We start from the raw sequence: 110,641 nt of genomic DNA, 5'->3' as shown, positions 1-110,641 counted from the left end.
CGGCAGAACTGGGCATGTCCCCATCCGCCGTCAGCCATGCGGTGCGCCTCGTGGAGGAGCGGATCGGCCAGCCGCTGTTTGCGCGCACCACGCGCAGCGTCTCGCTGACGGAAGCCGGCAAGGCGCTGGTGGACACGGCAGCCCCTGCCCTCCAGGATATCGCCGACCGGATGGACCGCATCCGAGCCATCAAGGGCCGGCCCTCCGGCTTGCTCAGGTTGAACGTTCCCAACATCGCCGTTCCACTTGCCGTCACTCCCGTGGCCGCCGCGATGGCTGAACGCTATCCTGATGTGACCATCGAATTGCTCACCGACCAGGGGCTGGTGGACATTGTCGGCGAGGGTTTTGATGCCGGCATCCGGCTGGGCGAGATGATCGCACAGGACATGGTCACGGTCCGGCTGACGCCGCCATTCAACGCCGTGATCGTCGCCTCCCCCGCCTATGTCGGCCGGCATGGCCGTCCGCGCGGTGTGGCGGATCTTTCGGACCACAATTGCATCGGCTACCGGCTTGTGCGCTCCGGCGCACTCTATCGCTGGGACCTGACTGAGGACGGCAAGGATGTCGTGGCCGAGACGAAGGGTACGGTCATCGTCACCGATTCGCTGGCCGCGATCGACCTTGCGCTTGCCGGCGTCGGGCTGACCTATGTGTTCGAGCCGCTGGTGCGCGCGGAATTGGCCGCCGGCCGCCTCGTTCAGATCCTGCCGCAAACGGCGATCGAGGAGCCCGGCCTCTTCCTCTACTTCCCGCGCAGGGCGTCGATGGCGCCAAAGCTCAGGGCCTTCATCGACACCGCACAAGAAATTGGCCGAGCATCCTTGCGGACACCCGGCCGAGTTGCCTGAGCTGAGAAGCCCTTTTCGGGGCTATTTTTAAAACTACTTCTTCACCGCCGCCGCGACTTCCGCCGCGAAATCGGTCTCTTCCTTTTCGATGCCTTCGCCCAGCGCAAAGCGCAGATAGGCGGAGATCTTGGCCGGAGCGCCGATGTCCTTCTCGGCATCCTTCAGCGCCTGCTCGACAGTGATGTCGGGATTGAGCACGAAGGCCTGCTTGAGGAGCACGACTTCCTCGTAGAACTTGCGCAGGCGGCCTTCGACCATCTTTTCGATGATCGCTTCCGGCTTGCCGGACTGGCGCGCCTGGTCGGCGAAGATCGCCTTCTCGCGCTCGACCGCTGCCGGATCGATCTGCTCGGCGGTCAACGCCAGCGGGTTGGTGGCGGCGACATGCATGGCGACCTGGCGGCCAAAGGCGTTGGCGGCATGCTCATTGCCCGTGGTCTCGATCGCGACCAGAACGCCGAGCTTGCCAAGACCATCGGCAACCGCATTGTGGACGTAGGTTGCGACAGCACCGTGCGGGACGGTGAGCTTGGCCGAACGGCGGAAGCTCATGTTCTCGCCAATGGTGCCAACGGCGTCCTTGATGGTGTCAGTGACCGACTTGTCCGAACCCGGATACTTTGCGGCAGAGACAGCCTCCGTCGTGCCATAAGCAAGCGCGACCTTGGCGACATTGCGAACGATCTCCTGGAACTGCTCGTTGCGGGCCACGAAATCGGTCTCGGAGTTAACCTCGACGATGGCGGCCTCGCGGACGCCGGAGTCGACGCCGATCAGGCCTTCGGCGGCAGTACGGCCAGCCTTCTTGTCGGCCTTGGAAATGCCCTTCTTGCGCAGCCAGTCGACGGCCTCTTCGATGTTGCCGTTGGTCTCCGTCAACGCCGCCTTGCAGTCCATCATGCCCGCGCCGGTCAAGTCGCGGAGTTCTTTGACCTGTGCAGCCGAAATGCTCATTGTCGCCTCTTTGTTTTAAATGCACCGACGCACCACCGGTACTCGATGATGCGTCCGTCTAGCGTGCCAAATATGAGAATGATGAAGGCCGCAACCGGCCTTCGATTGTCAAGCTTCCGGAGCGTCCGCAGCCGGGGCCGGAGCCGGATCAAGCGCCGGTTCGACCGGAGCTTCGACCGAGGCGCCGATGTCGACGCCGAGCGCGCCCTGCTGGCGGGCGATGCCGTCGATGGCAGCCTTGGCGATCAGGTCGCAATAGAGCTGGATGGCGCGCGCCGCGTCGTCATTACCGGGGATCGGGAAGTCGATCTTGTCCGGATCGCAGTTCGAATCGATGATGGCAACGACCGGAATGCCGAGGCGCTTGGCCTCGAGAATGGCGATCGCTTCCTTGTTGGTGTCGATGACGAACATCAGGTCGGGGGTCGAGCCCATGTCCTTGATACCGCCGAGCGCCTTGTCGAGCTTCTCGCGCTCGCGGTCGAGGTTCAGGCGTTCCTTCTTGGTCAGGCCCTGGGCCTCACCGGCCAGCATCTCGTCGAGCTTGCGCAGGCGCTGGATCGAATTCGAGATCGTCTTCCAGTTGGTCAGCATGCCGCCGAGCCAACGCGAGTTGACATAGTATTGGGCCGAACGCTGTGCGGCGTCGGCGACGATGTCGGACGCCTGGCGCTTGGTGCCGACGAACAGCACGCGGCCGCCCTTGGCAACGGTGTCGGAAACCTGCTTCAGAGCCTGGTGCAGCAAAGGCACCGTCTGCGACAGGTCGATGATGTGGATGTTGTTGCGGGCGCCGTAGATGTAAGGCGCCATCTTCGGGTTCCAGCGGTGGGTCTGGTGGCCGAAGTGAATGCCAGCTTCCAAAAGCTGGCGCATGCTGAAATCAGGCAGTGCCATTCTTAGTTCCTTTTCCGGTTAGCCTCCACGGACACAGGCATTTTTGGACTTTGTCCTCGAACGCCACCGGAGGTTTCAGCCGGATTTCTCCCGGGCAGACACCAAAGTCCGTGTGTGGAATGAGCGCGCATATAGAGGGGAAGCGCTGCAAACGCAAGCGGTGAGGTGCTTCATCGCTCAGCGTGCGGCAATCAGCGCTCCGGTGCCGATCATGGCGCTGCCGGCGAACCGGTTAATCAGCCGCATGCGTTCGGGCGTCCTGAACCAGCCGGATGCCCTGCCCGCCAGCGCGGCGTAGATGCCCATGGTGAGAATATTGGCGCCGACGACGACTGCCACCACCAGCAGGCCGTCGGCAAACGTCATGGTGTCGAGGTTGAGGATCAGCGGCATGATCGAGGCGTGGAACAGGATCGCCTTCGGGTTGCCGAGCGCCACGGAGGCGCCAAGCAGGAACGAACGCGACAATCCGGTTTGGGGGATTCCTTGCGCGGCCGATTGCGCGGCCGCGGCCCGCCACATCTTGATGCCGAGGAAAATCAGGTAGGCCGCACCGGCGTATTTCAACAGGAGAAACACCCATTCGAAGGTCTGGGCCAGCGCCACCAGCCCGAGCAGTGCCAGGGTGACCAGCACGGCATCGCCGGCGGCAATGCCCATTCCGGCGACGAACGCACGCAGGAAGCCGCGTGCCACGCCGTTGGTGATCACCGTGAACATCGCCGGTCCCGGCGTGGCGGCGGCAAGTGTGATGGCAAGGCAATAAGCCAGGAATGCCGTTAGCGTCACGATCGGCCCTTTCCGTTGGGTACCCGTACGCGCCTGAAGATCGCAACGATCTCCTCGCGGCTGCATTCGATGGCGCCGAGCCGCACCGCCCGGTCGCGCTCGAAGCCGGTTATGTCATAGTGCGGCGCCGATGTCCTGGGCGGCCCCTGGTAGGACGAACGCTTGACGCCAAGCTCGGCGGCGAAACGATGCAGTTCGTCCGTATCGTCGGCCATCAGGTGGCACCAGCGATGGCCGGCCCATTTCCAGATCGCCGCATCGACATAGACCGCCATCGGGAACTGCCATCAAGCCTGCCGTGGCCAGCGCCGCATTGTTGCTATCTCGAGACCGGGCAAGGCTTGGTCTGATCGAACAGCGACAGGTTGACCAGCTTTCCGGTCATCGAGAACTCGCCATAGTCCATTGTGAGGTCGCGGGTGATGCCGTTCTCGTGCAGCTTGAAGCTGATGCGGTATTCCGGCACCTCTTCGCCCGATTTGTCGGTCTCGTCGAAATAGGCGATGTCGACCGGCCAGTATTTGTCGCCGGCAAGTCTGGCCAGCGCCGGCGCTTCGGGGTCGGCCTTGTCGCCCTCGGCCTTCTTGCCGACGATGACGGTGGTGGTCATCACCTTGTTGGCATCCTCCGAACCGTCGAACAGGCTGGTTTCGTAGAAATTCTCGCCCTTCTCGGCCTTGCCGATCAGTTCGACCAGATGCTGGGTCGGGAACTGGGTGGCGGCGAGTTCGAGGCTGTTCTTCTCGGGCTTGTCGATATCGACCTTGAGGCCCTTGGTCTCTTTTGTGGCGGTGCCTTTGACCTCCTTGTCTAGGTTCTGGTCGACGAAGGATTTGGTCACGAACGAGAAGGTCTTGCCTTCGGCGTCCTCGAACGTGGTCGTCTGCTGGTCGGTCAGCCTGGTGTTGTCGCCGGTGGCGATCTGGGTGACGAAACGGAATTTTACCGTATAGCCCTCGCAGGGCGAGCCGTTGAACTCATAGACCATGCGGCCGGAAATCCCGGTGATGCCCGAGCGGTCCGACGCCTTGTCGAGGGTAAGATCGTAGACGGCGCGATGCGCCTGCAGCGCCGGCACGGCAAAGGCTGGAGCCATCGAGAACAGCACCGGAAAGAGAACGGCGTGGAAGGCAAGGCGCGTTGCGCGCATAAGGGGCTCCGATCGTCGCAGCTGATGGCAGGCAGCAGGTAAAGATGGTCCAGCTTAAAAAAAGTCGTGGCGGAAGCGAGGCAAAAATAGCAATTTCGGCCCGGCCAGCGCGGCGTCTCCAAGCAATAGGGAAATACGATGAGTGAAACAATCGAAAAGCGGCTAAGCGATCTCGGCGTGACGATACCTGCCGCCGCAGCGCCCGCCGCGAACTATGTGCCCTATTGCAGGTCCGGCAATCTTTTGTTCACCGCCGGGCAGTTGCCGCTCAAGGACGGCAAGCTGCAGGCAAGCGGCCTGCTCGGCCGCGACGTCGACACGGCAACCGGCAAGGAAGGCGCAAAGTACTGTGCAATCAACATCTTGGCCCAGGCAAAAGCAGCACTTGGCGATCTCGAAGAAATCCAGCGTTTGGTCAAGATTACCGTGTTTGTTGCATCAGTGCCGGATTTCGTCGAGCAGCATCTGGTCGCCAATGGCGCCTCCGATTTCCTGGTCGCGGCCCTTGGCGAGCGCGGCAAGCATGCCCGCTCCGCCGTCGGCACCGCCTGTCTGCCGCTTAATGCCGCAGTGGAAATCGAAGCCGTCTTCGAGGTCGCATGAGCAGGACCAAGACAATGACCGACCTTTCCTGGCTGACCGCCCGCCCGGTGGCGCATCGCGGCTTTCACGACATGAACAAGACGCGCTGGGAAAACACGCTGTCGGCCTTCGCTGCTGCCGCCGAGCGCGGCTATGCGATCGAATGCGACGTGCATTTGTCGTCCGACCGCGTCCCCGTCATCATTCATGACGGCGATCTCAGGCGGTTGACCGGCCAGGACGGCTTCGTCTGGCAGCGCACGGCAGCGGAACTGGCGGCGCTCAGCATCGGCGGCACCAAGGACCATGTGCCGACACTTCAGGAGGTGCTCGACCTGGTCGACGGCCGCGTGCCTCTGGTGGTCGAATTGAAGGGCGTGCCCGGCTACGACGAGGGCCTGGTGGCGAGCGTCGGCAAGATGCTGGAGCGCTACAAGGGCAAGGCGGCGATCATGTCGTTCGACCACTGGCTGGTCCGCGATTTCCCCAGGGATGCGCCAGGAATTCCGGGCGGGCTCACGGCCTATGGCAAGGACAACCAGTTGATCGAGGCGCATTTCGCCATGCTGGCGCATGACCTCGCCTTCACCTCCTATGCCGCGGGCGATCTGCCGAACCCGTTCGTCAGCTTCGTGCGCGAAAGGCTTAAAATGCCTGTCATCACCTGGACGGTGCATGACCAGCCGGCGGTGGATCTCACCTTCAAATACGCCGACCAGATGACGTTCGAAGGGTTCGAACCCGATCTGGTCAAAGTCGCCTGATGGGAGTGCCTGAAACGTGACTTGTAGCGGCCCCGACAGAGCTTAAATAAGCCTCATGGATCAGGGTGACGAAGGCGATGGGCAAACGGCGAATGCGGAGTTCTCCATCCGCGTCGCCGCCGGCATCAATGCCTTCACATGCGACGAGTGGAACGGCTTTACCGGCACAACCCGCAGCGACACAGAAAACGGCTATAACCCTCTCGTTTCATATGCTTTTCTGAGCGCGCTTGAAGATTCCGGCTGCGCCGTGCGGCGCACCGGCTGGCAAGGTCATCATCTCAGACTGGAAAATGCCCAAGGCAGATTGCTGGGCGCCGTGCCCTGCTATCTCAAATCGCACAGCCAGGGCGAATATGTCTTCGACCACGGCTGGTCCGATGCGTTCGAACGCGCCGGCGGCAACTACTATCCGAAACTGCAATGCGCCGTGCCGTTCTCTCCGGTCACCGGCCCTCGCCTGCTGGTCAGCAAGGGCGAGGACAGCGCCATTGTGAAGGCCGGTCTCGCAGCGGGCCTGAAGGCGGTGACGGAAAAGCTCGGCGTGTCCTCCGCGCATGTCACCTTCGCCAATGAAAGCGACGTTGCAACGCTGGAAGCAGCCGGCTTCCTGCACCGCATCGACCAGCAGTTCCATTTCTTCAACGAAGGCTTTTCGACCTATGACGACTTTCTCGCCACGCTGGCATCGCGCAAGCGCAAGGCGATGAAGAAGGAGCGCCGCGAGGCGCTCGCCAACGGTATCTCGATCGACCGGCTGACCGGCAAGGACCTGACCGAAAAGGCGTGGGACGATTTCTTCGCCTTCTATATGGATACCGGCAGCCGCAAATGGGGCCGGCCCTATCTCAACCGCAAGTTCTTCTCGCTGATCGGCGAGCGCATGTCCCAGGACATCCTGTTGATCATGGCCAAGCGCAATGGCCGCTATGTCGCCGGCGCCATCAACTTCATCGGCTCCGATGCGCTCTACGGCCGCAATTGGGGCTGCATCGAGGACCACCCGTTCCTGCATTTCGAAGTCTGCTACCATCAGGCCATCGACTTCGCCATCGAGCGCAAGCTGAAGGTGATCGAGGCCGGCGCGCAGGGTGAGCACAAACTGGCGCGCGGCTATCGTCCCGTGACCATGCATTCGGCGCACTACATCGCACATCCCGGCCTGCGCAATGCTGTGGCCGATTATCTCCGGCGTGAGCGGCGCGAGGTCGAGCGGATGGGCGAAATTCTGGAAGAGCATACGCCGTTCCGCAAGGATCTTGAGGAATAGCGATCCGCGCCTGCCCTCGCCTGACCATCTTACCTGACCATCTTGCCGGTCCGGGACAGCTTCGCTACACCGGGAGCATACTCCCGGAGCGCCGCCATGACCGAGGCCTACGACCCCAGCAATATCTTCGCAAAGATCCTGCGCGGCGAAATCCCCTCGCACCGCATCTACGAGGATGATGCCGTGGTCGCCTTCATGGATGTGATGCCGCAAGGCCCCGGTCACACGCTGGTGGTGCCCAAAGCACCGTCGCGCAATCTGCTCGATGCCGATCCCGCGACGCTCGGCCGGCTGTTCACCACGGTCCAAACGGTCGCGCTGGCGGTCAAAAAGGCTTTCGGCGCTGACGGGGTCACCATCCTGCAGTTCAACGAACCGGCGTCCGGCCAGACCGTCTACCACCTACATGTCCATGTCATCCCGCGGTTCGAAGGCATCGCGCTCAAGCCGCATACGGGGCAGATGGAGAAGCCCGAAGTGCTGACGGAGAACGCGGCCAGGATCCGAGCAGCGCTGAACGGTTGAGGTGGCGCGCGCCTCAGGGAGATGCGCTCAGCCACAATCCACCACGTCGGTTAGGAAAATATCAAACCACGCCGTGATAACGTGCTCCGTACCGGGATGCGTTTGGGTTTTCAAAATCGTGGAACATTCGGTTGCGACATCAGAGCCGTTGGTAAAAGCAGCTGCCGGGCGGGCCTTTCTGCGCACCTTGGCGGACGCGTACCGGCGACACCGCCTGCTGCACGCGATGGCCATCGCTGCCCTGCTTTTGGCAGCCTTGGTCGGCCTGCGCACCGGAAACATGCCGGATTTCGGCGTGCTGGAAGACTATTCCCAATACCTTCTTTTCGCTTTCTGGATCGGTGGCTGCGCCTTCGCACTCGGCAGCTTTTTTCACCTTGCACTCATCAAGCGGGATCCTGAGCCGCTCGGCACTTTTCTGCGATCGATCGGCGGCGTCTTCGGCGACGCCGAGCGCAACGCCAACAGCCTGAATGGTCTGGCCGCGTGCATTGCGCTCATATCCGCTTTCGGTGTGTTGAAAGGCGCGGTCGCGATCCTTTCGCCATTCGCATGGGATCACGCATTGGCTCAGGCCGACCGGGTGCTGCATTTCGGCCGAGCGCCCCATGAATGGCTATGGTTTATCGTCCAGTCGCCGCTCGCCGTAAGATCGTTCAACCTGGCTTACAATTCCTGGTTCGTCGTCCTTATCGCCTCGGTCTTCATCGCTTGCATCACGCGCAGGGACACGAAGCTGCGTCACCAGTTCCTGATGAGCTTCATGCTCGTGTGGATACTGGCGGGTTTTTTCCTGGCGATGGGCCTGTCTTCGGCAGGGCCGTGCTTTTACGAGCGACTGGGGCTGGGCAGCGACTATCATTCCCTGATGCAAGCACTCGCCGCCGCCGATCGCATCTATCCGATCTGGGCGCTCAGCACGCAGGACATTGTGTGGAGCGGCTATATCGGGGCGACGCCAGGCAGTCTCGGCATATCCGCCTTCCCGTCCATGCATGTAGCGATGGCGGTGCTTTTCGCGCTTTATGCAACACGCCGCTCACGGTTGGCCGGCCTTTTGATGTGGGCATTCGCCGCAATCATCATGGTCGGCTCGGTCGTCCTTGGCTGGCATTATGCCGTGGATGGCTATGCGAGCGTTCTGATTTCGATCGCCATCTGGAAGGCGTGCGGGTTCTTCCTGGGCAAGTTTGCACCCGAGGGCGTCGCCGCCTGACCTAACAACATCTGACCTGAAAAGCAGGGGCGCTGTGTCGGCAAACCGGCCAGCCAATGAAAAAAGGGCCCGTCACCGGGGCCTTTTTCATTGGCGAACTTTTTAGCTCTTGCGCGGCAGTTGCGGCACCAGGCTGCGCTTGCCGCCATCCTTGCCCTTCGGCTCGGGCTCGTCCTTGCCCTTGGGCTGAGGCTTCTGCGCCACCGCCTTCTTGGCGACGGGCTTCTTGGCCACCGCCTTGCGGGCTTTCGGCGCCTCTTCCGGCTCCTGCTTCGGCTGCACCGGGGCTTCGTCGGCCAGTGATTCGAGCTTCAGGCCGGTTTCGCCGGTTTCCTTCTTCTCGACTGTGACGCGCACCGTGCCGCCCTTCTTGAGCTTGCCGAACAGCACCTCGTCGGCCAACGGCTTCTTGATGTGCTCCTGGATGACCCGGCCGAGCGGCCGCGCACCCATGCGCTCATCATAGCCCTTGTCGGCCAGCCAGGCGATCGCGTCGGACGACAGGTCGAAGGTGACGCCCCGCTCGGAGAGCTGGGCCTCGAGTTGCATGACGAACTTCTGCACCACCTGATGGATGACCGGCACCGGCAGCGAGCCGAACGGGATGATCGCATCGAGACGGTTGCGGAACTCCGGCGTGAACAACCGGTTGATGGCCTCGACATCGTCGCCTTCGCGCTTGGTCGATCCGAAACCGATCGCCGCGCGCTGCGCATCGGATGCGCCCGCATTGGTGGTCATGATAAGGATGACATTGCGGAAGTCGATCTGCTTGCCGTTGTGGTCGGTCAGCTTGCCGTGGTCCATGACCTGCAACAGGATGTTGAACAGGTCTGGATGCGCCTTCTCGACTTCATCCAGCAAGAGCACGCAGTGCGGATGCTGGTCGACCCCGTCGGTAAGCAGACCGCCCTGGTCGAAGCCGACATAGCCGGGAGGCGCGCCGATCAACCGCGAGACGGTGTGGCGTTCCATATATTCCGACATGTCGAAGCGGATCAGCTCGACGCCGAGCGAGGCAGCCAACTGCTTGGCGACTTCGGTCTTGCCGACGCCGGTCGGGCCTGAGAACAGGTAGGAGCCGATCGGCTTTTCCGGTTCGCGCAGGCCGGCACGCGCCAGCTTGATCGCCGAGGTCAGCGCGGTGATGGCGGTGTCCTGGCCATAGACGACGCGCTTCAGCTCGATGTCGAGGCCTTGCAGCACCTTCTCGTCGTCTGCCGAAACCGTCTTCGGCGGGATGCGGGCCATCGTGGCGATCGTGGCTTCGATCTCCTTGATGCCGATCGTCTTCTTGCGCTTGGCTTCCGGCACCAGCATCTGCGAGGCGCCGGTCTCGTCGATCACGTCGATCGCCTTGTCCGGCAGCTTGCGGTCGTTGATGTAGCGGGCCGACAGTTCCACCGAAGCCTTGATCGCCTCGTTGGTGAACTTCACCTTGTGGAATTCCTCATAATAGGGCTTGAGGCCCTTCATGATCTCGATGGCGTCCTCGATGGTCGGCTCGTTGACGTCGATCTTCTGGAAGCGCCGCACCAGAGCGCGGTCCTTCTCGAAGAACTGGCGGAACTCCTTGTAAGTGGTCGAGCCGATGCAGCGGATGGCTCCCGAAGACAGCGCCGGCTTCAACAGGTTCGACGCATCCATCGCGCCGCCTGACGTGGCGCCGGCCCCGATCACGGTGTGGATCTCGTCGATGAACAGCACGGCGCCCGGATAATCCTCGAGCTCCTTGACGACCTGCTTCAGCCGCTCTTCGAAATCGCCGCGATAGCGCGTGCCGGCCAACAGCGTGCCCATGTCGAGCGCGAAGATGGTGGCGTCCTGCAGCACTTCGGGCACATCGCCCTCGACGATGCGCTTGGCCAGGCCTTCGGCAATCGCCGTCTTGCCGACGCCGGGATCGCCGACATAGAGCGGGTTGTTCTTGGAGCGGCGGCACAGCACCTGGATGGTGCGGTTGATTTCGCTCTCGCGGCCGATCAGCGGATCGATCTTGCCGGCCTTGGCCTTGTTGTTGAGGTTGACGCAATAAGCCGTCAGCGCATCCTGCTGCTGCTTCTTCTTGCCGCCTTCCTCCTGCGGCTCGGCGCCGTTCTGGCCGCCCTGCTCGTCATCGGCGCCGCGCGGCGAGCGCGTCTCCGATGCGCCGGGGCGCTTGGCGATGCCGTGCGAGATGTAGTTGACCGCGTCGTAGCGGGTCATCTGCTGTTCCTGCAGGAAATAAGCGGCATGGCTCTCGCGCTCGGCAAAGATGGCGACGAGCACGTTGGCGCCGGACACTTCCTCGCGGCCGGATGACTGTACATGGATCACGGCGCGCTGGATGACGCGCTGGAAGCCGGCGGTCGGCTTGGAATCCTCATCGTAACCGGTGACCAGATTGTCGAGTTCGGTGTCGATATAGGTCAGAACGGTGTGCTTCAGCTCGTCCAGATCGACGTTGCAGGCGCGCATAACGGCGGCCGCCTCGGTGTCGTCGATGAGGGCGAGCAGCAGATGTTCTAGGGTTGCATATTCATGGTGCCGCTCATTGGCGAGCGTCAGCGCCTGGTGAAGCGCCTTTTCCAGGCCTTGGGAGAAAGCCGGCATGTTACCTCACTTCTTCTCCATCACGCATTGCAGCGGATGCTGATTCTGTCGGGCGAAATCCATGACCTGAGACACTTTGGTCTCGGCCACCTCGAATGTATAGACCCCGCACTCGCCCACCCCATGATTGTGAACATGAAGCATGATGCGTGTGGCGGCTTCGCGGTCCTTTTGAAAAAAACGCTCCAGGACGTGAACCACGAACTCCATGGGCGTATAGTCGTCGTTGAGGATGAGGACCCTGTAAAGGCTGGGCTTCTTGGTCTTGGTCTTCGTGCGCGTAATGACGGCTGTGCCGCGACCAGCCTCATTGCCGTCGCCGTCACTTTGCATCCGCACCACGCTTGTCGTGGCAGTCAAACCTGAAGTCACGTAATCCTGCCTCTTTCGAATCCCCATGGCGAGTTCGATATGTAGGTGTTCGATGGACGATTTTAAGCCCTTCTTGTTAGCTGACAATATGGCTAGGTGGGCAAACCGAGGCGATTTTCAAAATCGTGAACCGCCAAAGCCCCGGAATTGAAACCGGCATGAAAAAACCCGGCCGCGCATCCGCGACCGGGTCTGTTTTGCAAGCCCGAAAGGCCGTGCCTGGTATTCTCGAGCGAAATTACTTCGCCTTGGCGACAATCGATTCGAAGGGCTTGTAAGCCTCCTTGGCGAGATCGGCATAGAGATCGCCGAACTTGGTCGCCTCGGCAACGAAGCTCTCATAGCTCTGCTTGGCGAAGTCGGACTGGATCTCGACCGCCTTTTCCAGCGACTTGGCGGAGAACAGCTTTTCGACCGCGGCGCTGCCGGCTTCGAAGCTCTTCTTGGTGTATTCGCCAGCTTCAGTGGCGATCGCCTGCGCGCCCTTGGAGAGCGAGGTGAAGCTCTTCAATCCGGTATCGGCAAACTCCTTGCCGTATTTCGAGAAGTCCTCGTAGGTCTGGGTCATTTGACGTTTCCCTTGGCGTTTTGAAGCGCCCTTGCCTGAGCGCGGTTGTGCAATGCACGAGAACATATTGTGCGCTGCACAAAAGTCAAGATTTCAGCGGCATCAGGCCGCGCTGCGCCGGCATCAGCTAAAATTCGAATAAAGAAAGGCTCAAGCCCGAGGAAAATGGTGAACGCGCCGGTTACCATAAACGGATTGGTAACGCTGGCTGCGATAGTTTGACAACAAGTGAGGTCGGATCCCTTTGCCGCCTCCAGGGCAATGAGTTTCAAAGGAACTATCAGTGCGTCAGGCGTTGTCGGTCTTCGGTTCAAAATCCGCATCTTCCCTCAAAACGATCATGATCCTCGCTTTGGCGATGTCATTTGTCGTTGCGGATGCCGCGTCCTCGATGGCCGCCAGGTCTTCGGCGATCGTCGTCGACGCCAAGACCGGCAAGGTGCTTTATTCGTCCGATGCCAACGGCCGGCGCTACCCGGCGTCGCTGACCAAGATGATGACGCTCTATCTGACCTTCGAGGCCATGGCGAAGGGCCGGATCAGCAGGAACACGCCCGTGCCGTTCTCGGCCAAAGCGGCGGCCGAACCGCCGACCAAGCTCGGCGTCAAGGCGGGCGGAGCGGTTTCGGTCGAGACCGCCATCCTGTCGATGGTGACCAAGTCGGCCAATGATTCGGCGACCGCGCTCGGCGAACTGCTCGGCGGCAGCGAAAGCAATTTCGCCCGCATGATGACCGCTAAGGCGCGCGCGCTCGGCATGGACGGCACCGTGTTTCGCAATGCCAACGGCCTGCCCGATCCCGGCCAGTTCACAACCGCCCACGACATGGCGATGCTTGGCATAGCGCTCAGGGAACATTATCCGCAGTATTACGGCTATTTCTCGCAGCGCTCCTTCCTTTACGGCCGCCAGCGCATCAATGGCCACAACCGTCTGCTCGGCCGCATCAAGGGCGTCGACGGCATCAAGACCGGCTATACCCGCGCCTCCGGCTTCAACCTCGTCTCGTCGGTTTCGGATGGCAACCGCCGCCTCGTCGCCGTCGTCATGGGCGGCACTTCGGGGCGCAGCCGCGACAACCAGATGGCCGGCCTGATCAACGCCTACATGCCGCGCGCATCGACCCGCGGCGGCGGCGCCCTGGTCGCCAACGCCGGCGGCGACAATCCGGTCAAGGCGCTGGCCAAGGTCTTCCTGCCCAAGCATGACGCGCCGACGCCGGATGGCAAGCCGATCGTTGAAGACGATGCCGTGGCGTCCAATGACGATCCGACATCCGCTGACGAGCAGTCTGCTGAAGGCCAGTCTGCCGACGAACAGACGGTGGCCGCGGTCGAAGAGCCCGCCCCCGTCGTCAAGACCAGGAAGGTCAAGACCGTCATCGTGACGGCGCCGAAGGTCGAAACTGCGCAGATTGTGGCTGCCTATGCCGAACCCACGCCTGTATCCCCACAGGCGGTCGACCCGGTCAACACGGCCTCGGTGCCGGCTGGTTGGGCGGTGCAGGTGGCGTCGTCGCCCAAGCAGTCCGAAGCCCAGGCTTTCCTCGACAAGACCGCCAAGCTGGCGCCCAAAGTTCTTGGGGCTGCTTCCGGTTTCACCGTCGCCTTCGAAAAGGATGGCGAGACCTATTACCGTGCCCGGTTCGGCGGCTTCCGCTCGAAGGATGCGGCCTGGAATGCCTGCAATGCCCTGAAGAAAAAGAAAATCGCTTGCTACGCCGTCCAACAGTAGGGCGGCGTCGGAACCATCTCCCGGAAATTTACTGCGTCGAAGGAGACTAGTTGTGATTGGAGAGCAAGACGTCCTTGGCTTCGTTGATCCGCGCCGCCAGGAAAGACGTGCCGCCGATGTCGGGGTGCAGGCGCTGCATCAGGCGGCGGTGCGCCTTGCGGACATCCGCCGCGGCGGCCCCCGCTTCAAGACCAAGGATCTTGTAGGCCTCCTCCTTAGTCATGGCGCCCGCACCTGGCGCAACACCCAGCCCTTCGCCACCGTTCGCCTCAGCGTCTTTGCGCCAAACGGGAAAACGGCCGTCAAGATACGTCTCTAGGAGCTGGCGGCTCTCCGGGTCGCCAGGGAGTTCGCGGTAAAGCTGCTGCAGCTCGGCCAGGCCCATCGCGCCCAGCATCTTGCCTTCATGGCGGCCGGCCAGAACCAGGCCTTCAAGCCCGCCCGTATCGTGATCAAGCTCCATTTCCAGTGCGGCGGTCCGCACCGTCGAGCGCTTGCCGGGCGCCGGCCCGACCGACGGCCGCTTCATCCGCATCGAACCGTACCAGGCAAGGGCCGCGGCCAGAATGAGGCCGGCAATGCCTTCGCGCCCGACCACCAGCACGGCAAGGCCAACCAGCGCCAGAAGCACCGGCCCGAGCGTGCGCATGCCGCTTGCCAGTTTTTGCGCATCGGCACGGACAAAGATCGTCGCCGCGCCGAGCAGCACCAGAAACAGTGCAACAAGTGCAATGATAGCGCCCATCAATTCCTGCCGCCCCTGAGATGCTCGATCAGCAGCCGATCTCCCGGCCTGTCCCTTGCCTCGAGCGCCTTCAATCCACCCGTCGCATAGACGGCAACCGCCGAAAGCAGCCCGGCCAAGGTCGCGGCAGCCCGCCGATCAAATCGGAACCAAGCCCCTTTGGACAGCCGCGCAATCTCCTGGAACGCCTTTTCTGCGCCGGGATCATGGCCTTCCTGGAAGACGAAGACGGGAACGCCGTGCAGACCGAGGCTGCCGGCCTTCTGCGCCAGGTCGTCGATATCCTCTTCCATGGCGTCGCCGATATAGACCAGAGCATTGACCTTGGCCGCCGCCGTTTCCTTCAGCGCATGCGCCAGCACCTTGCCGATCTGGGTGTGGCCGGCACGGCAGTCGATCCGCGTCATCAGCTGCTTCAGGGCATTGGTGTCGGCGACAAAAGCCGACGAGCGGCACTCGCCCAACCCGCGAAAATAGGCCAATTGGACACTGAGGGTGCCGGCCTTGCCAACGGCGTCGAACATTTCGCCCTGCAGCTTGATGGCGAGATCCCAGGTCGGCTGGCGGCTCATCGTTGCGTCGAGGGCAAGGATCAGCCGGCCCGTGCCGGTCGCGACAAGCGTCCGGGCCTGACGGATAAAGGCGTCGATCTCGCCGGCATTGGATTGAGGCTTGACCGGCGCAGGATCGGCCCTTGCGGGCACACGCTGCTTCTTGTCGCTCATAAGAAGCAAGATGTGGCGTTGTCGGCCCCCTTGCAAGTCCAGCCTTGGACAAGATGAAGGGCCAGCGCTCGACGCTCTGGGAGAAGCGGCCGCGCCCTTGGCTCTACAGCAAGCCCAGATCGGCGAGCTCGCGCTTCAGTTTCGGCGGCATCTCGACCATTCCGGCCTTGCCCTTGCCGATATCTGCGGGCGCATCCGACGGTTTGAGATAACGCCAGCCCTGGAAGGCGCGGCGCGGCTGCCAGTCGGTGCGCACGACGTCGAGGTCGAGCATCAGGCGGCAACGGCCGATGCCTTCGTCGTCGGTGAAGGGCCTGATATCAGTGATCAGCTGGCGGCATTGCACGCTGCCCTTGATCACCCAATAAAGCGAACCGCCATCGGTGACCTCGGCGCCGCGCGCCGGCACCATGCGGGTGGTGTGCCAGTGCTCGGCGGGTTCGCCGGCGCGGCGGCGCTCATCGAGGCGGAAGGCGATCCATTCTTCGAGGTCCTCGACGCTGTCGCAACCGACGCACAGTTTTAGGAGATTGAGTGCCATCGCTTAAGGTTTAGTCCGGCGCGCGATTGCGTCAACGGCCCTGCCCGACTTCTCCACAGTGCCAGTGGCGTTGCGCGGTCAGCATTCCACGACATTGACGGCGAGCCCACCAAGGCTGGTTTCCTTGTACTTCTCGTTCATGTCGAGGCCCGTCTGGCGCATTGTTTCGATCGCGGCGTCGAGCGGCACGAAATGGACGCCGTCGCCTTTGATCGCCAGAGAGGCGGCGGTGACCGCCTTGACGGCGCCGAGCGCGTTGCGCTCGATGCAAGGCACCTGGACCAGACCGCCGACCGGATCGCAAGTCATGCCGAGATGATGTTCGAGCGCGATTTCGGCGGCGTTCTCGACCTGCTCGGGCGTGCCGCCCATGACGGCGCAGAGACCCGCGGCAGCCATCGCCGAGGCCGAACCGACCTCGCCCTGGCAGCCGACCTCGGCGCCGGAGATCGAGGCATTGGTCTTGATGATGCCGCCGACGGCGGCGGCCGTGAGCAGGAAGTCGCGGATGCTCGGCTGGTCGGCCTCGGGGTGGAAATGCAGCCAGTAACGCAGCACCGCCGGCAATGTGCCGGCCGCGCCATTGGTCGGCGCGGTGACGACGCGTCCACCGGCGGCGTTCTCTTCGTTCACCGCCATGGCGTAGATCGACAGCCAGTCATTGGCCAGCAAAGGGTTGGGCTTGTTCTGCTGCCATTGCTCCTGCAGCTTGTCGTGCAGCATGCGGGCACGACGGCGCACTTTCAGCCCGCCCGGCATGATGCCGTCCTGCGACAGGCCGCGGTCGATGCAGCCCTTCATGGCGCCCCAGATCGCATCAAGGCCGTTGTCGAGCTCCTCGCGCGACATATGTGTCTCTTCATTGACGCGCTTCATGTCGGCGATAGACAGGCCGCTTTTGCCTGCCATCTTCAGCATCTCGACGGCATTCTTGAAGGGATAGGGCACCTTCTTGCCTTCTGTGGTCACCGAGCCCTTCACCTTCATCCGCTGCAGCTCTTCCTCGGACACCACGAAGCCGCCGCCGATGGAATAGTAGATGCGCTTGAGCAGCAGCCGGTCGCCGGCATCGTAAGCGTAGAAGGCCATGCCGTTGGCGTGGCCGGTGAGCGGCGTCTTGCGGTCGAGCACCAGATCCGTCGCCGGATCGAAGCGATAGGAGGGATGGCCGCGTGGCGATATCCGCTTCTCGGCGGCGATGCGCGTGGCGATTCCCTCGGCCTGATCGGGATCGACCGTCTGCGGTGTCAGGCCAGCAAGTCCGAGGACAACGGCGCGATCCGAGCCATGGCCGATACCGGTATAGGCGAGCGAGCCGTGCAGGCTGGCGCCAATGCGATCGACCTTGACGCCGGCCGGGCGCGGCCAGTCATCGCCGGCGATCTCGTCGAGAAACCGCCGCGCCGCTGTCATCGGTCCCATCGTGTGCGAACTCGACGGTCCGATGCCGATCTTGAACAGGTCGAAAACCGAAAGAAACACGCTGCGCCGTCTCCGGGAATGGGATCAAGACCTACATATAGGACTTTCCATGATGTTTGTGCTGTTTTGCGGATTGCGGCGCTGCACCTGCCGACCTTGTTTGCTCCGGCAGCGACATCACCGGCTGAAAGCGCGTCGCGCTGAAACGGATTCATGCGACGCGCTTTAAGTTCTTGTTTCAATGCATGTCGTTGTCCCAGAACCGCAGCTCACCTCTGGGCGGCATGCATTGGAGCATCGAACTGACCGCTTTGCCTGTGGTAAAAGGGGGCATGGGCGATTCCTTCCATCTGTCGACGGCTGATCTGGCGGCGCTGGCTTTCTTCCTGCTCGCATGGTTGCTGCATACGCTGGCGTCCGACGGCAGACTGGTCAGCCGGGTGTCGTTGACGATGGCCATGAACGTGCAGCGCGAGGCCTGGATGCGCACCATGGCCGAGCGCGAAATCCGCATCGTCGACACCGCCATCATGAGCGGCCTGCAGCAAGGCACCGCCTTTTTCGCCTCCAGTTCGCTGATTGCGCTCGGTGGCTGTTTCGCGCTGCTTGGCGCCTCGGATCAGGTCCTTGCCGTGCTGAACGATCTGCCGTTGAACGCGACCTCATCGCGCTCCGCCTTTCAGATCAAGGTCTTTGGCCTGGTGCTGATCCTGGCCTTCGCCTTCTTCAAGTTCGGCTGGGCCTACCGTCTGTTCAACTACTGCACGATCCTGATCGGCGCGGTGCCGATCCCCTATGGCGAGGCGTCACGCAACCCGGTCAGCGAAACGGCGGTGTGGCGCGCGGCGCGCATGAACATGCTGGCCGGCAAGCATTTCAATTCAGGCCTGCGCGCGGTGTTCTTCTCGATCGGCTATCTCGGCTGGTTCGTCGACCCGATCGTGTTCGTGCTGTCGACGCTGCTGCTTCTGGCGGTGCTGGTGCGGCGCCAGTTCTTTTCAGCGGCGCGACAAGCGGTGATCGGTCAGCCGCCCGGGCCGGGGAAAAGCTGGTCGATCCGGCCCGATAGCCAATAGGCGGCGAGCCCGATCCATTCGCGGATCGCCATGGTCGTGGTCTGCAGCGAATCGGGTGCGTTGTCGCGAAACAGGCCAAAGCCTTCCTTGCCCGAGGTGCGATAGTCGACCGGCCACGGGACCGTGTGAAAGCCGGCCTTGTCGAACAGCGCCTTGGCGCGCGGCATGTGGAAGGCGGAGGTCACCAGCAGCCAGGTTTCGCCCGATTTCGGCGTTACCAGTTCCTTGGTTAAGACGGCATTCTCATAGGTGTTGCGGGATTTGCTCTCGAGCATCAGGCGATCGGCGTCGACGCCAAGCGCACCGAGCAGCCGCGGCGCGGTGGCCGCATCCCCCTCGCCATCGATGAACAGTTCACCGGTGCCGCCCGAGATAACCACTTTCGCCTCGGGAAAGCGCCGGGCAAGGATCGCCGCCTCGACCATGCGGTCGCCGCCGGAATTCAGCTCATAGCCGCCGCGCGCCAAGTTGATGGCGCCCTCGAAGCCGCCGCCGAGCACGACAATGCCGTCGACCTTCCGCGGCAGCGGCGGCTTTGGGAAGCGCTCTTCGAGCGGATTGAGCATCATGGCGCCAAGCGACGTCCAGGCCGACAGCGCCAGAATCAGGAAGGCGAACACACTGCCCGTCGCCGCCAATCGCCGGCGGCCGATCAGCGCCGCGAGCAAGCCGGCAAGCAGCAGGAAGATCGCCAGGTTGAGTGGTTGGACGAAGAACCAGAATACCTTGGAGAGATAGAAGAACATTGCCTGCCTATCTCCAGCTCAAATTGTGACGGCCGGTGAAGTGCTCGACCGCACTCGCTACCGCTTCCGCTTCGAGGCGGCTTAACTCCCTGCCGAAAACAAGGACGCCGTTCGCGTTGGTCAAGCTGATGACTTCCGACAGTCCCACTTCGTCCGTGGGATAGGTATGGTCGAGGATTTCGACCCTAAGATGCCCTTTCAAAGGCAGTGACCACCGATTTCGCAAAGAACCCCTCACCGAGCGCACGGCTGCGGTGTCGGTCAGCCGCAGGGTTTCCCTGCCGAACACCCGCCAGATGAAATCCTTGCCCAGGAAATAGGTGAAGAGGGCAATGACCGCCACGAAGGACAGCAGGCCGAGCGTGCCGCTGGTGAGCGTTGCGGACGACATATCCGTCAATCCCATGTAGCCGGTGTAGGCGACGATCGCGGCCCCGATCAGGACAAAGACTGTCCTGAAATCCGAGGTGCGTGGCGGGTTCGTGATCAGCAGTTCGTTTCCCGTCTCGACGATGGAAATGCGAGACGGAGGCGGCATGCTACCACCACTTCTCCGGCTGGAAGGTTCCCGCCGCCTGCTCGATGACGGCGGCTGTCTGGAACAGGGTTTCCTCGTCGAAGGGACGGCCAATCAGCTGCAGGCCGAGCGGCAGGCCCTTGGCATCGAGGCCGGCAGGCACGGCAATGCCCGGCAGTCCGGCCATGTTCACGGTCACCGTGAAAATGTCGTTGAGGTACATTTTCACCGGATCGGCGGCCATGTCCTCGTCAGCGATGCCGAAGGCGGCCGACGGCGTCGCCGGCGTCAGGATGACGTCGACGCCGTCGGCAAAAACCGTCTCGAAGTCGCGCTTGATCAAATTGCGCACCTTCTGCGCCTGCAGATAGTAGGCATCGTAATAGCCTGCCGACAGCACATAGGTGCCGATCATGATGCGACGCTTGACCTCCCGACCGAACCCGGCGGCTCGGGTCTTTTCGTACATGTCGACAATGTCCTGGCCCGGCACGCGCAGGCCGTAGCGGACGCCGTCATAGCGCGCCAGATTGGATGACGCTTCGGCGGGCGCAACGATATAATAAGCCGGCAAAGCGTATTTGGTGTGCGGCAGCGAGATGTCGACGATCTCGGCGCCGGCATCCCTGAGCCAGGCAATGCCCTTCTGCCACAGCGCCTCGATCTCTTCCGGCATGCCGTCGACGCGGTATTCCCGGGGAATGCCGACCTTCATGCCCCTGATCGGTTTGCCGATCGCCGCCTCGTAATCCGGCACCGGCCGGTCGACGGAAGTGGTGTCCTTGGGGTCGACCGAGGCCATGGACTTCAGCATGATCGCGGCATCGCGCACGTCCCGGGCGATCGGGCCGGCCTGATCGAGCGACGAAGCGAAGGCGACGATGCCCCAGCGCGAGCAGCGGCCATAGGTCGGCTTGATGCCGACGGTGCCGGTGAAGGCGGCTGGCTGGCGGATCGAGCCGCCGGTGTCGGTGGCGGTGGCGCCGGCGCACAGGAAAGCTGAGACGGCGGAAGCCGAGCCCCCCGACGAGCCCCCCGGCACCAGTTGGGCATTGTCCAGCGTGCGCGCGGTCTTCGTGCCGCCGGCCGAAACGAAACCGCCATCGCCCTGATGCGTGGTCGGCATCACCACCGTGTCGAGGCGCGAACGCCGCCACGGATTGACGACAGGGCCGTAATAGGAGGTCTCGTTGGACGAGCCCATGGCGAACTCGTCCATGTTAAGCTTGCCCAGCATGACGGCGCCGTCTGCCCACAAATTGGCGGTGACGGTCGATTCGTAGCGCGGCTTGAAGCCGTCGAGCACATGGCTGCAGGCCTGGGTGTGGACACCTTCGGTCCCGAACAGATCCTTGATGCCGAGCGGGATGCCCTCCAGCGCACCGCCCTGGCCCTTGGCGAGCCTGGCGTCGGAAGCTTTGGCCATATCGCGCGCCTTGTCGCCGGTGACGACGATGTAGGCATTGAGCACCGGATTGGCGCGCTCGATGGCACCGAGATAGGCCTCGGTGATTTCGACGGCAGAAATCTCCTTGGCGCGCAGCTTGGCGCGCGCCTGCGAAATTGTCAGATGGGTCAATCCGCTCATCAAAGGCTCTTTTCGTAAAACACCGACCACTCGGAATCGGGATAATCCAGCACCGGCCCGCAGCGCGAGAAGCCGGCGCGTTCGTAGACGGTCCAGGCGGCGGGATGGCGGTCGCCGGTTTCAAGCACCAGGCGCTTCAGCCCTTCGCTGCGCGCCAGCGTTTCGACATGCTCGACGATCTTGGCGCCGATCTTCCTGCGGCGATGCGAGGGCCGCGTGTACATGCGCTTGACCTCACCGACGCGGGCGTCATGGCGCTTCAGCGCGCCGCAACCGATGGCTTGCCCGTCGTCGCGGGCGATGAACACGGTGGTGTCGTCGCCAGCCATCTGCTCGACCGTCAGATGGTAGCAATGCTCCGGCGGCGTCAGTTCGAGCAGCGTCGCGTTGAGCTCCTCGACCAAAGCGCGGACATCGTCCTGCAGCGGCGTTTCGACGGCGATCTCGATTGCCATCGGCCAGCTACTCCACGACCTTCGGCACGAGGAAGAAATTCTCGTCAGTGGCCGGCGCGTTGGCGACGATATCGGCAGCCTTGTTGCCGTCGGTGACGATGTCTTGGCGCTTCTTCATCTCCATCGGGGTCACCGATGTCATCGGTTCGACGCCGGAGACATCGACCTCGTTCAGCTGCTCGACAAAGCCCAGAATGGCGTTCAGCTCGCCGGTCATGCGCTCGGCATCCTCCTCGCTCACCGCAATGCGGGCGAGACGCGCGACGCGCTTCACAGTTTGCAGATCAACGGACATGTCTTTAGCCTTTGGGAAAACCAGATGGCGCTATAGCGGCGTGGCGCGTGCCGCGCAACATCGATCGTGCTTGGGGATAGAGCCCGTTCATGCCAGGGCGGCATTTCAGCCTAGGGCAGCGATACACCCTCGCACAGATAATAGCTGCCGCCATTGCCGGCCTGCTCGCCTTCGTCGGCGGTCGGGCGCACCGAGACGATGTCGATTTGGGTCGCGTTCATCTGCGTGATCGACAGTATATCGGGAAAGAGAAAGCCCGGCTCCTGGCAGATGGCAGTGACCGCCCAGCTCGGCGAGCGCGTCGCCTTGGTGACCTGGACGAACTCGCAATTATACTCGACGCTTTGCAGGCCGTCCGCCGACAAGATGACATTGCCGGTGTCAATCAGCGTCTGCAGCGTGTCCTTTTTGGCTTGCGCGCAAAGCTCCTGGGTCTGGAGGTAAACGCCCTTGATGAAGTCCTCGGCGGCGGATGCGGGCGACGCAGCGACCAGCATCGAAACGCAAAGAGTCTCTCTCAAACCCATGGTTTAATTCCCCTTTGCGACAAGGGATCGTTTCAACGATCGCTCTATAGTGTGATCGTTTGGCCGATGGCTGGCAAGGCTACGTCGACACCTGATCCTTCGAGGCCGGCCACGAACTTCTCCGCCGTCGCGTCGATGATCGGGAAGGTGCCGAAGTGGCATGGCACGACGGTGTCGAAGTGGAAGAAGCGCCGGCAGGCCAGGGCCGCCACCGCGCCGCCCATGGTGAAGCGGTCGCCGACCGGCACGACGCCGATCTTCGGCTCATGCAATTCCTCGATCAGCGCCATATCGGAGAAGATGTCGGTGTCGCCCATATGGTAGAGCGTCTTGTCCTCCGGGAAATGCAGGACCAGCCCGTTGGGATTGCCGAGGTAGACGTTCTGGCCGCCATCGAGCCCAAACGACGAGGAATGCAGTGCCTGCACGAATGTGGTGGTGAAGGCACCGCAATCGACGGTGCCGCCATGATTGCCGGGATTGATCTTCTTGCCGTCGACGCCCTTGCCGACCAGGTACATGCAGATCTCGTAATTGGCGACCAGCTGGGCGCCGCTCTTCTTCAGCACCTCCACCGCGCCGCTGACATGATCACTGTGGCCGTGGGTCAGAAGCACATGGGTGACGCCTTCCGCCGGCCCCTCCCAGCCGCTCGTCCATGATGGGTTGCCGACGAGATAGGGGTCGATCAGGATGGTCGCGCCTGATGTCTCGACGCGGAAGGCGGAATGTCCGTACCAGGTCAATTTCATCGATCGTGTTCCTCGATTTTGGTTGCGCCGGAAGATAGAACGCCGGCAGCAAAATTAAAGTGACATAGTGTGCTCGCGGTTCAAAAGAACGTGTCGCGCTCTTTGTGACGGCAAGTCTGGGTCACGGTAAGTCTGGGTCACGGTTAAGACTGGGTCACGGTAAAGCTGGTTGGGGAAAGCCGTTGGGCATCATAGCAATCGAGGATCTGCCGGCACGGCTGGAGGGCGGCAGGACGCTGGCCGGACTCGACCTCGGCGACAAGACGATCGGTGTCGCCGTTTCCGACCGCGGCCTGTCCTTTGCCCATCCGCGCCCTGTCATCCTGCGTAAAAAGTTTTCGCTGGATGCGGCAGCGCTGCTCGCCCAGCTGCAGAAGGACAATGTCGGCGCGTTTGTACTCGGTCTCCCCATCAACATGGACGGCTCGGAAGGTCCCCGCGCCCAGAAGTCGCGCGCCTTCGTGCGCAACATGGCAGGCATAACCGACCTGCCCTTCGTGCTGTGGGACGAGCGGCTGTCGACGGTGGCGGCGGAGCGGACGCTGATCGAGATGGATTTCTCGCGCCGAAAGCGCGCCGGCAAGATCGATTCGGCGGCTGCGGCCTTTATTCTGCAGGGAGTTCTGGACCGGCTCCAGTCGCTTGACCCACGCGATCGGACGGAACCGGATTCCCCGCCTGCCGCCTGACCCAGGCCGTGATGTTGCGGCGGCGGCGAAACGCCCACAATGCCATCAGCAGGAAGCCGTCAAAGACGCAGGCCCTTGCCACCATGCCCGGAATGATCGCCGGATCGATGCCCAGCATCTGCCCGTAGAGCTGGAACACGAAATCATGCAGCTGCCGGCTGAGCATGACGTAGCCGAAATTGATGTCGTTGAGCGACAGGAAGAACCAGCCCCAGAACAGAGCGAGTGGCGTCGCCCACAATGCGAACAGCGTGCGCATCAGTGACCGTCCCTGCGGCTGGAGCCGCCTCTGCGACCGCTGGGACCAATGTCCGGACGGCCGGAAATGCGCGACAGCAAGGAGCCGTGCGCGGCACCCTTGGCCATGGCATGGGCGGTGGCGCGGCTCTCTGCCTCCCGAGAAACCATGACAGCGAAGACCGACCTCCGCTCGGCCAGCATGGCGACATAGGAGGCCAGAAGTGCCGCCAATTGCACGGCGACAACCAAAAACAGGCCGTTGATGCCTCGCGCTGCGCCGCCGATCAGGATGAGCGACAACACCGCGGATGCCGAAATGAAGGCGGTCCGCGCCACACTGTCGGCTCCGTCCGGGCTCGCCGCGGCGTTAACCAGGCTCTCGACGAAGACCCAGCAAAACAGCACCGCCACGACCAGCAAGGCGATGGCCAGCGGCGCCACGACGGCAGCATTGTCGAGATCGGCCAGACGAGTGTTTTCCACGACGACGCCGAGCACGCCCAGAGCGCCCGCAACGCCGCGGTTTCCATCGACACAGATGAACGCCAGCAGGGCGAAAACCAGCGCCCAGTGCAAGGCCAGAAAGGACGTCAAAATGTGCCGCATGGCATTCCTGCTTTGGTGACAAAGACAGTGGGGTCTGCGGCCTGCGGCTGCAACGGAAACCATTCGTTAAGGTTAACGGCTGTCCACAGGCAGGCAAATTCGTTCACGGCCTGGCGGAAGGCCCTCAATTCACCGGCGGATAGAGCGTGTCGATGATCATGCGCGCATCGTGGCGCGAATCGAGCATGCCATAGGTGTTGCGCCACTGGCCGGCGAGCCGCGTCTCGACGAAGGCGTCCGCAATCCGCCCTGCCCCCAGCCGGCGCAATTCCGCAGCTGCCGCCGACAGCGCCAGCTGTTCGGTCAGCAGGCGGGCCGACCCCTCATCGGTGCCGGCGACCTGCATGGCCGCCTTGAGCACGCCAATGGTTCCGCGTCCGCCGGCGCCGAGATCGCGGTCGATGCCGGCCAGCACCTCCTCGAACAGGCCGGGCGCGCGGCCGAGCACGCGCAGCACGTCGAGCGCCATGACATTGCCTGAGCCCTCCCAGATCGCATTGACCGGGGCTTCGCGGTAGTAGCGGGCGAGCGGCGCTTCCTCGACATAGCCATTGCCGCCGAGGCACTCCATCGCCTCATAGAGCAGTGGCGGCGCGATCTTGCAGACCCAGTATTTGACCACCGGGGTCATGGCGCGGGCAAAAGCAGCCTCGCCGCGGTCGCCGGCAGCCTCGTCGAAGGAGCGCGCCAGTCGGAACGAGAGTGCCGTGGCGGCGGCGACATCGAGCGCCATGTCCGCCAGCACGCGCTGCATCAGCGGCTGTTCGATCAGCGTCGAGCCGGCCACCTGGCGGTGACGGGCGTGATGCACGGCCTCAGCCAGCCCCGCTCGCATGATTGCCGACGAGGCGACGGCGCAGTCGAGCCGGGTCAGCGTGACCATGTCCATGATTGTCTTTATGCCGGCGCCGGGCTCGCCGACCATCTCGCCGATGGCGTTGACGAACTCTACCTCCGATGAGGCGTTGGAGCGGTTGCCGAGCTTGTCCTTCAGCCGCTGAAAGCGGAAGCCGTTTCCGGAACCGTCGCCGAGGATGCGCGGGACGAGAAAACAGGAAAGCCCTTCCGGCGCCTGTCCAAGCACGAGAAAAGCGTCCGACATCGGCGCCGACATGAACCATTTGTGGCCGGTGAGGCGATAAAAGCCGCTGCCGGCGCGTTCGGCCCGTGTGGTGTTGGCGCGCACGTCGGTGCCGCCCTGCTTTTCGGTCATGCCCATGCCGAGCGTCAGCCCGGCCTTGTCGACCGGCGGCTTTTGGCTCTGGTCGTATTTGCGCGTCGTCACGCGCGGCGCCCATTCGCGAAACAGCTTTGGGCTGGCCATCAGGGCGGCCAGCGAAGCGCTGGTCATGGTGATGGGGCAGAGATGCCCGGTCTCGAGTTCGGCGGTCAGGTAGAAACGCGCGGCGCGCACCTGATGGCGACGGCCGATCTCGCTATCGCCGTTTTCCCAGATCGAGGAATGCAGGCCGCCGGCAACCGAGCGGCGCATCAGCGCATGATAGGCCGGATGGAATTCGACGAGGTCGATGCGCCGGCCCTGACGGTCATGCGTGCGGAGCTTCGGCGTCTCAACATTGGCGAGGCGCGCCAGCTCCTGCGCCTCCTGCGTCAGGACGAACCGGCCAAGCCCGTCGAGGTCCTTGCGCACCGGATCGGAAAAACGCTCGGCAAGCTGGATCAGCAACGGATCGCCCCGCCAGGCGTTGCCGCCCGTCAGCGGCGGAGGCTGGTTGGTCACGTCGTCGGTCACGCCCAATCCTTCTGAAAGTAGAAGGGCCTTCTAACGCAAGAAAGGCCTCACATCACAAGGCTTCGAATCCGAAGCAATCGGCTAGATATAGCCCAAGGCAGGCGGCGCGCGCGACGAAAATACCGGGGAGAAAGGCCGCAATCCCAAGCTGGCGCTTGCGGCAAGGAATTCTCCCCCCTATAGCAGCGCCTTGAGATGACCGACGCTTCGTCCCTGCCGCTTTATCCTCACCGCCATCTTCTGGGCATCCGCGATCTTTCCCCCGGTGACATCGAGCTTCTGCTCGACCGGGCAGATCGCGCCGTCGCCATTTCGCGGCAGTCCGAAAAGAAGACCTCGACGCTGCGCGGCCGCACCCAGATCAACCTCTTCTACGAAGCCTCGACGCGCACGCAGTCGTCGTTCGAACTGGCCGGGAAACGGCTCGGCGCCGACGTCATGAACATGTCGGTGGCGAGCTCTTCGGTGAAGAAGGGCGAGACGCTGATCGACACGGCGATGACGCTGAACGCCATGCGCCCCGACATCCTGATCATCCGCCACCAGTCTGCGGGCGCCGCCGCCCTTTTGGCGCAGAAGGTCGGCTGCTCGGTGGTCAATGCCGGCGACGGCGCGCATGAACACCCAACGCAGGCGCTGCTCGACGCGCTGACTATCCGCCGCGCCAAGGGGCCGCTGTCGAAACTGATCGTAGCGATCTGCGGCGACATCCTGCATTCTCGCGTGGCGCGTTCCAACATCATGCTGTTGAACGCGCTTGGTGCGCAGGTGCGTGTGGTGGCGCCGTCGACCCTGCTACCGTCCGGCATCGAGAAAATGGGCGTCATCGTCTCGCGCTCGATGGCAGAGGGCCTCAAGGGCGCGGACGTGGTGATGATGCTGCGCCTGCAGCGCGAGCGGATGGAAGGCGCCTTCGTGCCTTCGGTACGCGAATATTTCCGCTATTTCGGCCTCGATGCCGAAAAGCTGAAGGCCGCCAAGGACGGCGCGCTGGTGTTGCATCCCGGTCCGATGAACCGCGGCGTCGAGATTGCGTCCGAAATCGCCGACGGTCCGCAAAGCGTCATCCAGGAACAGGTCGAGATGGGGGTGGCCGTGCGCATGGCGGTCATGGAAGCGCTGCTCGATCCCCGCCGCAATGCAGAGGGCCGCGGCGCATGAGCACGACGGTCTTTGAGCGCGCCCGCATCGTCGACCCGTCACGCGGCATCGACGAGGTCGGCACCGTCATCGTCGAAGGGAAAAAGATCGTTGCCGCCGGCAAGGCTGCCCTGAACCAGGGCCTGCCGGCGGGAGCCACCGTGGTCGACTGCGCCGGCAAGGCGATCATTCCCGGCCTGATCGACGCGCGCGTCTTCATCGGCGAACCGGGCGGCGAACATCGCGAGACCATCGCTTCGGCCAGCGTTGCGGCGGCGGCCGGCGGCGTCACCTCCGTCGTCATGATGCCCGACACCGACCCGGTGATCGACAATGTCGCGCTGGTCGAATTCGTGCTGCGCACCGCCCGGGACACGGCAAGCGTCAACATCTTTCCGGCGGCGGCGATCACCAAAGGCCTCGCCGGTCGCGAGATGACCGAATTCGGCCTGTTGCGCGAGGCCGGTGCGGTCGCCTTCACCGATGGGCGGCACACAATATCCAGCGCACTGGTGATGCGCCGGGCGCTGACCTATGCCCGCGATTTCGGCGGCGTCATCGCACATGAGACACAGGATGGCGACCTCGCTTCGGCGGGCGTGATGAATGAAGGCCTGTATGCCAGCTGGCTCGGCCTTGCCGGCATTCCGCGCGAGGCCGAGTCTATCCCGCTGGAGCGCGACCTGGCGCTGGCACGGCTGACGCGCGGCGCCTACCACGCGGCCAAGATCTCGACGGCGATGGCAGCGCAAGCGATGACGCGCGCGAAAGCCGACAAGGCCAATGTCACGGCGGGCGTGGCGATCCACAATCTGTCGCTGAACGAGAACGATGTCGGGGAATACCGCACCTTCTTCCGGCTGACGCCGCCTTTGCGCGCAGAGGAAGACCGGCTGGCCATGATCGAGGCGGTCAAGGACGGCACGATCGACATCATCGTCTCCTCGCACGACCCGCAGGATGTCGACACCAAGCGCCTTCCCTTCGCCGATGCAGCTGCCGGCGCGATCGGGTTGGAGACGCTGCTTGGAGCAGCGCTTCGGCTCTACCACAATGGCGACGTGCCGCTACTTCGGCTGGTCGAAACACTGTCCACCGCACCAGCAAGGCTGTTCGGCCTGCCGGGCGGCACGCTGAAGCCGGGAGCGCCGGCCGATCTTGCGCTGATCGACCTTGAAGAACCCTGGATCGTGAGTGAAAGCGGCATCCGCTCGCGCTCGAAAAACACCTGCTTCGAAGGTGCGCGGCTGCAAGGCATGGTCTTGCAAACGCTGGTGGCGGGCCGCACAGTGTTTTCGAGCTAGAGCGATCGCGCCACGTCGCAGACCGATATGTTGCTGGGGAAATGCGGGGGCAAACAATGAGTTATAACGTTATCCTGGCATTGCTGTTCGGCTATCTCCTCGGCTCGATTCCCTTCGGCCTCTTGATCACCCGCGCGGCCGGCCTCGGCGATGTGCGCAAAATCGGCTCCGGCAATATCGGCGCCACCAACGTTCTGCGCACCGGCAACAAGGGCCTCGCCGCCGCGACGCTGGTGCTCGACGCGTTGAAGGGTACGGCGGCGGTGATGATCGCGCGCCATTTTGGACACGACTACGGACTGTGGGCCGGCCTTGGACTCTGGGCGGGCCTTGGCGCCTTCCTTGGCCATCTGTTTCCGGTCTGGCTCGGTTTCAAGGGCGGCAAGGGCGTGGCGACCTATCTCGGCGTGCTGATCGCGCTCGGCTGGCATGTGGCGCTGATCTTTATCGTCGTCTGGCTGGCGATGGCTTTTCTGTTTCGCTATTCCTCGCTGGCAGCGCTGACGGCGGCGGTCATCGTGCCGATCGCGCTTTATTTCTGGAGCACACCTGAGACCGCCGGGCTGTTCCTGGTGATGAGCCTGATCGTCATCTTCAAACATCGCGCCAACATTTCGCGCCTTCTTGCCGGCACCGAAGGCAAGATCGGAGCCAAGGGTTGAGCAAGCCCGCCGCCGGGCCGCGCCTCAGCGACCGGCAGCGGCTGAGCTGGCTGCGGCTGATCCGCACACAAAATGTCGGCCCGGCCTCGTTTCGCGAATTGATCAACCGCTTTGGTTCGGCGGAGGCGGCGTTGGAGATGCTGCCCGAGCTGATGATTTCGGGCGGAGCCAAAAGGATCATGCGCATTCCTTCCGTGGAGGAAGCCGAAGCGGAACTCGACGCAGCCAGTGAAAACGGCGCCCGCTTCGTCGGCATCGGCGAGGCCGACTACCCGCCGATGCTGAAAAACATGGACAATCCGCCGCCGCTGATTGCCGTGAAGGGCGAGGCAGCCGTCTTTCGCCTGCCGGCGGTGGCCATCGTCGGCGCCCGCAACGCGTCGCTCGCCGGCATCAAGATGGCGCGCATGCTGGCAGCGGATCTTGGCCGCGACGGCTACGTCATCGTTTCCGGCCTGGCGCGCGGCATCGACACGGCAGCACACCAGGGCAGTCTCTCGACTGGTACAGTGGGTGTGCTGGCCGGTGGGCTCGATGTCCCCTACCCGCCCGAAAATATCGGCTTGTGCGACGACATTGCCGAGCGTGGCGGCGCCGTTATTTCGGAAATGCCGTTCGGCTGGCAGCCGCGGGCGCAGGATTTTCCGCGCCGCAACCGGCTTGTCGCGGGCGCCGCCCTCGGACTGGTGGTGATCGAAGCGGCGCAACGCTCCGGCTCGCTGATCAGCGCGCGCCTGGCCGGCGAGATGGGCCGGCTGGTCTTTGCCGTGCCGGGTTCGCCGCTCGATCCGCGCTGCGCCGGTTCCAACGGCCTGCTCAAGGACGGCGCCACCCTGGTCACCGAGGCGGCCGATGTTTCCGGTGCGATCGCACCCTTGGCGGGCACGCGAACGCGAAGCATTGCGCCGCCAGAAAAGGCACCCGATTTTTCGGCAACTCCCCCGCCCGGTGAGGACGAACGCAGCGGCGTGCTCGAAGTGCTAGGCCCAACGCCGGTGGGCGTGGACGAGATCATCCGCCACACCGGCCTCAACGCCGCGCAAGTCTCCATGGTGCTGCTGGAACTCGACCTTGCCGGCCGCATCGAGCGCCATGCCGGCGGCAATGTCTCACTGGTTTCGTGACGTTCCAGCCGATCCCGCCGCACGTCGGCCGCAACTCACGCGTCGAGGGTCACGCCGGCGGCGCCAACGCCGGTACAGATGCCACCGCAGGGTATTTTTCCAGGCGGCTCTCGGAAAAGCACTCCGCCATTCCAGGGCTCTCCGTTGCACTGACGATCACGCTCGCAATGGCATACTCGACAGCTGACGAAAACCGGGCTCGACAGTCTGCGCATCAGTCAGCGGAACAGATACTTCGATACCTCCGGATTGCCTCGGCGCCACATCACATTGTCCAGAAAATAATGATGCACATTGATGAAGATCAGCACGATGAAGAAGAACAGCGATGACCCCAGCACTTGCCTGTCATAGGGAATCAAGGCCGTCAGCGCGGATGGGATCAGCCAGAAGCCGAGATAGCCAAGGGCCGTGCCGCCGACGATAAAGCCGACGAGCCGAAACCTGTAGAGGGGGCCGAGAAAGGACAGGATTTTCGGCTGCGGATCGCTTTCGGCATCGGAACTGTCGCGCTCGACGTTCGTCTGGTAGCGCCAGACCACGGCGAGATACTGCAGCGAGTGGAGCGCGGGCACGATCAGCAGCCAAAGCGGGTTTACGCGCGCAATCAAGATCCAGAGATAGAGCGACGCCACATAGGCCACCAAACCGTTATAGGGCAGGCCGCCGCCGTTCTTCCGCCAACGATTGACCAGCATCAAGAGCGTGGCCGTCGTCGACGCAACGGCCGCCAGCACGCCGATGTCGGTAATCCAGGAAGGGGCCGCGAATGTGTAATAGTCCAGGCCATAATATTTGCCCTGGGTGACCGCCGTATTCGTCTGCAGCCATGCCAGGATCCACACGGCATAGGAGTTGACCAGCAGCACCTTCTTGTCGCGGTCGTTGAAGAATTTGCGCTTCAGCACCGCATCCACCATCAGCATGCCGTAGCCCTGCTTGACGTAGTGCCAACCGACAAAAAAGAACATGGCGTTGGTGGCATAGCCGAGCAGGCGCGTGTTCGCCGCCGCCGCGCCATAGGCGAAGAACCCGGCCATGGCGAGGGGCACGACAATGCCCGCGAAGATGTAGCGAAGCTGCAGGCTCCTGTCGTAGCCGTCGCCCGTCACCTTGCGCCCGAAATTGCGGTAGAAAAGCTGGTAGGAGTGGGCGAAGTGGGGATAGTTCACGAGATAGGCAACGATCACCATCGTTGCGGCCACCGGACCCTCATATTCGAGCGGAACGAGAAACAGCACCGGCAGGATGAGAAACGCGCTGCCGCCCAGCATGAGGAAATCGGCGACCGGGCCGAAGAGGTACTTTTGAGGCGCCGCCGCCTTAGGAGCGACAGCATCCGCCGAAAGCTGAAGTGTCATGTCAGAACCTCCCCTGGGAAAGGCTGAGTTTAGCCATCGACTGGGATGGGGACAAGGTTGGAGCTGCCGCTCCGCGCCCGAACACTGGGCCATCCTGCTGTTTCGCCAATGGTCTCGATCCGCCATGGCTTGAACCCGTGAACCTCTCGATAAAAAAGGTGGGGGGCCTCCGCTGTTAAAAAAAGCGCACCACCCCAATTTACGACTAACATGTTAGTGTGCTAGCACAGCATACATACCTGCTTCGGAGACCTTCCGGTGACATCACGCTTTGGCCTTTCGGCCGCTCTCGCCACGCCTTTCGATGCCCGCGGGCAGATCGCCACCGCCCCCATGATCGCTCAGGCCGAAAGTTGCCTGGCGCAGGGTTGCGGCAGCGTGACGCTTTTCGGCACCACAGGGGAAGGCGCATCGGTGGGCACGACGGAGCGGCGGTCGGTGACCGAGGCCATGCTGGCTGCTGGAATCCTGCCGCATCAACTCGTTGCCGGCGTGCTGGTCGACGCCGCCGAAGACGCCGCCGAACAGGCACAGCATGCCTTGCAGCGAGGCGCCCGAAACATTCTGCTGGCCCCGCCGAGCTACTTCAAGAATGTCGGCGAGGACGGCCTTTTCGGCTGGTTCTCCGCCGTCTTTGCCGCGCTCGGCCCCCTCGCCCGTGACGTGCTGCTCTACAACATCCCTTCGGTTACCATGGTGCAGCTTTCGCTTGGCCTGATCGGCCGGTTGCGCACTGCTTTTCCCGACGTGGTCGCCGGGGTCAAGGATTCCGGTGGAAATTGGAGCTACAGCGAGGCGCTGCTTGCCGCCCATGGCGATCTGGTGATCCTGATCGGCGATGAAAGGCATCTGGCGCGTGCGGTGCGACTGGGTGCTCAAGGCGCAATCTCGGGCATGGCCAATTTCGTCCCGGGCGAAATCCGCGCCATGGCCGAGGACGGGCGCGACGATCCTCGCGTCGAGAGTTTTGTGCTCGAATTGCTCAAATATCCGGTCACCCCGGCGGTAAAGGTGATGGTGGCGCGTAAGACCGGCGACGAGCGCTGGCTGGCGGTCCGTCCGCCGCTGGAGCCGATCGCGTTGCAAGGGCAGCAGCAGCTTGCCTCAGCCTATGACAGCTTGTTTGCCAGGGAACCGGCCTGACCGGCAAAAGGAAGCGCGCCGAAATGGAAGACGGCAACGAACCGACCACCCTCAGGGAGAAGGCCTATGCCAGCTTCACGCGGCATTTGCTGGCGCGCGACTTCAAGCCAGGCCAGTTCGTGTCGCAACGTGAGCTGGTTGCCTTCACCGGACTGCCGCTCGGCGCCATTCGCGAGATCGTGCCGCGTCTCGAGGCGGAAGGACTGCTGACGACCATTCCGCAGCGCGGCATGCAGATCGCCCATATAGATATCAGCCTGATCCGCGAGGCCTTTCAGTTCCGCCTGTTCATGGAGCGTGAAGCGGTGGCGCTGTTTACGGTCAGCGCCTCCGATGCCGAGCTTGCCCGCTTGCGGCGCGAGCATGAGGACATGCATGCCCAGGCGCTTGCGCAGACCCCGACGCCGGAGATGGAGGCCAAGGCGCAGACCATCGACTGGGCCATGCACGACACGTTCATCGATGCGCTGGGCAACGAGATCATCGCCAAGGCCTATCTGGTCAATTCGGTGAAGATCCGCCTGATCCACCAGGAGCGGTTCCGTATCGACGGGCGCGTCGTGCCGGTGATGCGCGAGCACCTGGCGGTGATCGAAGCCATGGAGAGCCGCGATCCAGGGAAGGCGGTCGAGGCGATCAGTCTGCATATCGACAAGGCGCGCCGGCTGGCGCTGCAGATCTGAGGAAACCTGAGCCGCACCGCGGTCCGCGATGCAATCGATAACGACAACAACCGGGAGGAAGAAATGTCGTGCAATCTGTTCAACCCAACCAGGAGGCAACTGCTTCAGGGAACCGCGGCGCTTGCCGCCGCCGGCTTTGCGGGCGTTCGCCCAAGCTTTGCCGCCGGCGTCGACTGGAAGCGCTTTGCGGGAACGACGCTTGACGTCAATCTGGTGAAAAGCCCGCGCAGCGACACGCTGATAAAATACATCGCCGAGTTCGAGGAACTGACCGGGATCAAGGTCAATGCCGAAGCGACGCCGGAACAGCAGCAGCGCCAGAAGACGGTGATCGAACTGAGCTCCGGCAAACCGAGCTTCGACGTCGTGCATCTGAGCTACCACGTGCAGAAGCGCCAGTTCGAAAAGGGCGACTGGCTGGCCGACATATCAGGCTATCTCGCTGACCCGACCCTGACCGATCCTGCGCTGGTGGAAACCGATTTCGCCGATGCCGGCATGCTGTTTGCCAAGGACGGCCAGGGCGTGCTGCGCTCGCTGCCGTTCTCGGTGGATTACTGGATCGTCTACTGGAACAAGGAATTGTTCGAGGCCAAGGGCCTCAAATACCCTGAAACCTTCGAGCAACTGGTGGCGGCCGCCGAAGCGCTGACCGACCCGTCGACCAACACCTACGGCTTTGTCGCCCGCGGCCTGAAAAACGCCAACACGCCGGTATGGACGTCGCTGATGCTCGGCTACGACATGACGCCGCTCGATGACAAGGGCAAGCTGCGCACGACCTCGCCCGAGGCGATCGAGGCCGCCAGCCTCTACCAGCGGCTGATGACCAAGTCGGCGCCTCCAGGCGTCACCGGATTCAACTGGGCCGAAGCCCAGTCCGCCTTCCTGCAAGGCAAGATCGGCATGTGGTTCGATGGCGTCGGCTTTGCCCCGCCGATGGAAAATCCGGAAAAGTCGCGTGTGCTCGGCAAGGTCGGCTACGGCGTCATGCCCAAGGGCCCCAAGGCGCATGCCGCGGGCACCTTTGGTGACGGCCTCGGCGTGACGGCCACCAGCGAGAAGAAGGAAGCTGCCTATCTGTTCTGCCAGTGGGCGATTTCGCCTGCGATGGGTGCGCGCCTGCTGCAGGCTGGCGCCGGCGTGCCGTTCCGCAAGTCGGTGCTGGAAGACCCCAAGGTGCGCGAAGGCGTCACCATGCCGGCGAGTTGGCTCGATGCCGTGGTCGGCTCGGGCAATGTCAGCCGGCTGTCGCTGCCGGTCATCATTCCGGTCACCGAGTTCCGCGACATCTATGGCGTGGCGCTGACCAATCTGATCGCCGGCGCCGATCCGGCAGAGGAACTGAAGAAGGCCACCGAGCAGTTCCAGCCGGTGCTCGACCGGAGCGAGCAAGGCTGATGTCCGCCATCACCCCAGAACGCACCGGGGTGACGACGCAAGCCATCGAAGGGGGCCAGACCATCCGTCTGGCTCCCAACTACTGGCCTTTCGTCGTCCCGGCGCTCGTCGTCGTCGGCGCCGTGATCGTCTTTCCCTGGGCCTTCACGCTGTGGATGAGCGTCAACCGCTGGACCCTCGGACAGGCGCGAAGCTTTGCCGGGATGGAAAATTACCTGCGGCTGGCAGTCGACCAACGCTTCTGGGAATCGCTTTTCCATACGCTGACCTACACGGCGCTTTCGGTCGCGGCGCCGATGTTCCTTGGCACTGTCGCGGCGCTGATCTTCGACGCCAAATTTCCGCTGCGCGGCCTGTTGCGCGGCGTCTTCGTCATGCCGATGATGGCAACGCCAGTCGCCGTGGCGCTGGTCTGGACGATGATGTTCCATCCCCAGCTTGGCGTGCTCAACTATCTGTTGTCGCTGGTCGGCATTCCGGCGCAGGAATGGATCTTTAACGCAAGGACGGTCATCCCGTCCCTGGTTGCGGTCGAGACCTGGCAGTGGACGCCGCTGGTGATGCTGATCGTGCTGGGCGGCTTGGCCTCCGTGCCGCGCGAGCCCTTCGAGAGCGCCGAGATCGACGGCGCCAACGCCTGGCAGCAGTTCCGCTATCTCACCTTGCCGATGATCGCGCCGTTCCTGATGATCGCCATGATCATCCGCACCATCGATGCGCTGAAGAGTTTTGACATCATCTACGCGATGACCCAGGGCGGACCGGGCACGGCCTCGGAAACCATCAACATCTATCTCTACAACACCGCCTTCTCCTACTACGACATCGGCTATGGCTCGGCCATGGCCGTGGTGTTCTTCATCGTCATCGTCGCGCTGTCCTTCATCCTGCTGATGCTCCGCCAGCGCTCCCAATGGATCAGGGTGGAGGGCAAATAGATGAGTTCACGGCTGCTCAACCGGATCGGGCTGTTTTTCGCGGCTCTGGTCTTCGTCTCGCCGGCGATCCTGTTCTTCCTCTGGATGATCTCGCTGTCGCTGAAGTTCGAGATCGACAACGGTGCCTACCCGCCGATCCTGATCCCGGAACATCTCGCCTGGTCGAACTATGTGAAGGTATTCGAGGAGAACAATTTCCTGCTCTATTTCTGGAATTCGGTTCTGGTGACGGGCACGGCAACGTTGCTGGCGCTGCTGATCGGCGTGCCGGCGGGCTATGGCATCGCGCGGCTCAAGGCCGAACGCTCGGCGGTGGTCATCATGATCGCCCGCATGACGCCGGGGCTTTCCTATCTCATTCCGCTGTTCCTGCTGTTCCAGTGGGTCGGCATTCTCGGCACGCTGTGGCCGCAGATCATCATCCATCTGGTGGTGACGGTGCCGATCGTGGTCTGGGTGATGATCGGCTATTTCGAGACCACGCCGATGGAGCTGGAAGAAGCGGCCAACATCGATGGCGCCAGTTCCTGGCAGGTGTTCCGGCTGGTCGCCTTGCCCATCGCCAAGCCGGGCATTGTCGTCGCCTTCATCCTGTCGATCATCTTCTCATGGAACAATTTCGTCTTCGGCATTGTGCTCGCCAGCCGCGAGACCCGCACGCTGCCGGTCGCCGTCTACAACATGCTTTCCTACGAGCAGGTGAGCTGGGGTCCGCTCGCCGCCGCAGCACTTGTGGTCACGCTGCCGGTGCTGGTGCTGACCCTGTTCGCGCAAAGGCAGATCGTCGCCGGGCTGACCGCAGGCGCCGTCAAGGGCGGCTGAGGCACGGCCCCGACATGACTCATTTCCGGGAGAAATCCAATGGCATCGGTAACAATCAACAACGTTCAGAAGGCTTTCGGAGCCGCCAAGATCATCCACGATGTCAGCGTCGACATCGCCGATGGCGAATTCGTCATCCTGGTCGGGCCGTCGGGCTGCGGAAAGTCTACGCTGCTGCGCATGATTGCCGGACTGGAAACGATCACGGGCGGCAGGATCGCCATTGGCGATCGCGTCGTCAACAATCTCAGGGCGCGCGACCGAAACATCGCCATGGTGTTCCAGAACTACGCGCTCTATCCGCATATGACGGTGGCCGACAATATGGGCTTTGCCCTGAAGATCAAGAAAGCCGATCCGGCCGACACCGCCGGCCGCGTCGGGAGGGCCGCCAGCATTCTCGGCCTGGACAAGCTGCTCGACCGCTATCCGCGTCAGCTTTCCGGCGGCCAGCGCCAGCGCGTCGCCATGGGCCGCGCCATCGTGCGCGACCCGCAGGTGTTCCTGTTCGACGAGCCGCTGTCCAATCTCGACGCCAAATTGCGCGTGCAGATGCGCGGCGAGATCAAGGCGCTGCACCAGCGGCTGGGAACCACCACCATCTACGTCACCCACGACCAGATCGAGGCCATGACCATGGCCGACAAGATCGTCGTGCTGCATGACGGCCTTGTCGAGCAGATCGGCGCGCCGCTCGATCTCTACGATCGCCCGGCCAACCTCTTCGTTGCCGGCTTCATCGGCTCGCCGGCGATGAATTTCATTCGCGGCCATGTCGAGGAAGGCGTTTTCCGCAGCGCCGGTGGACTGATCTTGCCGCTGCCGGAAGGCATCGACCTGACCAACATTCCCGGCGACGACCTCATCTACGGCATCCGGCCCGAACACATCCGAGCGACGACCGCCAAAGGAATCCCCGGCACGATCGTGCTTCTGGAAGCAACGGGTTCGGAAATCTTTGCCAGGGTCGACTGCGCCGGAGAAGAAATCTCCTGCCTTTTCCGCGAGCGGCTGGCACTGAAACAGGGCGAGCAGATGCGGATCGAGATCGACCGCGCCTGTGCTCATCTGTTCGACGTCAAGACCGGGCGGCGATTGTAGGCGGCGACGGGGGCTGCTGACAGGGAGCAACTTTCGCACGAAATATTTCTGGTGAGCGCGTCGGGGTTCGAACCCGAGACCTACTGATTAAAAGTCAGTTGCTCTACCGGCTGAGCTACGCGCTCCCGCGGGCTCTAAAGGCCGCCCTCGAAATTGCGCGGAACATAGGGAGAGTGCCGCGACCGGTCAACCGGAAAAAGATGGCCGTTCGAACGGGGTTTCAGCCATCGCCAGACGCGCCGCAAATTGCGTCGTCACCAGCCCGGTGAGCCGCGCCCGCAACGTGGTCGCCGCTTCGATCTGTTGGCGCGCCAAACGCGCCTTTTCTCACGCGCCAAATTCGAGAAACATTACAAATCAGCAACTTACTGTTTTGGTGGGAACCATCGCACGAGCGGGCCGTTTTCGTCTCACAAGGGACGTCAACCACCCTTCAAGGAGAAGATCATGAACAAGATCGCAACGGGTCTACTGGCGACCACCCTGTCAATTTCGTTTGCCGCGGCCGCCGCTATGCCGGCCAATGCCGCCCAGATGTTCGTGCCCCAGTCATCAGCAACTTCGTCCGACATCGTGAATGTGGGCGATTCTCGTCATGACAACTGGCGGTGGATGCGCCATGGCAACCGCAATTCCGGCAATCGCGATTTCCGCGTAGGCCGCCAGTTCTCGCGCAACAATGATGGCGGCAGCTATTGGAATGGCCATCGCGGCTATCGCGAATATCACCGCGGCTATCGCCGTCACGGCGACTACTGGTTCCCGCTGGCTGCCTTCGCCACCGGCGCCCTGATCACCGGCGCGATCGTCAACAGCGAGAACAACCGCGGCGATGCCCATGTGCAGTGGTGCTACGACCGCTATCGGTCGTACCGCGCTTCGGACAACACATTCCAGCCCAATTACGGCCCGCGTCGGCAGTGCAATTCGCCCTATTGAGCTGAGTTGGTACCAAGTGTTGTGTAGAAAAGCCCGCGCCGGCCCGGGGGCGGGCTTTTCCGTAGGTTGCTTGGGTACGGGCGCGGCGGATTAGCTGGCCCAATTGACGCTCTTGAAGATCAGATACAGGGCTCCGCCTTCACCACGCGGAGAACGGTATGGGCCGAGGCCGTTGCAGATTCGAACCGCAACTGCGGTCGTCTTCCAGCCGAGCACTTCCAGGTCGTTGTTCAAATCTATCGCATAGGATTGAGCCAGCTCATCAATGGAATGCTCCTGTCCGAATGACCGAACCAGCTTTGCGTCGGCAAGCAGTTCGCCAGGCAGGTTTGAATTTGCCCAAGCCCAGAGCCAGTTGCTGGCCTTGGCACTCGTCGATCCGGCGATTTGGATTTCGGCGACGACCTTGGTGATGCCGTTGTCCGAGAACAGAAGCTTTCCTTCTGTCAGATCATAGTCATAGCGAGGCCAACTGCCGATCGGAACGCCTGCTGCAAGCGTGCATTCTTTGCATCCAATTGTTCGACAGCCTCGTCGCGCCAGGCGACATACCAGTGTGGATTCATCCCCTTCCCCCGCCACGATTTACTACCGTACGCTCAGCGTCCGGCGCACCGCATCGCGCCAGCCGGCCAGTTTTGCCGAACGCACCGTGGCATCCATGTCCGGCTTGAAGCGGCGCTCGAGCGCCCAGCTCTTGGCAAAATCCTTCGCCTTCGGCCACACGCCTGCTTTCGAGCCGGCAAGCCACGCCGCACCCAGCGCCGTCGTCTCCAGAATGGTCGGGCGATCGACCGGCGCATCGAGGATATCGGCCAGCCGCTGCATGGTCCAGTCGGAGGCCACCATGCCGCCGTCGACGCGAAGCACGGTTTTGGCCGACGCCCCCTTCCAGTCCTTGCGCATTGCGTCGAGGAGATCGCGCGTCTGGTAGGCGACGGATTCCAGCGCCGCGCGGGCGAACTCCGCCGGGCCAGAGTTGCGGGTCAGCCCGAAGATCGCGCCACGCGCCTCGGCGTCCCAATGCGGCGCGCCGAGACCGACGAAAGCCGGCACCAGATAGACGTTCTGCGTGGGGTCGGCGGTTGCCGCCAAAACGCCGCTATGCTCGGCCTTGCCGATCACCTTGATGCCGTCGCGCAGCCATTGCACGGCGGCACCCGCGATGAAGATCGAGCCTTCCAAGGCATAGGTAGTCTTGCCGTTCAGCCGATAGGCGATGGTGGTCAACAGCCGGTTCTTCGAGCGCACCAGATCGGCGCCGGTGTTGAGCAGCGCAAAGCAGCCGGTGCCATAGGTCGATTTCATCATGCCTGGCTCGAAACAGGCCTGGCCGATGGTCGCTGCGTGCTGATCGCCGGCCACGCCAAGGATTTTGATTTCGGCGCCAAACAGGCTTTTTTCCGTCACGCCGTAGTCGTCGGCGCAATCCTTGACCTCAGGCAGCAACGCCACCGGGATGCGCAGGATGGAGAGCAGCTCGTCGTCCCAGACATTTTTCTCGATGTTGTAGACCAGCGTGCGCGAGGCGTTGGTGGCATCTGTCGCATGCACCTTGCCGCCGGTCAGCCGCCAGATCAAAAAACTGTCGATGGTGCCGGCGAGCAGTTCGCCCTTTTCGGCGCGCTTTCTCGCACCGTTCACCTTGTCCAGCATCCAGGCGATCTTGGTGCCGGAGAAATAGGGATCGAGCAGCAGGCCGGTCTTTTTGGTGAACTTTTTCTCCAGGCCGTGTTTCTTCAGCTTCTGGCAGAGCGGCGCGGTGCGGCGGTCCTGCCAGACGATGGCATTGTGGATCGGCTTGCCGGTCGCCTTGTCCCAGATGACGACGGTTTCGCGCTGGTTGGTGATGCCGATCGCCGCCACATCCGAAGCCTCGCGGCCGGCGGCCTTCAGCGCGCCTTTGACGGTGGCGACGACGCTTGCCCAGATCTCTTCCGGATCATGCTCGACCCAGCCGGAGGCAGGATAATGCTGCGTGAATTCCTGCTGCTTGCTGCCGGCGACCTTCATCGCGCCGTCGAACAGGATCGCCCTGGTCGATGTCGTACCCTGGTCGATTGCAAGGATGTATCCGGTCATTAGTCCTCCCGGTAGCTCGCCTATACAAACAGGGGAGACGGCAAGATGCCGCCTCCCCGTTCACTATGATCCTGGCGCGTACGCCAAGATTACTTCTGCCAGCTCTTCACCAGTTCGTCGTAGTTGATGGTGATCGGCTTTTCCTTCTCGTTTTCGATCTTCAGCTGAGGCGCGAGATTGCCGTTCTTGACCGCGTCGGCGTTCCAGTAGGCGAGGTCATGCTCTTCGGCCATCTTCGGGCCGATATCGCCCTGGACGCCCGACTTCTCGATGCGGGTCATGACTTTTTCCTGCTCGGCGCAGAGCGAGTCCATGGCTTCCTGCGCCGTCTTGGCGCCGGACGAGGCATCGCCGATCGCCTGCCACCAGAGCTGTGCCAGCTTCGGATAATCGGGCACGTTGGTGCCGGTCGGCGACCACTGAACGCGGGCCGGCGAGCGGTAGAACTCGATCAGACCACCGAGCTTCGGCGCACGTTCGGTGAAGCTCTTGTCGTGGATCGTGCTTTCGCGGATGAAGGTCAAGCCGACATGGCTCTTCTTCACGTCGACCGTCTTCGAGGTCACGAACTGCGCGTAGAGCCAGGCGGCCTTGGCGCGGTCGGTCGGCGTCGACTTCATCAGCGTCCAGGAACCCACGTCCTGATAGCCGAGCTTCATGCCGTCCTTCCAGTAGACGCCATGCGGCGACGGGGCCATGCGCCACTTCGGCGTACCGTCGTCGTTCAGCACCGCCTTGGCGCCGGCGTCGACCATCGAAGCGGTGAAGGCGGTGTACCAGAATATCTGCTGCGCGACCGCACCCTGTGCCGGCACCGGGCCGGATTCGGAGAACGTCATCCCCTGGGCTTCGGCCGGAGCGTAGGCCTTCAGCCAGTCGAGGTATTTCTGGATCGAGTAGACGGCAGCCGGGCCGTTGGTGTCGCCGCCGCGCGCCGTGCAGGAGCCGACCGGCTGTGATTTCTCGTTGACCTTGATGCCCCATTCGTCGACCGGCAGGCCGTTCGGCAGGCCCTTGTCGCCGTTGCCGGCCATCGACAGCCAGGCGTCGGTGAAGCGCCAGCCGAGCGACGGGTCCTTCTTGCCATAGTCCATGTGGCCATAGACCTTCTTGCCATCGATCTCGCGGCCGGTGAAGAACTCGGCGATGTCCTCATAGGCCGACCAGTTCACGGGAACGCCGAGGTCGTAGCCGTATTTCGCCTTGAAGTCGGCCTTGTTCTTCTCGTCGTTGAACCAGTCGTAACGGAACCAGTAGAGGTTGGCGAACTGCTGGTCGGGCAGCTGATAGAGCTTCTTGTCCGGCGCGGTGGTGAAGGAGGTGCCGATAAAATCCTTCAGGTCGAGGTTCGGATTGGTAACGTCCTTGCCCTCGCCCGCCATCCAGTCGGTCAGGTTGCGGACCTGCTGGTAGCGCCAGTGGGTGCCGATCAGGTCGGAATCGTTGACCCAGCCGTCATAAAGGTTCTGGCCGGTCTGCATCTGGGTCTGGATCTTCTCGACGACGTCGCCTTCCTGGATGACGTCATGCGTGATCTTGATGCCAGTGATGGCGGTAAAGGCCGGCGCCAGCACCTGCGATTCATACTGGTGGGTGGCGATGGTTTCGGACACGACCTTGATGTCCATGCCGGCGAAAGGCTTCGCGGCATCGATGAACCACTGCATTTCTGCTTCCTGGCCGGCGCGGTCGAGCGTCGACAGCGGGCCGATTTCCTTGTCCAGAAACGCCTTGGCCTCATCCATTCCGGCGTAGGCGTTGCCTACCCCGAGCAACAGGACAAGGGCAGTTGTTGATGTTAAAAATTGCCGTCGCATAGGTTTCCTCCACATTTAGGTTTCAAGTGCGATCTGGAACGGCCGCCGGCACGCGGTCGATCCAACAGTTTCCCCCTCTATACGTAGCGGAACACGCCGACGGCGTAGACCACGGAGAGAGCGAGAGCCCACCACAGGTTGGATCCGACAAGACCCAGCCAAGCGAGATGGATAAAGGCGCTGCCAAGCAGCGATAGAAAAAGACGGTCGCCGCGCGTCGTCTCGAAGCGCAGGATGCCGACGCGCGGATTGCCGCCCGGCGAGGCAAATTCCCAAAACGCCATGCCGCACAGCAGCAGAAGAATGGTGCCGAAGAACGCCGCCGTCGGCCACGTCCACGCCATCCAGGTGAGGTCGAGATTCATGGTGACACCCTCCCCAGGGCAAAGCCCTTGGCGGTGGTGGTGAGGATGAACCCGTGCGTTTGTTTCATCACACCCTCCCCAGGGCGAAGCCCTTGGCGATGTAGTTGCGGACAAACCAGATGACGAGCGCGCCGGGGATCAGCGTCAGCACGCCGGCGGCGGCAAGCAGGCCCCAGTCCATGCCGGCGGCCGAGACGGTGCGGGTCATGGTGGCGGCGATGGGCTTGGCATCGGTGGTCGTCAGCGTGCGAGCGATCAAAAGCTCGACCCATGAGAACATGAAGCAGAAGAAGCACGCGACACCGATGCCGCTGGCGATCAGCGGCATGAAAATCCTGACGAAGAAGCGCGGGAAGGAGTAGCCGTCGATATAGGCTGTTTCGTCGATCTCTTTGGGCACGCCCGACATGAAGCCTTCGAGGATCCACACCGCCAGCGGCACATTGAACAGGCAGTGCGCCAGCGCCACGGCGATGTGGGTGTCGATCAGGCCGAAAGCCGAATAGAGCTGGAAGAACGGCAGCGCGAACACTGCCGGCGGCGCCATGCGGTTGGTCAACAGCCAGAAGAACAGATGCTTGTCGCCGAGGAAGCGGTAACGCGAAAAGGCGTAGGCCGCCGGCAGCGCGGCGGCCACCGAGATCACCATGTTCATCACCACATAGGTGATCGAGTTGATGTAGCCCGAGTACCAGGAGGCGTCGGTAAAGATGGTGACGTAGTTGGCGATCGTAGGCTGATGCGGATAGAGCGTCAGCGAGGAGACGATCTCGGCATTGGTCTTGAAGCTCATGTTGATGAGCCAGTAGATCGGCAGCAGAAGCACGATGATGTAGATCGTCGGCACGATCCACCACCAGCGCGATTCCTCGCCGCGCTTGCGCATCAGCCGGGCGACCTGATCCTGCGAAAGCGTGCTCGCCAATTTTCCCGAAGCGGTGGTTTCGCTCACTCTGTCGGCTCTTTCGTTGGCGCCGCTCATCTCAGCGCTCCGCGTCGTAGTTGGTCATCACGGTGTAGAACACCCACGACAACAACAGGATGATCAGGAAGTAGACCAGCGACATGGCGGCCGCCGGACCGAGGTCGAACTGGCCGAGCGCGGTCTTGACGAGGTCGATCGACAGGAAGGTGGTCGAGTTGCCGGGGCCGCCGCCGGTGACGACGAAGGGCTCGGTGTAGATCATGAAGCTATCCATGAAGCGCAACAGCACGGCGATCAAAAGCACACGCTGCATCTTCGGCAGCTGGATATAACGGAACACCGCCCAGCGCGAGGCGCCGTCGATCTTGGCCGCCTGGTAGAAGGCATCCGGGATCGAAACCAGGCCGGCATAGCAGAGCAGCACGACAAGGCTGGTCCAGTGCCAGACGTCCATGATGATGATGGTGACCCAGGCGTCGAACGGATCCTGCACGTAATTGTAGTCGATGCCGAGCGCGTTGACGTAGTAGCCGAGCAGGCCGATGTCGTTGCGGCCGAAGACCTGCCAGATGGTGCCGACGACGTTCCACGGAATGAGCAGCGGCAACGACATAAGCACCAGGCAGACCGGCACGCCCCAACCCTTCTTCGGCATGTTGAGCGCGATGAAGATGCCGAGCGGCACTTCGATGGCCAGGATGATGAAGGAGAAGATCAGGTTGCGCACCATGGCTTCCCAGAAGCGGCTGGACGACAGCAGTTCCTCGAACCACTGGGTGCCTGCCCAGAAGAAGACGTTGTTGCCGAAGGTGTCCTGCACCGAATAGTTGACGACCGTCATCAGCGGAATGACGGCCGAGAACGCCACCAGCACCAGCACCGGCAGCACCAGGAACCAGGCCTTGTTGTTCCAGGTCTTTTCCATCTATGCCCCCATCTCGACACGCCCCATCTCAACCAGCCAGGAATCGGCATAGATGTTGATGCCGGCCGGATCGAAGCGAACCTTTGGGTCGGCCGGCACGCTCTCGTCCTCGCCGATGACGGCAGCGATCTCGCGGCCTTCGAGGCTGGCGCGCACCACCTTGTGGCGGCCGAGATCCTCGACCTTGCTGATTTTAACCGCCATGCCCTCGCGGCCGAGCCTGACATATTCGGGGCGGATGCCGAGTTCGATGGCGCCGGAGCTCCCAGCGGCGGTCTTTGGCGCGCCGGGCAACTCGATGCGCTGACTGCCAATGGTCGCAGTCTTGCCGTCGATCGCCACCGGCATGACGTTCATGCCGGGCGAGCCGATGAAGTAACCGACGAATGTGTGGCGCGGGCGCTCAAACAATTCAGCCGGCGTGCCGATCTGGACGATGCCGCCATCATACATGACGACGACCTGGTCGGCGAAGGTCAGCGCCTCGGTCTGGTCATGGGTGACATAGACCATGGTGTAGCCGAAGCGGCGGTGCAGTTGCTTCAACTGCGATCGCAGCACCCATTTCATGTGCGGATCGATAACCGTCAGCGGTTCGTCGAACAGGATGGCATTGACATCCGAGCGCACCAGGCCGCGGCCGAGCGAGATCTTCTGCTTCTGGTCGGCGGTCAGGCCCCTCGCCTTCTTCTTCGCCCACGACGCCAGGTCGATCATCTCCAGCGTCTCGCGCACCTTGCGGTCGACATCGGCCTCCGGCACGCCGCGATTGCGCAGCGGGAAGGCAAGATTGTCGTAAACGGTCATGGTGTCGTAGATGACCGGGAACTGGAACACCTGCGCGATGTTGCGCTCCTGCGTCGACAGATTGGTGACGTCCTTGCCGTTGAACAACAACTCACCGTGCGAGGGGTGCAGAAGTCCCGAAATGATGTTGAGCAGCGTGGTCTTGCCGCAACCCGAGGGCCCAAGCAGCGCATAGGCGCCGCCATCCTCGAATGTGTGGTGCACTTCCCGCAGCGCAAAATCGGCATCCTTCTGCGGATTGGGCAGGTAGGAGTGCCTGACATGGTTGACGTCGATGCGCGCCATCTCTTCCCCCTCAGGCCGCAAGCTTCGGCGCGGCGACGGCGCTGCCGTTGCTGTCGAAGACCATGATGTGGCGCGGATCGATAAACACCTCGATCTCGGCGTCGGGCTCGAAATCGCGGATGCCGTGGGCCAGCATGACCCAGCGCGCATCGGCAAAATCGAGGTGGATGAAGCTTTCCGAGCCGGTGATCTCGGTGATCGTCACCTTGGCGCGCACCGGCACCGCGGCAGCGTTGGGCCGCTCCAGCGACAGATGATGCGGCTGAAAGCCGATCGTGTAATTGGCGTCGGAAATGCCGGCGAGTTCGGCCGGTACCGGCAGCTTGACGCCGCCCTCGAGAAGGAAATCGGGACCTTTCTTGGCCAGCACGATGGTGTTGAGCGGCGGATCGGCAAAGGTTTTCGCCGTCACCAGGTCGATCGGCTTGCGGAAGACGTCGATGGTCGGCCCGAATTGGGTGATCCGCCCCTCGGACAGCGTCGCCGTATTGCCGCCGAGCAGCAAGGCTTCATGCGGCTCGGTCGTGGCGTAGACGAAAATGGTGCCGGCGGCGGCAAATATCTTGGGCAGCTCGGCGCGCAACTCCTCGCGCAGCTTGTAATCCAGATTGGCGAGCGGCTCGTCGAGCAGCACCAGACTGGCATTCTTGACGATGGCGCGGGCCAGCGCCGTACGCTGCTGCTGGCCGCCGGACAGGCTGAGCGGCGTGCGGTCGAGATAGGGTGTGAGCTTCAAAAGCCCTGCCGCGTTGCGGACTTCCTTGTCGATCTTGGCCTGGTCGGTGCCGGCGACGCGCAACGGCGAGGCGATGTTCTCGTAGACGGTCATCGCGGGGTAGTTGATGAACTGCTGATAGACCATGGCGATCTTGCGCTGCTGCACCGGCATGCCGGTGACATTCTGGCCGTCGAACCAGACTGAACCGGTGGTCGGCACGTCGAGTCCGGCCATCAGCCGCATCAGACTGGTCTTGCCCGACAGTGTCGGCCCGAGCAAAACGTTGAGCGAGCCGTGCTGAAGCGTCAGCGACACGTCGCGGATATGCTCCACCGCGCCGACCATCTTCGTCACGTTTCTCAGTTCCAGCATGATGCCTCCTCCCAGGCTTTGTGCATCAATCGCCTTCCCTATTCCGCTGCCGCGACATGGCGCCGGCTGATGCCGCGCATGAATTCGTCAAGCGCCGAGGCCTGTTCGCGGCTGAGATGCAGACCCCGCTTGGTGCGACGCCACAATACATCTTCGGCGGTCAGCGCCCATTCATTTTCGCTGAGGTAGCGTACCTCGGCCTCATAGAGATCAGCGCCGAAATTGCGGCCGAGATCGGCGTTCGACTTGGCAAGGCCGAGCAGCACTTGCGCGCGCGTGCCGTAAAGCCTGGTCAACCGACGCGCCAGGAGCTGGTCGAGGAAAGGATAGGCGCTCTTCAGCTTCGCCACCTGGACGTCGAAACCGGTGGCCGGGAAATCGCCGCCCGGCAAGGGCGCGTTCGCCGTCCACGGCTTGCCGCGCTTGCCGAGAAAACCTTCGACCTTTTCCAGCATCGATTCCGACAACCGGCGGTAGGTGGTGATCTTGCCGCCGAAAGCGTTGACGATCGGCGCCTTGCCCCCGCCGCCATCGGCTTTCAGCACATAGTCGCGGGTCGCTTCCTGCGCCTTCGAAGCGCCGTCGTCATAGAGCGGGCGCACGGCCGAATAGGTCCAGACGATGTCGGGACGCGTCACGGCTTCAGCAAAATATTCGCTCGCCGCCGCGCAGAGATAGTCGATCTCGGTGTCGCTGATCTTCACGTCATGCGGATCGCCGGGATAGTCGCGATCGGTGGTGCCGATCAGCGTAAATTCTTCCTCGTAAGGGATGGCGAAAATGATGCGCCCGTCCTTGTTCTGGAAGAAGTAGGCGCGCGGATCATCGAACTTCTTTTTGATGACTATATGACTGCCCTGCACCAGGCGCACATTGTGCACGTCGTTCTGGCCCACGGTGGTCGACAGGACGTGGTCGACCCATGGACCGGCGGCATTGACCAGCAGCCGGGCCTTGACCTCCTCGGCCTCTCCCGTCTGCACGTCTTCCACGCGGATCGCCCACAGATCGCCTTCGCGCCGCGCCCCGACGACTTTCGTGCGGGTGCGGATGGTGGCGCCGCGGTCGGCGGCGTCACGCGCGTTCAACATCACCAGCCGGGCATCGTTGACCCAGCCGTCCGAGTACTCGAAGGCCTTGTGAAATAGCGGCTTCAGAGGCTTGCCGGCCGGATCCTTGGACATGTCCAGTGTCCGGGTAGCCGGCAGCAATTTGCGGCCACCAATATGATCGTAGAGGAACAGGCCGAGCCGGATCAGCCAGGCCGGGCGCAGGCCCTTGGCATAGGGCAGCACGAAGCGCATCGGCCAGATGATGTGCGGCGCGTTCTTCCACAGAACCTCGCGCTCCATCAGCGCCTCGCGCACAAGCCGGAACTCGTAGAATTCGAGGTAGCGCAGGCCACCATGGATCAGCTTGGTCGAACCGGAGGAGGTTCCGCTGGCGAGGTCGTTCATCTCGGCGAGAAATACCGAAAAGCCCCGCCCAACGGCGTCGCGGGCGATGCCGCAGCCATTGATGCCGCCACCGATGACGAAGATGTCACGGACTGCGTCCACAAATCCCTCCCGCGATTTCGCATTGCAGCATTTTTGAGTTGTTACGAAACCGTATCGGGATTATTTCGAAATAAGAACGAATGTCAAACGAAATGTAACGGGACCGTGATCGATAGCCTAGCCGAGCGACGTTTCGATCAATTGAACCTCCGCTTCCTCGCAGATCTTACGCACCGACGGGATGTCGCAACGGTCGGTGATGAAGGTGTTGACTTGCGAGAGATGGCCGATGCGAACCGGCGCGGTGCGTTCGAACTTGGTCTGGTCGGAGACCAGGATGACATGCCTGGCATTGGCGATAATGGCTTGCGCCACTTTCACTTCGCGAAAGTCGAAATCGAGCAACGCGCCGTCATGGTCGATGGCCGAGGCGCCGATCACCGCATAGTCGACCTTGAACTGCCTGATGAAATCGACCGCGGCCTCGCCGACAACGCCGCCGTCGGAGCCACGCACGACGCCGCCGGCGATTACCACCTCGATCGAAGGATAGATGCGCATCCTGTTGGCAACATTGATATTATTGGTGATGACCATCAGCCCGGTATGGTCGAGCAGCGCCTTGCTGACCGACTCGGTCGTGGTGCCGATGTTGATGAACAGGGAGGCGTTGTCGGGTATCAGCCTGGCCGCCGCGCGGCCGATCGCCTCCTTCTCGTCGGCGGCAATCTTGCGGCGCGCCTCATACTCCATGTTCTCGATGCCGGACGGGAACAGGGCCCCGCCATGGATGCGCGTCAGCAGCCGCTGGTCGCAGAGATCGTTGAGGTCCTTGCGGATGGTCTGTGGCGTCACGTTGAAATGCGTGGCGAGGTCATCGACCAGCACACGGCCATGGTCCTTCGCCATCTGGATGATTTCGGCATGGCGCGGCGACAAATACACTGAGAACCTCCCGTTTTCGTTTTTCTTGTTTGTAGCTGAAAACGAAAGCAATGAAAAGGGAGACGCCGGCTAATGAAATATCGATGATTGCAAAGGCGAACCGGGCAGATACGGCTCAGACCCGCTCCGCCACCTTGCGGGTGACAGCCGCGACTTTACCTGGCGAGCGGATCATCAGGAAATTGCCGGACCAGTATCCCGGGATTCGCCAAGTGCCTTTGATCTCGGTTGCATCACCGTTGATGATGCCGCTGTAGTGAATCGGGTGCGCCTTCAATTGGGCCTTGTCGTATGTCTTGGTAAAGGAGACGGCGTTGCCCTCTCGCTGCCCCTGCAGGCTTGCGTATCTTGCCGTGCTGGTCGCCGCCGGTTCGTGGGTCATGCCCGTCAAGCTGGTTGCCGTTTCGATCAGCGTTGCAACGAAGGAAACCGGCGGCAGTTCGCGCGGATAGAAATAGCGCCCGCTCCAGACGCCCGTCAGATTCTGGCTAACCCCTTCAGCCCTTCCGGCCATATGCTTGCTCGCAGGTCCTTGCTGGCTTGCCCCGGCGGCGGCAACCACCCGGGCAATCCCTGTCAGTCCTTCGGGGATCTTGCACACTCGCAGATGACAGTGAAGGCGGTATCGACATCGGCCGCGGTTGTCTCGAACTGGCCTGCCTGGAAGCGGATGGCGACCCGCCCATCGACACGCGTCTGCGTCAGGTAGATACGGCCGTCATTGTTGATGGCGTCGACCAGACGCAGATTGTGCTCGTCGCAGTCAGCGCCGGATGCGGCGCGATGCCGGAACGAGAACAGCGACAGCATCGGCTGGCTGGCGAGCTCGAAATCCTCCTCCTCGGCCAGGCGCGCTGCTATGCCTTCGCTCCAGGCGACGTGATTGCGGATCATGGTGCGCAGCGCCTCGAGGCCATGGGCGCGCAGCAGGAACCACAGCTTCAGCGCCCGGAAGCGACGGCCGAGAGGCACCGACCATTCGGAGTAGTTGATGATGCCGTCATGGCCGCGAGTTTTCAGATAGTCCGGCTTGATCGCCAGCGTGCGCACGAGATCCTCCGGCTGGCGGACGAACTGGATCGAGCAGTCGAATTGCGCGCCCAGCCATTTGTGCGGGTTGAAGACGATCGAGTCCGCGCCCTCGACACCGGTCCAGAAATGCCGGTATTCCGGACAGATCATCGCCGATCCGGCCCAGGCGGCGTCGATATGCAGATAGAGCCCCTGGCGTTTGGCCACCGCGGCCACTTCAGCGATGTCGTCGGTGCCGCCGGTGCTGGTGCCGCCGACGCACGCGATGATGCCGGCCGGCAATAGGCCGGCCGCGCGGTCGGCAACAATCGCCGCTTCCAAAGCCGCGGTATCCATGGCGCGGTAGGTGCCGGCGACGGGAATGCGGACGAGGTTGTCCTCGCCAATGCCGGCGACCCAGATGGCGCGGTCGATCGAGGTGTGCACCTGGTCGGAGGAATAGACGCGCAGCCTGCCCTGCCCGGAAAGGCCCTTCTTGTTGCCCTGCCAGTCGAGCGTGCGCTCGCGCATGGTCAACACGGCGGCCAGCGTCGCCGATGATGCGGAGTCCTGGATCACGCCGGAAAAGCCTTCGGGCAGGCCGAGCGCCTGGCGCATCCAGTCGACGATGCGCGTCTCAAGCTCTGTCGCCGCCGGCGAAGTCTGCCACAGCATGCACTGCGCGGCCATCGCAGAGACCAGATATTCGGCAACCACCGAGACGGGTGCTGCATTGGCCGGGAAATAAGCAAAGAAACGCGGATGCTGCCAATGCGTCATGCCGGGCACGATCTTGGCTTCGAAATCGGCGAAGATCGTCTCCATCGATTCCGCGGCCTCCGGCGGAGAAGCTTCGATGCTCCTGAAGATCTCGCCCGGCGCTATGGCAGGTCGCACGGGCCGATCGCGAAGGCCGGCGCGGTAATCAGCGCCCCAGTCGGCGGCGCGCCTCGACCAGTCGCGGAATTGCTCGTTGTCCATGGATCCTCCCGACGCGCCGATCAGCCAGCCGTTTGAATTTTGATTAACATGTTAAATAGAGACAGGCAACCGCGACGAAGGTTCCCGCGCTACCCCGGAAAATCCGGCAGGCTGGCAAAGGCCGTCTTCAACGCGTTCGACCAGCCTTCGGAAATAGCACGATAATATCGATCGTCCTGGCCGATGCGCTTTTTCAAACCCACCGTGAACGTGTCCTCCTCCAGGAACAGCAGGTCGAGAGGCAGGCCGACGGACAGGTTCGATTTCAGCGTCGAATCGAACGATACCAGCAAGAGCTTGACCGTTTCAGCCAGGCTCATCGTCCTTTCATAGGCACGGATGATGATCGGCTTGCCGTATTTGGTCTCGCCGATCTGGAAGAACGGCGTGTCGTCGGTCGATTCGATGAAATTGCCCTCGGGATAGATCATGAACAGCCGTGGCGGGCTGCCCTTGATCTGGCCGCCGAGGATGAAGGAGGCGTTGAAATAGGAATCCGCCTTTTCGCCGGCAGGCGACGAGCTGGCGATGACTTCCTTGACGGTGTCGCCGACCAGCCGCACCGTCTGGTACATGGATGGGGTCTCGAGCAGCGTCGCGTGGCGTTCCGCCACCGCCTTGGTGCGCTCGTCGAGCAGGCTGACCACGGCCTGAGTCGTAGCCAGATTGCCGGCCGACATCAGTACGATGACGCGCTCGCCTGGCTCTTCCCAGACATGCATCTTCTTGAAAGTGGAGATCGAATCCATCCCTGCATTGGTGCGCGTGTCCGACATGAACACGAGCCCACGATCGATCTTGAGGCCGACGCAATAAGTCATGGAATCTCTTCAGGCAGCAATCTTGCCGGAGACTACTGCTCTACCGTGACGGTGACTGCAAGCTGTTCCTCCGCCTGTCCCAGTCGAATTCCCGACACCGGCGAGGCGTCGCGATAATCACGGCCGGTGGCTACCCTGACATAGCGTTCATCGGGGGAAATGCCGTTGGCGGCGTCGAAGGCGACCCAGCCGAGACCCTGAACATGGGCTTCGGCCCAGGCATGGCTTGCCGCCTGCTCGATGGCCGCATCCATCATCAGATAGCCACTGACATAGCGGGCCGGAAAACCCATGACGCGGGCTGCGGTGACAAAGATGTGGCTGTGATCCTGGCAAACGCCGGTCTTCAGCGCCAATGCCTCTTCCGCCGGGGTCGTCACGCTGGTGGTGCCCGGCGTGTAGGCGACGCGCTCGACGATCAGCGCCATCAGCCGATGCAGCCTTTCGATGTCGGTACCTTTGCCGACCGCCGCGGCAAGCTCGCTTATGCCCCCGCCGGGGATGGTCAAAGCTGTCTCCTGGCTGAACAGCCACAGCGGCGCAAAGCCGTGATGCGGACCCGAGACGCCCGCTGTGTCGCGCGTGACAACCTCGCCGGAGGCCTCGACGGTGATGAAGTCGCGCTCGCCCTCGACGCTCAACAGCCTGTTATCGTTGCCGAAATGGTCGTTAAAGCGGACTTCCTCGCGCGCGCCCTCGATCTTCAGCGCCCAGGACAGCACGGTCTGCGTCGGGCCACTGACCGGTAACAGGCGTAGCCGCTGCAACAGATAGTGCACCGGCGCGTCGTAGCGGTATTCGGTACGGTGGGTGATCTTGAGCCGCATGCCTATTTTCCGTTTGTAAGCATGATCTTATCCGAAAACCGGGTCCCACTTGTCGCTAGCGCGGCCCTCCGGTTCGCGATCATGCTCAATTGAACCGGTAATCTTGTGCGATCTCTTCGCCAAGCTTGGTGTTGTCTTGAATGAACCTGGCCAGGAATTCGTGCAGGCCGGCGTCGAATATGTCCTTGATCGACCCTGCCTGCAGCATCGCCTGTGTCCTGTCGACGGTGGCGTGGCAGGCATGACGGTCGCCATAGTCGTCGCCCAGGAACTTCAGATGCTCGGCGAGAAAACGATAACAGAAGGTCAGCGAACGCGGCATGCGCACATTGAGGATCAGATAGTCGGCAATATTGGTCGGTTTGTAGTCGGCCTCATAGACCCAGCGATAGGAACGGTGCGCCGACACCGAGCGCAGGATCGATTCCCACTGGTAGTTGTCGAGGCTCGAGCCGACCCAGGAGATCGACGGCAGCAGCACGTAGTATTTCACGTCGAGGATGCGTGCCGTGTTGTCGGCCCGCTCGACATAGGTGCCGAGCTGCGAGAAGTCGAAGATCTCGTTGCGCAGCATCGTGCCGTAGAACGAGCCGCGGATCAGCGCCGTCTCGCGTTTGATGGCGTCGAGCACACTCGGCAGGTCGCGCTCGTCGATCGGCTTTGCCAGCATGCGCTTCAGGGCCATCCAGGCTTCGTTGATGCTCTCCCAGGTCTCGCGCGTCAGCGCGGTGCGCACCATGCGGGCATTGTTGCGAGCGGTCTCGATCGCCGACATCGTGCTCGACGGGTTCGAGGTGTCGCGCAGCAGGAAGTCGGCGACGTTGGCGGCGGTATAGTCCTTGTATTTCTGCGTGAAGGTGACGTCGGAGCCGGCGCTGAGCAGCACCGAATTCCACTCTTCCGACGCGCTCTGGGTGCGGGTCAGAGCCATGCGAAGGCCGGCATCGACCAGACGCGCCATGTTTTCCGCCCGCTCGATATAGCGGTTCATCCAGTAGAGCCCGTTGGCGGTGCGGCCGAGAAGCATGTGAAGTGGCCTTCGGGCTAGTGAGTAGGGAATAGTGAGTAGGGATTAGTAAGCATTTGAATCTCTGTGGAATATGGCATTTCTTGTCCCTCTACTGCCTACTGCCTACTGCCTACTGCCTACTGCCTACTGCCTACTGCCTACTGCCTACTGCCTACTGCCTACTGCCCTATTCCCTACCTAATCGTCCAGCACCCACGTATCCTTCGTGCCGCCGCCTTGCGAGGAATTCACGACCAACGACCCCTCCTTCAGCGCCACCCGCGTCAAGCCGCCGGGAACGATCTGGATTCGGTCGGAGACCAGAACATAGGGCCTGAGATCGACATGGCGCGGCGACAGGCCTTTTTCGGTCAGGATCGGGCAAGTCGACAGCGCCAGCGTCGGCTGGGCGATGTAGTTGGAGGGCTTCGCCTGCAGCTTCTTGGCGAAATCCTGGCATTCCTTCTTGGTCGCAGCCGGGCCGACCAGCATGCCGTAGCCGCCGGAGCCGTGCACTTCCTTGATGACCAGCTCATGGATGTGTTCGAGCACGTATTTCAGGCTGTCGGGCTCCGAGCAGCGCCAGGTCGGGATGTTGCCGAGGATGGCCTTGCGGCCGGTGTAGAACTCGACGATGTCGGGCATGTAGGAATAAATCGCCTTGTCGTCGGCGATGCCGGTTCCCGGCGCGTTGGCGATGGTGATGTTGCCGGCGCGGTAGACGTCCATAATGCCGGGCACGCCAAGGGCCGAGTCCGGCCGGAAGGTCAGCGGATCGAGGAAGGAATCGTCGACGCGCCGGTAAAGCACGTCGATCTGCTTGTAGCCTTCGGTCGTGCGCATGGCGACGTGGCCGTCTACAACGCGCAGATCCTGGCCTTCGACCAGTTGCACGCCCATCTGGTCGGCGAGGAAGGCATGTTCGAAATAGGCGGAGTTGAAGCTGCCCGGCGTCAGCACGGCAATGGTCGGTGCGCCCTTGGTGCTTTGCGGCCGCACTGCCGCCAGCGACTGGCGCAGCAATTGCGGATAATTCTCCACCGGCCGCACCTTGATCTGCTGGAACAGCTCGGGAAAGAGCTGCATCATCGTCTCGCGGTTCTCCAGCATGTAGGAGACCCCCGACGGCGTGCGCGCATTGTCCTCCAGCACGTAGAACTCGTTCTCCGAGATGCGGACGATATCGACGCCGATAATGTGGGTGTAGACGCCGGCCGGTGGCCGCACTCCGATCATTTCCGGCAGGAACGCCTCGTTCCTGGCGATCAGCTCCCTCGGCACGCGGCCGGCGCGCAGGATTTCCTGGCGGTGGTAAATGTCGTCGAGGAAAGCGTTCAGCGCCTGCACGCGCTGCTCGATGCCTTGCGTCAGCCTTCGCCATTCATTGCCGGAGATGATGCGCGGCACGATGTCGAAGGGGATCAGCCGCTCGGAGGCTTCCTGCTCGCCATAGACGGCGAAGGTAATGCCGGTCTTGCGGAAGACGCGCTCGGCGTCCTGCATCTTTTCGGTAAGCCTGGCCGGGTCCTGCTCCTTCAGCCAGCGGTCGTAAGCCGTATACGGTTGTCTAAGCCCGGAAACTTCCGGAAGCATTTCATCGAACGCTGCCAATCGCATACTCCCCTGTGACGCCATTTCACTGGCGTCGCGGGAGAAAATCAAGCGCAATCGGTGATTTGGAGGATATCGGCGATCAGTATGTTCCGACTGCCCAAAATTCGGGCAGTCGGAACAGGACCTTAATCAGGCTCTGCCTTGTCGCCGGGCAAGTGCCTGATGCGGCCATAGCAGTTCACCGTTTCATGGAAACGGCGACCTGCCATGGCTTTTTGCTTCGACGCAATTCCGGGCGGAAAACCGCTTCACACTTTTCCTGGAATTGCTTTAGAATGCGCGGAAAGTGACGACCGTGAAGGTGTCCTTGATTCCGGGAATAATCTGCACCTTCTCGTTGACGAAGTGGCCGACATCTTCCTCGTCGTCGACGTAGAATTTGGCAAGCAGGTCGTAATTGCCGGCGGTCGAGTAGATTTCCGAGGCGATTTCGGCATCGGCGAGCGCGCTGGCGACCTCATAGGACTTGCCCAGATCGCACTTTATCTGCATGAAAAACGTCTTCATTGCCGGTCCCGATCAAGCTTCAGCACACAAGCGGCCCTTGTGGCAGACTGCCGCCCGGCTTTCAAGCATCAGGCCGAGCGCGCCTTGGCGACGGCTTGTCTCAGTTCGGACACCGGCATGCCGCGCCGATACAAGTTGCCGCCGATGACCAGGGCTGGCGTGCCGCGCAGCTTGAAAGCCGTCGCCTGGGCTTCCGTGCGGACAAGGGCAGCGTCGATGTCGGGTTCACGGATGGCGAGGTCGGCACGCACCATCGCCACATCGACACCGACGGAAGAAAGGATGTCGTTGGTGCGGCGTTCCGAAAGGCCGCGCTGGTTGGTCATCAGCGCATCGACCGCCGCGGCATAGTGTTCGCCGCTCAGCAGCGTCACCCGCGCCGCGTCGCGCGACACGTCGCCGAAGATCGGCCAGTCCTTCATCACAAGCCGAATGCCGCTGTCCTCTTCCATCAACTTCTTCAGCTCGACGAAAACGAGTTTGCAGATCGGGCACTGATAGTCGACGAATTCGGCGATGGTGACATCGCCATCGGGGTTGCCGAGCGCTGGAATGGCGGGGTCGAAGGCGACTTCCGTGACGGTCGGCCCAGTGCTTGCCCAGGCGGGCAAGGGAGCCAAAACTGCGAGGCTTGCCGCGCCCTTCAGCAAAAGGCGCCGGTCGATCGGCTGCTTGAACATGGTCGTCCCCTGGTTGCGCGAACGGGTCCCCACCCGTCCCTACGATGCGCGCCCCGCGTTAAAGGAGGCTTAAGCATGATCTTGTGGCACTTGCGTGGCAAATATTGCGGTTGCTGAAACCGTGAGGCTCCGCCAAGCGTATGGTATGATGCGTCCTGGGACAGGTTTTGTTGAGGACAATGGAGACAGGCCATGCGCCGCATCGCATTCGCAGTCGTTTCATTGCTGTTCGCGTTGTTCGTCTCGGCAGCCCTTGCCGGCGACGCCGAAGTCAAGGCCGGCCAGGCCGTCATCGATGGTCAGTTGAAGGCGCTCATCGCCAATGATGGCGCCAAGGCGTACAGTTTCGCCGCTCCAAATGTGAAGCGCATCTTTCCGACCGTCGACACCTTCATGAACATGGTGACCAACGGCTATCCGCCGGTGCGCCAGCCGCAGAGCTATTCCTTCGGCAAGGTCGAGCAGATGGGGCCAACTTCGATAATCCAGCAAGTGCTGATCGTCGGACCCGACGGCAAGGACTATGAGGCGGTCTACACGCTGGAACAGCAGCCCGACGGCAGCTTTCAGATCACCGGCTGCAGCTTGCGCGCAGCGAATTCGCTCAGTACCTGAGGCCCGGCTACAGCACCGGAATGTCACCCCTCGCCCATGCCTCGGAAATCTCAGCCGTGCGCGCCTCAAAGGCCCGGGCCTCGATCGCGGCGCGAATGTCCTGCATCAGCTTCTGATAGTAGGACAGGTTGTTCCAGGTCAGAAGCATCGCCCCCAGCGCCTCTTGCGAGCGCACGAGATGGTGCAGATAGGCGCGTGAGTAGTCGCGCGCGGCCGGGCAGTCGCTCTCCTCATCCAGCGGCCGCGGATCGTCCGCGTGGCGGGCATTCCTGAGATTGACCTTGCCGCGCCTGGTATAAGCCAGGCCATGGCGGCCGGCGCGGGTCGGCATGACGCAGTCGAACATGTCGATGCCGCGCGCCACCGATTTCACGATGTCGTCCGGCGTGCCGACGCCCATGAGATATCGAGGCTTGTCGTCAGGCAATTCCGGACAGGTGATCTCCAGCATATCCAGCATCACCGCTTGCGGCTCGCCGACGGCCAGGCCGCCGACGGCATAGCCCTTCAGCTCCATCGCGCTCAGCGCCTGCGCCGAGCGCACCCTGAGTGCTGCGTTGTCGCCACCCTGGACGATGCCGAACATGGCCTTGCCGGGCTGGTCGCCGAACGCTGTCTTGCAGCGCTCGGCCCAGCGCAGCGACAGCTCCATCGCGCGCTCGATCTCCTTGAGGTCGGCCGGCAGCGCTGTGCATTCGTCAAGCTGCATCTGGATGTCGGAATCGAGCAGGCCCTGGATCTCGATCGAGCGCTCCGGCGACATCTCGTAGGCAGCGCCGTCAATGTGCGAGCGAAAGGTGACGCCCTTCTCGGTCAATTTTCTGAGCTTCGACAGCGACATGACCTGAAAACCGCCACTGTCGGTCAGGATCGGCTGTGGCCAGCGGGCGAACTCATGCAGGCCGCCAAGCCGCGCCACGCGCTCGGCGCCTGGCCGCAGCATAAGATGATAGGTATTGCCCAGAATGACGTCGGCGCCGACGCCGCGCACCTGGTCCATATACATGGCCTTGACCGTGCCGCCGGTGCCGACCGGCATGAAGGCCGGCGTGCGGATTTCGCCGCGCGGCATGTCGATGACACCGCGCCGCGCCTTGCCGTCGGTGGCGAGGATCTTGAAGGTGAATGTCTCAGCCATTGAATTCCTTGTCATGGACAGGCGCGCCTGGCGCCTGCCTGTCGAGCGACTGCCGGTATTGGATGCAGCCGCGCATGAATTTCGGCCATGGCGGCACAGCAATCGATGGATCGGTCTTTTCCGGCAGCAGGTCCCACAGGTTGGGATGATGCCAGCATAAATCATGGCCGGTAGAATCTCGGTGCTGGCGAATGCCGGCACGCAATTTCTTCACTTCAGCGATCAGGCTCTCGCGATCAAAGGCTTGCAGATCATCGTCCATCGCTCATCTCCGCTCGATAAAGCAGGCTTGCGTCTCCATAAGAGTAGAATCTGTAACGGTTCTCGATGGCATGAGCATAGGCCGCACGCATCGTATCTAGGCCGCTGAAGGCCGAAACCAGCATGAACAGCGTCGAACGCGGCAGATGAAAGTTCGTCATCAGCAGGTCGGCGGTCTTGAACCGATAGCCCGGCGTGATGAAGATGTCGGTCGGGCCGGACCAGGCGGTCAGCGAGCCATCAGGCCGTGCCGCGCTCTCCAGCAGGCGCAGCGAGGTCGTGCCGACAGCGATGATACGCCCGCCCCGCGCCTTGGCGCCATTCAGAGCGTCGGCTGTTGCTTCGCTGACCGAGCCGGTCTCGGCATGCATCTTGTGGTCAGCGGTATCGTCCGCCTTGACCGGCAGGAAGGTGCCGGCGCCGACATGCAAGGTGACGAAGCGGCGTTCGATGCCTTTGGCGTCGAGCGCGGCAAACAGCTCCGGCGTGAAATGCAGGCCTGCGGTGGGGGCAGCGACTGCGCCCTCCTCCTTGGCATAGATGGTCTGGTAATCCGTCAGGTCGCGCGCGTCGTCGTTGCGCTTGGAGGCGATATAGGGCGGCAGCGGGATGTGGCCGACGGCGCGCAGCGCTTCGTCGAGAAACGGGCCGGAGAGGTCGAAGCCGAGCAACGCCTCGCCGGCCTCGCCCTTCTCGATCACCGTGGCGTCGAGTTGGCCGAGAAAACAGGAATTGCCGTCATGGCCGAAATGGATGCGGTCGCCGGCGGCGATGCGCTTGCCAGGCCGCATGAAGGCCAGCCAGCGGTCCGGCGCCATGCGCATATGCAGCGTGGCGTCCACCTGCGCCTGCGCTTCGCCGCGCCGCCTGATGCCTCTTAACTGGGCAGGAATGACCTTGGTGTCGTTGAAGACCAGAACATCGCCAGCCCTGAGCAAGGACGGAAGGTCGCCAACCGTGCGATCCGAAAGACCCTCGCCCGGCCTGACCACCAGCATTCTGGCGCTGTCGCGCGGCTCGGCCGGGCGAAGCGCGATGCGCTCCTCAGGCAGGTCGAAGTCGAAGAGGTCGACGCGCATCAGTAGAGCCGGACGAGCAGCGCTCCGGCCAACAGCAGCACCGCGCCGGCGATGCGGCCGAGCGAAATCTCGCGCACCGCCACGCCGAGAAAGCCGACGCGATCGATCAGCATGCCGGCCAGCAACTGGCCGGCAACCAGGAACGCCATCAACGCGGCTGCACCAATGCGCGGCGTAAGAATGGTTGACAGGGTAACATAGAAACCGCCGAGCATGCCGCCGGCGATGAACAGCCAAGGCGCCGGCGCCTTCCAGTCGAGCGAGATGTCCTGCAGCCGCACAACGGCAATGGAGATGATACCAAGCACGATCGCGCCCGACAGGAACGAAAACGCAGCAGCCGCGACCGGGAGCCCCAGGCCGCGCGCCAGCTGCGAGTTGATCGGCGCCTGGACGGCGATGAAGGCGCCTGACAGGATGCCGAGCAGCGACCAGACCACGCCCATCATCTTCGTTTGTCCTTACTTGACGTCGGCCGCGACCTTCAGCGACACGATCTTGTCGGGATCGACCACCGGCTCACCGCGCTTGATCTTGTCGACATTGTCCATGCCTTCGATGACCTGGCCCCAGACCGTGTACTGGCGGTTGAGGAAAGCGGCATCGTCGAAGCAGATGAAGAACTGCGAATTGGCCGAGTTCGGGTTCTGCGAACGGGCCATCGAGCAGGTGCCGCGACCATGGTTGGCGTTGGAGAACTCAGCCTTCAGGTCCGGCTTTTCCGAGCCGCCCATGCCCGCACGCGAAGGCGCGAAGGTCGGCTTCGACGAATTGCCGAACTTCACGTCGCCGGTCTGCGCCATGAAGCCTTCGATGACGCGGTGGAAGACCACGCCGTCATAGGCGCCTTCGCGGGCCAGTTCCTTGATGCGGGCGACGTGGCCGGGAGCCAAATCGGGGAACAGTTCGATGACGACCTTGCCCTTGGTCGTTTCCAGGATGAGCGCGTTCTCGCGGTCCTTGATCTCAGCCATGTCGTATATCCTTTATCTCAGAAAACAGATTGATTTGATTGGTTTACTTGTCGGCGGCGATGCGTACCTTGATCATGCGGTCGGGCTCGCTGACCGTGCCGTTGTCGGCCTCGTCGCCCTTCTTGATCTTGTCCACCAGCTCCATGCCGCTGACGACACTGCCAACGATGGTGTACTGGCCATCGAGGTTCGGCGCCGGCGCGAACATGATGAAGAACTGCGAATTGGCGGAGTTCGGGTCCTGCGAGCGGGCCATGCCGAGCGTGCCGCGCTTGAAATGTTCGCTTTGCGAGAATTCGGCCGGCAGGTCGGGCAGGTCTGAACCGCCGGTGCCGACGGCCTCGGGGCTGAACCCCTTCTTCATGTTGCCGAACTTGACGTCGCCGGTCTGCGCCATAAAGCCGTTGATGACCCGGTGGAATGCGACATCGTTATAAGCGCCTTCACGCACCAGCTTCTTGATCTGCGCGACATGCTTGGGTGCCAGGTCGGGGCGTAGCGCGATGGTGACGTCGCCGTTCTTCAAGGTGATGACCATGGTGTTTTCCGGTTCGGCGGCGAAGGCCGAAACGGATGCGGTCACGAGACCGGCAAGCACGACGAGGAACGAGGCGAGCTTTTTCAGCTGCATAAGGGATCTCCGAAGGTCTTTGTTAGGGTGCATGTCGTTGCCCCAAAAAACCGGCATCCACTTTGGGGCGACATGCACTATTTCGCGAATTTGGCGGTGAGCGCACCGGCAACGGCGGCCGGTACGAAGGGACGGATGTCTCCGCCCATCGAGGCTATCTGGCGCACAAGTGTGGCGGTAATGGTGCGTACCGATGGGCTGGCGGGCAGAAAAACCGTCTGCAGTTCCGGCGCCATGGTCTCGTTCATGCCAGCCATCTGCATCTCGTAATCGAGATCGGTGCCGTCGCGCAGGCCTCGGATCATGATCGAGGCGCCATGCTTGCGGGCCGCGTCGATGACCAGCCCGTCAAAGGCGACAACCCTAATGCGGGCTCCGTCGCGGCCGAATTCGGCGTTCGTCGCGGCCTCGATCAGCTTCACCCGTTCGTCGAAGGAAAACAGCGGCGTCTTGCCGGGATGGGTGCCGATCGCCGCATATACCGTGTCGGCGACAGCCAGCGATGCCTTCAGCACATCGAGATGGCCGTTGGTCAGCGGGTCGAAGGAGCCGGCATAAAGGGCGATGCGATCGGTCATGGGAGGTGCTTCTAGCGGGGCATTGGGCGGAAGGCAAATGCGATTGGGAACATCTGCGTGAACCTTTTCGCAGACATGAACGACAGATGAATGCCTTGATCACGAAGACTTCACGCCGCGTTCGCTAGTTTGCACTTCGGAAGATGAAACCAAAACCCGATCTAACCGTTGGATAGGCGCAGGAGAACACGCACATGCTGATCTACATGCTCGCCACCGCAATGACCGTCGCCATGCTGATCGCCACCGCATTCGGATTGCATAGCGAGGCAGAGCGCGTCCGTGTCCGCACAAAGCGGTTCGAAGGTTTCGGCGCTCGCTGGCCCCACCGTCGCCCCTGATTTATTGCTAGTTTCTTGTTTGCGCCGGCCCATCGGGCCGGCGTTGTTGCTCAAACCTATTCGGTGCTGTCCGGTACGGCATCTCCGGCGCCGGCCTCAATGACACCCTCTTCGACATCCTCGTCGGCCTGCGGCTCCGAAATCCGTTCGACCGAAACGACCTTCTCGCCTTCGGCGGTGTTGAAGATGGTCACGCCCTTGGTGGCGCGGCTGGCGAAACGGATACCGTTGACCGGCACCCGGATGACCGTGCCGCCATCCGAAACCAACATGATCTGGTCGTCATTGCCGACCGGGAAAGTCGCCACCAGCTGGCCGATCTCGGCCACCTTCGACACGTCGGTGGCTCGGATGCCTTTGCCGCCGCGTCCGGTCAGGCGGAAATCGTAGGATGACGAGCGCTTGCCGTAGCCATATTCGGTCACCGTCAGCACATACTGCTCATGCGCCTTGAGCTCTTCGTAACGGCTGTCGGAAAGCTCGGTCTCCTCGCCAATCTCCTCATTGGTGAGTGCAATCTCTTCTTCCTCGCCGGTCACCTCGGCGGCAAGCCGCCGCTCCAGTGCTGCCCGCTTGAGGTAGGCGGAGCGTTCCGCCGGTGAAGCATCGACATGCTCGATCACCGACATGGAGATGATGCGGTCGGTCTCGGCCATGCTTATGCCGCGCACGCCGACCGAATTGCGGCTCTGGAAGACGCGCACATCGCCAACGCGGAAGCGGATGCACTGGCCGGAGCTGGCGGTCAAAAGCACATCGTCATTGTCTGTGCAGGTCTCGACGCCGAGAATCTCGTCGCCCTCCTCCTCCAGCTTCATGGCGATCTTGCCATTGCGGTTGACCTGGACGAATTCGGACAGCTTGTTGCGGCGCACGGTGCCGCGCGTGGTGGCGAACATGACGTCGAGTTCGCCCCAGCTGGTCTCGTCCTCGGGCAGCGGCATGATGGTGGTGATGCGCTCGCCCTGCTCCAGCGGCAGCATGTTGATCAGCGCCTTGCCGCGCGACTGCGGATTGCCGATTGGCAGCCGCCACACCTTTTCCTTGTAGACGATGCCGCGCGAGGAGAAGAACAGCACCGGCGTATGCGTGTTGGCGACGAACAGCCGGGTGACGAAATCCTCTTCCTTGGTCGACATGCCGGAGCGGCCCTTGCCGCCGCGGCGTTGCGCCCGGTAGAGCGACAGCGGCACGCGCTTGATGTAGCCGGAATGGCTGACGGTGACGACCATGTCCTCGCGCTGGATCAGGTCCTCGTCTTCCATGTCGGCGCCGCCGTCGGTGAGCTCGGTGCGGCGCGGCGTGCCGAACTCGTCGCGCACGGCGGCAAGCTCGTCCTTGACGATCTGTTGGATGCGGGCGCGGGACGACAGAATGTCGAGGTAATCCTTGATCTCGTCGCCGATGGTGTTCAGCTCGTCGGCGATTTCGTCACGGCCGAGCGCGGTCAGGCGCTGCAGGCGCAGTTCGAGGATTGCGCGCGCCTGTTCCTCGGAGAGGTTGTAGGTGCCATCCTCATTGATGCGATGGCGCGGATCGTCGATAAGCAGAATCAATGACTCCACGTCCCCGGAGGGCCAGCGCCGCTCCATCAACTGCTCGCGCGCCGTCTGCGGATCGGGCGCGGTGCGGATCAGCTTGATCACTTCGTCGATGTTGGCGACGGCTATGGCGAGGCCGACCAGCACGTGGGCGCGGTCGCGCGCCTTGCGCAGCAGGAATTTCGTGCGCCGGCTAATCACCTCTTCGCGGAAGCTGACAAACGCCTTCAGCATGTCGGTCAGGTTCATCACTTCCGGCTTGCCGCCGTTCAGCGCCACCATATTGGCGCCGAAGGAGGTCTGCAGCGGCGTGAAGCGGTAAAGCTGGTTGAGAATGACGTCGGCGACAGCGTCGCGCTTCAGCTCGATGACGACGCGGTAGCCCTGGCGGTCGCTTTCGTCGCGAATGTCGGAAATGCCTTCGATGCGCTTGTCGCGCACCAGCTCGGCCATTTTCTCGATCATCGAGGCCTTGTTCACCTGGTACGGGACTTCCGTGATGATGATCGATTCACGGTCGTTGCCGCGCTGTTCGACATTGACCTTGCCGCGCATGACGATGGAGCCACGGCCCGTCGCATAGGCGCTGTAGATGCCGGAACGGCCGAGCACGATGCCGCCGGTCGGGAAATCGGGACCCGGAATGATCTCCATCAGCGCCGGCAAATCGATCGCCGGATTGTCGATGATGGCGATGGCGCCGTTGCAGATCTCGGCCAGATTGTGCGGCGGGATGTTGGTGGCCATGCCGACGGCGATGCCGCCGGAACCGTTGACCAGAAGATTGGGGAAGCGGGCCGGCAGCACCTTCGGTTCGGTGTCGGATGCGTCATAAGTCTCCTGGAAATCGACGGTTTCCTTGTCGATGTCCTCCAAGAGTTCATGCGCGACCTTGGTCAGCCGCGATTCGGTGTAGCGCATCGCCGCCGGCGGATCGCCGTCGATGGAGCCGAAATTACCCTGCCCGTCGATCAGCGGAACGCGCAGCGACCAGTCCTGCGCCATGCGCACCAAGGCGTCGTAGATCGAGGCGTCGCCATGCGGATGGTATTTACCCATCACGTCGGCGACCGGGCGGGCCGACTTCACATATTTGCGGTTCCAGTGGTAACCGCTCTCATGCGCCGCATAGAGAATGCGGCGGTGAACCGGCTTCAGGCCGTCGCGTACATCGGGCAGCGCACGGCTGACGATGACGCTCATGGCATAAGAGAGGTAGGAGCTCTGCATCTCCTCGATGATGGAGATGGGCTCGATGCCGGTAGGGCCGCCGTCGGCGCCGCGCGGGGGTTTTTGGTCGGTCAAATCGGATCACAATCTAATCAGGAATCACTGACCGCTTATATAGGAAGCACGGCCGAAACTCCAATATTCGTGGTGCTTTTCCAACGACAATTTTGGCGGCAATTTCAAATGGATACCTCTGATTGCGACGATTTGGCCATAACGCATTTCGCCGCCGCAAGGGCAAAAGCCTGCGATGGACCGTTTTCAAAGCAAAGAGCGTATCAGGAGGCAGGCGGACGCATCAGCGGGTAGCCACCCGCCGGGCGCGATAGTGGCCAGGCGTCTCACCCATGACGCGCCGGAAACGGCGGTTGAACGTCGACAAATCGTTGAAACCGGCCTCGAAGGCGATTGCCGAGATGGCATCGCCTGACATGCGCAGCCGCACCGCCGCGCGGTGCAGCCGGGTTCTCAGCAGAAACTGATAGGGCGTCATGCCGGCGACCTGCCGGAAGGTGCGCAGGAAATGATACGGGCTGGTCGCCGTCGCGCAGGCAAGCTCGGAAAGCGAGACCGGCCTGTCGGCATTGAGCTCGATCTGCCGCACCGCCTCGGCAACCCGTTTCTGGTCGCGGCGGCTCGGCGGTCGAACGCCAGGCACCGCATCGCTGGCCACAGGCAGTGCTGCGCCGGCAACTGCCAGTGCTGCGCCGGCAATTCGCAGGCCAAGCTCCTCAAAGGCGTCGATGTCGACCATCTCGCGCGCCGCTTCCGCCTCGGCCAGCAGCGATGCGAGCGCCGGCAAAGGCGGCATATGCGGCACGCCGAAGGCGAGCTTGCTCGCGCCGGGCACGTCGCTGGCGATGCTGTCGAGATAGGCCGGAGCGAAGTGGAAGGACAGGCAACGGTCGCCGGCGCCATGCTCATGCCCGCATTCATAGCAGGTGCCGACATTGCCGAGCAGGATCGCGCCCGGCGCCAGCATGGCGGCGCCTTGCCTCGTGCGGTAGCGGAAGGTGCCGCTGGTGACAGCGGCAACGCAGAAGGTGTCGTGCGCCTCCTCGAACGGGCGGTCGCCGGCGCCGGCCGTGCACAGCACGTCGGACACATGCCAGCCCTGCCCCGATGCCAGGTTTTGTTCGCTCGTCGTCATGGCTTGAAAGATAGCAATTTTTCCCAAGCGCGACACCCGGTCGGGGCCTATCGCTTGCAGCCTCCTGACACAACGAAGGCAGCAAGTATGATCGGTACATCCTCCTTTGCCGAAGCGCTCCACAGCGACGGCCCCAATCCCGGCCTGGCTGAAAAGCTGGATCTCTACGGCCGCTTCGTCGGCGCCTGGACATTCGATGCCACGCGCCATCTCGAGGACGGCACGGTTCTCACCGGACGCGGCGAGGTGCATTTCGGCTGGGTCCTGGAAGGCAGGGCGATCCAGGATGTATGGATCCTGCCCGCGCGCGATGCCGGCCCCTCGCCCTCGGTCGGCAGATGGACTTTCCATGGCACAACGCTGCGGGCCTATGATCCCGGCTCGGATGCCTGGCACATCTTCTGGAGCGACCCGCGAAACCAATACTACAGCCGCCAGCTTGGTCGCGCCGAAGGCGACACAATTGTGCAGGTCGGCGCCGACGGCACTGGTTCCTCGGTCCGCTGGAGCTTTTCGCGCATCACCAAAGACAGCTTCCGCTGGCTCGGCGAGCGTTCGCACGACGATGGCAAGACATGGCGTCTCGAAGTCGAGTTCCTGGCGCGCCGCGTCGCCCAGGACTGATGACGCAACATATTGCAAAAAAGGTGAAAAAACATGCTTGACCATGTCTCGATCGGTGTCCGCGACACCAACTTTTCGAACCCCTTCTACGATGCCGCGCTAAAGCCGCTCGGTTATTCCTGCCTCAGCCAGTCGCCAGGCTCACTGGGTTATGGTGCGCAAACCGTGGCGCTGTGGGTGAACGATGCGGCGCGGCCAGTGTCATCGGACGAGAAGTCCGGTCTGCATTTCTGCTTTAGCGCGCCGACGAGGCAGAGTGTCGTTGCCTTCCATGCCGCCGCCTTGCGTGCAGGCGGCAGCGACAATGGCGCGCCGGGCCTGCGCGCCGACTATGGCGAGAACTATTACGCTGCCTTCGTCGTCGATCCCGACGGCTATCGTCTGGAGGCCTATTGCAACGCTGCCGCCTAACACTGACGCCGTCTCCGGTATCGCCATGTCAGACGGTTCCCACCGGTCGGGCTTTGCTCTACCACTATGGTGGCGCAGGGGTCCGGCCCGGCGGGAGGGGTCAGCGATGCCGAGTTTCGACAGCCTGTTCAACGCCTTCGTCACCATTCTGGTGACCATCGACCCGCCAGGTCTCGCGCCGCTCTTCCTCGCGGTGACACGCGGCATGAACCGCGAGGAACGTCAGCAGGTTTCAGTGCGCGCCTCGATCATCGGCTTCCTGGTGATGGCGCTGTTTGCGGTGGCCGGGGCGTCCATCCTGTCGGTGTTCGGCATCACGCTGCCGGCTTTCCGCGTCGCCGGCGGATTTTTGCTGTTCTTCATCGCGTTCGAAATGGTGTTCGAGCGCCGCCAGGACCGCAAGGAGAAGATCGGCGACGTCGCCATCACCAAGGACATGATCCACAACATCGCGGCCTTCCCGCTGGCGATCCCGCTGATCGCCGGCCCCGGTGCGATTTCGGCGACCGTGCTACTGTCGGGCTCGTTTCAGGGTTTTGCAGCACAAGCGGCGCTGGTCGGCATCATCTTCGTCTGCCTTGCCATCACCTATCTGGTGTTCGTGCTGTCGGAGCGCATCGACCGCATCCTCGGCCAGACCGGCCGCTCGATCCTGACCCGCCTGCTCGGCGTCATCCTGGCCGCGCTTGCGGTTCAGTTCGTCGCGGATGGCATCAAGGCGCTGATGGCGGGGTAAACGGCAGCCCCTGCTCCCTGCTCCCTGCTCCCTGCTCCCTGCTCCCTACTCCACCGCCGTATCGACGACCTCGAAATCGTGGGTGATGACAGCCGTCTTGGCCAGCATGGCCGAGGCCGAGCAGTATTTCTCGATCGACAGGTTGATGGCGCGCTGGACCTTGTCGTGCGACAGCGCGTGGCCCGTGACGATGAAATGCATGTGGATGCGGGTGAAGACTTTCGGGTCGGTTTCGGCCCGGTCGGCGTCGAGTTCGACAACACAGTCCTCGATCGCCTCGCGGCCTTTTTCGAGGATGTGGACGACATCATAGGCCGAGCAGCCGCCGGTGCCGATCAGCACCAGCTCCATCGGGCTCGGACCCGGCGTCTTGCCTTCCGGCCCGGGGGCGGTCCCCAGCACCAGTTTGTGGCCGCTGCCTGACTCGCCGACGAAGGTGCGCTCCTCGACCCATTTAATCCGTGCTTTCACGGCAATCTTCCTTTCAGAAAGCGTCACTGGCCGAAGACGACCGTGTGCATGATCCGCCCCGGCAGCAGCGTGAACACGCCGGCGCCGATCAGGGCGAAAACATAAGCGATATCATGACCCTGCGATGTTTGGCGACCCGATGCATATGCGCGTGCCAGACCGCCAGCGGCACGGCGATCAACACTAAAATCGACAAGAGATGGATCGGGCTGAACGGACCGACGAGGCGTATCTGCTGGATCCAGAAACTGGAGATGGCGACGACCAGCATCAGCGCCGCCCAAGTATAGCCGACGACACGATGACGCGTCGTGCCTTTCGGCAGCGCCAGTTGCGTAGCGCCAATGGCCAGCGCGGCAAGGGCCGCGAAGGCGTGCCATGGAATGGGAGGGCGCGCCGATAGAAGCGGTCCGAGCGACATCGCGCCCTCTCCTCAGATATCGCTGACTACCGTCAGCTCAGAACGGGATTTCGTCGTCCAGTTCGCGCGACGAGCCGCCGCCACCGCCGCCCTTGGAACCGCCGCCACCGCTGTTGCCGCCGCGGTTGAAGCTCTCATTGGGGCCAGACTGGCCGAAATCCGAGCCACGGCTCGCGCTGCCGCCGCCGGCGGCATAGTTGCCGACCTGACCGCCGCCCTCGCCGCGAGAATCGAGCATCTGCAGCTCGCCGCGGAATTTCTGCAACACGACTTCGGTCGTATACTTGTCGGCGCCGGTCTGGTCCTGCCATTTGCGTGTCTGCAGCTGGCCTTCGACGTAAACCTTCATGCCCTTCTTCAGGTACTGCTCGGCGACCTTGGCGATCTGGTCATTGAAAATGACGACGTTGTGCCATTCGGTCTTTTCCTTGCGCTCGCCGGAATTCTTGTCGCGCCAGCTTTCCGACGTGGCGATGCGGAGGTTGACGACCGGGTCACCGGAATTCAGGCGGCGGATTTCAGGGTCCGCGCCGAGGTTACCGACCAGAATGACCTTGTTGACGCTACCTGCCATGACACTTCTCCGCGCTCATCCGAACCAAATTTCAAGTCGTTCACCTTACAGGCCGCGGACAATCCTGGCTTGCCGCGGCTGGCTTTTCCCACAAGGTTTTTGTTCCCTTTTCGTTCCTATACTGTTAACCACGGATTGTCAAGGAATGGCAGCAATCGCCGACGCGGGCGCGTGGATTTAGCTGACACGCAGCGGCGAGAAGCGGTGTCGTCAGCGCCGTTTTTTCGCTGGTCGCAACGGACCGAAAAAGCCGCTCCACTCCATGCCCACGGCATGGGCGCGCTGTGCGATCACGGTTGGTGCCGACATCAGCCCGACTGCAGGTTCAGATTTCAGAGCCGGGTCATTCAGCAATTTCCCGATCGCGCGCCCGTGCCACCAGACCTGAGCGACGAGCGCCGCTACCACCGCGATCAGGCCCCAGGTCCCCAATCCTTCGCCGAAGATGTAAATCCCGTATGGCGGCGATAGCGCCGTACCCAACTTGACCAACAAGATCACGGCCACGAAACCGATGACGGCGATGGCGCCTATACCGAGGACGAGGCGGCGATAGAGCCTCAGAGCCTCGTTGAGGTTCTCGGCGGACGAAAGATCGACGTTGGAATTCATAAATACTACTCCTGCCTCGCGATGATCGGCCCATCTTGTTCCCCGTGGATTAGAGGCCCGGCAGGATCCAATCAATACCGGGCATTCAAAACACCCCTTGCCAAATCGATAAGTATCGACTTATGCTTTTGCCATGATCGAAGCAGAGATTTTTCGCGCCCTGGCCGACCCGACGCGACGCGCCGTCTACGAGCGGCTGACTTCCGGCGAGATGAGCGTGTCGGAGTTGCGCACTGGCATGAGCGTGTCGCAGCCGGCGGTGTCGCAGCACCTTGCCGTGCTGCGCGGCGCAGGCCTGGTCAGCGAAAGACGCGCCGGCCGCAACGCCTACTATCGCGCCGATCCGCAAGGGCTCGAGCCGCTGCTCGGCTGGATCGAACGCTATCGCGCATTCTGGCCGGAGCGCATCGAAAGACTGAAGGCCGTTTTGAAGGACATGGACCAATGACCGACGAAAAGCAGACGCAGACCGCCAAGGATGCCCTCGCCTTCGAATGCGATCTGCCGGACGCACCGGAAAAAGTGTGGCGGGCACTGACCGTGCCGGACCTCTTGGCGGAATGGATGATGCCGAACGACATCAATCCGGAAACCGGCAGCCGCTTTGCCTTTGCCGGGCCTGAGAAGCCGATCGAGTGCGAAGTGCTCGATGCCGAACCGGGGCGCCTGCTGCGCTATTCCTGGCGCGAGCGTTCCGGCGACGCCAACCGCGAGGAGCTGGAGAGCATCGTCACCTTCACACTCGCCCGCACCGTTTCCGGCGGCACGCATCTGCGCATCGTCCATGACGGGTTTGTCCTGACGCCTGCGGTCGCGATGGCCGGCGCCGGCTGCCGGCTCTGGCTGCGCGCATACAAGCCCAAACCGCCTGTCGCCGCCAACGCGCCACGCCTGTTGCTGCGCGCTGCCTGACCCGGAAAAATCAAAACGGAGACAATGAGATGAGCGGCTTTGCCAATCTGGTGCCGATGGTGATCGAGCAATCGAGCCGCGGCGAACGCGCCTTCGACATTTTCTCGCGGCTGCTGCGCGAGCGCATCATCTTCGTCAATGGCGAGATCAATGACGGCATGTCGGCGCTGGTCTGCGCCCAGCTCCTGTCGCTGGAATCCGAAAACCCCGACAAGGAGATCTCGCTTTACATCAACTCGCCGGGCGGCGTGGTTACCAGCGGCTTCGCCATCTACGACACGATGCAATTTGTCAGTTGCCCGGTATCGACGGTGTGCATGGGCTTTGCCGCCTCGATGGCCTCGTTCCTGCTGATGGCGGGAACGCCGGGCCGGCGCATCGCGCTCCCCAACGCCAGCATCGTGCTGCACCAGCCTCTGGGCGGCTTCCAGGGCCAGGCCTCCGACATCCAGCGCCATGCCGAAGGCATTTTGCGCACCAAACGGCACATGACGGAACTGTATGCGCAACATTGCGGCCGCACCTATGAAGAGGTCGAACGCACGCTCGACCGCGATTTCTTCATGACCGCCAAGGAGGCCAAGGAGTGGGGCCTCGTCGACCATGTGTTCGACACCCGCAAAAAGGAGGCGGCCTGATCGGCGGATTGAATGCAGGCCGGTGTTCCCTCAATTTCAACGCCGCTGGTCTGGCCTCGCCTTGAGCGCGGCACTATAGTCTTGCCATGCGCTACCACCTGAACAGACTGACCATAGCCATTGCCATCACGGCGGCGACATCGAGCATGGCCTTTGCCGGGGGCAGCACCAGCACGTCGCGGAAAGGCGCCCTGCCCGGCGTGACCGGCGACTACCGCATCGCCAAGCCCGCGCCGCAGCCGGAGCCGGACGACGCGCTGCCTGCCGGCGAGAACGGCACGTTCAAGATCGGCGACACCGATGTCAGGATTTCCGGCAGCATCACTGTCGATGTCGGCACGGGTGGGATCAAGCCGCCGCGCCGGTAGCCCCTTCTCCCAGCTACTATACGGGAGAGAAAGCCTGCGCCGACGACTTCCTCGCAAAAGAACAGCCCCGCCGTTGCTTCCGCTAACGGTCGGGGCTTTTTTTGGATTCCAAATCCAAACTGCCGGTAGTGTTATACCGACTTTGATTTCGGATGCTTCGCGGCATTCAGCCGACGATCCGACTAGCCGTCTCTGATTTTTGTGGGATTCGGCAGGTCACGGTTTGTCGGGTGGTTTGTTGGACTGACGCGATGCGTTCGTTTGGACGCATACACTCCAATGCCTTGAAACTACCTGGCACTTATGCCCGCCGCGGCTCCACCAGCAGGTGGAGCCTCAAGGGACTATCCGGTGGCGTCATGCTCCGCTCCTATGTCCGTTGCGACAGGTGTCAATCCGAAGCACAAATCGCAAAAACCTGCGGCGTCTCGCAGGCCGCTATGGGCGGCGAGGCCATCAAAGACGGCCGGCTCCGTTGACTCCGGCAGAGTGCGCCCCCGATTCGACGACGTCAACCTTGAATAGCCGGTTACGGAAAATGTGATCGTCGGGAGCTTACGTCAGGGTCAGTTTCTGAAACACCCTTGTCAGTTTCTGCACAGCTTTGTCAGGAGCGTGTTCGGTCTTTGTTCTTTCCGCTTGCCCCTTCGCGCGAAAGACGGTTAAACGGCTTTGGTCGAGAAGTGTGGCGTCTCTCGACGTGGCGGCAAAAATACCTACATAGGGAATGGCCGGGAAAACCCGCCGATCCCACTGACACCAGACCTGAGGCGGCGACCGGCGATGGCCGACCATAAATACCTTTCCATTCGCGGGGCACGCGAACACAACCTGAAGAATGTCGATCTCGACCTGCCGCGTGACAGCCTGATCGTCATGACCGGCCTGTCGGGCTCCGGCAAATCGTCGCTTGCTTTCGACACCATCTATGCCGAGGGCCAGCGCCGTTACGTCGAGAGCCTGTCGGCTTATGCGCGCCAGTTCCTCGAAATGATGCAGAAGCCGGATGTCGACCAGATCGACGGCCTGTCGCCGGCCATCTCGATCGAGCAGAAGACCACGTCGAAGAACCCGCGTTCGACGGTCGGCACCGTCACCGAGATCTACGACTACATGCGCTTGCTGTTCGCGCGCGTCGGCATCCCCTATTCGCCGGCGACCGGCCTGCCGATCGAGAGCCAGACGGTTTCACAGATGGTCGACCGGGTGCTGTCGGTCGAGGAAGGCACGCGCCTTTTCCTGCTGGCGCCGATCGTGCGCGGCCGCAAGGGTGAGTATCGCAAGGAACTGCTGGAGCTGCAGAAGAAGGGCTTTCAGCGCGTCAAGGTCGACGGCGTCTTCTATGAGATCGCCGATGTGCCGGCGTTGGACAAGAAGTACAAGCACGACATCGATGTCGTCGTCGACCGCATCGTCGTGCGCGGCGACCTGGCGACACGGCTTGCCGATTCCATCGAAACGGCGCTCAAGCTGGCGGAAGGGCTGGCGGTGGCCGAGTTCGCCGACCGGCCGCTCGACGCCAGCCAGACCGGCGAGGACTCGGTCAACAAATCGAAAAACGAGACGCATGAGCGCATCCTGTTCTCGGAAAAATTCGCCTGCCCGGTTTCCGGCTTCACCATTCCGGAGATCGAGCCCAGGCTGTTCTCGTTCAACAACCCGTTCGGCGCCTGCCCGACCTGCGACGGCCTCGGCAACCAGCGCGCCATCGACGCCAGCCTGATCGTGCCGGACGAAAACGTCTCGCTGCGCGACGGCGCCGTCAGCCCGTGGGCGAAGTCGACCTCACCCTATTACGCCCAGACGCTGGAAGCGCTGGGCAAAGCCTATGGCTTCAAGCTCGGCGACAAGTTCAAAGACCTGACCGAAGAGGCAAAGGATGCCGTCCTGCGTGGCACCGGCGAGCGCGAGGTCACCTTCCAATATGATGACGGCCTGCGCTCCTACAAGACCACCAAGACGTTCGAGGGCGTCATTCCCAATCTCGAACGGCGGTGGAAGGAAACCGAATCCGCCTGGATGCGCGAGGAGATCGAGCGCTTCATGTCGGCGACGCCCTGCCCGGTCTGCAAGGGATACCGGCTGAAGCCGGAAGCGCTGGCGGTGAAGATCGCCGGCAAGCATATCGGCGAAGTCACAGAGCTGTCGATCCGCAAGGCCGACCAGTGGTTCACCGAACTGCCGCCACATCTCAACGACCAGCAGAACGAGATCGCGGTGCGCGTTCTCAAGGAAATCCGTGACCGCCTGCGCTTCCTCAACGATGTCGGCCTCGACTATCTGACGCTGTCGCGCAATTCCGGCACGCTGTCGGGCGGCGAGAGCCAGCGCATTCGTCTGGCGTCGCAGATCGGCTCCGGCCTCACTGGCGTGCTCTATGTGCTGGATGAGCCGTCGATCGGCCTGCACCAGCGCGATAATGCCCGCCTGCTCGACACGCTCAAGCATCTGCGCGACATCGGCAACACGGTGATCGTCGTCGAGCATGACGAGGACGCCATCCTGCATGCCGATTACGTCGTCGACATGGGTCCGGCCGCCGGCATTCATGGCGGCGAGATCATCGCCCAGGGCACGCCGCAGCAGGTGATGGCCAATCCCAACTCGATCACCGGTAAATATCTGTCGGGCGCGCTCGAAGTCGCCACGCCCGGTGTCAGGCGCGAGGCCAAGAAAAACCGCCGGCTGAAGATCGTCGGCGCGCGCGGCAACAATCTCAAGAACGTCACTGCCGAAATCCCGCTCGGCACCTTCACCGCCGTCACCGGCGTGTCTGGCGGCGGCAAATCGACCTTCCTGATCGAGACGCTGTTCAAGGCGGCGTCGCGCCGCATCATGGGCTCGCGCGAGCATCCGGCCGATCACGACCGCATCGAGGGCCTCGAATTCCTCGACAAGGTCATCGACATCGACCAGTCGCCGATCGGCCGCACACCGCGTTCGAACCCGGCCACCTACACCGGCGCCTTCACACCGATCCGCGACTGGTTTGCCGGGTTGCCCGAGGCCAAGGCCCGCGGCTATCAGCCGGGCCGCTTCTCCTTCAACGTGAAGGGCGGCCGCTGCGAGGCCTGCCAGGGCGATGGCGTCATCAAGATCGAGATGCACTTCCTGCCCGACGTCTACGTCACGTGCGACGTCTGCCACGGCAAGCGCTACAACCGCGAGACGCTCGACGTCCTGTTCAAGGGCAAGTCGATCGCCGACGTCCTGGACATGACGGTCGAGGAAGGCGTCGATTTCTTTGCCGCCGTGCCCGGGGTGCGCGACAAGTTGGAGACGCTGAAGCAGGTCGGCCTCGGCTACATCCATATCGGCCAGCAGGCGACGACGCTGTCGGGCGGCGAGGCGCAGCGCATCAAGCTCGCCAAGGAATTGTCGCGCAAGGCGACCGGCAAGACGCTCTACATCCTCGACGAGCCGACCACCGGCCTGCACTTCCACGACGTCGCCAAGTTGCTGGAAGTGCTTCACGAACTGGTCGACCAGGGCAACACGGTGGTGGTCATCGAGCACAATCTCGAAGTCATCAAGACCGCCGACTGGGTGCTCGACCTCGGCCCCGAAGGCGGCGATGGCGGTGGCGAACTGGTGGCACAAGGCACACCGGAAGCGATCGTGCGCGAAAAGCGCAGCTACACCGGCCAGTTCCTGAAGGAGCTTTTGGAGCGGCGGCCCGGAGGCAAGCGCGAAGCGGCGGAGTAACTGACAGACCGGTCGGGCGCCTGGAGAGCTTTGAATGACAGTCCGACAGGCGCTTGCCGGTGATCTCGACGGAGTCGTCTCGCTGACGCAGACCGCCTATGAGCACTACACGCCCTTGTTCGGCGCGCCGCCGATCCCAGTCACCGAGGACTATGCGCCACGCATCGAGCGTGGCGAGGTCTGGCTCTTGGAGAGCGGCGCGGAACTCGCCGGGCTGATCGTTATTGAGCGCCACCCCGATCATGCGATGATCTTCAGCGTCGCGGTCTCCCCCCCTTTTCAGGGGAGGAAACTCGGTACCGCGCTGCTCGACTTCGCCCAGGAACAGGCGGGGCTATGGGGTGTGCCGGAGGTGCGGCTCTACACCAATTCGCGCATGGAGCGGAACATCGAGATCTATACGGCCTATGGCTTCCACGAAACGGGCCGCCGAGCCAATCCCCACCGTCCCGGATGGATCGTGGTCGACATGATCAAACCGGTTGGAAAAATAGCCTGACCGCATTTTTAGAACTGGGAGGAAGACGATGATCAGCCAAGGAACAATCCGCGCCGGGATGGGCGGCTGGACTTTCGAACCCTGGGATACGTCCTTCTACCCGGACAAGCTTTCCAAGGCCAAACAGCTGAGTTACGCCACCCGCCAGGTACCGAGCATCGAGGTCAACGGCACCTACTATTCCAGCTTCAAGGAGCCGACCTTCGTCAAATGGGCGAGCGAGGCGCCGGACGGTTTCGTCTATTCGCTGAAGGGCAATCGCTTCGTCACCAACCGCCGCGTGCTTGGCGAAGCCGGCGAGTCCATGACGCGCTTCCTCGGCTCCGGCGTTGCCGCGCTGGGCGACAAGCTGGGCCCGATCCTGTGGCAGTTCGCGCCGACGAAAAAGTTCGACGCCGACGATTTCGAGGCCTTCCTGAAGCTGCTGCCGGAAAAGCAGGATGGCGTGGCGCTGCGCCATGCGCTGGAAGTGCGCAACGACAGTTTCAGCGTGCCGGAATTTGTGGGCCTGGCGCGCAAATACAAGGCGGCAATCGTCTATGCCGACCATGCCAAATATCCTGGTATCGCCGACATCACCGGCGATTTTATCTATGCGCGGCTGCAGACCGGCAGCGACGACAATCCGGATTGCTATACGCCGAATGGCCTGGACGAATGGGCAGCGCGGGTGAAGACCTGGGCGCAAGGCAAGCAGCCGGCCGATCTGCGGCGCGCCGATCCGACTTTCGACGCGCCGGTGAAACCGCGCGATGTGTTCGTCTACTTCATCACCGAGGGCAAGGTGCGCGCGCCGTTCGGCGCCATGGCGCTGATGAAGCGGGTGAGCTGATCGGTTAAAGCGCGTCGCGCTGAAACGGATTCATACGACGCGATTTAAGTCTTTGTCTTGATGCATGCCGTTGTCCCAGAACCGCGGCACACTTCTGGGCGACATGCATTAGGAGCAATTCCAGGAAAAGTGTGGAACGGTTTTCCCGGGAAAGCGGTCAGCGCTTTCCCTTGAAAAGGGTTTCAACCCAGAATTGCTACGATGAACCGAAGCGTGATAGCTTATGCGCATCGTAACCTTATCGATACCTCCATCCTGCATAAATCCGGTGCGGGTCCTTTCTAGAGGCCGGCCGCCGCGCGCAAGGACGAGGGCATGTCGCTCGACTACAGTTCCCTTCTGTTGGCTGTCGGGTTTTCCGCCGCTTGCCTCGGCCTGACGCTGTTCGGCATTTGGCTTACCGCGCGCTCGGAAAAATTCCTGCTGACCTGGGCGGTCAGCGTGCTTCTGATCGTCGCCGACGTCTTCGCCTACCAGGCCTATATCGACGCGCCCGGACGCCTGCTCGGCCTCGCCAGCTTCACGTTCCTGCTGCTCGGCTTCGCGACCATGCTGGGCGCGGCCCATCAGTTCACGACCGGCCGCTCGCCATTGCCGCGCATCGCTGTCGGCGCCGGCGTCTCGCTGGCAGTCGCCTTGCCGCCGATGGCGCTTGGCTATGACGGGCTGGGCTTCATGCTGGAGAATGCCTTCGCCGCGCTGCTTTTGTTTGCGACGGCCTATGAATACTGGAAGGGTCGTACGGAATTCCCGGCCCCGATCCTCGGCATTGCAGGGCTCTACACCGCCACCGCAATTTCCTTCGTGCTGTGCTCCGGTGCACTTGTCTGGGATGGCAGGCTGGTGCTTGGCCATGCGCCGAGCAACTGGGCCGAGGATTTCAGCCTCATCGTCGTCATCGCCTGCATGACCGGCATCGGCGCGCTCTCGCTGGCGCTCAACCAGGGACGCCTGGCGCAGCATCATCGCCGCGAAGCGCTGACCGATCCGCTGACCGGACTGCTCAACCGGCGCGCTTTGTTCGACCTGCACGGCAAAACACCGGTCCGGTCCTTCACCGCCGTGATCGTGTTCGATCTCGACGGCTTCAAGGCCATAAATGACGAGTTCGGCCATGCCACCGGCGACGAGGTGCTGAAACTATTCGCCAAGGATTTGACCGCCAATCTCCAGCCAGGCGATGTCGCCGCGCGCATGGGCGGAGAGGAATTTGCATTGGTGCTCGATCGCACCTTGCCTGAAAAGGTGGAATTCATAGCCGAGCGCATCCGGGCCAGTTTTGCCATGCGCCGGATCGATACCGAGACCCGCCTGCTCTCCTGCACGGTCAGCGCCGGCTACGCCTTCGGCAGCGAGGGCGGCACCAAATTCGACAAGGTGCTCAGCGCCGCCGACAAGGCGCTTTACGGCGCCAAGCGCGGCGGCCGCAACCGTGTGCTCGCCTTCCGGCGCGCCGGGTAGGCTGGGCTGATATTCAGCCGGCCTGAACCTCACCACACGTAAAACAACACTCCAAAGCGCGTCGCATGAGGCCGTTCAGGCGCGACGCGCTTTTAGGCCGCTATGACGATCTCGTTGTAAGTGTCGAGGTCGACGTAGAAAACCTTGGTGATTTCGCCGATCAGCTCATCCTGCTGGTAGCCTTGCGAGCGCAGAATGTTGATGGCGGTGATGATGTCGACACGCTCTGTCAGCCGTCGTTTCTGGTGGTCCTCGACGAACCGTTCCATAGCCCTATTCTCCTGGCAAGATTATCTGAACGCATTGACCGACAATCAGAACTGCGAGGGAAGCTAGGGTGGCTTGCTTGCGTGGAACTTGCAGGCTGAGCCAGCATATTCCCTCGATCTGCTACAGAACCAGACTGATACGGAAGCGGCCGACTCACCGAGGCCTAGGAAAGACTAGCATGCAGTATTCGGCGTGCCAGAGGTGGCGACCTCGGACGAAAGTCCGACGCAACGGGCGCGGACCTTCGCGACTTCATCATCCTTGGGCGTAGCGACGCGAAGCGGAGCGAAGACCCAGGGATCCATGCCGGGACGAAGAAGCGTCATTAACGGTGCAGAATGTGGAATGGCCAATGTGCCGCAGAAGCGATCTTGTTCTGCATCGCGGCACTCTTTGGCTGATGTCGCGGCATGGATTCTGGGGTCTGCGCGCGTCGCTCCGCTCCTTGGCTCCGCCCTAGAATGACGAAGTGATTGTGGGCATTTCAGCCAATCTTCGACGTGTACGATCCGTGCAGCCGTCGACCTGCGTTAAACCGTCAGAAACTTCCTGACGTCCGCCCGGTCGAGATCTTCGGCCGGGCCGGTGTGGACGATCTGGCCGCGGTCCATGATGTTGACCTCGTCAGCGAGCTCGCGGCAGAAATCCAGATATTGCTCGACCAGCAGAACGGCGATACCGGCCTGGTCGCGCAGATAGCGGATGGCGCGGCCGATGTCCTTGATGATCGAGGGCTGGATGCCTTCGGTCGGCTCGTCGAGCACCAGCAGTTTCGGCCGCATGACGAGCGCCCGGCCGATGGCGAGCTGCTGCTGCTGGCCGCCTGAGAGATCGCCGCCGCGGCGCCCCACCATCTGCTTCAGCACCGGAAACAGTTCGAAGACATGCGCCGGCACGTTGCGGTCGGCGCGCTTCAAGGGCGCAAAGCCGGACTCCAGGTTTTCGCGCACCGTCAGCAGCGGAAAGATCTCCCTGCCCTGCGGTACGAATGCGATGCCCGACCGGGCGCGATCATACGCCGCGCTCCGGTCGAGCGCCTTCCCCTCGAAGGCAACGCTTCCGCTCGTCAGCCGGTGGTGGCCGACGATCGATCTCATCAAACTGGTCTTGCCGACGCCGTTGCGGCCGAGCACGCAGGTGATCTTGCCGGCACCCGCCGTCAGCGACACACCGCGCAACGCCTGAGCAGCGCCGTAATGGAGCGTGGCGTTGGAAACTTCGAGCATGTCAGCGCCTTCTCCAGAAGCGGAGGAACGAAAAGTCGAAGCGATGGAATTGCACCCGCCAGACCATGCTCATCTCCCGAGATAAACTTCGACGACCCGCTCGTCGGCCGAGACGAAATCGAGCGAGCCTTCCGACAGCACCGAGCCCTCATGCAGGCAGGTGACCTTGACGCCGAGTTCGCGCACGAAATGCATGTCGTGCTCGACGACGATGACCGAATGCTCGCGCGCTATGTCCTTGAGCAGCCGCGCGGTTTCCTCGGTCTCGGCATCGGTCATCCCTGCGACCGGCTCGTCAACCAAAAGCAGCTTCGGGTCCTGCGCCAGCAGCATGCCGATCTCCAGCCACTGTTTCTGGCCATGGCTGAGATTGGCTGCCAGATCGTGGCGCTTGTCGCCCAGCCGGATGATGCCGAGGATGTCGTCGATCTGTCTGGCTTCGCCGGCCGAGCGGCGATGGAACAGCGCCGGAAAGATCGAGCGCGGGCCCTTCAGCGCCAGCATCAGATTGTCTTCGACGCTGTGGCTTTCGAAGACGGTCGGCTTCTGGAATTTGCGGCCGATGCCCATCATGGCGATCTCCGCCTCGTCGTGCCGGGTCAGATCGACCTGGCCGTCGAAGAACACTTCGCCCTCGTCGGGCCGGGTCTTGCCGGTGACGATGTCCATCATCGTCGTCTTGCCGGCGCCGTTGGGACCGATGATGGCGCGCATCTCGCCCTTGTCGAGCACCAGCGACAGATTGTTGATGGCGCGGAAACCGTCGAAGGAGACCGAGACGCCGTCGAGATAGAGGATGGTGTTGGACTTCGACATCGCTCTATTCTGCCGGCTGCGGTTCAGGCCCGGACGCGGACCAGGCACCGGGCGTTGTTGCTGCGCTGCGCACGATCTTCAATGGCGGCGCGGCATCAGGGTCTGTGCCCGCTTCCTCTGCAATCGCTGCAGCCCGCATCGCCCGAGCGTTACCGCGCCAGGAATCCCACATGCCGACGATGCCCTTGGGCAGGAACAGGGTTACGGCGACGAACAGGCCGCCGAGCGCAAACAGCCAGAACTCCGGCAGCAGGCCGGTGAACCAGGATTTGCCGGCGTTGACCAGCAGCGCGCCGACGATCGGGCCGACAATGGTGCCGCGCCCACCGACGGCTGCCCAGATCACGACTTCGATGGAATTGGACGGCTCGAATTCGCCGGGATTGATGATACCGACCTGCGGCACATAGAGCGCGCCGGCGATGCCGGCCATGACAGCCGAGACGGTGAAGGCAAACAGCTTCACGTTCTCCGCCCGCCAGCCGAGGAAGCGGGTGCGGCTCTCGGCGTCGCGCACCGCCATCAGCAGCTTGCCGTATTTGGAGCCGACGATCGCCCAGGTGATGAAGACGGCGAGCGCGAGTATGATGGCGCTGGCGGCAAACAGGGCCGAGCGGGTGGCGTCGGCCTGCACGTTGAAGCCCAGAATATCCTTGAAATCGGTCAAGCCGTTGTTGCCGCCGAAACCCATGTCGTTGCGGAAGAAGGCGAGCAGCAGCGCGTAGGTCATCGCCTGGGTGATGATGGAGAGATAGACGCCGGTGACGCGGCTGCGGAAGGCGAACCAGCCGAAGACGAAGGCGAGCAGGCCGGGCACCGCCAGCACCATGATGGCGGCGAACCAGAAGTGGTCGAAACCGGTCCAGAACCAGGGCAATTCCTTGTAGTTCAGGAACACCATGAAATCGGGCAGGATCGGATTGCCGTAAACGCCGCGCGAGCCGATCTGGCGCATGAGGTACATGCCCATCGCATAGCCGCCGAGGGCGAAGAAGGCGCCATGGCCGAGCGAGAGGATGCCGCAATAGCCCCAGACGAGATCGAGCGCCAAGGCAAGCAATGCATAGCAGAGGTACTTGCCCGTCAACGCGACGATGTAGGACGGAATATAGAACGCGCTTTGCGGCGACACTGCGAGGTTGAGCAGCGGCACGATAATGGCGGCCGTCAGCAGGATGAAAATAGTGATGGCGATGCGACGGTCGGCACCCGCGGCGAAGAAGCGTCCCGTGATCATGTTTCCACCGCCCTGCCCTTGAGCGCGAACAGGCCGCGCGGGCGCTTCTGGATGAACAGGATGATCAGCACCAGCACGACGATCTTGCCGAGCACCGCGCCAGCATAGGGTTCGAGAACCTTGTTGACGATGCCGAGCGAGAAGGCGCCGACCAGCGTGCCCCAGAGATTGCCGACGCCGCCGAAGACCACGACCATGAAGCTGTCGATGATGTAGCCGCGGCCGAGATTGGGCGAGACATTGTCGATCTGGCTGAGCGCGACGCCGGCAATGCCGGCAATGCCGGAGCCGAGCGCAAAGGTCAGCGCATCGACCCAAGGCGTCCTGATGCCCATCGAGGCGGCCATGCGGCGGTTGGCGGTGACGGCGCGCATCTGAAGGCCCCAGGGCGTGCGCTTCATAACAAAGAGCAGCACGCCGAAGACGGTGAGCGCGAAGACCAGGATCCAGAGGCGGTTCCAGGTGACGGCGAGTTGGCCGACATCGAACGATCCCGACATCCAGGAGGGGTTGCCGACCTCCTGGTTGGTCGGTCCGAAGATCGAGCGCACCGCCTGCTGCAGGACAAGCGAGACGCCCCAGGTTGCGAGCAGCGTTTCCAGCGGCCGGCCGTAGAGGAAACGGATGACGCCGCGCTCGATGATCAGGCCGACGGAAGCGGCAACCAGGAAGGCGAGCGGCAGCGCGATCACCAGCGACCAGTCGAACAGGCCGGGGAATGAGGTTCGGATCACCTGCTGGACGACGAAGGTGGTGTAGGCGCCGAGCATCACCATCTCGCCATGCGCCATGTTGATGACGCCCATGACGCCGAAGGTGATGGCGAGGCCGATGGCGGCCAGCAGCAGCACCGAGCCAAGCGAGATGCCGTACCATATGTTCTGGCCGGCATCCCACAGCGCCAGGCTCGAATTGATGCTGGCGATTGCCGCCGTCGCGGCATCCTTGACCGCGCCTTGCGCATTGGCCTCGACCGCGGTGAGCAGCGAGACCGCGTCGCGGTCGCCGCGCGCGCCGATCAGGGCAATGGCGGCAAGCTTGTCGGCCTCCGGCTTGTCGGAGACCAGCACCGATGCCGCGCGCGCCTGTTCGAACAATGCCTTGACCTTGGCGTCGGTCTCGGCGGCGATGGCTGCATCGAGCGGCTCGATATTGGCGGCATCGGGGGTCTTGAACATGGTGTCGGCGGCGGCGATGCGGACAGAAGGATCTTTCGCGCGCAACGTCAGCGTTCCCAGTGCATCTCGGATGACACGACGCAGCGTGTTGTTGACCTTGATCTTCGTGATGTCGGCCTTGGGGGCGTCGCCGGCTTTCTCGCCACTCAGCGGGTCGAGCAGCGTGACGCTGTCGGCGGCCTCACTGCCGACGAAGACGGCTGAATCGGCTTTACGGATGTAAAGGTTGCCTTCGGCGAGCGCTGCAAGCGGGCGCTCGACCAGCGGATCGCCGGTGGCGGCAAGTTCGCGCACGACGGCCTCAGTGGCGGCAAAGCCCGTGCCCGTGGCGAATTTGGCGACGATGGCGCGCAGATCGGCTTCGGCTGCGTTCGACGGCAATAGGCTTGCCACCAGGAACACCAGCATGAGGCCGAGAGTGCGCAACAGGATCATCCGTTCAGATACTCTTCTGTGGGGAAATTCCGCGTCCGGGCGGGCTGAAGCGCCCGGACGCTTGGCGGTACCGATCGTGGACGCGTCCACGATCGGTCGGTCCCGGGAGGGATCAGTTCGTGCCCTTGCCGCCGCATTTGCCGGTGGCAACGTTGAAGTTGCCGCAGGACAGAGGCGCGCGCCAATCCGAAATCAGGTCCTTGGAATCGGGCAGATAGTCGGACCATTCGTCGCCCATCACGAGGCCGGGCGTCTGCGACACGGTCTCGAACTGGCCGTCGGCCTGGATCTCGCCGATCAGCACCGGCTTGGTGATGTGATGGTTCGGCATCATGGTCGAATAGCCGCCGGTGAGGTTCGGCACGGACACGCCGACCATGGCGTCGATGACCTTGTCGGGATCGGTGGTGCCGGCCTTTTCGACCGCCTTCACCCACATGTTGAAGCCGATATAGTGAGCTTCCATCGGGTCGTTGGTGGTGCGCTTGTCATTCTTGATGAACTTGTGCCAGTCGGCGATGAACTTCTTGTTTTCGGGTGTGTCGACGCTCTCGAAATAGTTCCAGGCAGCGAGATGGCCGACCAGCGGCGCGGTATCGAGACCGGCCAGTTCTTCCTCACCGACCGAAAAGGCCATGACCGGGATGTCCTCGGCCTTGATGCCCTGGTTGCCGAGTTCCTTGTAGAACGGAACGTTGGCGTCGCCATTGACGGTCGAGACGACGGCGGTCTTCTTGCCGGCCGAGCCGAATTTCTTGATTGCGGAGACTTCGGTCTGCCAGTCGGAGAAGCCGAACGGCGTGTAGTTGACCATGATGTCTTCGGCGGCGACGCCCTTGGCCTTCAGATAGGCCTCGAGGATTTTGTTGGTGGTTCGGGGATAGACGTAGTCGGTGCCTTCCAGCACCCAGCGCTTCACCGAGCCACCGTCCTCGCTCATGAGATAATCGACGGCAGGAATCGCCTGCTGGTTCGGGGCGGCGCCGGTGTAGAACACGTTGCGCTCGCTTTCCTCGCCCTCATACTGGACGGGGTAGAACAGGATGTTGTCGAGTTCCGAGAACACCGGCAACACCGATTTGCGCGACACCGAGGTCCAGCAGCCGAACACGGCGGCGACCTTGTCCTTCGAGATCAGCTCGCGCGCCTTTTCGGCAAAGAGCGGCCAGTTGGAGGCCGGATCGACAACGACCGCCTCGAGCTTCTTGCCGAGCAGACCGCCCTTGGCATTCTGCTCTTCGATGAGCATCAGCATGGCGTCTTTCAGCGTCGTCTCCGAAATCGCCATGGTCCCCGACAGCGAATGCAGAATGCCGACCTTGATCGTGTCTTCGGCGGCCTGGGCCGGAGACGACATCGACAGGCCGGCGGCGACCACGCCGGCCGAAAACATTTTTGTTATTGTGGAGAAATTACCCCTCATACCGAAGACTCCCAAGCTGTTTGATTGCACCGCGATAATGCAATGCAACTGCCGTGCCAAACGCAAAGGCGCCGCTCACGAAGATGGAATAGCCGAGCGTTATCAGCCGGTTGGTATATTAGCCTCGAGAAAACAGTGGTAGCCGGCGAAAATTGATTGAGGCAAATTTGCGCAGCGCACATGGCTTTTGCCTAATTTTTGCCCAATTGAGACAAATGCCTAGTTTTTGATCTCCGGCCGTGTGTTCCGGGCTAACAATGTTGCGGTACCGCGCAAAAATAGGGCAAGCTCGCCCTTCAAAAGAGTGACGTCATGACATCTCGCACCTCATGCATTTCCGGCATCCTGCTGCTGATGGCAACGAGCGGCGCCGCGCGCGCCGATTTCAGCGAGGGCAAGCTTCCGGACGGCACCTATCATTGCGAGGTCTATTTGCTCGGCGCCTTCCTCAACCTCGGCGACATCACTATCAAGGGCAATGTCTATAGTGGTCCGGTGACATTCGGCACCGCGACGCAAGGCTACAACTATCAGATGAATGCCAATGGCGAGATCACCTGGCTCGGGCCGCTGGGCGGCTATACCACCGGTGGCAACTCCGTCTCCATGACACAGGCAACACTGGACGGCGAGACCGCCCCGTCATTCGACATCATTCTGAAGCAGCCCGACGGCGCCTTCACCGCCTCGACCTGCACCAAGGGCTGAGCGATGCGTAGTGCCGCGCCCAGTTGCGGCAAAACCTTCCTCCTATGTCATGTGAATGTTGCCTAAGCAGACTAGGGCAACGGTGCGCCGTAACATCCACCCTGAGAGGCAGACACCATGGCCAATACACCGTCTTCATCCTCCCCCGTCATCCGCGAAATCATTGCCGAGCGCGTCTCGCGCCGGTCTCTTTTGAAAGGCAGCCTCGCCTCCGGCGCGCTGATTGCCGGCGGCAGCTTTGTCGGCTCCTTGTTTGCCGGCGAAACGCATGCCGCCGCAGCGCAGTCGACGCTCGGCTTTCCCGAGCTGAAGCGGGTCTACGACAAGACCCATGCCGCCGCCGAAGGCTATGAGACGACCATCGTCGCGCGCTGGGGCGATCCGCTTGCAGCTGGCCTCGCCGAATTCGACGGCAACAAGGTCGCGGCGGAGGAACAGGAAAAGCGCTTCGGCTACAATTGCGACTACATCGCCTTCATGCCGCTGCCGAAGGGCACGGTGAATTCTGATCATGGCCTGCTCTGCGTCAACAACGAATACATCTCGCCCAATGTGATGTTTCCGGGGATGACCGAGGGCGATGCCGGCAAGACGATGACCAAGGAACAGGTCGATCTCGGCATGGCCGCGATGGGCCATTCGATCGTCGAGGTGCAATTGAAGGACGGCAAGTGGGAAACCGTAGCCGACAGTCCGCTGAACCGCCGCATCACCGCCAACACCGAAATGACCGTTTCCGGACCGGTTGCCGGCCATGCGCTGATGAAGACCTCGGCCGACGCGACTGGCACCAAAGTGCTCGGCACCAGCTACAACTGCAGCGGCGGTTTCACCCCCTGGGGTACGGTGCTGACCTGCGAGGAAGGCGTGTCCGACATTTTCGGCGGCGACCCGAAAAGGGCGCCGACCGCCGACCTGCTTGACCGTTACGGCTTCGACGGCTCCGACATCTATGGCCGCGGCCGCTTCCATGACCGCTTCAACCTCGACAAGGAACCGAACGAGGCCAACCGCTTCGACTGGGTGGTCGAGATCGACCCTTACGATCCTCAGTCCAGGCCGGTGAAGCGCACGGCACTTGGCCGCATGTCGCATGAGGCCTCGACCGTGGTCCTCAACAAGCACGGCCGCGTTGTCGTCTATATGGGTGACGACGACTATTTCGAATATATGTACCGCTTCGTCTCGGCCAAGGCCTATGACAAGGCCAACCCGGCCTCCGGCGCCGATCTGCTCGACGATGGCGTGCTGTCGGTCGCCCGCTTCGATGCCGATGGCTCGATGACGTGGCTGCCGTTGGTGCACGGCCAGGGCAAGCTTACCGTCGAGAACGGTTTTGCCGACCAGGCCGAGGTGCTGTTGAAGACGCGGTTTGCGGCAGATGCGCTCGGCGCCACGCCGATGGACCGGCCCGAGGACATCGAGACCAATCCGGTGACCGGCCGCGTCTATGCGGTGATGACCAAGAACAAGAAGCGCGACCAGTCAAAGGTCAATCCGGCCAACACGCGGCCGGAAAACCTGTGGGGCCATATTGTCGAACTGATCCCGCCCGGCGGCCGCGGCGCGGATGCCGACCACACGGCGGAAAAGTATGCCTGGGACCTGTTCGTGCTCTGCGGCAACCCGAAAGATGCCAAGGTCGGCGCCACTTTTCATCCGGATACGTCGGACAATGGCTGGTTCGTCTGCCCCGACAACATCACCTTCGACCCGGCGGGGCGGCTGTGGGTGGCGACGGACGGCGCCAATGATTTCGACCTGCCGGACGGCGTCTATGGCGTCGACACCGAAGGTGCGGCGCGCGGCCTGCCGAAGCTGCTGTTCACCTGCCCGCATGGCGCCGAAGCGACCGGCCCATGCTTCACGCCGGACGGCACGACTTTGTTCCTGTCGGTGCAGCACCCTGCGGAAGATGCAGAGACGCTCGACAAGGCGCAGACGCTGTGGCCCGACTTCAGGGATGGCCAGCTGCCGCGACCGTCCGTCGTCGCCATCCGCCGCAAGGACGGACAGCCGGTCGGCGCATAGTGAGTCCTAGGAAAAAAGGGCGGAACGCGCCATGCGCGTTCCGCGTAGCGATCCGGGAGGACGGCTCAGATCGTCTTGGCCGACATTTGCGAAGCGATGTATTCGGCCTGGCGGATAGCCAGCGACACGATCGTCAGCGTCGGATTTTCAGCCGCACCGGTGGTGAACTGGCTGCCGTCCGACACGAACAGGTTTTTGATGTCGTGCGCTTGGCCGTGCTTGTTGACGACGCCGTCTTCCGCCTTATCGCTCATCCGGTTGGTGCCGAGATTGTGGGTTGAGGGATAGGGCGGCGTCGGGAAGGAGCGCGTCGCGCCGACCGCATCGTAAAGCGCTGTGGCCTGCTTGTAGGCATGGTTGCGCATCGCCGTGTCGTTGGGATGATCATCGAAATGCACGTCGGCGATCGGCATACCGTGCGCGTCCTTCTCGTCCTTGTGCAGCGTGATGCGGTTTTCCGCGCGCGGCATGTCCTCGCCGACGATCCACAGGCCAGCCATGTGATCATAGTGGTCGAGCGCGATGGTGAAGGAACGGCCCCAGCCGCCGGGATTGAGGAAGGCGGCCATGAAGGGCAAGCCGAGCGACAGCGTCTCGAATTCATAGCCGCCGACAAAGCCGCGTGAGGGATCGTGCCGCGCCTCGTCGCGGATAATGCCGGCCATGGTGGTGCCGCGATACATATGCACCGGTTGGTCGAAGATGGCGTAGACCGAACCGGTGGTGTGGCGCATGTAGTTCTTGCCGACCTGCCCCGACGAATTGGCAAGCCCTTGCGGAAACTTCGCTGACTCGGAGTTCAGCAGCAGGCGCGGGCTTTCGATCGAGTTGCCGGCGACGGCGACGATGCGGGCCTTCTGCTCCTGCAGATTGCCGTCCTTGTCGGCATAGACGACGCCGGTCACTTTTCCGCTAGCGTCATGGTTGATCTTGATCGCCATGGCGTTTGGCCGGACCTCGAGATGGCCGGTCGCCTCACCTTTGGGAATCTCGGTGTAGAGCGTCGACCATTTGGCGCCCCATTTGCAACCCTGGAAGCAGAAGCCGGTCTGTTGGCAGGAGTTGCGGTCGTCGCGCTCGACCGAATTGATTGCCATGTTGCCGGTATGACATTCCTTATAGCCGAGCTTGTCGGCGCCGGCCTTGAGCACCTTGAAGTTGTTGTTGCCGGGCAGCCGCGGCCAGCCATTGGTGCCGGTGACGCCCATCTTGGCTTCCGCCTTGGCGTAGTACGGCTCCATCTCGGCCAATGTGACCGGCCAGTCCAGCAGGTTGGCGCCTTCCAGCTTGCCGTAGGTCGAGAGCGTCCTGAACTCATGCTCCTGGAAGCGCAGCGAGGCGCCGGCCCAGTGCGTGGTCGAGCCGCCGACCGATTTGACGATCCAGGCCGGCAAATTGGGGAAATCCTTCGACACCCGCCAGTCGCCTGAGGTTGTGCGCTTGTCCGTCCAGGCGAGTTGGCTGAAGGAACCCCACTCGTCGTTGATGAAATCCTCGTATTCGTGGCGCGCGCCGGCCTCGAGGATGACGACATCGACGCCTTTCTGGGCGAGTTCGTTGCCGAGCGTGCCGCCGCCGGCGCCGGAGCCGATGATCACGACCACGCCATCGTTGTTGAGATCAAATGAAGCTGCCATGGTTTCCTCCCATGAATTCCTGTTTGCGGGGTTTCAGAACGACGGAGGGCTCAGAGCCACTCTATGTCGTCGAAACCGCGCGCGATGTAGCCGCCCTTGGAGTAGGATTCGCCTTCGTAGCCGAAGATCGGCCACACCTCCTGCTGGTTGTAGAGGCTGACGACGAGGCCGCCGCGGACGGACTGGAAGAACGGCGTCGCCTCGATCTGCTGCAGCACGGCAACGCGCTGCTCCTCCCAGCCGAGGCCGCGAAAGCCGCCCTCGCCCGACTTCTTGTCGAGGTCGGCGATGCCGTCTTCGATCATCGTCTTGTAGGCAGCGTCCTTGCCGGCCTGCTCGTCATGGCCTTTTACGGCGGTGGCGTAGTATTTGTCGGGCACCTGATCGTGCGGATAGATGTCGCGCGCCATCTGGATCAGCGTCGCCATGGTTTCCGGCTTGAGCGCCGATGTCTCGAGCCCCCAGGCATTTTCAGGGCTGATGACGGCGCTGCCGGAAATGACGAGCAACGCGCCGATGCCGCCGCGTTTGAGAAGTTCACGACGTGAGAGCCTCGCGTCATAGATCGTGACCATTTTGTTCCTCCCTGCTTGCTGTTTGCGCCCTTGAACAGCGCCGTTGCTGGCGTTGCGCGGCTGAATGCGGCCGATAATCCCCTACTGGAAGCGGCCTCCACGCTGCAGAACCTCGATCTTGTAGCCGTCGGGGTCCTCGATGAAGAAAAAGCGGGCGATCAGCGATCCGTCGCGGTTGAATTCGACGATCTTCTTGGGGTTGAGGCCGAGCGCGCCGATCCGGTCGTGTTCACTGTCGAGATCGGACACCGAGACCGCCAGATGGCCGTAACCGTCGCCTAGCTCATAAGGCTCGGTGCGGCCCTTGTTCACGGTGAGTTCGAGCTCGAACCCCGTTTCGGCGTTGGCAAGGTAAATCAGCGTGAATGTCTCGAAATCCAGCCTGTCGGCGACATCGAGCCCGAAAGCGTTTCTGTAGAAATCGACGGATCTGGCCTCTTGGAGAACCCGGATCATGGAATGGATTGCCTTCGCCAAATCAGTCTCCGCCGCTGCATGCTGGAGGCGATTATGGGCGGCACGCGCGAAAGGTGGTGGCAGCCGGTTACCACGGCTAAATTTGCAATCGCTGCTATGCCTGCGCCTAAAGACGAAAGTCCGATTGCCGATTCGGCCCACAAGGCCGAACATGCAGGGACAACCATAACTTGAAGGCGCGACACGCTGCGCCCAAAACCAACAATATCGGGAGGTAAGGATGTGCAGGGTTTTTGCCGGGCAGGATCCGGAAGGCTATCGACAGATCAACCGGTCGATCCGCATCGACGGTCACTCTACGAGTATCCAGCTTGAAGGAACGTTCTGGGCGCTGCTTGACGAAATTGCCGACAGCCAAGGCCTGACGACGCCGAAGTTCATCTCAAAACTCTATGACGAGGCGATCGAGATCAACGGCGCCATTCCCAACTTCGCGTCGATGCTGCGCACCACCTGCGCGCTCTATTTGCGCGGTCACCGGCCAGACATGGATGAGCTGACGCCGAAGCGCGAAGCGGCCTGAGGAAGCTAGCCTTCCGCCGCAACGTCGAGCCCGAGCCGCGCCATATCGGTGAACAGCGCCTGACGTTCGGAATAGGCAGTCTGTTCGCCGGTCACGATGTTGTCGACGACGGTCAGCAGCGACAGCGCGCGGGCGCCGAAATGCGCCGCGATTCGGTAGAGTGCGCTGGTTTCCATATCGACAGCGAGAGCGCCAAGCGCCTGCGCTTCGGCAAAGCGGTCGCGCCCTTCAGGGTGGTAGAAGACATCGCTGCAGATGGTCAGCCCGGCCTGGTGGTCGATGCCGAGCTGGGCGGCGCAGGCCAAAGCGTGGGTGAACAGGCCGGGATCGGGCCCGGCGGCAGCATCGTAGAGGCCGAAGACCTGGCCGCTTTGGTCGCTTTCGGCGCGCACCGACTGCGAGATCACCAAGGAGCGCAGCGGCACGCGGGGTGTCAGGCCGCCGCAGGTGCCTGTGCGGATCAGCGTTTTGACGCCGTGAACATCCAGGAGTTCATGCACATAGACCAGGAAAGACGGGACACCGATGCCGGTGGCCTGGATGCTGATGGGACGGCCGCGATAGAGGCCGGTGAAGCCGAGTGCGCCCCGGCGGCGGTTGACGCAGCGCGACGCCTCAAGAAATGTCTTTGCCATCCACTCGGCGCGTTGCGGATCGCCCGGCAACAGCACCGTTGCGGCATAGTCGCCCCTGGCAGCCTCGTTGTGCGGCGTCACGACATGCTCCCCAAACCCGCCGCCCGTTTCGCCTGCAATCATGGCAGTGTCACGTCATTGCGCAAGCTTTGAATTAGGGCGCCCTAGGACTCCAATACATCCTTGACCACGGTGGCCAGTTGCTTGAGGGAGAACGGCTTCGGCAGGAAGCCGAATTGCGCGTCAGGCGGCAGGTTTCTGGCGAAAGCGTCTTCGGCATAGCCGGACACGAAGACGAACTTGATGTCGGGCTGGCGCTTGCGCAGTTCGCCGAGCAGCGTCGGTCCGTCCATTTCCGGCATCACCACGTCTGACACGACGATATCGACCTTGCCGCCGAGCGCTTCGAAGACTTCCAGCGCCTCGACGCCCGAGGAGGCCTCATGGACGGTATAGCCGCGCGAGGTCAGCGCCCGCGAGCCGCCCATGCGCACGGCGTCTTCATCCTCGACGAGGAGCACAGTGGCCGAGCCCGACAGGTCCTTGGCGCTGTCGGCGGCTTTCACCGGCGCAGCCGGCGCCTCGCTGACGTCGCCGGGCTTTTTCGCCTCCACGAAATGGCGCGGCAGGAAGATGCGGAAGGTCGAACCCTTGCCGACTTCGGAATCGCAGAAGATGAAACCGCCGGTCTGCTTGATGATGCCATAGACCATCGACAGGCCAAGGCCGGTTCCTTTGCCGACTTCCTTGGTGGTGAAGAACGGCTCAAAAATCTTCTTCAGCACGTCCGGGGCAATGCCCGAGCCGCTATCCTCGACCTCGACCACGACATAGTCGGCAGGCGTGAGCTCGCGGTAGGAGAAGCTCTTGCATTGTTCGGCGGTGACGTTGCGGGTGCGCACGGTGAGGTCGCCGCCGGCCGGCATGGCGTCGCGCGCGTTGACGGCCAGGTTGACCACCACCTGCTCGAACTGGCCGATATCGACCTTGACCGGCCACAAATCGCGGCCGTGGTCGACCTTCAGCTTGATCTCGTTGCCAACCAGGCGGGCAAGCAGCATCCGGAGATCGGCAAGCACGTCGGTCAGGTTCAGCACTTCCGGCCGCAATGTCTGCTTGCGCGAGAAGGCGAGCAACTGCCGCACCAGCGAGGCCGCCCGGTTGGCATTCTGCTTGATGTTCATGATGTCGGGGAAGGACGGGTCCGACGGCCGGTGATTGGTCAGCAAAAGATCCGACGCCATGATGATGGCAGTCAGCACATTGTTGAAGTCGTGGGCGATGCCGCCGGCGAGCTGTCCGACCGCCTGCATCTTCTGGCTCTGCGCCATCTGGCCCTCGAGCGCCTTCTGCTCGGTGGTCTCGACGGCATAGACGATGGCCGATTCCTCGGCGCCCTCGCCGGTGCCGTCGGCGACGGCGTTAACGTAGAAGCGGATGTGACGCTCCTCATTGCCGGGCAGCAGCGTGTCGATCGGCTCGATGTCGGCCTGCCTCAGCCGCGCCTTTTCGAACGCGGCGGCAAAGGCCGGCCGGTCGCGCTCGTGGATCACGGTGTCCAGCCGCACGCGGCGGTCGACCGCGTCGCCGTCGACGACGGAGGAAAACAGCGACAGGAACGGCGCGTTGGTGCGCAGGATGCGGCCGCCATTGTCGACGGCAGCAATGGCCATCGGCGTCGAATTGAAGAAACGGGTGAAGCGCACTTCCGAAGCACGAAGGTCGGCCGATGCGTCCTCGCCCTGGGTGCGGTTGAGCACAATGGTGCGGGTCGGACCGTTGGTCCCCTCTCGGCTGGCCGAGACCCGATGCATGAAGCGCACCGGCACCGCCTCGCCGGTTGTCGTCGTCAGATCGAGATCGATGACGGCGTTGCGGGTGGTGCCGGGATCGGCCTTGACCGAGCGCACCAGCGCCATGCCGTCGCCGGCGACGATTTCCGGGAGTGTCACGGCGCCAGGGGTGAAGCTCGCCAGATCGATGCCCAGCCATTCGGCGAGCGTGGCGTTGATGTAGGTGACGCGGCCTTCCTGGTCGGCCGAGAAGAAACCGGCCGGCGCATGGTCGAGATGGTCGATGGCCTTCTGCAAGTCGAGGAAGAAACGCTCCTGCTCGGCCCGTTCCTGCGAGATATCGGCAAGCTGCCAGGCAAGCATCGGCAGGCGCTGACCGGGAACGCTGAAGGTCCGGGCCCGCGCCCGGTACCAGCGCGCGCCGGGTTCGGCGCCCGGCCGGATCGACTGTGCTAGCCGGAACTCACCGTCGCCGGCCTGGCCATCGCGCAAGCCCGAGGCCAGCCGGTATATGGTCACCGAAGCTTCGGGGACATCGGAAAGCAGGCCTTCGACCGTCTTCAGATCGGCGGCCGACGCGGCACCGGTCATCTCGGCGTAGGCCCGGTTGGCGTAGACGACGCGGCCCTTGGTGTCGGTGACGATCAGGCCCTGCGACATCGAATCGACGAAGGCCTTCGACAGTTCGTCCCCGGTCGAACGCGGCGCGATCTGCACGAAGCCGATGGCCGTGGCGAACAGGAAGCCGACGCCGATCATGGCAAGCACGCCCAGCATGCCGAGCAGGAACGGATCGCCAAGACGCTCGCGGAAAATGCCGAAAACGATCGCGGCCCCAGTCAGGACGATGATGAACACGATGAGCCGGGTAACCGCGCCTGGCCGCGTGTTCTGATCGACGATCGGTACCGGATAGAAATCGCCGCGCGTTTCCCTGGCCATATGCCCCCTGCTCGTGAGTTGTCCGACACCGCCCCCGGCCGGTTGAATCACATTCTCCTAATCCGGAAAAGGCCTTGGCGGCAAATGTCGGATAAAAATGACGCGTCGGTGTTTTCAAGCTGTTCACGAAGCGTGAAGGCAACTTGCGGTGGCTGGCCGCAACGGTCTAGTGTCCCTCCACTTCAAAAGCCGATTGGGGGCACCGATGCAGTGGCTGGATAATGTGGCGGGTCCCGGATATGCCGCAGCGCTGCTGTGGACGTTTGCTGCCCTTGTCCTGCTGGTCATCGTGCTCATCATCATCAGGCTGATCCGCAACCTGACCTTCGGCACCTTCGTTGCCGGCGGCAGGAACCGCAAGACACGGCTGGCGGTCATGGACGCCACGGCAGTCGACAGCCACCGCCGGCTGGTGCTCATCCGTCGCGACGACATCGAACACCTGCTTTTGATCGGCGGCCCAACCGACGTTGTCGTCGAGCGCGATATCAGGCTTGCAGCGCCACGCCGTCCGGCATTGACCGGCGATGGCGGTGTTGGCCAGCAGCAACAGGCGCCGCGTCCGCGCGCAGCACAACCCGCTCCGGCCACGCCCGCAAGGCAGGCGCCGCCGCCGCAACCGGTAAGGGCTGCTCCGGCCGCCGTTCCGCCGCGCCAGGCCGCGCCGGCGCCGAAACCGGCTCAAATCTACCAGGCGAGCAATGTGACACCGCTGCCGGCCTATGGCTCCGCCGCCAATACTGCCCGGCAGGCCCCGCCACCGAAGCATGAGTCCATCGACGATACCCTGATGCGGGAGCTCGAGGTCTCGCTCGACGATTCGCACCCCAAACCGGCAAGCAAGCCGGCTGCGAAGGCACCGCAGTCTCTCGACGACGAGATGACCAAGCTGCTCGGCGAACTCGCCAGCCAGAAACGATAAAGCCCGGCGAACCGTCACATCTTGCCGATTCCCGATCGAACGCCGCTTAAGCGTGTCGTCCGTTTCAGCGCGACGCGCTTTAACTTGGGGGCGGACTAAACCCTTCGGCCAAAAACAGAAATGGCCGGGAAACCCGGCCATTTCTGATGAAACAGTCCTGCCTGACGGCAGCGGCTCAATCGTCGCGATAGACCTTCTCGCGGCGTTCGTGGCGCTCCTGCGCTTCGATCGACAAGGTCGCGATCGGACGCGCATCCAGCCGCTTCAGCGCGATCGGCTCGCCGGTTTCCTCGCAATAGCCGTATGTGCCTTCATCGATGCGCTGCAGCGCCGAATCGATCTTTGAAATGAGCTTGCGCTGGCGGTCGCGGGCCCGAAGCTCGATGGCGCGGTCGGTTTCCGAGGAAGCGCGATCGGCGAGATCGGGATGGTTGGCGTTTTCCTGCTGCAGGATTTCGAGGGTTTCGCGCGCTTCGCGCAGTATGTCGGTCTTCCAGGTGACGAGCTTCAGGCGAAAGTAGGATTTCTGCCGTTCGTTCATGAACGGCTCGTCTTCAGAGGGTACGTAATTGGCTGTAACGATATCGTTCATTCGACTCACCCAACAACCCCAAATTTGGCGCCTATATATTCGCGCAGAGAAGGCTGCACAAGCGTAATCCGCGCGCGTTTCACGCAATTGTTAATGCCGCGCGGGCGATCCTCAGCAAAGCCTTCCATAGCAAGGGCGCGGGCGAATTCGCACATGATTCGCTGCGCTTGGGCGTCGCCGCCCATTGTGCCTCAGGCCTTTCTCGTGGCTAATCCAGTTGTGTCATTGGTGGGCAGCACACCATTGGGGGTCCGGTGAGCAGACTGTATCTGTTGAGGCATGCGAAGGCTGGCTGGGCCCTTCCCGGCGTGCGCGACTTCGATCGCCCGCTCGACGCATCCGGCATTGCCGATGCCGAAATGATGGGGACTGCGATGCGTGCCCGCAACTACATCCCCGATATCACGCTCTGCTCCAACGCCAAGCGGGCGCGCCAGACGCTGGAAGGCATCGCCGGCCACACCGATACCGGCCGGGTGCTGTTCTTCGACACGCTCTACAGCGAGGATGCCGCCGGCTACCTCGCCATCATCCGCAGCAATGGCGGCCCCGGCTCGCTGCTGGTCATCGGCCACAATCCGATGACGGAAGACCTTGCCATGGCGGTCTCGGGCGACGGCGAAGAGGCTGCTCGGGCCATCATGAACCATGGTTTCCCGACCTCCGGCCTTGCGGTCGTGCGCTTCGACGGCACCCTCACCGAGGCTGCGCAAGGCGCGGGCTACCTCGAAGCCTTCCTGACGCCCGTCGATCTCTGAGCCGAGCCGGCCGAGGCCGGGCGCCATTTCAAACTTGAACCGCAAAGCCTATATCGGGCGCAAGAGCACGCCTGAGAGAACAGATTTTGGCATCATCGCTGACCACTTTCACCGACGAAGCGAGAATTGCCCTGGATACGCTGTCGGGGCGTGCGAGCGGGCTTTTTTCGCCGCCGCTTCGGCTGGGCGTCACCGGACTGTCCCGGGCCGGCAAGACGGTGTTCATCTCGGCTCTCGTCCACAATCTCATCCATGGCGGGCGCCTGCCGCTGTTCGAGGCGCAGAAGTCGGGACGGATCGCTCGCGCCTTCCTCGAGGAACAGCCGGACGATGCCGTGCCGCGTTTTCAGTACGAGGACCATATCTCCGCCCTGGTCAACGACCGTGTCTGGCCGGACTCGACGCGCGCCATTTCGGAACTCAGGCTCACCATCGAATATGAGTCTGCCTCCGGTTGGAACCGGATGTTTTCCAGCGGCCGATTGTCGGTCGACATCGTCGACTACCCCGGCGAATGGCTGCTCGACCTGCCGCTGCTCGGCAAATCCTTCGCAGATTTTTCGCGCGAGGCGTTCGAGATGGCGATGCTGCCGGTGCGGGCCGACCTGTCGCAGGACTGGCGGGCGCTGTCGGCGAGGATCGAACCCAATGCCGACGCCGACGAGATGACGGCGCGGCGCCTCGCCGAGAGTTTTGCCGCCTACCTCAAGGCCTGCAAGCTCGACGAGCGGGCGCTTTCGACCTTGCCGCCCGGCCGTTTCCTGATGCCTGGCGACCTCGAGGGATCGCCAGCGCTGACCTTCGCGCCCTTGCTGCTCAAGGGTGAGAAACGGCCGCGGTCCGGCTCGCTGCAAGCGATGATGGAGCGCCGCTACGAGGCCTACAAGACGCATGTGGTGAAACCGTTCTTCCGCGAACACATCACCCGCCTCGACCGCCAGATCGTGGTGATCGACGCCATGCAGGCGCTGAACGCCGGCCCCGGCGCGATGGCCGACCTGGAACGCGCGGTGACCGAAATCCTCTCCTGTTTCCGTCCTGGCCGAGGCAATTTCCTCACCGACCTGTTTTCACGCCGCATCGACCGCATCCTGGTTGCCGCGACCAAGGCCGACCATTTGCATCACGAAAGCCATGACCGGCTGCAGGCAATCGTGCGGCGGCTTGCCGACCGCGCCGTGGCGCGGGCAAATTTCACCGGCGCCGATGTCGACGTGGTCGCCATGGCGGCGGTGCGCGCGACGCGCGAAGGCACGGTCAAGCAAGGCCGCGAAACCCTGCCGGTGATCATCGGCACGCCGCTGAAGGGCGAGAAGATCAACGGCGAAACCTTTGATGGTAAAGCCGAAACCGCCATATTTCCCGGGGACTTGCCGGAGAAAATTGACGCGGTTTTCGACGTTTCCGAAGCCGACCACCGGCAGAGCAGCGACGATCCGGCGATCCGTTTCGTGCGCTTTCGCCCGCCAAAGCTCGAACGCACCGCTGAAGGCGTCACGCTGTCGCTGCCGCATATCAGGCTCGACCGCGCCTTGCAGTTCCTGATCGGAGACCATCTGGCATGACCGCGCCCCGCAGACCGGCAGCTTTCCGCATCGAGCCGGAGGCCGAACCGAAGCAGGAAACGCGCCGCCCCCATGCCGAGCCGCCGGCACGCAAGTCGCGCGCCGTCGTCGTGCCGGCCGAGATCGATGTCTTCGACGAACCCGACATTGTCGCCGCCGAACCGCCGCTGGCGACCGCGCCGCGCAGGCGCTCGCTGTTTGCCAGCCTGTTTTTCGGCGCGGTCGGCGTGCTGGTTTCGCTCGCCGTCGGCCTGTGGACCGACCAACTCATCCGCGACCTGTTCGAGCGCGCAGAGTGGCTGGGGTGGCTGGCAGCGGGAATGGCCGCAATTGCCGTGTTGGCGCTCGCGGTCGTGCTGGTGCGGGAATTCCTGGCTATTGCCCGGCTGGCCGAGGTCGAAAAACTGCAAAAGCGGGCGCTCGATGCCGTGGCGCGCGACGATCCGAAGGCTGCAAGGGCCGTCGTCGAAGAGCTTTCGGCCTTTGTCGCTGCGAAACCCGAAACCGCGGCCGGCAGGCGCTCCCTGGCCGAATTGCGCGGCGAGATCATCGACGGCGGCAATCTGGTGCGACTGGCCGAGGCCGAGATTCTCGGGCCGCTCGATGCGAGAGCCAAGGTGATGATCCTCGAAGCAGCCAAACGCGTGTCGCTGGTCACCGCCGTCAGCCCCCGCGCACTCGTAGACGTTGCCTATGTCGTGTTCGAGGCCGGGCGCCTGATCCGCCGCTTGTCCGAACTCTACGGCGGCAGGCCGGGCACGCTGGGCTTTTTCCGGCTGGCGCGCAGCGTTCTTGCCCATCTGGCGGTGACCGGCTCGATCGCCGTCGGCGACAGCTTTGTCCAGCAGATCGTCGGGCATGGCCTTGCCGCACGGCTTTCGGCGAAACTCGGCGAAGGCGTGGTCAACGGCATGATGACGGCGCGTATCGGCATTGCTGCCATGGAGACGGCGCGGCCCCTGCCCTTCATTGCCGGCAGGCGGCCGGGTATGGGCGATTTCCTGTCGGCGCTGACCTCGTTTGCGGCCAAAAAAGAGAATGAAGCACCCGCCTCAAGCAAGTGAACGCCCTCTCGCGGTCACCAAGCATTAACCAATCTTGTTCATGGTCGTCCAACAACAGCCTCCTTGTTGCCGGGTGTCGTCTATGAAAAGCGTAATCTTGTCCTGCGTCCTGCCCCTGGTCGCGCTTGCAGCACCTCTGGGCCCGACCGGGAAAGCCTTTGCAGCCGAGCCCGACAAGCAGTTCTTCCGGACCGTTGAAGGCAAATGGGTCGGCCCGGGCGAAATCATCGCCGGCAAATACAAGGGCACGAAGTTCACCTGCAGCTTCGACGGCTCGACGCCGGACAACAAGACCGGCATGACGCTCGATGGCGACTGCCGCGTCGGTGTCTTCACCCAGAAAATGTCGGCGACCGTCGAGCGCAAGGGCCGCGACTACAAGGGCAATTTCATGGGCGGCGCCGCGGGGTCGGGCCTGGACATCATCGGCGGCAATGTGGTCGATGCCCGCAAAGTCGTCTTCACCATCAACCGCAACCAATTGCGCGGCGTCATGCAGGCCCGCATTCCCGACGACAATTCGATGACGGTGACCATCGCGGTGCGCGTCGACCAGCAGCTGGTGCCGGTCATCGGTATGAGCCTCAAGCGCGTCGATGCCGTCGAAGTTGGCTCCATCGCCAAAAACTGACTCTCAAGCGGTTCCCCCAAAAAGCGCGGAACGGGGTTGCACTGCGCGATAGCTGAGCTGTTCCGCTCAGCTCGATGTCGGGAAATGACAGGCCACCTTGCGGCCGGGTTGGCGCTCCTCAAGCACGGGCCGCTCGGTGCGGCACCTTTCTGCCGCGATCGGACATGTGGCGCGCAACCGACGATGTCAGCGTCTCCGACGGCCCAAGCCACAGCAAGGCCAACGTGTCAGGGTCCTGTGCGTGCCGGCCGTCCTTCGTGTCAGCGCGATCCGCTTTAAGAACGCCAGCAAAAAAGGCGGCGGCTACTCGAGCCACCGCCTTTCTCAATTTCCGAACGAAGAATCAGCCCTTGATGGCGGCCGTCAGCTCGTCATAGGCCTTGCAGGCGTCGGCCGGCGTGGTGGCGCCCTGATATTTGGTCGTCACAGCCTGCACCTTGGCGGTCAGGTCGGCGGCCTTGGACGGATCCTTGGTGATCGCCTCCTGCAGCGCGGCGGTCATCTCCTGCGCCTTCTTGGCGGCAATCTCCTGCGTGCATTCAGGCGCCTTCGAACAGGCCGATGCGGCAAGCATGGCGACACCCACGCCGACGAGCAAAAACTTCTTCATGTCAGTCATTCTCCTCACGAAGGCAGAACTTGATCGCCGCTGCCTTCCAACGGCCGAAGCCTGGCGTCCCATAGCCGCCGATTGCGGCAAAACGCAACGTGTGCGGCGCATAAACCTGTGCAGCGCTGCTGCAACGGCGCGGACGGCCTGATTGAGGCCGCCCGTGTCAGACGAAGCAAGGTTTCAGCCACGAGGCTGCAGCAGCGCCAGTGCGGCCGTCGCCGCGGCAAGGACGGCGGTAAGGGTCAAAGGCCCCGTAGCGCCATAGGTGTCCACGACATAACCGCCGACAACCGCACCGACGGTGATGGCAACCTGGAAGGAAGTGACCATCAGGCTGCCTGCTGCTTCCAGCGCATCAGGTGCCTCGCGAGACATATTGGTCGGCAGCACCACCGGCGCCATGCCGAAGGCGAAGCCCCACAGCGTAACAAAGCCGAAGGCAACGCCGGTTTGCGCGCCCCAAAGCACCAAAGCGAGTGCCGCAAACGCCATCAACGCGGCGGTTACTGCGAGGGCCATGTGGATGTTGGTGTCGGCCAGGCGGCCACCGGCAATATTGCCGATCACAGCGGCGATGCCGAACCCGAGCAGCGCCAGGGCAATCGGCCCGGTTGTGAGGAGCGTCACCTGTTCGAGGAACGGGCGCACATAGACCGAGCCGGCAAAATGCCCGGTCATCAGCAGAACAATGGCAAGCATACCGAGTTGGATGCCACGCCGCCGTGTCAGCCGAAAGACGTCTGCAAGGCTGTTGCTTGCCGCCGCAGGCAAGGTCGGCAGGCTGAGAAGCTGCAGCAGCATGGCAAGCGCGGCCAGCCCCGCCGTCATGGCCATGGCGCTGCGCCATCCCAGCCAGTCACTGATCAACGCACCCATCGACGGCGCGGCAATGGTGGCGAGCGAGACGCCGAGGGTCACGATCGCCATGCCGCGACCTGTCGCATTGGCGCCAACCAGCCGCGCCACGACGGCAACGGAAAGTGCCCAGAAAGCGCTAAGAGCGATCCCCAACCCGGCCCGGCCCAGCAACAGCAGCCAGAAATTGGGCGCCAGCGCCGCAAGAATATTGGAACCGACCGCCAGGGCCATGAGGCCAACCAGCACCGCCTTGCGGTTCAATCGACCGATGAGAACATTGCTCAACATGGCCGTCACGGCGCCAACGGAAGCGGTGGCGGTGACGACCTGTCCGGCCGTTCCCTCGCTGATGCCGAGATCGCGCGCCATCGGCGTCAACAGACCTGCCGGCAAGAATTCGGCAGACACCAGGGCAAAGCTGGTGGCCGCCAATGAAAGGACCGCGAACCAGGTGGCCGCGCTCCACGCGGCTGGTGCATCGGCATCAAGGCCAATGGCGGCGTCTTCAAGCTGTAATGTTGTGTCAGTCACGGGAAGATCTCCACAGTTTGGAGATCTTAGATAGGCGAGTCCGCCCGGATGTTATGTACCTTAAAATCCGAAATTCATATCCATTCGTCCGGGAATTGTGCGGCGCACAACGCCTGGCGAGACATTGGTGATGCGCTTGAACGCGCGGGCGAAGGACGCCTCGGAATCATAGCCCAAACGGGTAGCGACTTCGGCAACAGACAAGCCGTTTTGGCCCAGCAATTCGCGGGCAAGCTGCATGCGCAGGCGGGCGAGATAATGTGCGGCGCCCTCACCCAATACCGCGCTGAAGCGCTCGGCGAAAATCGAACGCGATTGGCCTGCCACGCCGGCCAGGCTTCCCAGCGTCCAGTTGTGGCCGGGATCGCGATGCATGGCCGCCAGAGCGCGCCCTATATGGGGGTCGCGGATGGCTGCAAGCCAACCGATGGTCGAGGCGCCGTTGCAATTGACCCAGCAGCGTATGAGCCTGGCTGTCAGCAAATCCGCCATACGCGACAGGATGGTGGCGCTGCCCATCTGCGGTTGCGCGGCCTCCACCGTCATGGCCGCCAGCAAAGGGCCGACCATCGGGTCATTGCCGGCCACGTCGCAACCCTTGATGAGAGGCGGCATCAACGTGATCAACGGATTGAGCGCATAGGAGCCGAGAGACATGGAGCCGCAGAAAAGGGTGCTTGTCGCGCCCGTTCCCTGCCGTATCACTTCGCAAACGTTGCCGCCCAACTTGATCACCTGGCAGCCCTCGAGCGAGTCGCCCACCACGTCCGGCGCACTCGCCAGCCGATGGGCGATGCCTTGCGGCAGCAGCACCAGATCGCCATCGCGCAACTCCTGCCAGCCTTGCGCTTCGGTGTGAATCCAGCATGGACCCTGGCCGACAAAGTGAAAACGAAGCAGTTGTTGTTGCGGAAAGTCTATGCTCCAGGGGTGCCGGAGTTCGCAGCGGCCATAGTTGACGCCACTCAAACGAAAGTCTTGCAGAACTTCGCTGAGCGCATCCATCGGGATATGTGGCAGCGGCGACGGCCGGGACGAATAATCAGGCATTTGTCAGATATAGATACCGGCCGTCCGACAGGCAAGCGCAGACTGTTGTTCCACCGGGGAATCGCTGCCGCGGCACCCTACCCATCCTGGCAGGCTACTTCCCGCCCTTGCCTCCCGCTCCCAGTGCATGCAAGGAGTGCTGTCGGACACAGGGACAAGAGGCATGGCAGCGGAAGCATCGGGCAGCGATCTCATTCAGGTGGTGGCGCTGCTTGCCGCAGGCATCGTCGCCGTTCCGATCTTCAAACGCATGGGGCTGGGCTCGATCCTCGGCTATCTCGCCGCGGGCGTGGTCATCGGCCCGTTCGGTATTGGCATTTTTTCCGAATCGGAAGCCATCCTGCATGTCGCCGAACTCGGCGTGGTCATGTTCCTGTTCATCATCGGGCTGGAGATGCAGCCGTCGCGGCTATGGGGCCTGCGCCGCGAGATTTTCGGCCTCGGCGCGCTGCAGGTCGGCGTCTGCGCCTTGCTGCTCACCGGTGTTGGTCTCGCCGGCGGCTTTCCGATCGCGCAATCCTTCGTTGCCGGCGCCGGTTTCGTCCTAACCTCGACGGCTATCGTCATGCAGCTTCTGGAACAGCGCGGCGAGATGGCGAGCCCCAAGGGCCAGCGCATCGTTTCCATCCTGCTGCTCGAGGATCTGGCAATCGTGCCGCTTCTGGCGCTGGTCGCCTTCCTGGCGCCGGGCGGCGCCGAGATGACCCTGCAGCAGAGGCTGGCCGAAATCGGCATCGGTCTTGGCGCCATCGTCGGGCTGGTGGTGGCCGGCCGCTATCTGCTCAACCCGTTCTTCCGCATCCTGGCCGACGCCAAGGCGCGCGAAGTCATGACGGCGGCAGCCCTTCTGGTCGTGCTGGGGTCGGCGCTGGTCATGCAGCTTTCCGGCCTCTCGATGGCGATGGGCGCCTTCCTCGCCGGCGTGCTGTTGTCGGAATCGACCTTCCGCCACCAGCTGGAGGCCGACGTCGAGCCATTCCGCGGCATCCTGCTTGGCCTTTTCTTCCTCGCCGTCGGCATGTCGCTCGACCTGCATGTGGTGGCCGACAACTGGCGGCTGATCGCCGTCTATGTCGTCGCCTACATGGCGATGAATGCGCTCGGCATCTACCTCGTCGCCCGCTTGCTGAAGAGCGGTCATCGTGAAGCGCTGGAACGCGCCGTGATCATGGCGCAAGGCGGCGAATTCGCCTTCGTCCTCTATTCGGCCGCAGCGGCGGTTGGCATCATCGACAGCCGGGCCAACGCAACGCTGACCGCGATCATCATCATCTCCATGGTGCTGACGCCGCTGGCCATCATTGCGCTCAAATATGTGACGCCGCGCGAAGAGCAGTCGCTTGAAGGCGTCGACATCGCCGACGGCCTTACCGGCAGTGTGCTGGTCATCGGCTTCGGCCGTTTCGGCCAGATCGCCAGCCAGCCGCTTTTGTTGCGCGGCATCGATGTGTCGATCATCGACAATGATGTCGAAATGATCCAGGCGGCCGCCGATTTCGGCTTCAAGGTCTATTATGGCGACGGCACGCGGCTCGACATTCTGCGCGCCGCAGGTGCAGGCCGCGCGCGCGCCGTGCTGATCTGCGTCGACAAGCCGGACGCCGCCGTGCGCATGGCGGAACTGATCAAGGCGGAGTTCCCGCTGCTGACCGTCCTGGCACGCGCGTACGATCGCGGCACCGCGCTCTCGCTCATCCGCGCCGGCGTCGACTTCCAACTGCGCGAGACCTTCGAATCGGCCCTCGTCTTCAGCGGTTCCGCGCTCGAGGTTTTGGGCGTCGAGCCGGAAGATGTCGCCGATGTCATCGAGGATGTGCGACGGCGCGACAATGCCCGACTGGAGACGCAGCTGGCCGAAGGCGTCCGCGCCGGGCAACGTTTCCTCAGGGGCAATACCGGCACGCCGATCCCGACGCCGCTGACGCAACCGCGCCGGCCCGGCCAGGCGCTGAACGAAGAGACGGCCGGCGTGCTGCACAAGCCGGAGCCCGCCGATCAGGGGGAAAGCTGATGACCGCATTGGATGAGCGCGCGCTCGCCGTCACAAAATTCTGGCGCGAGGCCGGCGAAGACGCGTGGTTCGAGAAGAACGACGCCTTCGACGCGAATTTCCGCAGCAGGTTTCTCGACCTGCACTTTGCCGCCGCCCGGCGCGAGTGCGACGCATGGTCGGAGCATGCCGAGGGTTCGCTGGCGCTGATGATCCTGCTCGACCAGTTTCCGCGCAACTGCTTTCGCGGCTCAGGCCATATGTACGCCACCGATCCGCTGGCGCGGTATTTTGCCGCCAAGGCGATCGCTGCCGGCCACGACCTTGCGCTGGAAGAAAACCTGCGCGTCTTCCTGTACCTGCCCTACGAACATTCGGAACTGCCCGCCGACCAGGACAGATCGGTCGAGCTCACCACCGCCAGGGCGCCGGAGTATGTGAAATACGCCATCGAGCATCGCGACATCATCGAGCGTTTCGGCCGCTTTCCGCACAGGAACAAGATGCTTGGCCGCGAGACGACGGCGGACGAACAGGCATTTCTCGATGGCGGCGGCTTCTCCGGTTAACCCAGCCACCAATCACGGCCGGATGCCAGTCGCTCTATGCCTGATGTATCGACGGCGCTGAGCCGCGCGCTCACGCTCCTGCCGCCCACCGCCAGATCCGGCGCGATCTCGGCCAGGGGCGCCAGCACGAAGGCGCGCTCCAGCATCCTGGGATGCGGCACTTCCAACCCGGTTTCGTGGATTGTGCGGTCGCCGAACACCAATATGTCGATGTCGATCAGGCGCGGACCCCAGCGCTCCTCGCGCACCCGCTTCAGCTTGCGCTCGGCCTCGAGGCAGAGGTCGAGCAGCGCCCTTGGCGCCAGCGAGGTCGAGATTTCGGCAGCGGCGTTGAGGAAATCCGGCTGGTCGAGCTTGCCCCAGGGCGGCGTGCGATAGAGCGAGGAGACGGCGATTACACGCGTGTTCTCGTCGGCGTCCAGCAGGCGCAGCGCCGTGGCCATCGAGGCCGAGGGATCGCCGAGATTGCCGCCAAGGCTGAGATAGACCGTGTTATTGCTACTCTGGCCAGACAACGGTCACCTCGACGTAATCGAGCACGCCGGGCACCGGTGCGTTGGGCTTGCGCACGGTGATCTCGGCCTTCCTGATCTGCGGAAACCGTGAAGTCAGCGCCTTCGCTACTTCGAGCGCCAGCGCCTCGATCAGGAAACGGCGATGTCCAGTGACGATCTTTTCAATCACCGTGAAGGCGATGCCGTAATTGACGGTATCCTCGATGGAATCATCCTCCAGCGGGCGGCTGGGCTCGACCGTCAACTCGGCATCGACATAAAAACGCTGGCCAAGCGCCTCTTCCTCATCCAGCACGCCGTGCCGGGCAAAGAAGGCGCAGTTCTTCATGCGGATGACGTACATTTCTTAGTGTCCTGGGCTCAGCGTCCTGGCTTTTCGCGCGCCAGCATAGCATCGGCGACGGCCAGTGCGTCCATGTTGATTGCGACATCGTGAACGCGAAACAGATCGGCGCCCTTCAGCCTCAGGATGACACTGGTGGCTGCCGTCCCGGCGGCGCGCGCGCCGGCTTCGCGGCCGGTGACGGTGCCGATGAAGCGTTTTCTGGAGGTGCCGGCCATCAAGGGAAAACCGAGCTCCTTAAGCTCGAAAAACCGCGCCATCAGGTCGAGGTTTTCCTCAGCCGTCTCCTTGGCGAAGCCGAAGCCGGCATCGAGTACGATATGATCGTCCGCAACGCCGCTGCGCCTGGCGATTTCCAGCGAAGCCTTGAGGAACAAAAACTGGTCGGCGATGACGTCGGGCAGTTTTTGCCGCTCGCGCCCGGTATGCATGATGACCAGTCCGGCGCCGGTCTCGGCGGCGACGCGGGCGATGCCGGGTTCACGCTGCAAGCCCCAGACATCGTTGACGATATGCGCGCCGGCGGCGACGGCGAGGCGCGCGGTTTCCTCGCGATAGGTGTCGACCGAAATCAGGGCTTCGCCTGAACCGGCGAGTGCTGCGATCACCGGCAGGATGCGGGTCTGCTCTTCTTCAGGCGTCACGGGCGAGGCGCCGGGGCGCGTCGATTCCCCGCCGATATCGACGACGGCGGCGCCTTCTTCCACCATGCGGTGCGCCTGCGCCACCGCCTGGTCAGGCGTGATGAACAGTCCGCCATCCGAAAAACTGTCCGGCGTGACGTTGAGAATGCCGACCACAATGGCTTTCTCGCCAAGGTCGAGATGGCACTTATGCGCCAGTTGCCATCGCCTTGTCGTCATTGTCCTTCAACCATGTGTCTCATTGGCATGTGGCTCATTGGCATGTGGCTCATCGAGCGCTTGCAATCCATCAACGATGCGTGATCGGTGGAAGATCAATTCCGTTGCGCCGGCAACGGCCGTAAAGCAAGGTGAGTGAAGAGGCAACATGATGAAACGACCCCTGCTCTGCGCCCTGATGCTGGCTTTGACCGTCCTGCCGGCGAATGCTGCCAATCTGGTGAAGACTTACAGCTATTTTGCCATCGGCGGCAGCACGCTCGATGACATCGAGACGCAATTGTCGAAGCATGGACCCGAGGTGAAAAGCACCGGGATGCGGCATCCAGGCGCCACCCAGATGGCGTTCACCACCCGCATCAGCTACGCGCAAACCGCTGACACCTGCCGCATCGCCAAGGCTGCCGTCACCGTCAAGGTCAAGGTCATCCTTCCGGAGTGGCGCAGGCCGCGCAAGGCCGATCCCGATGTCAGGCTGTTCTGGGACACGCTGTCGGCCGACATCAAGCGCCATGAGGAGCGTCATGTCGAGATCGCCAAGAACCACGGCCGTCTGCTCGAAGACGCGCTGAACGCGAGCTTTGCGCAAAAGACCTGCGCCGGGGCAAAGGCGAAGGCGGCGCAGATCACCGCGGCCGAACTCGCCAGGCATGACCAGGACCAATTGCGCTTCGACCGCGTGGAAGGCGTGAATTTCGAAAGCCGCATCCTGCGGCTGCTGCGCTACCGCATGCAGCGCGTCGAGAACGGCCAGCTTCCGCCCGGCTGAAACACGGACTGATACCAAGCCAATTCTGCCGAAACATGAGGCCAGCCCCAGAAAATTTTCGGGCATAGGTCGAAATCGGCCTATACGGGACGACATATGTCAGGCTCGCAAGATATGTCAGGCTGGCAAGGCGCGACCTTCGAAACACCAGATCAAGACCAATTGAGGCGGCGCGTAGCGGAGCGGCCATTTGGCGCCGCGCAATCGCTCTCAAACTTTATGGATGAACTGACATGGACCAAGCTGTCGACAAGCCGGCTAGGCTGCCTCCCGCCGCGCCGCTGACGGAAAGCGAGAAGAACGTCATCATCGCCGGCATCCTTTTGTCGATGCTGCTGGCGGCGCTCGACCAGACAATCGTCGCGCCGGCCATGCCGACCATCGGCCGTTCGCTCGGCCATGCCGACTACCTGCCGTGGATCGTGACCGGCTATCTCCTGACGGCGACCGCCATGGCGCCGCTCTACGGCAAGATTTCCGACGTCTATGGCCGCCGGCCGACCGTCTATGCGGCGATCCTGATCTTCCTTCTGGGATCGCTGGTCAGCGCCATGGCCCCCAACATGTTCGTGCTGGTCATCGGCCGGGCGATCCAGGGTGCGGGCGGCGGCGGCCTGTTCGCCCTGGCGCAGATCGTCATCGGCGACCTGGTGCCGCCGCGCGAACGCGCGCGTTATGCCGCCTGGATTTCGGGCACCTGGGCGGTCGCCAGCATCGCCGGGCCTTTGCTCGGCGGCGGATTTGCCGAACATCTGCATTGGTCGCTGATCTTCTGGATCAATATCCCGCTCGGCATCTTGGCCATGGCCATCATCAACAAGCCGCTGCGCAAACTGCCGGTCGCCGCAAAGCGGCATCGCATCGACGCGCCGGGCGCGCTGCTTCTGGTGGTGGCGACGGCATTGCTGCTTTTGGCCCTCAACTGGGGCGGCAGCGCCTATCCATGGGCCTCGCGCGAGATCGTCGGCCTGCTCGCCTGTTCGGCGGTCTTCTGGGGTGCGTTCGCGCTCAGGCTGATGCGTGCGGCCGAGCCGCTGATTTCGCTTGAAGTGCTGAGCAATCCGATCGTGCTTGCCGGCACGGCGTCGATGTTCCTGCTGCAGGCCGCCAATATCGGCCTGTCGGTGTACCTGCCGGTCTATCTGCAGTCGATCATCGGCCTGTCGGTCAGCCAGTCGGGCCTTGCCATGCTCGGCCTGCTGCTCGGAACGGTCGCCGGCGCGACCTTCAGCGGCCGCACGATACCGCGCTTCTTCCACTACAAGCGTATAGCCATGGTCGGCGTTCTCTTCGCCATTATCTGCCTTGGCGTGCTCAGCCTGGTCGCCGGCCGCGCCTCGCTGCTGGTGGTCGAGCTCTTGACCATCTGCATCGGCCTTGGAAGCGGCACCACCTTCCCGGTCGCCACCGTATCGGTGCAGAACGCCGTCGACCGCGCGCATCTCGGTGTTGCCACCGGCGTGCTGACCTTCCTGCGTTCGCTGGGCAGCGCGCTCGGCGTCGCCATGCTCGGCGCCGTCGCGCTCGGCTATGGCCTGCCGCTTGCC

120 protein-coding genes and 1 tRNA gene (2 of these 121 cut by a window edge) are annotated in these 110,641 nt (G+C 62.7%); 45 read left to right on the top strand and 76 right to left on the bottom strand.

Features of this window, described 5'->3' with window-relative positions:
* Positions 1-854, top strand: partial view of a LysR family transcriptional regulator gene (locus NKK50_RS14205; RefSeq protein WP_023671024.1) — the 3' portion only. 73 nt of this gene lie to the left of the window's left edge; 854 of the gene's 927 nt are visible here — the last part of the coding sequence; the start codon falls outside the window, past its left edge; its stop codon occupies positions 852-854.
* Positions 855-887: 33 nt separating this feature from the next.
* On the opposite strand, the gene tsf is transcribed toward NKK50_RS14205, so the two are convergent.
* The 5 genes from tsf to NKK50_RS14180 form a co-directional block, all read right to left on the bottom strand.
* Complete coding sequence (tsf, locus tag NKK50_RS14200) at positions 888-1,808, bottom strand: translation elongation factor Ts (protein ID WP_023684688.1); 921 nt, start codon at positions 1,806-1,808, stop codon at positions 888-890.
* Positions 1,809-1,916: 108 nt separating this feature from the next.
* Positions 1,917-2,705, bottom strand: a complete 789-nt coding sequence (gene rpsB, locus NKK50_RS14195; RefSeq protein WP_023671022.1) for a 30S ribosomal protein S2 — start codon at positions 2,703-2,705, stop codon at positions 1,917-1,919.
* Between the two features lie 177 nt (positions 2,706-2,882).
* Positions 2,883-3,494, bottom strand: coding sequence for a LysE family translocator (locus NKK50_RS14190; protein ID WP_023688582.1), 612 nt, complete (start codon positions 3,492-3,494; stop codon positions 2,883-2,885).
* Positions 3,491-3,769, bottom strand: a complete 279-nt coding sequence (locus NKK50_RS14185; RefSeq protein ID WP_023671020.1) for a DUF4031 domain-containing protein — start codon at positions 3,767-3,769, stop codon at positions 3,491-3,493. Before NKK50_RS14185 ends, NKK50_RS14190 begins: the two co-directional genes overlap by 4 nt.
* Before the next feature lie 44 nt (positions 3,770-3,813).
* Positions 3,814-4,644 (bottom strand): cell envelope integrity EipB family protein, encoded by an 831-nt coding sequence (locus tag NKK50_RS14180; RefSeq protein WP_023745115.1) that lies wholly within the window; start codon positions 4,642-4,644, stop codon positions 3,814-3,816.
* Between the two features lie 138 nt (positions 4,645-4,782).
* Between NKK50_RS14180 and NKK50_RS14175 the strand changes: the two genes are divergently transcribed.
* The 5 genes from NKK50_RS14175 (at position 4,783) to NKK50_RS14155 (ending at position 9,001) form a co-directional block, all read left to right on the top strand.
* Complete coding sequence (locus tag NKK50_RS14175) at positions 4,783-5,247, top strand: RidA family protein (RefSeq protein ID WP_352543569.1); 465 nt, start codon at positions 4,783-4,785, stop codon at positions 5,245-5,247.
* A gap of 14 nt (positions 5,248-5,261) precedes the next feature.
* The gene (locus tag NKK50_RS14170) at positions 5,262-5,990 is read left to right on the top strand and encodes a glycerophosphodiester phosphodiesterase (RefSeq protein WP_023745116.1); all 729 of its coding nucleotides are present in this window, start codon (positions 5,262-5,264) and stop codon (positions 5,988-5,990) included.
* A gap of 55 nt (positions 5,991-6,045) precedes the next feature.
* Positions 6,046-7,260 (top strand): GNAT family N-acetyltransferase, encoded by a 1,215-nt coding sequence (locus tag NKK50_RS14165; RefSeq protein WP_352543568.1) that lies wholly within the window; start codon positions 6,046-6,048, stop codon positions 7,258-7,260.
* A gap of 96 nt (positions 7,261-7,356) precedes the next feature.
* The gene (locus NKK50_RS14160) at positions 7,357-7,785 is read left to right on the top strand and encodes an HIT family protein (RefSeq protein WP_023745118.1); all 429 of its coding nucleotides are present in this window, start codon (positions 7,357-7,359) and stop codon (positions 7,783-7,785) included.
* Between the two features lie 73 nt (positions 7,786-7,858).
* Positions 7,859-9,001 carry a phosphatase PAP2 family protein gene (locus NKK50_RS14155; RefSeq protein WP_352543567.1) on the top strand — a complete coding sequence of 381 codons (1,143 nt, stop codon included), beginning with the start codon at positions 7,859-7,861 and terminating at the stop codon, positions 8,999-9,001.
* 102 nt (positions 9,002-9,103) lie between these two features.
* On the opposite strand, the gene clpA is transcribed toward NKK50_RS14155, so the two are convergent.
* The 4 genes from clpA to NKK50_RS14135 form a co-directional block, all read right to left on the bottom strand.
* Entirely contained in the window at positions 9,104-11,593 is a 2,490-nt protein-coding gene (gene clpA / locus NKK50_RS14150; RefSeq protein ID WP_023671013.1) for an ATP-dependent Clp protease ATP-binding subunit ClpA, read from the bottom strand.
* A gap of 6 nt (positions 11,594-11,599) precedes the next feature.
* Entirely contained in the window at positions 11,600-11,926 is a 327-nt protein-coding gene (gene clpS / locus NKK50_RS14145) for an ATP-dependent Clp protease adapter ClpS (protein ID WP_023671012.1), read from the bottom strand.
* Positions 11,927-12,203: 277 nt separating this feature from the next.
* Positions 12,204-12,533, bottom strand: coding sequence for a phasin family protein (locus NKK50_RS14140; RefSeq protein ID WP_023671011.1), 330 nt, complete (start codon positions 12,531-12,533; stop codon positions 12,204-12,206).
* Positions 12,530-12,805, bottom strand: coding sequence for a hypothetical protein (locus tag NKK50_RS14135; protein ID WP_155923559.1), 276 nt, complete (start codon positions 12,803-12,805; stop codon positions 12,530-12,532). The genes NKK50_RS14140 and NKK50_RS14135 overlap by 4 nt, the downstream gene beginning before the upstream one ends.
* Positions 12,806-12,873: 68 nt before the next feature.
* Here NKK50_RS14135 and NKK50_RS14130 point away from each other — a divergent pair, with 68 nt between their 5' ends.
* Positions 12,874-14,268 carry an SPOR domain-containing protein gene (locus NKK50_RS14130; RefSeq protein WP_502896558.1) on the top strand — a complete coding sequence of 465 codons (1,395 nt, stop codon included), beginning with the start codon at positions 12,874-12,876 and terminating at the stop codon, positions 14,266-14,268.
* A gap of 46 nt (positions 14,269-14,314) precedes the next feature.
* Here NKK50_RS14130 and NKK50_RS14125 read toward each other — a convergent pair whose 3' ends face one another.
* From NKK50_RS14125 to NKK50_RS14110, 4 genes are all read right to left on the bottom strand, one after another.
* Positions 14,315-15,013 (bottom strand): DnaJ domain-containing protein, encoded by a 699-nt coding sequence (locus NKK50_RS14125; protein ID WP_023700739.1) that lies wholly within the window; start codon positions 15,011-15,013, stop codon positions 14,315-14,317.
* Entirely contained in the window at positions 15,013-15,738 is a 726-nt protein-coding gene (locus NKK50_RS14120; RefSeq protein WP_023834117.1) for a hypothetical protein, read from the bottom strand. The genes NKK50_RS14125 and NKK50_RS14120 overlap by 1 nt, the downstream gene beginning before the upstream one ends.
* 103 nt (positions 15,739-15,841) lie before the next feature.
* Positions 15,842-16,279, bottom strand: coding sequence for a DUF1489 family protein (locus NKK50_RS14115; protein ID WP_023824861.1), 438 nt, complete (start codon positions 16,277-16,279; stop codon positions 15,842-15,844).
* A 78-nt stretch (positions 16,280-16,357) separates the two neighbouring features.
* Positions 16,358-17,761 (bottom strand): L-serine ammonia-lyase, encoded by a 1,404-nt coding sequence (locus NKK50_RS14110; protein WP_023726659.1) that lies wholly within the window; start codon positions 17,759-17,761, stop codon positions 16,358-16,360.
* A 272-nt stretch (positions 17,762-18,033) separates the two neighbouring features.
* Between NKK50_RS14110 and NKK50_RS14105 the strand changes: the two genes are divergently transcribed.
* Positions 18,034-18,777 carry a DUF599 domain-containing protein gene (locus NKK50_RS14105; protein ID WP_023671004.1) on the top strand — a complete coding sequence of 248 codons (744 nt, stop codon included), beginning with the start codon at positions 18,034-18,036 and terminating at the stop codon, positions 18,775-18,777.
* Here NKK50_RS14105 and NKK50_RS14100 read toward each other — a convergent pair.
* From NKK50_RS14100 to NKK50_RS14070, 7 genes are all read right to left on the bottom strand, one after another.
* Positions 18,726-19,523: a YdcF family protein gene (locus NKK50_RS14100; RefSeq protein WP_023734347.1), complete on the bottom strand. Its 798-nt coding sequence runs from the start codon at positions 19,521-19,523 to the stop codon at positions 18,726-18,728. The genes NKK50_RS14105 and NKK50_RS14100 overlap by 52 nt on opposite strands.
* Positions 19,524-19,530: 7 nt before the next feature.
* Entirely contained in the window at positions 19,531-20,061 is a 531-nt protein-coding gene (locus NKK50_RS14095) for a hypothetical protein (RefSeq protein WP_023671002.1), read from the bottom strand.
* 1 nt (position 20,062) lies between these two features.
* Positions 20,063-21,628 (bottom strand): amidase, encoded by a 1,566-nt coding sequence (locus NKK50_RS14090; RefSeq protein WP_352543566.1) that lies wholly within the window; start codon positions 21,626-21,628, stop codon positions 20,063-20,065.
* Entirely contained in the window at positions 21,628-22,083 is a 456-nt protein-coding gene (locus NKK50_RS14085) for a GNAT family N-acetyltransferase (protein WP_023834119.1), read from the bottom strand. Before NKK50_RS14085 ends, NKK50_RS14090 begins: the two co-directional genes overlap by 1 nt.
* Positions 22,084-22,090: 7 nt before the next feature.
* On the bottom strand, positions 22,091-22,378 hold the full coding sequence (gatC, locus tag NKK50_RS14080; protein ID WP_023670999.1) for an Asp-tRNA(Asn)/Glu-tRNA(Gln) amidotransferase subunit GatC: 288 nt from the start codon (positions 22,376-22,378) through the stop codon (positions 22,091-22,093).
* Positions 22,379-22,488: 110 nt separating this feature from the next.
* The gene (locus NKK50_RS14075) at positions 22,489-22,905 is read right to left on the bottom strand and encodes a hypothetical protein (RefSeq protein WP_023670998.1); all 417 of its coding nucleotides are present in this window, start codon (positions 22,903-22,905) and stop codon (positions 22,489-22,491) included.
* 44 nt (positions 22,906-22,949) lie between these two features.
* Positions 22,950-23,657 (bottom strand): metal-dependent hydrolase, encoded by a 708-nt coding sequence (locus tag NKK50_RS14070; RefSeq protein ID WP_023834120.1) that lies wholly within the window; start codon positions 23,655-23,657, stop codon positions 22,950-22,952.
* Between the two features lie 182 nt (positions 23,658-23,839).
* Here NKK50_RS14070 and ruvX point away from each other — a divergent pair, with 182 nt between their 5' ends.
* Positions 23,840-24,346 (top strand): Holliday junction resolvase RuvX, encoded by a 507-nt coding sequence (gene ruvX, locus NKK50_RS14065; protein ID WP_023724364.1) that lies wholly within the window; start codon positions 23,840-23,842, stop codon positions 24,344-24,346.
* Here ruvX and NKK50_RS14060 read toward each other — a convergent pair.
* The 3 genes from NKK50_RS14060 to NKK50_RS14050 form a co-directional block, all read right to left on the bottom strand.
* Complete coding sequence (locus NKK50_RS14060) at positions 24,264-24,605, bottom strand: DUF6105 family protein (protein WP_023752219.1); 342 nt, start codon at positions 24,603-24,605, stop codon at positions 24,264-24,266. The genes ruvX and NKK50_RS14060 overlap by 83 nt on opposite strands.
* Positions 24,605-25,192 (bottom strand): hypothetical protein, encoded by a 588-nt coding sequence (locus tag NKK50_RS14055; protein WP_023670994.1) that lies wholly within the window; start codon positions 25,190-25,192, stop codon positions 24,605-24,607. Before NKK50_RS14055 ends, NKK50_RS14060 begins: the two co-directional genes overlap by 1 nt.
* 124 nt (positions 25,193-25,316) lie before the next feature.
* Positions 25,317-26,945, bottom strand: a complete 1,629-nt coding sequence (locus tag NKK50_RS14050; RefSeq protein WP_023670993.1) for a DNA alkylation response protein — start codon at positions 26,943-26,945, stop codon at positions 25,317-25,319.
* 195 nt (positions 26,946-27,140) lie between these two features.
* Here NKK50_RS14050 and NKK50_RS14045 point away from each other — a divergent pair, with 195 nt between their 5' ends.
* The 4 genes from NKK50_RS14045 to dprA are packed head-to-tail and all read left to right on the top strand — an operon-like array spanning position 27,141 to position 31,175.
* Positions 27,141-28,106 carry an aspartate carbamoyltransferase catalytic subunit gene (locus NKK50_RS14045; RefSeq protein ID WP_023834122.1) on the top strand — a complete coding sequence of 322 codons (966 nt, stop codon included), beginning with the start codon at positions 27,141-27,143 and terminating at the stop codon, positions 28,104-28,106.
* Positions 28,103-29,389, top strand: a complete 1,287-nt coding sequence (locus tag NKK50_RS14040) for a dihydroorotase (protein WP_023706213.1) — start codon at positions 28,103-28,105, stop codon at positions 29,387-29,389. Before NKK50_RS14045 ends, NKK50_RS14040 begins: the two co-directional genes overlap by 4 nt.
* Before the next feature lie 56 nt (positions 29,390-29,445).
* A complete protein-coding gene (plsY, locus tag NKK50_RS14035; RefSeq protein WP_023696534.1) occupies positions 29,446-30,051 on the top strand; it encodes a glycerol-3-phosphate 1-O-acyltransferase PlsY in 606 nt (201 codons plus the stop codon).
* Positions 30,048-31,175 carry a DNA-processing protein DprA gene (dprA, locus tag NKK50_RS14030; RefSeq protein ID WP_023730138.1) on the top strand — a complete coding sequence of 376 codons (1,128 nt, stop codon included), beginning with the start codon at positions 30,048-30,050 and terminating at the stop codon, positions 31,173-31,175. The genes plsY and dprA overlap by 4 nt, the downstream gene beginning before the upstream one ends.
* 218 nt (positions 31,176-31,393) lie before the next feature.
* Here dprA and NKK50_RS14025 read toward each other — a convergent pair whose 3' ends face one another.
* Complete coding sequence (locus NKK50_RS14025; protein ID WP_023745125.1) at positions 31,394-32,536, bottom strand: hypothetical protein; 1,143 nt, start codon at positions 32,534-32,536, stop codon at positions 31,394-31,396.
* Positions 32,537-32,794: 258 nt separating this feature from the next.
* Here NKK50_RS14025 and NKK50_RS14020 point away from each other — a divergent pair, with 258 nt between their 5' ends.
* From NKK50_RS14020 to NKK50_RS13995, 6 genes are all read left to right on the top strand, one after another.
* On the top strand, positions 32,795-33,679 hold the full coding sequence (locus NKK50_RS14020; protein WP_023745126.1) for a dihydrodipicolinate synthase family protein: 885 nt from the start codon (positions 32,795-32,797) through the stop codon (positions 33,677-33,679).
* Between the two features lie 23 nt (positions 33,680-33,702).
* Entirely contained in the window at positions 33,703-34,362 is a 660-nt protein-coding gene (locus NKK50_RS14015) for a GntR family transcriptional regulator (protein ID WP_023706209.1), read from the top strand.
* A gap of 63 nt (positions 34,363-34,425) precedes the next feature.
* A complete protein-coding gene (locus NKK50_RS14010; protein ID WP_352543565.1) occupies positions 34,426-35,763 on the top strand; it encodes an ABC transporter substrate-binding protein in 1,338 nt (445 codons plus the stop codon).
* Positions 35,763-36,701, top strand: a complete 939-nt coding sequence (locus NKK50_RS14005; RefSeq protein WP_023745128.1) for a carbohydrate ABC transporter permease — start codon at positions 35,763-35,765, stop codon at positions 36,699-36,701. The genes NKK50_RS14010 and NKK50_RS14005 overlap by 1 nt, the downstream gene beginning before the upstream one ends.
* Positions 36,702-37,523 (top strand): carbohydrate ABC transporter permease, encoded by an 822-nt coding sequence (locus NKK50_RS14000; RefSeq protein WP_023700756.1) that lies wholly within the window; start codon positions 36,702-36,704, stop codon positions 37,521-37,523.
* Between the two features lie 39 nt (positions 37,524-37,562).
* A complete protein-coding gene (locus NKK50_RS13995) occupies positions 37,563-38,624 on the top strand; it encodes an ABC transporter ATP-binding protein (protein ID WP_352543564.1) in 1,062 nt (353 codons plus the stop codon).
* 49 nt (positions 38,625-38,673) lie between these two features.
* Here NKK50_RS13995 and NKK50_RS13990 read toward each other — a convergent pair.
* Together NKK50_RS13990 and NKK50_RS13985 are read right to left on the bottom strand one after the other, a co-directional pair.
* Positions 38,674-38,749: transfer RNA gene (locus NKK50_RS13990), tRNA-Lys, on the bottom strand.
* A 61-nt stretch (positions 38,750-38,810) separates the two neighbouring features.
* The gene (locus NKK50_RS13985; protein WP_023746169.1) at positions 38,811-38,939 is read right to left on the bottom strand and encodes a hypothetical protein; all 129 of its coding nucleotides are present in this window, start codon (positions 38,937-38,939) and stop codon (positions 38,811-38,813) included.
* Between the two features lie 132 nt (positions 38,940-39,071).
* On the opposite strand from NKK50_RS13985, the gene NKK50_RS13980 reads away from it, so the two are divergent.
* Positions 39,072-39,563, top strand: a complete 492-nt coding sequence (locus NKK50_RS13980; protein WP_023734331.1) for a BA14K family protein — start codon at positions 39,072-39,074, stop codon at positions 39,561-39,563.
* A gap of 90 nt (positions 39,564-39,653) precedes the next feature.
* Here NKK50_RS13980 and NKK50_RS13975 read toward each other — a convergent pair whose 3' ends face one another.
* The 18 genes from NKK50_RS13975 to NKK50_RS13890 form a co-directional block, all read right to left on the bottom strand.
* Complete coding sequence (locus tag NKK50_RS13975) at positions 39,654-40,145, bottom strand: DUF6882 domain-containing protein (RefSeq protein WP_023746168.1); 492 nt, start codon at positions 40,143-40,145, stop codon at positions 39,654-39,656.
* Positions 40,146-40,151: 6 nt separating this feature from the next.
* Positions 40,152-41,645, bottom strand: coding sequence for a glycerol kinase GlpK (gene glpK, locus NKK50_RS13970; RefSeq protein ID WP_352543563.1), 1,494 nt, complete (start codon positions 41,643-41,645; stop codon positions 40,152-40,154).
* Positions 41,646-41,734: 89 nt separating this feature from the next.
* Positions 41,735-43,462, bottom strand: a complete 1,728-nt coding sequence (locus NKK50_RS13965) for an ABC transporter substrate-binding protein (RefSeq protein ID WP_023670978.1) — start codon at positions 43,460-43,462, stop codon at positions 41,735-41,737.
* Positions 43,463-43,539: 77 nt separating this feature from the next.
* A complete protein-coding gene (locus NKK50_RS13960; RefSeq protein WP_023670977.1) occupies positions 43,540-43,827 on the bottom strand; it encodes a DUF2160 domain-containing protein in 288 nt (95 codons plus the stop codon).
* Between the two features lie 67 nt (positions 43,828-43,894).
* The gene (locus NKK50_RS13955) at positions 43,895-44,809 is read right to left on the bottom strand and encodes a carbohydrate ABC transporter permease (protein ID WP_023670976.1); all 915 of its coding nucleotides are present in this window, start codon (positions 44,807-44,809) and stop codon (positions 43,895-43,897) included.
* Position 44,810: 1 nt separating this feature from the next.
* Positions 44,811-45,677, bottom strand: coding sequence for a carbohydrate ABC transporter permease (locus NKK50_RS13950; protein WP_023670975.1), 867 nt, complete (start codon positions 45,675-45,677; stop codon positions 44,811-44,813).
* Positions 45,678-46,769 carry an ABC transporter ATP-binding protein gene (locus NKK50_RS13945; RefSeq protein WP_023700777.1) on the bottom strand — a complete coding sequence of 364 codons (1,092 nt, stop codon included), beginning with the start codon at positions 46,767-46,769 and terminating at the stop codon, positions 45,678-45,680.
* Between the two features lie 10 nt (positions 46,770-46,779).
* Entirely contained in the window at positions 46,780-47,859 is a 1,080-nt protein-coding gene (locus NKK50_RS13940) for an ABC transporter ATP-binding protein (RefSeq protein WP_352543562.1), read from the bottom strand.
* Between the two features lie 38 nt (positions 47,860-47,897).
* A complete protein-coding gene (gene glpD, locus NKK50_RS13935) occupies positions 47,898-49,418 on the bottom strand; it encodes a glycerol-3-phosphate dehydrogenase (RefSeq protein WP_352543561.1) in 1,521 nt (506 codons plus the stop codon).
* A gap of 117 nt (positions 49,419-49,535) precedes the next feature.
* Complete coding sequence (locus NKK50_RS13930) at positions 49,536-50,303, bottom strand: DeoR/GlpR family DNA-binding transcription regulator (protein ID WP_023670971.1); 768 nt, start codon at positions 50,301-50,303, stop codon at positions 49,536-49,538.
* A gap of 115 nt (positions 50,304-50,418) precedes the next feature.
* A complete protein-coding gene (locus tag NKK50_RS13925) occupies positions 50,419-50,865 on the bottom strand; it encodes a hypothetical protein (protein ID WP_023684648.1) in 447 nt (148 codons plus the stop codon).
* Between the two features lie 14 nt (positions 50,866-50,879).
* Positions 50,880-52,295 carry a pyridoxal phosphate-dependent decarboxylase family protein gene (locus NKK50_RS13920; protein ID WP_352543560.1) on the bottom strand — a complete coding sequence of 472 codons (1,416 nt, stop codon included), beginning with the start codon at positions 52,293-52,295 and terminating at the stop codon, positions 50,880-50,882.
* 89 nt (positions 52,296-52,384) lie between these two features.
* Positions 52,385-53,116, bottom strand: a complete 732-nt coding sequence (locus NKK50_RS13915) for a proteasome-type protease (protein WP_023684646.1) — start codon at positions 53,114-53,116, stop codon at positions 52,385-52,387.
* 32 nt (positions 53,117-53,148) lie between these two features.
* On the bottom strand, positions 53,149-53,943 hold the full coding sequence (locus NKK50_RS13910; protein WP_023819860.1) for a transglutaminase family protein: 795 nt from the start codon (positions 53,941-53,943) through the stop codon (positions 53,149-53,151).
* Between the two features lie 85 nt (positions 53,944-54,028).
* On the bottom strand, positions 54,029-54,970 hold the full coding sequence (locus tag NKK50_RS13905) for an alpha-E domain-containing protein (RefSeq protein WP_023693403.1): 942 nt from the start codon (positions 54,968-54,970) through the stop codon (positions 54,029-54,031).
* Positions 54,971-55,150: 180 nt separating this feature from the next.
* Positions 55,151-56,563 (bottom strand): circularly permuted type 2 ATP-grasp protein, encoded by a 1,413-nt coding sequence (locus NKK50_RS13900; RefSeq protein ID WP_023670964.1) that lies wholly within the window; start codon positions 56,561-56,563, stop codon positions 55,151-55,153.
* 273 nt (positions 56,564-56,836) lie between these two features.
* The gene (locus NKK50_RS13895; protein WP_023670963.1) at positions 56,837-57,073 is read right to left on the bottom strand and encodes an Lrp/AsnC family transcriptional regulator; all 237 of its coding nucleotides are present in this window, start codon (positions 57,071-57,073) and stop codon (positions 56,837-56,839) included.
* Between the two features lie 68 nt (positions 57,074-57,141).
* Entirely contained in the window at positions 57,142-57,753 is a 612-nt protein-coding gene (locus tag NKK50_RS13890; protein WP_023824853.1) for a DsbA family protein, read from the bottom strand.
* A gap of 192 nt (positions 57,754-57,945) precedes the next feature.
* On the opposite strand from NKK50_RS13890, the gene NKK50_RS13885 reads away from it, so the two are divergent.
* Positions 57,946-58,368 (top strand): DUF4864 domain-containing protein, encoded by a 423-nt coding sequence (locus NKK50_RS13885; RefSeq protein WP_023730151.1) that lies wholly within the window; start codon positions 57,946-57,948, stop codon positions 58,366-58,368.
* A 7-nt stretch (positions 58,369-58,375) separates the two neighbouring features.
* Here the strand turns inward: NKK50_RS13885 and tgt are convergent, their stop codons facing one another.
* From tgt to coaD, 7 genes are all read right to left on the bottom strand, one after another.
* Positions 58,376-59,506: a tRNA guanosine(34) transglycosylase Tgt gene (tgt, locus tag NKK50_RS13880; protein WP_352543559.1), complete on the bottom strand. Its 1,131-nt coding sequence runs from the start codon at positions 59,504-59,506 to the stop codon at positions 58,376-58,378.
* Positions 59,499-59,768: a hypothetical protein gene (locus NKK50_RS13875; protein ID WP_023684641.1), complete on the bottom strand. Its 270-nt coding sequence runs from the start codon at positions 59,766-59,768 to the stop codon at positions 59,499-59,501. The genes tgt and NKK50_RS13875 overlap by 8 nt, the downstream gene beginning before the upstream one ends.
* On the bottom strand, positions 59,758-60,846 hold the full coding sequence (queA, locus tag NKK50_RS13870; RefSeq protein WP_023824851.1) for a tRNA preQ1(34) S-adenosylmethionine ribosyltransferase-isomerase QueA: 1,089 nt from the start codon (positions 60,844-60,846) through the stop codon (positions 59,758-59,760). Before queA ends, NKK50_RS13875 begins: the two co-directional genes overlap by 11 nt.
* A complete protein-coding gene (locus NKK50_RS13865) occupies positions 60,846-61,295 on the bottom strand; it encodes a DMT family transporter (protein ID WP_023693398.1) in 450 nt (149 codons plus the stop codon). Before NKK50_RS13865 ends, queA begins: the two co-directional genes overlap by 1 nt.
* A gap of 12 nt (positions 61,296-61,307) precedes the next feature.
* A complete protein-coding gene (locus NKK50_RS13860; protein WP_023696509.1) occupies positions 61,308-61,820 on the bottom strand; it encodes a peptidylprolyl isomerase in 513 nt (170 codons plus the stop codon).
* 43 nt (positions 61,821-61,863) lie between these two features.
* On the bottom strand, positions 61,864-62,358 hold the full coding sequence (locus tag NKK50_RS13855) for a peptidylprolyl isomerase (RefSeq protein ID WP_245260126.1): 495 nt from the start codon (positions 62,356-62,358) through the stop codon (positions 61,864-61,866).
* Between the two features lie 170 nt (positions 62,359-62,528).
* Positions 62,529-63,029: a pantetheine-phosphate adenylyltransferase gene (gene coaD, locus NKK50_RS13850; protein WP_023726681.1), complete on the bottom strand. Its 501-nt coding sequence runs from the start codon at positions 63,027-63,029 to the stop codon at positions 62,529-62,531.
* 194 nt (positions 63,030-63,223) lie between these two features.
* Between coaD and NKK50_RS13845 the strand changes: the two genes are divergently transcribed.
* Positions 63,224-63,370 (top strand): hypothetical protein, encoded by a 147-nt coding sequence (locus tag NKK50_RS13845; RefSeq protein WP_023670953.1) that lies wholly within the window; start codon positions 63,224-63,226, stop codon positions 63,368-63,370.
* Positions 63,371-63,426: 56 nt separating this feature from the next.
* On the opposite strand, the gene gyrA is transcribed toward NKK50_RS13845, so the two are convergent.
* Together gyrA and NKK50_RS13835 are read right to left on the bottom strand one after the other, a co-directional pair.
* Positions 63,427-66,216, bottom strand: coding sequence for a DNA gyrase subunit A (gene gyrA, locus NKK50_RS13840; RefSeq protein ID WP_023696506.1), 2,790 nt, complete (start codon positions 66,214-66,216; stop codon positions 63,427-63,429).
* A gap of 223 nt (positions 66,217-66,439) precedes the next feature.
* Positions 66,440-67,291 carry a helix-turn-helix transcriptional regulator gene (locus NKK50_RS13835; RefSeq protein ID WP_023824850.1) on the bottom strand — a complete coding sequence of 284 codons (852 nt, stop codon included), beginning with the start codon at positions 67,289-67,291 and terminating at the stop codon, positions 66,440-66,442.
* A gap of 87 nt (positions 67,292-67,378) precedes the next feature.
* Between NKK50_RS13835 and NKK50_RS13830 the strand changes: the two genes are divergently transcribed.
* The 3 genes from NKK50_RS13830 to NKK50_RS13820 all read left to right on the top strand — a co-directional run bounded on the left by NKK50_RS13830 (position 67,379) and on the right by NKK50_RS13820 (position 69,062).
* Positions 67,379-67,915 (top strand): hypothetical protein, encoded by a 537-nt coding sequence (locus NKK50_RS13830; protein WP_352543558.1) that lies wholly within the window; start codon positions 67,379-67,381, stop codon positions 67,913-67,915.
* Between the two features lie 33 nt (positions 67,916-67,948).
* Positions 67,949-68,326 carry a VOC family protein gene (locus NKK50_RS13825; RefSeq protein ID WP_023824848.1) on the top strand — a complete coding sequence of 126 codons (378 nt, stop codon included), beginning with the start codon at positions 67,949-67,951 and terminating at the stop codon, positions 68,324-68,326.
* A 106-nt stretch (positions 68,327-68,432) separates the two neighbouring features.
* The gene (locus tag NKK50_RS13820; RefSeq protein ID WP_023670949.1) at positions 68,433-69,062 is read left to right on the top strand and encodes a MarC family protein; all 630 of its coding nucleotides are present in this window, start codon (positions 68,433-68,435) and stop codon (positions 69,060-69,062) included.
* 45 nt (positions 69,063-69,107) lie between these two features.
* On the opposite strand, the gene NKK50_RS13815 is transcribed toward NKK50_RS13820, so the two are convergent.
* The 4 genes from NKK50_RS13815 to NKK50_RS13800 form a co-directional block, all read right to left on the bottom strand.
* Positions 69,108-69,533, bottom strand: a complete 426-nt coding sequence (locus NKK50_RS13815; RefSeq protein ID WP_352543557.1) for an OsmC family protein — start codon at positions 69,531-69,533, stop codon at positions 69,108-69,110.
* Between the two features lie 88 nt (positions 69,534-69,621).
* Positions 69,622-69,954, bottom strand: coding sequence for a DUF2306 domain-containing protein (locus NKK50_RS13810; protein WP_502896557.1), 333 nt, complete (start codon positions 69,952-69,954; stop codon positions 69,622-69,624).
* Between the two features lie 37 nt (positions 69,955-69,991).
* Positions 69,992-70,528 (bottom strand): single-stranded DNA-binding protein, encoded by a 537-nt coding sequence (gene ssb, locus NKK50_RS13805; RefSeq protein ID WP_352543556.1) that lies wholly within the window; start codon positions 70,526-70,528, stop codon positions 69,992-69,994.
* A gap of 210 nt (positions 70,529-70,738) precedes the next feature.
* On the bottom strand, positions 70,739-71,140 hold the full coding sequence (locus NKK50_RS13800) for an ABC transporter ATP-binding protein (protein ID WP_352543555.1): 402 nt from the start codon (positions 71,138-71,140) through the stop codon (positions 70,739-70,741).
* A 133-nt stretch (positions 71,141-71,273) separates the two neighbouring features.
* On the opposite strand from NKK50_RS13800, the gene NKK50_RS13795 reads away from it, so the two are divergent.
* The 8 genes from NKK50_RS13795 (at position 71,274) to NKK50_RS13760 (ending at position 79,555) form a co-directional block, all read left to right on the top strand.
* Positions 71,274-71,588 carry an ArsR/SmtB family transcription factor gene (locus NKK50_RS13795; protein WP_023670944.1) on the top strand — a complete coding sequence of 105 codons (315 nt, stop codon included), beginning with the start codon at positions 71,274-71,276 and terminating at the stop codon, positions 71,586-71,588.
* Positions 71,585-72,052 carry an SRPBCC family protein gene (locus tag NKK50_RS13790; protein ID WP_023696505.1) on the top strand — a complete coding sequence of 156 codons (468 nt, stop codon included), beginning with the start codon at positions 71,585-71,587 and terminating at the stop codon, positions 72,050-72,052. Before NKK50_RS13795 ends, NKK50_RS13790 begins: the two co-directional genes overlap by 4 nt.
* A gap of 29 nt (positions 72,053-72,081) precedes the next feature.
* Positions 72,082-72,690, top strand: a complete 609-nt coding sequence (locus NKK50_RS13785; protein ID WP_023693387.1) for an ATP-dependent Clp protease proteolytic subunit — start codon at positions 72,082-72,084, stop codon at positions 72,688-72,690.
* 146 nt (positions 72,691-72,836) lie between these two features.
* On the top strand, positions 72,837-73,058 hold the full coding sequence (locus tag NKK50_RS13780) for a hypothetical protein (protein ID WP_032891865.1): 222 nt from the start codon (positions 72,837-72,839) through the stop codon (positions 73,056-73,058).
* Positions 73,059-73,841: 783 nt separating this feature from the next.
* Positions 73,842-76,763 (top strand): excinuclease ABC subunit UvrA, encoded by a 2,922-nt coding sequence (gene uvrA / locus NKK50_RS13775; protein WP_352500044.1) that lies wholly within the window; start codon positions 73,842-73,844, stop codon positions 76,761-76,763.
* A gap of 34 nt (positions 76,764-76,797) precedes the next feature.
* Positions 76,798-77,262 (top strand): GNAT family N-acetyltransferase, encoded by a 465-nt coding sequence (locus tag NKK50_RS13770; RefSeq protein WP_352500043.1) that lies wholly within the window; start codon positions 76,798-76,800, stop codon positions 77,260-77,262.
* 28 nt (positions 77,263-77,290) lie between these two features.
* Positions 77,291-78,094, top strand: a complete 804-nt coding sequence (locus tag NKK50_RS13765; protein ID WP_023834139.1) for a DUF72 domain-containing protein — start codon at positions 77,291-77,293, stop codon at positions 78,092-78,094.
* 315 nt (positions 78,095-78,409) lie between these two features.
* Positions 78,410-79,555: a GGDEF domain-containing protein gene (locus NKK50_RS13760; protein WP_023670937.1), complete on the top strand. Its 1,146-nt coding sequence runs from the start codon at positions 78,410-78,412 to the stop codon at positions 79,553-79,555.
* A 92-nt stretch (positions 79,556-79,647) separates the two neighbouring features.
* On the opposite strand, the gene NKK50_RS13755 is transcribed toward NKK50_RS13760, so the two are convergent.
* The 6 genes from NKK50_RS13755 to urtA all read right to left on the bottom strand — a co-directional run bounded on the left by NKK50_RS13755 (position 79,648) and on the right by urtA (position 86,140).
* Positions 79,648-79,824, bottom strand: coding sequence for a hypothetical protein (locus NKK50_RS13755; RefSeq protein ID WP_023670936.1), 177 nt, complete (start codon positions 79,822-79,824; stop codon positions 79,648-79,650).
* Between the two features lie 531 nt (positions 79,825-80,355).
* Positions 80,356-81,051, bottom strand: coding sequence for an urea ABC transporter ATP-binding subunit UrtE (urtE, locus tag NKK50_RS13750; RefSeq protein ID WP_023670935.1), 696 nt, complete (start codon positions 81,049-81,051; stop codon positions 80,356-80,358).
* A 69-nt stretch (positions 81,052-81,120) separates the two neighbouring features.
* Positions 81,121-81,867 carry an urea ABC transporter ATP-binding protein UrtD gene (urtD, locus tag NKK50_RS13745; protein ID WP_352543554.1) on the bottom strand — a complete coding sequence of 249 codons (747 nt, stop codon included), beginning with the start codon at positions 81,865-81,867 and terminating at the stop codon, positions 81,121-81,123.
* A gap of 4 nt (positions 81,868-81,871) precedes the next feature.
* On the bottom strand, positions 81,872-83,104 hold the full coding sequence (urtC, locus tag NKK50_RS13740; RefSeq protein WP_023688641.1) for an urea ABC transporter permease subunit UrtC: 1,233 nt from the start codon (positions 83,102-83,104) through the stop codon (positions 81,872-81,874).
* Entirely contained in the window at positions 83,101-84,717 is a 1,617-nt protein-coding gene (gene urtB, locus NKK50_RS13735; RefSeq protein WP_023684622.1) for an urea ABC transporter permease subunit UrtB, read from the bottom strand. Before urtB ends, urtC begins: the two co-directional genes overlap by 4 nt.
* A 112-nt stretch (positions 84,718-84,829) precedes the next feature.
* On the bottom strand, positions 84,830-86,140 hold the full coding sequence (gene urtA, locus NKK50_RS13730; RefSeq protein WP_023688643.1) for an urea ABC transporter substrate-binding protein: 1,311 nt from the start codon (positions 86,138-86,140) through the stop codon (positions 84,830-84,832).
* A gap of 312 nt (positions 86,141-86,452) precedes the next feature.
* Here urtA and NKK50_RS13725 point away from each other — a divergent pair, with 312 nt between their 5' ends.
* Together NKK50_RS13725 and NKK50_RS13720 are read left to right on the top strand one after the other, a co-directional pair.
* Positions 86,453-86,848, top strand: a complete 396-nt coding sequence (locus NKK50_RS13725) for a hypothetical protein (protein ID WP_023688644.1) — start codon at positions 86,453-86,455, stop codon at positions 86,846-86,848.
* 117 nt (positions 86,849-86,965) lie between these two features.
* A complete protein-coding gene (locus NKK50_RS13720) occupies positions 86,966-88,879 on the top strand; it encodes a PhoX family protein (protein WP_352543553.1) in 1,914 nt (637 codons plus the stop codon).
* Between the two features lie 65 nt (positions 88,880-88,944).
* Here the strand turns inward: NKK50_RS13720 and NKK50_RS13715 are convergent, their stop codons facing one another.
* From NKK50_RS13715 to NKK50_RS13705, 3 genes are all read right to left on the bottom strand, one after another.
* Positions 88,945-90,516 (bottom strand): GMC family oxidoreductase, encoded by a 1,572-nt coding sequence (locus NKK50_RS13715; RefSeq protein WP_352543552.1) that lies wholly within the window; start codon positions 90,514-90,516, stop codon positions 88,945-88,947.
* 50 nt (positions 90,517-90,566) lie between these two features.
* Complete coding sequence (locus NKK50_RS13710; RefSeq protein WP_352543551.1) at positions 90,567-91,091, bottom strand: gluconate 2-dehydrogenase subunit 3 family protein; 525 nt, start codon at positions 91,089-91,091, stop codon at positions 90,567-90,569.
* A gap of 81 nt (positions 91,092-91,172) precedes the next feature.
* Entirely contained in the window at positions 91,173-91,568 is a 396-nt protein-coding gene (locus NKK50_RS13705; RefSeq protein ID WP_023670926.1) for a VOC family protein, read from the bottom strand.
* A 220-nt stretch (positions 91,569-91,788) separates the two neighbouring features.
* Between NKK50_RS13705 and NKK50_RS13700 the strand changes: the two genes are divergently transcribed.
* Positions 91,789-92,091, top strand: coding sequence for a ribbon-helix-helix domain-containing protein (locus NKK50_RS13700; RefSeq protein ID WP_023670924.1), 303 nt, complete (start codon positions 91,789-91,791; stop codon positions 92,089-92,091).
* 5 nt (positions 92,092-92,096) lie between these two features.
* Here the strand turns inward: NKK50_RS13700 and NKK50_RS13695 are convergent, their stop codons facing one another.
* Together NKK50_RS13695 and cckA are read right to left on the bottom strand one after the other, a co-directional pair.
* Entirely contained in the window at positions 92,097-92,807 is a 711-nt protein-coding gene (locus NKK50_RS13695; RefSeq protein WP_352543550.1) for a purine-nucleoside phosphorylase, read from the bottom strand.
* 83 nt (positions 92,808-92,890) lie between these two features.
* Positions 92,891-95,461, bottom strand: coding sequence for a cell cycle histidine kinase CckA (gene cckA / locus NKK50_RS13690; RefSeq protein WP_352543549.1), 2,571 nt, complete (start codon positions 95,459-95,461; stop codon positions 92,891-92,893).
* 205 nt (positions 95,462-95,666) lie between these two features.
* Between cckA and NKK50_RS13685 the strand changes: the two genes are divergently transcribed.
* Entirely contained in the window at positions 95,667-96,383 is a 717-nt protein-coding gene (locus NKK50_RS13685) for a flagellar biosynthetic protein FliO (protein WP_023706175.1), read from the top strand.
* Positions 96,384-96,558: 175 nt separating this feature from the next.
* Here NKK50_RS13685 and dksA read toward each other — a convergent pair whose 3' ends face one another.
* Together dksA and NKK50_RS13675 are read right to left on the bottom strand one after the other, a co-directional pair.
* Positions 96,559-96,975 carry an RNA polymerase-binding protein DksA gene (gene dksA, locus NKK50_RS13680; RefSeq protein WP_023673491.1) on the bottom strand — a complete coding sequence of 139 codons (417 nt, stop codon included), beginning with the start codon at positions 96,973-96,975 and terminating at the stop codon, positions 96,559-96,561.
* A 5-nt stretch (positions 96,976-96,980) separates the two neighbouring features.
* Positions 96,981-97,160: a hypothetical protein gene (locus tag NKK50_RS13675; RefSeq protein ID WP_023696495.1), complete on the bottom strand. Its 180-nt coding sequence runs from the start codon at positions 97,158-97,160 to the stop codon at positions 96,981-96,983.
* Between the two features lie 69 nt (positions 97,161-97,229).
* Here NKK50_RS13675 and NKK50_RS13670 point away from each other — a divergent pair, with 69 nt between their 5' ends.
* From NKK50_RS13670 to NKK50_RS13655, 4 genes are all read left to right on the top strand, one after another.
* The gene (locus NKK50_RS13670) at positions 97,230-97,733 is read left to right on the top strand and encodes a SixA phosphatase family protein (protein WP_023815810.1); all 504 of its coding nucleotides are present in this window, start codon (positions 97,230-97,232) and stop codon (positions 97,731-97,733) included.
* Positions 97,734-97,819: 86 nt separating this feature from the next.
* Complete coding sequence (locus tag NKK50_RS13665; protein ID WP_352543548.1) at positions 97,820-99,298, top strand: YcjX family GTP-binding protein; 1,479 nt, start codon at positions 97,820-97,822, stop codon at positions 99,296-99,298.
* Positions 99,295-100,362 carry a YcjF family protein gene (locus NKK50_RS13660; protein WP_023834141.1) on the top strand — a complete coding sequence of 356 codons (1,068 nt, stop codon included), beginning with the start codon at positions 99,295-99,297 and terminating at the stop codon, positions 100,360-100,362. Before NKK50_RS13665 ends, NKK50_RS13660 begins: the two co-directional genes overlap by 4 nt.
* Before the next feature lie 82 nt (positions 100,363-100,444).
* Positions 100,445-100,993: a hypothetical protein gene (locus tag NKK50_RS13655; RefSeq protein WP_023673495.1), complete on the top strand. Its 549-nt coding sequence runs from the start codon at positions 100,445-100,447 to the stop codon at positions 100,991-100,993.
* Between the two features lie 343 nt (positions 100,994-101,336).
* Here NKK50_RS13655 and NKK50_RS13650 read toward each other — a convergent pair whose 3' ends face one another.
* From NKK50_RS13650 to NKK50_RS13640, 3 genes are all read right to left on the bottom strand, one after another.
* Positions 101,337-101,603: a hypothetical protein gene (locus NKK50_RS13650; protein WP_023688654.1), complete on the bottom strand. Its 267-nt coding sequence runs from the start codon at positions 101,601-101,603 to the stop codon at positions 101,337-101,339.
* A 183-nt stretch (positions 101,604-101,786) separates the two neighbouring features.
* Positions 101,787-102,995: an MFS transporter gene (locus NKK50_RS13645; RefSeq protein ID WP_023834142.1), complete on the bottom strand. Its 1,209-nt coding sequence runs from the start codon at positions 102,993-102,995 to the stop codon at positions 101,787-101,789.
* 60 nt (positions 102,996-103,055) lie between these two features.
* Positions 103,056-104,045, bottom strand: coding sequence for an AraC family transcriptional regulator (locus NKK50_RS13640; protein ID WP_023706171.1), 990 nt, complete (start codon positions 104,043-104,045; stop codon positions 103,056-103,058).
* Between the two features lie 163 nt (positions 104,046-104,208).
* Here NKK50_RS13640 and NKK50_RS13635 point away from each other — a divergent pair, with 163 nt between their 5' ends.
* Both NKK50_RS13635 and NKK50_RS13630 read left to right on the top strand, forming a co-directional pair.
* A complete protein-coding gene (locus tag NKK50_RS13635) occupies positions 104,209-106,056 on the top strand; it encodes a monovalent cation:proton antiporter-2 (CPA2) family protein (protein ID WP_352543547.1) in 1,848 nt (615 codons plus the stop codon).
* Complete coding sequence (locus tag NKK50_RS13630; protein ID WP_031204189.1) at positions 106,056-106,604, top strand: DUF924 family protein; 549 nt, start codon at positions 106,056-106,058, stop codon at positions 106,602-106,604. Before NKK50_RS13635 ends, NKK50_RS13630 begins: the two co-directional genes overlap by 1 nt.
* On the opposite strand, the gene folK is transcribed toward NKK50_RS13630, so the two are convergent.
* Genes folK through folP form a run of 3 tightly spaced genes read right to left on the bottom strand, consistent with a single transcriptional unit; the run spans position 106,601 to position 108,325 of the window.
* A complete protein-coding gene (gene folK / locus NKK50_RS13625) occupies positions 106,601-107,119 on the bottom strand; it encodes a 2-amino-4-hydroxy-6-hydroxymethyldihydropteridine diphosphokinase (RefSeq protein WP_023739998.1) in 519 nt (172 codons plus the stop codon). The genes NKK50_RS13630 and folK overlap by 4 nt on opposite strands.
* Positions 107,103-107,462 (bottom strand): dihydroneopterin aldolase, encoded by a 360-nt coding sequence (gene folB, locus NKK50_RS13620; RefSeq protein WP_023673502.1) that lies wholly within the window; start codon positions 107,460-107,462, stop codon positions 107,103-107,105. Before folB ends, folK begins: the two co-directional genes overlap by 17 nt.
* Positions 107,463-107,479: 17 nt before the next feature.
* Positions 107,480-108,325 (bottom strand): dihydropteroate synthase, encoded by an 846-nt coding sequence (gene folP / locus NKK50_RS13615; protein WP_023739999.1) that lies wholly within the window; start codon positions 108,323-108,325, stop codon positions 107,480-107,482.
* Positions 108,326-108,473: 148 nt separating this feature from the next.
* Here folP and NKK50_RS13610 point away from each other — a divergent pair, with 148 nt between their 5' ends.
* Positions 108,474-109,094, top strand: coding sequence for a DUF922 domain-containing Zn-dependent protease (locus NKK50_RS13610; protein WP_023728091.1), 621 nt, complete (start codon positions 108,474-108,476; stop codon positions 109,092-109,094).
* 233 nt (positions 109,095-109,327) lie between these two features.
* On the top strand, positions 109,328-110,641 hold the 5' portion of the coding sequence (locus tag NKK50_RS13605) for an MDR family MFS transporter (RefSeq protein ID WP_023834144.1). 171 nt of this gene lie beyond the right edge of the window; 1,314 of the gene's 1,485 nt are visible here — the first part of the coding sequence; its start codon is at positions 109,328-109,330; its stop codon lies off the right edge, out of view.

Source organism: Mesorhizobium sp. M0001 (assembly GCF_040324255.1).
Taxonomy (GTDB): Bacteria; Pseudomonadota; Alphaproteobacteria; order Rhizobiales; family Rhizobiaceae; genus Mesorhizobium.
Note: the sequence above shows the minus strand (reverse complement) of the source record. Positions and strands in the feature narration are given on the sequence as shown.

Excerpts from the sequence above, each read along its gene's own strand:
- NKK50_RS13710 (WP_352543551.1), bottom strand. The coding sequence starts at position 91,091 with ATGGTCACGATCTATGACGCGAGGCTCTCACGTCGTGAACTTCTCAAA.
- NKK50_RS14045 (WP_023834122.1), top strand. The coding sequence starts at position 27,141 with ATGACCGACGCTTCGTCCCTGCCGCTTTATCCTCACCGCCATCTTCTG.
- uvrA (WP_352500044.1), top strand. The coding sequence starts at position 73,842 with ATGGCCGACCATAAATACCTTTCCATTCGCGGGGCACGCGAACACAAC.
- NKK50_RS13650 (WP_023688654.1), bottom strand. The coding sequence starts at position 101,603 with ATGAAGAAGTTTTTGCTCGTCGGCGTGGGTGTCGCCATGCTTGCCGCA.
- clpS (WP_023671012.1), bottom strand. The coding sequence starts at position 11,926 with ATGCAAAGTGACGGCGACGGCAATGAGGCTGGTCGCGGCACAGCCGTC.
- NKK50_RS13945 (WP_023700777.1), bottom strand. The coding sequence starts at position 46,769 with ATGGCGCGCATCGACGTCAACCATGTCAGGCACTCCTACCTGCCCAAT.
- NKK50_RS13770 (WP_352500043.1), top strand. The coding sequence starts at position 76,798 with ATGACAGTCCGACAGGCGCTTGCCGGTGATCTCGACGGAGTCGTCTCG.
- NKK50_RS14025 (WP_023745125.1), bottom strand. The coding sequence starts at position 32,536 with ATGACACTTCAGCTTTCGGCGGATGCTGTCGCTCCTAAGGCGGCGGCG.
- NKK50_RS13980 (WP_023734331.1), top strand. The coding sequence starts at position 39,072 with ATGAACAAGATCGCAACGGGTCTACTGGCGACCACCCTGTCAATTTCG.
- NKK50_RS14010 (WP_352543565.1), top strand. The coding sequence starts at position 34,426 with ATGTCGTGCAATCTGTTCAACCCAACCAGGAGGCAACTGCTTCAGGGA.
- NKK50_RS13920 (WP_352543560.1), bottom strand. The coding sequence starts at position 52,295 with ATGGACAACGAGCAATTCCGCGACTGGTCGAGGCGCGCCGCCGACTGG.
- NKK50_RS13995 (WP_352543564.1), top strand. The coding sequence starts at position 37,563 with ATGGCATCGGTAACAATCAACAACGTTCAGAAGGCTTTCGGAGCCGCC.
- NKK50_RS14015 (WP_023706209.1), top strand. The coding sequence starts at position 33,703 with ATGGAAGACGGCAACGAACCGACCACCCTCAGGGAGAAGGCCTATGCC.
- NKK50_RS13795 (WP_023670944.1), top strand. The coding sequence starts at position 71,274 with ATGATCGAAGCAGAGATTTTTCGCGCCCTGGCCGACCCGACGCGACGC.
- NKK50_RS14105 (WP_023671004.1), top strand. The coding sequence starts at position 18,034 with ATGGGCGATTCCTTCCATCTGTCGACGGCTGATCTGGCGGCGCTGGCT.
- NKK50_RS13765 (WP_023834139.1), top strand. The coding sequence starts at position 77,291 with ATGATCAGCCAAGGAACAATCCGCGCCGGGATGGGCGGCTGGACTTTC.
- NKK50_RS14100 (WP_023734347.1), bottom strand. The coding sequence starts at position 19,523 with ATGTTCTTCTATCTCTCCAAGGTATTCTGGTTCTTCGTCCAACCACTC.
- urtE (WP_023670935.1), bottom strand. The coding sequence starts at position 81,051 with ATGCTCGAAGTTTCCAACGCCACGCTCCATTACGGCGCTGCTCAGGCG.
- NKK50_RS14120 (WP_023834117.1), bottom strand. The coding sequence starts at position 15,738 with ATGAGCGACAAGAAGCAGCGTGTGCCCGCAAGGGCCGATCCTGCGCCG.
- NKK50_RS14185 (WP_023671020.1), bottom strand. The coding sequence starts at position 3,769 with ATGGCGGTCTATGTCGATGCGGCGATCTGGAAATGGGCCGGCCATCGC.
- NKK50_RS14095 (WP_023671002.1), bottom strand. The coding sequence starts at position 20,061 with ATGCCGCCTCCGTCTCGCATTTCCATCGTCGAGACGGGAAACGAACTG.
- NKK50_RS14075 (WP_023670998.1), bottom strand. The coding sequence starts at position 22,905 with ATGGGTTTGAGAGAGACTCTTTGCGTTTCGATGCTGGTCGCTGCGTCG.
- NKK50_RS13965 (WP_023670978.1), bottom strand. The coding sequence starts at position 43,462 with ATGCGACGGCAATTTTTAACATCAACAACTGCCCTTGTCCTGTTGCTC.
- NKK50_RS14040 (WP_023706213.1), top strand. The coding sequence starts at position 28,103 with ATGAGCACGACGGTCTTTGAGCGCGCCCGCATCGTCGACCCGTCACGC.
- NKK50_RS13700 (WP_023670924.1), top strand. The coding sequence starts at position 91,789 with ATGTGCAGGGTTTTTGCCGGGCAGGATCCGGAAGGCTATCGACAGATC.
- NKK50_RS14090 (WP_352543566.1), bottom strand. The coding sequence starts at position 21,628 with ATGAGCGGATTGACCCATCTGACAATTTCGCAGGCGCGCGCCAAGCTG.
- NKK50_RS13810 (WP_502896557.1), bottom strand. The coding sequence starts at position 69,954 with ATGTCGCTCGGACCGCTTCTATCGGCGCGCCCTCCCATTCCATGGCAC.
- NKK50_RS13865 (WP_023693398.1), bottom strand. The coding sequence starts at position 61,295 with ATGATGGGCGTGGTCTGGTCGCTGCTCGGCATCCTGTCAGGCGCCTTC.
- rpsB (WP_023671022.1), bottom strand. The coding sequence starts at position 2,705 with ATGGCACTGCCTGATTTCAGCATGCGCCAGCTTTTGGAAGCTGGCATT.
- NKK50_RS13890 (WP_023824853.1), bottom strand. The coding sequence starts at position 57,753 with ATGTTCAAGCAGCCGATCGACCGGCGCCTTTTGCTGAAGGGCGCGGCA.
- NKK50_RS13755 (WP_023670936.1), bottom strand. The coding sequence starts at position 79,824 with ATGGAACGGTTCGTCGAGGACCACCAGAAACGACGGCTGACAGAGCGT.
- NKK50_RS13820 (WP_023670949.1), top strand. The coding sequence starts at position 68,433 with ATGCCGAGTTTCGACAGCCTGTTCAACGCCTTCGTCACCATTCTGGTG.
- NKK50_RS13800 (WP_352543555.1), bottom strand. The coding sequence starts at position 71,140 with ATGAATTCCAACGTCGATCTTTCGTCCGCCGAGAACCTCAACGAGGCT.
- NKK50_RS13960 (WP_023670977.1), bottom strand. The coding sequence starts at position 43,827 with ATGAATCTCGACCTCACCTGGATGGCGTGGACGTGGCCGACGGCGGCG.
- NKK50_RS14125 (WP_023700739.1), bottom strand. The coding sequence starts at position 15,013 with ATGGGCGCTATCATTGCACTTGTTGCACTGTTTCTGGTGCTGCTCGGC.
- NKK50_RS13940 (WP_352543562.1), bottom strand. The coding sequence starts at position 47,859 with ATGCTGGAACTGAGAAACGTGACGAAGATGGTCGGCGCGGTGGAGCAT.
- folP (WP_023739999.1), bottom strand. The coding sequence starts at position 108,325 with ATGACGACAAGGCGATGGCAACTGGCGCATAAGTGCCATCTCGACCTT.
- NKK50_RS13780 (WP_032891865.1), top strand. The coding sequence starts at position 72,837 with ATGGCCTTTGCCGGGGGCAGCACCAGCACGTCGCGGAAAGGCGCCCTG.
- urtB (WP_023684622.1), bottom strand. The coding sequence starts at position 84,717 with ATGATCCTGTTGCGCACTCTCGGCCTCATGCTGGTGTTCCTGGTGGCA.
- NKK50_RS13885 (WP_023730151.1), top strand. The coding sequence starts at position 57,946 with ATGCGCCGCATCGCATTCGCAGTCGTTTCATTGCTGTTCGCGTTGTTC.
- NKK50_RS13905 (WP_023693403.1), bottom strand. The coding sequence starts at position 54,970 with ATGCTTCTCGGCCGCACCGCCAACGGGCTCTACTGGATGAACCGCTAT.
- NKK50_RS13915 (WP_023684646.1), bottom strand. The coding sequence starts at position 53,116 with ATGACTTATTGCGTCGGCCTCAAGATCGATCGTGGGCTCGTGTTCATG.
- NKK50_RS14115 (WP_023824861.1), bottom strand. The coding sequence starts at position 16,279 with ATGGCACTCAATCTCCTAAAACTGTGCGTCGGTTGCGACAGCGTCGAG.
- NKK50_RS13630 (WP_031204189.1), top strand. The coding sequence starts at position 106,056 with ATGACCGCATTGGATGAGCGCGCGCTCGCCGTCACAAAATTCTGGCGC.
- NKK50_RS14165 (WP_352543568.1), top strand. The coding sequence starts at position 6,046 with ATGGATCAGGGTGACGAAGGCGATGGGCAAACGGCGAATGCGGAGTTC.
- NKK50_RS13910 (WP_023819860.1), bottom strand. The coding sequence starts at position 53,943 with ATGCGGCTCAAGATCACCCACCGTACCGAATACCGCTACGACGCGCCG.
- NKK50_RS13830 (WP_352543558.1), top strand. The coding sequence starts at position 67,379 with ATGATCGGTACATCCTCCTTTGCCGAAGCGCTCCACAGCGACGGCCCC.
- urtC (WP_023688641.1), bottom strand. The coding sequence starts at position 83,104 with ATGATCACGGGACGCTTCTTCGCCGCGGGTGCCGACCGTCGCATCGCC.
- urtA (WP_023688643.1), bottom strand. The coding sequence starts at position 86,140 with ATGAGGGGTAATTTCTCCACAATAACAAAAATGTTTTCGGCCGGCGTG.
- urtD (WP_352543554.1), bottom strand. The coding sequence starts at position 81,867 with ATGTCGAAGTCCAACACCATCCTCTATCTCGACGGCGTCTCGGTCTCC.
- NKK50_RS14130 (WP_502896558.1), top strand. The coding sequence starts at position 12,874 with ATGATCCTCGCTTTGGCGATGTCATTTGTCGTTGCGGATGCCGCGTCC.
- NKK50_RS13950 (WP_023670975.1), bottom strand. The coding sequence starts at position 45,677 with ATGGAAAAGACCTGGAACAACAAGGCCTGGTTCCTGGTGCTGCCGGTG.
- coaD (WP_023726681.1), bottom strand. The coding sequence starts at position 63,029 with ATGACCGATCGCATCGCCCTTTATGCCGGCTCCTTCGACCCGCTGACC.
- NKK50_RS14055 (WP_023670994.1), bottom strand. The coding sequence starts at position 25,192 with ATGCGGCACATTTTGACGTCCTTTCTGGCCTTGCACTGGGCGCTGGTT.
- gatC (WP_023670999.1), bottom strand. The coding sequence starts at position 22,378 with ATGTCCGTTGATCTGCAAACTGTGAAGCGCGTCGCGCGTCTCGCCCGC.
- cckA (WP_352543549.1), bottom strand. The coding sequence starts at position 95,461 with ATGGCCAGGGAAACGCGCGGCGATTTCTATCCGGTACCGATCGTCGAT.
- dksA (WP_023673491.1), bottom strand. The coding sequence starts at position 96,975 with ATGAACGATATCGTTACAGCCAATTACGTACCCTCTGAAGACGAGCCG.
- NKK50_RS13660 (WP_023834141.1), top strand. The coding sequence starts at position 99,295 with ATGACCGCGCCCCGCAGACCGGCAGCTTTCCGCATCGAGCCGGAGGCC.
- ssb (WP_352543556.1), bottom strand. The coding sequence starts at position 70,528 with ATGGCAGGTAGCGTCAACAAGGTCATTCTGGTCGGTAACCTCGGCGCG.
- NKK50_RS13720 (WP_352543553.1), top strand. The coding sequence starts at position 86,966 with ATGGCCAATACACCGTCTTCATCCTCCCCCGTCATCCGCGAAATCATT.
- NKK50_RS13785 (WP_023693387.1), top strand. The coding sequence starts at position 72,082 with ATGAGCGGCTTTGCCAATCTGGTGCCGATGGTGATCGAGCAATCGAGC.
- NKK50_RS14060 (WP_023752219.1), bottom strand. The coding sequence starts at position 24,605 with ATGCGCACGCTGTTCGCATTGTGGGCGACGCCACTCGCTCTGTTCTGG.
- glpK (WP_352543563.1), bottom strand. The coding sequence starts at position 41,645 with ATGACCGGATACATCCTTGCAATCGACCAGGGTACGACATCGACCAGG.
- plsY (WP_023696534.1), top strand. The coding sequence starts at position 29,446 with ATGAGTTATAACGTTATCCTGGCATTGCTGTTCGGCTATCTCCTCGGC.
- NKK50_RS14085 (WP_023834119.1), bottom strand. The coding sequence starts at position 22,083 with ATGGCAATCGAGATCGCCGTCGAAACGCCGCTGCAGGACGATGTCCGC.
- NKK50_RS13685 (WP_023706175.1), top strand. The coding sequence starts at position 95,667 with ATGCAGTGGCTGGATAATGTGGCGGGTCCCGGATATGCCGCAGCGCTG.
- NKK50_RS14180 (WP_023745115.1), bottom strand. The coding sequence starts at position 4,644 with ATGCGCGCAACGCGCCTTGCCTTCCACGCCGTTCTCTTTCCGGTGCTG.
- NKK50_RS13845 (WP_023670953.1), top strand. The coding sequence starts at position 63,224 with ATGCTGATCTACATGCTCGCCACCGCAATGACCGTCGCCATGCTGATC.
- NKK50_RS13760 (WP_023670937.1), top strand. The coding sequence starts at position 78,410 with ATGTCGCTCGACTACAGTTCCCTTCTGTTGGCTGTCGGGTTTTCCGCC.
- folB (WP_023673502.1), bottom strand. The coding sequence starts at position 107,462 with ATGTACGTCATCCGCATGAAGAACTGCGCCTTCTTTGCCCGGCACGGC.
- tgt (WP_352543559.1), bottom strand. The coding sequence starts at position 59,506 with ATGGCTGAGACATTCACCTTCAAGATCCTCGCCACCGACGGCAAGGCG.
- NKK50_RS13855 (WP_245260126.1), bottom strand. The coding sequence starts at position 62,358 with ATGGTCATCACCTTGAAGAACGGCGACGTCACCATCGCGCTACGCCCC.
- NKK50_RS13675 (WP_023696495.1), bottom strand. The coding sequence starts at position 97,160 with ATGGGCGGCGACGCCCAAGCGCAGCGAATCATGTGCGAATTCGCCCGC.
- NKK50_RS14160 (WP_023745118.1), top strand. The coding sequence starts at position 7,357 with ATGACCGAGGCCTACGACCCCAGCAATATCTTCGCAAAGATCCTGCGC.
- tsf (WP_023684688.1), bottom strand. The coding sequence starts at position 1,808 with ATGAGCATTTCGGCTGCACAGGTCAAAGAACTCCGCGACTTGACCGGC.
- NKK50_RS14000 (WP_023700756.1), top strand. The coding sequence starts at position 36,702 with ATGAGTTCACGGCTGCTCAACCGGATCGGGCTGTTTTTCGCGGCTCTG.
- clpA (WP_023671013.1), bottom strand. The coding sequence starts at position 11,593 with ATGCCGGCTTTCTCCCAAGGCCTGGAAAAGGCGCTTCACCAGGCGCTG.
- NKK50_RS14070 (WP_023834120.1), bottom strand. The coding sequence starts at position 23,657 with ATGAAATTGACCTGGTACGGACATTCCGCCTTCCGCGTCGAGACATCA.
- NKK50_RS13635 (WP_352543547.1), top strand. The coding sequence starts at position 104,209 with ATGGCAGCGGAAGCATCGGGCAGCGATCTCATTCAGGTGGTGGCGCTG.
- NKK50_RS13715 (WP_352543552.1), bottom strand. The coding sequence starts at position 90,516 with ATGGCAGCTTCATTTGATCTCAACAACGATGGCGTGGTCGTGATCATC.
- NKK50_RS13610 (WP_023728091.1), top strand. The coding sequence starts at position 108,474 with ATGATGAAACGACCCCTGCTCTGCGCCCTGATGCTGGCTTTGACCGTC.
- NKK50_RS13825 (WP_023824848.1), top strand. The coding sequence starts at position 67,949 with ATGCTTGACCATGTCTCGATCGGTGTCCGCGACACCAACTTTTCGAAC.
- NKK50_RS14005 (WP_023745128.1), top strand. The coding sequence starts at position 35,763 with ATGTCCGCCATCACCCCAGAACGCACCGGGGTGACGACGCAAGCCATC.
- NKK50_RS13725 (WP_023688644.1), top strand. The coding sequence starts at position 86,453 with ATGACATCTCGCACCTCATGCATTTCCGGCATCCTGCTGCTGATGGCA.
- NKK50_RS14140 (WP_023671011.1), bottom strand. The coding sequence starts at position 12,533 with ATGACCCAGACCTACGAGGACTTCTCGAAATACGGCAAGGAGTTTGCC.
- NKK50_RS13895 (WP_023670963.1), bottom strand. The coding sequence starts at position 57,073 with ATGAAGACGTTTTTCATGCAGATAAAGTGCGATCTGGGCAAGTCCTAT.
- NKK50_RS14175 (WP_352543569.1), top strand. The coding sequence starts at position 4,783 with ATGAGTGAAACAATCGAAAAGCGGCTAAGCGATCTCGGCGTGACGATA.
- NKK50_RS13640 (WP_023706171.1), bottom strand. The coding sequence starts at position 104,045 with ATGCCTGATTATTCGTCCCGGCCGTCGCCGCTGCCACATATCCCGATG.
- NKK50_RS13790 (WP_023696505.1), top strand. The coding sequence starts at position 71,585 with ATGACCGACGAAAAGCAGACGCAGACCGCCAAGGATGCCCTCGCCTTC.
- NKK50_RS13860 (WP_023696509.1), bottom strand. The coding sequence starts at position 61,820 with ATGGCTGAGATCAAGGACCGCGAGAACGCGCTCATCCTGGAAACGACC.
- NKK50_RS14170 (WP_023745116.1), top strand. The coding sequence starts at position 5,262 with ATGACCGACCTTTCCTGGCTGACCGCCCGCCCGGTGGCGCATCGCGGC.
- NKK50_RS13835 (WP_023824850.1), bottom strand. The coding sequence starts at position 67,291 with ATGACGACGAGCGAACAAAACCTGGCATCGGGGCAGGGCTGGCATGTG.
- NKK50_RS13655 (WP_023673495.1), top strand. The coding sequence starts at position 100,445 with ATGAAAAGCGTAATCTTGTCCTGCGTCCTGCCCCTGGTCGCGCTTGCA.
- NKK50_RS13875 (WP_023684641.1), bottom strand. The coding sequence starts at position 59,768 with ATGGACGATGATCTGCAAGCCTTTGATCGCGAGAGCCTGATCGCTGAA.
- queA (WP_023824851.1), bottom strand. The coding sequence starts at position 60,846 with ATGCGCGTCGACCTCTTCGACTTCGACCTGCCTGAGGAGCGCATCGCG.
- NKK50_RS13955 (WP_023670976.1), bottom strand. The coding sequence starts at position 44,809 with ATGAGCGGCGCCAACGAAAGAGCCGACAGAGTGAGCGAAACCACCGCT.